The organism is Hydrogenovibrio sp. 3SP14C1 (assembly GCF_029625905.1).
Lineage (GTDB): Bacteria > Pseudomonadota > Gammaproteobacteria > Thiomicrospirales > Thiomicrospiraceae > Hydrogenovibrio.
Window position 1 is genome coordinate 1 of record NZ_JARTLM010000012.1, and the last position, 89,764, is coordinate 89,764.

The following is an 89,764-nucleotide window of genomic DNA, read 5'->3' on the forward strand; positions in this document are numbered from 1 at the left end:
TGGGGAACTGAAAAGGTAGCTCATTAGCTAACCTTTTTCTATTCCTAGGTGTTGCACTTGCTTGTTGAATCTATGGAGTAAAAAAGCCGCTTTAAAGCGGCTTTTTTTATGAAACGACAAAACTATAAAACAACCAGGCCTGGCTGTTTTTAAAGAACTTTGCGAATAATATTGGCTAAATTATCAGGGTTAAAGGGTTTTACAATCCAACCAGTTGCTCCTAATGCCTTACCTTGCGCCTTCATTTCTGGGCTGGCTTCTGTAGTCATCATTAAAATTGGCACAAATCGGTAATCGTTCAGGTTGCGCGCTTTTTCTAAAAAGGTTAATCCATCCATGACCGGCATATTAACATCAGAGAGAATCACGTCAAAAGCTGTTTTTTTCATGGCTTCCAGAGCTTCTTGGCCATTTTCAGCCATCGTTAATTCAAACTCTTTGCCAATGACCAAATTGACCAACTTCCGCATTGAAGAAGCATCGTCAATATAAAGAACTTTATTCATTCAGGCTTTCTCGTTTCTAAATTCACTTAACTTTAGCATACAAAGATAAGCGATATTTCAAAATTTATCTGAAACCAAGAGCAGACCTTGTTACAATAATTTTTTTTACTTTTAAGGTATTGAAACAAGATGTTACAAAGCATTAGAAATCACGCTCAAGGTTGGATAGCCTGGGTTATAGTTGGATTGATTATTCTAACTTTTGCACTTTTTGGAATTGATCAGTATGCCAAAGGGGACAAAATTGTTGTCGTTGCAGAAGTGAATGGTGAGGATGTCACTGCCAGCGATTTTTTAACGCTTTACAGCCGCCAAAAAGCTCGCCTAAAAAACCAGTTTGGTGAAATGTATGATCAAGTGGTGAAGGACGAACAACTGCGTGATGATGTGATGGATGCTTTGATTGAATCAGAAGTGGTTCGTCAATGGGCTGATTCGCATAACATGATGATTTCAAACCAGCAACTTTCAGCCACCATTGAATCAGCTGAAGTCTTTCAGAAAGATGGTAAGTTTGATCAGCAACGTTACCAAGAAATCCTGTTGCAAAACGGATTGAATGTGGCACGTTTTGAGCATGAACAAAGACAGTTTCTGATCGAAAACCAAAACCGTCAATTAACGATGGCCTCCGCCATTTCAAGTGATGCTCAGTTAGCGCAATTAGCCGCACTTCAGTTTCAGCAGCGTGATGTGAACTATTTAAGAGTTGATCAGCGCCCTTTCATGCAGAAAGCGCAGATTACGGAAGAAGAGATTCAAACGTATTACAACAATCATAAAGAGGACTTTATTACGCCGGAGCAAGTAGTGTTAAGTTACGTGCTGTTGTCAAAGCAAGACTTGGCAGACAAAGTCAAGGTAGATGAAGAGGCATTAAAACAATTCTATCAAGCTAACAAAGATCAATTTACTCAGCCTGAAAAACGCCAAGCTAGCCATATTTTGATCAAAGTGGATGCTGAGTCTCAGGATGCTGATGCCCAGAAGACCATTAAAGAAATCCAAGCTAAATTAGCTGCTGGAGAAGATTTTGCAAAACTGGCAAAAACCTATTCAGATGATCCGGGCTCTGCCAATATGGGTGGTGATCTGGGACTTTTCCAGCAAGGCATGATGGTGCCTGCATTTGATAAAGCAGTCTTTTCAATGAAGCTTAATGAAATCAGTGAACCGGTTAAAACGGAATTTGGTTATCACCTAATTAAGTTAACAAAGATTCAGCCTAAGAAAACGCAGGATTTTGCAGACGTGAAAGCGGAAGCAGAAAAAATTTATCGTCGTCAGCAAGCAGATAAACAATATTTTGATGAGCTTGAACAGTTGAATACGATTGCTTATGAGCAGGCTGACTCTTTAATTCCAGCAGCGGACGCGGTTGGGTTGGAAATCAAAACCACAGAACCTTTTTCAAGAGTCGGTGGTGATGATGATGTTACCTCTAATGGCAAAGTCATTACGGCGGCGTATTCTGAAGAAGTCAAAAAATCTGGTTTGAACAGTAGTGCAATTGAAATTTCACCTGATGCTTCAGTTGTCATTCGTGTGAAAAAAGTGATTGACGAAAAACAACAGACTTTGGCTGAAGTGAAAGTCGATATTGAAAAAATTCTTAAACGAGAAGCAGGCGTGAAAGCCTCTGCAGAACTTGCGAAAAAACTTCACGAGCAACTTTTAAAAGGCGATCAAAAAATGGCCGACTTGAAAAAAGACGGTGTAGAATTTTCGAATGTTGGTTGGTTAGAACGTGAAAATCGTCGTCTTTTACCTCAACTGACACAAGCGATCTTTAAAGCACCTAAGCCAAAAGATGGTCAGCCTACTTATACGATTTATGCGTTACCGACAGGGGATTCTGTTGTGATTGAAATCTTGCGTGTAAAAGAAGGTTCTTTGCCGGATGACAAAGCACAGTTAGCGCAAATGAAGTCTGCACTGGTTCAGTTGGCAGGTGTTTCTGAAGCAGATGCACGTGTCCAAGCGATGGTTGCTAAAGCGGATATTGAGCGTAAAGAAAACTATAAAACGATTAAGTCCGCAAGATAATCGTCTAAAACGACCAGGCCTGGTCGTTTTTAAACAATAAAAAAGCCCTGTGTTCGAATGAGCACAGGGCTTTTTTTATAATTTAGGGGTAAGCGGTCGTTTGTTTAACCAAATTTATAATGTTTTTTGATTGGGAATTCGACTGACCAATAACAATTAAGTCCTTGGCGAAAAGTCACTAAATCGCCGGGTTTGATATGGTACTGAGTTCCGTTTTCTGTCGTGACAGTCACTTCACCCTCGAGCACATAACATACTTCTTGCTCATCATAATGCCAAGGAAAATTCGATACTTCCTTTTCCCAAATAGGCCAATCTCTTGTTCCAAGAGAGGCTAGTTGGTCTTCACTTGGGTTTGACTCGATTGTTACATCCTGATCCATCGTCGTGCTCCTTAATTCGGATTGCGTTGTTATGAATGAGATGACGGCGGCTCGTTGTCGTCAAATGATTTAAATTCGTTTTTTAACGGGACTCGATAAAGTGATTGTGCCGATTTTAAATATTTCTTACGGTACCATAGTAGTCCCCAGCGGGTACCACCGACTTGTCTCCATAAAAGAGAGGCTCGAATACCTGCCAGCAATAATGCTCTGATTTTATTCGCAGTTTTAGGGTTTTGTAAATGCCCGTGTTGGCCATTCACAATAATTCTTGGACTGATTTGACTGATATTCTCCGAATAAGCTCTTGCCAGTGTGGCGATAACATTTTCATGGAAGTCGTTAAAATGCTCACGCTGTGCGCGAGCAGACTCAATCACTCGAGAAACTTTTTGCAAAGCCCCGTCCGTTTTAGAAACGTTTTTTTCTAAAATCATTAGACTCAAAACATATTTAGTAATTTCAATATTACGAGATGAAACTGCTTGATTAGAACTCATTTGGGAGAGAAGGGTGTTCACGCCTAATTGAATATTGGCGACATCTCCGCCGAACACATCCAAAGTATCTTGTGGGTTTTCACAAAAAAGTGAATTGATTGTCGCTTCATAGGCTTTTTCATCGGTTTTACCTGTCGTTGCCAGCTGGAATACCTGCTGTGAGACTTGGTAAATGCCTATCAGTGCAATGGCTTTATCTTGGTCGGTATATGTCATAAATAGAGTCAGTCGTTTCCGTTAATGTCAGATAAAGAATGGTAGCGCCCTGTAATAATGGCACCCCCTAAACAGGTTTCGCCATCATAAAACACCACAGATTGCCCTGGGGTAATGGCGGTTTGCTCTTCATCAAATTGTACAATAATTTCCCCCTCTTTCTCAGAGAGGATTTGGCAAGGCTGTTCCGGTTGGCGATAACGCACCTTCGCTTTCAAAGGGTGCTTTAATGGTGGGCATTGACCTGAAACCCAGTCACAAGTGTTTGCCGTTAAAAAAGCATGGTTCAATAATGGGTGGCCTGATCCTTGTACAGCAATCAGTTGGTTCGTTTCCAGATTTTTGTCGGCAGAAAACCAAGGCAACCCGGAATCGCCAAAACCACCCCCAATACCCAAGCCTTTTCGTTGGCCAAGCGTGTGATACATTAACCCTTCATGATGACCAATCACGTCACCTTCGGTATTTACTATATCCCCCGGCTGTGCTGGTAAGAACTGTTGTAAAAAATCTTTGAACTTACGTTCACCGATAAAACAAATTCCTGTGCTGTCTTTCTTGTCATGCGTGATTAAGTCAGCTTCTTCTGCTAATTGACGAACATAAGGTTTTTCCAGCTCTCCAATCGGGAACATGGATTTTGACAACTGATGCTGCTGTAACGTGTAAAGAAAATAACTTTGGTCTTTATTATTGTCCAACCCTTTTAACAAATAACACTGTCCGTTCTCATCCCGGCTGATGCGAGCATAATGTCCGGTGGCGATATAATCGGCACCTAACGTCATAGCATGATCTAAAAACGCCTTGAACTTCACTTCTTTGTTACACAGGATGTCTGGGTTAGGAGTGCGTCCGGATTTATATTCCGCCAGGAAATGTTCAAAAACGTGGTCCCAATATTCACCCGAAAAGTTTTCCACGTGCAAAGGGATTTCGAGCTTTTCGCAAATGGCTAATACGTCTTTTAAATCCTCTGCGGCAGGGCAATAGTCTTCGGTATCATCACCTTCCCAGTTTTTCATAAATAACCCTTCCACGTCATATCCCTGTTGCTTTAGCAACAAAGCGGTGACAGAAGAGTCCACACCACCGGATAGTCCGACGATGACTTTAATCTTTGAATTATCTTGTTTTGATGTTTGCATGTTGTTATTCTATCACGAATTTTTGACGAACATGGATTCGCCCGGTTGTAAGTTTTTAAGCTGGTAATCACCGATTTGAGTACGAATCAAACGCAGTGTGGGAAAGCCGACGGCCGCTGTCATTCGGCGAACTTGACGGTTCTTTCCTTCTGTGATGCTAAGCTCCACCCAAGTGGTGGGAATATTTTTACGCTCACGAATCGGCGGATTTCTTGGCCATAACCACTTAGGTTCTGCTATTTTGCGTGCTTTGGCAGGGCGTGTCAGACCATCTTTTAGGGTGACGCCTTGTTGTAACTGTTTTATGGCTTCTTTACTGATGTCGCCTTCTACCTGAACCAAATAGGTTTTCGGTTGTTTATGCTTTGGGTTGGCGATTTGTTGTTGGAGCTTGCCATCATTGGTCAGTAACAATAATCCTTCCGAATCTCGATCCAATCGACCGGCCGCATAGAAACCTGGTTGATCGATAAAATCTGCCAGCGTTTGGCGCTGATCTTTAAACTCGGGCTCATCCGTAAATTGACACAGCACATTAAAAGGTTTGTTAAAAAGCAGCAGTTCACTCATGTTGACTTATATTTTTCCGGCTGGTGGGGTAAAATAACGCCTATTCTAACATCTTTAATCCAATTCAACGTGAACGTTGAAGCACTCTAATTAGGAAACTCTAATGACCGCAAAGATTATTTATACACTCACTGACGAAGCACCTGCACTAGCGACTTATTCTCTTTTACCGATTGTTGAAGCTTTTACCAAAGCGGCTGGCGTGTCGGTTGAAACGCGCGATATTTCGTTAGCAGGGCGTGTTCTAGCGAACTTCCCAGACAAGTTGAGCGAGGCTCAGAAAGTAGGGGATGCATTGGCCGAGTTAGGTAGTTTAGCGAAAACGCCGGAAGCGAATATTATCAAGTTGCCTAATATTAGTGCTTCGGTGCCGCAATTGTATGCCGTCATTAAAGAGTTACGAGCTCAAGGGTATGACATTCCGGATTATCCTGCGACACCGAAAAATGCTGAAGAAGAGAAAATCAAAGCCACCTACGCCAAAGTACTGGGTAGTGCGGTTAACCCGGTTCTGCGTGAAGGGAATTCTGATCGTCGTGCCCCGACCTCAGTGAAAAATTTTGCCAAAAAACATCCGCATTCAATGGGGGCTTGGTCTGAAAATTCAAAGTCAAAAGTGGCACATATGACTGAAGGGGATTTTTACGGTTCAGAAAAGTCGCTGACTTTGCCAGAAGCCACGGAATTCAAAATCGAATTCGTTTCTAAGTCAGGAGACACTAAAGAATTGAAAGGCACAGCACCTTTGCAAGCGGGCGAAGTAATCGATGCGGCTGTCATGAGTCAGAAAGCGCTAAGAGGCTTTTTGGCCAAAGCTGTGGCGGAAGCTAAAGAACAAGGTATTTTATTCTCGATTCATTTAAAAGCGACCATGATGAAAGTGTCTGACCCGATTATTTTTGGTCAAGCTGTGTCAGTCTTCTTTGAAGACGTCTTTAAAAAATATGCCGATGAGTTTGAAAAGCTAGGCATCAACTTGAATAACGGGTTGGGCGATGTTTATGCCAAAATCGAATCATTGCCAGCCGATAAACAAGCTGAAATTGAAGCGGCTATTGCCAAAACCATTGAAGACAAAGCGGATATCGCGATGGTAGATTCGGACAAAGGCATCACTAATTTACACGTGCCGTCAGATGTCATTGTCGATGCGTCAATGCCAGCGATGATTCGTACCTCAGGAAAAATGTGGAACAAAGACGGACAGCAACAAGATACGCTAGCGGTGATTCCAGATCGTTGTTATGCCGGCGTTTACCAAGAAACCATTAACTTCTGTAAGCATCACGGTGCATTTGATCCAACCACAATGGGAACTGTGCCGAATGTGGGGTTAATGGCGCAGAAAGCCGAAGAATATGGATCGCATGATAAAACTTTCCAAATGGACAATGCCGGTACGGTCCGAGTGGTTGAACCAAATGGTAACGTGCTGCTGGAACAAACCGTGGAAGCAGGCGATATTTTCCGTATGTGTCAGGTAAAAGATGCGCCGATCCAAGACTGGGTCAAGCTGGCTGTTAATCGTGCGCGTGCCACCAATACACCGGCTGTTTTCTGGCTGGACACTAATCGCGCACATGATCATCAGTTGATTGAAAAAGTGAACCATTACCTATTGGATCACGACACAACAGGCTTGGAAATTCACATTATGTCGCCAGAAGAAGCGACGCGCTTTACGCTGCGTCATGTAAAAGAAGGCAAGGATGTGATTTCGGTCACGGGGAACGTATTGCGTGACTATTTAACCGACTTATTCCCGATTCTAGAATTAGGAACTTCAGCGAAAATGCTGTCTATTGTGCCTTTGATGAACGGCGGTGGCTTGTTTGAAACGGGTGCGGGTGGTTCTGCTCCGAAACACGTTCAACAGTTTATGGAAGAAAACCACCTACGTTGGGATTCTTTAGGTGAATTCTTGGCATTGGCAGTATCATTAGAACACTTGGCAACGCATTTCAATAACCCGAAAGCACAAGTGTTGGCGGATACATTGGACAAAGCCACGGGGCGTTTCCTTGAAAACAATAAATCCCCTTCGCGTAAAGTGGGCGAAATTGATAACCGTGGCAGCCATTTTTACTTAGCGATGTACTGGGCGCAGGAGCTGGCAGCACAGGCAACCGATGCGGAGTTAAAAGCTCGTTTTGAAAACGTGGCGGACGCTTTAGTGAAAAATGAAGACACGATTATGTCAGAATTGAATGGTGCACAAGGCAAGCCGGTTGATATTGGTGGCTACTACAAGTTTAATGGTGAGTTGGCGAGCCAAGCCATGCGCCCAAGTGCCACGTTAAACACTTTGATTGATGCTGTCTAAATAATCTTTCAAATCGTTTAAAACGAGAGCCCGTAAAACAACCAGGCCTGGCTGTTTTTGATATTAAAAGCCCGCTTTATGCGGGTTTTTTAATGTAGATTTATCCGTTTTTTAAAGGACTGGCGTCACTTGTTGTTAAAACGACAGGTACAAAGTGTGATTTTTTGCTCGTGTCACATTTTTAATCGAATGCGGGCTCCATTTTTTATACATAAACAGCAAAGCCAGTCTATTTTCGTATAGAATAATACTTAGTTCGGATGTATACACTCACAAAGGCAAAAAACATGGTTTAGGCACTATAATTTAGGCCTTATAAAATAGCTTTTTATTTTAATTAAATTAATAATATCAATTATTTAAATGTGGTTGTTTACTAAATATATAACAAAAAACATCAATTTTATAAGTTATTGATCTACGTAAAAAATATAAGTTAGGATGTCTAATAATAGTTAGTTCCGACGCTTGCGCGTCGGAACTAACGGGCTGCGGATTTCCATCCACTTGTGTCCCGCGCAAGCGCTGGACTAACAAGCGTATGAAGCGGACAGTCCTTATGAAAATAAATTTTCAACGGACATGCCGCTTATCCGCAGCCCGTTAGGCAAAAGGAAATCAGATGGATTGGCTATCTTTTACATCCAAATTAATTGAACACACAGCATGGCCTTTCTCTTTTATAGTGGTCATAATTTTGTTGCGCGATCCAATCGTAAAAGTTTTGTCAGGTATACAAAAGTTAAAAATAAAAGATGTAGAGTTAGATTTTAGTGAAACAATTAAATCAATTCAAAAAGATATGCCACTGACCAGCGGAAAAGCCACATGGGAAGTTACAAGTACAAAAGACTTAAAACCTAATATGAAGTGGCTAGCGGAAAAGACTCCTCTTGGAGTGGTTTTGCAAGCCTGGGATAGTTTAGAGTCAACCGTAATTGAGTGTGCGAAACAAAAATCTGGAAATTCTTACTATAACGCAGGTCAAGCTATCGAATGGCTGGAATTGAATAATCATATAAAAGAAGGGCATATAAATCTTTACTATAGATTACAAGCTATTAAAGTAACATTTTCAAATCATGAAAATGTAGTTCTCCCTAAAGAACGGGCACTGGAATATTCAGATACGGTATTATCAATAGTAAGAGAGATTCAAGAGGCTTCTAATGCCTAACAATCCACTCAACCCGACCGCGCTAACGCGCGGCCGGTTAGCTTAAACGTTAAACAGTAAGAAGTACGAACAATGAATCAGGCATTTGCAGATAGAATTGCAGAGGAATTCAAAGGAATCACTGGGATAGAGGTGTTCCAAGAATTCATGGACAGCGGTCCTACCCATAACCCAACTTCTCTGCAAACCGGCATGTGTGGTGTCTATGCTTTCGTGGCTGGCGAGCATTGTTTCAAGGTGGGAAAGGCTGGGCCGAAAAGCAAAGCACGCTGGAATTCACATCACTACAACTTGGATGAAACGACGCCCAGCACAATGCCCAAGTCGATCTTTAAGTACAGGGGTCCGTTTAAACAGTGCTTCCCCGAGGGCAAGCACCGCGAGATAGATGAGTTAAACAAAGAAAATATCCAACAATGGATAAAAGAGAACATGTCTAGGATGGAATTTTTGATAGAAGACCAGGGCGACGGATTCGCCTTGAACTTGTTAGAAGCGCTCGTGCAGTTCCATCTAAAACCCCTTTTCGAAGGCCGTCATGTTTAACCAGTGGGTGAAGCCGACCGGTACTACGCTGCGCTCCGTCCCGGCGGCTTACCCGGGGCGTTAGTTCCGACGCTTGCGCGTCGGAACTAACGGGCTGCGGCTTTCCATCCACTTGTGTCCCGCGCAAGCGCTGGACTAACAAGTGTATGAAGCGGACAGTCCTTATGAAAATTAAGAAAAGGGGACGTTACCCTTTGATTCAGCAAGAAGAATAAGTAATCATTAAAAACCCGTAAAAATAACCAGGCCTGGTTATTTTTACGGGCTTTTTGGTTTAGAAAGGCTCAAAAAGGGTAGATGAATGGCTGAACAATCTTGGGTAGTGTATTTATTAAAGTGTGGTGACAACACGTTGTATTGTGGAGTGACGACCGATTTAGATCGACGACTTCGTCAGCACAATGGTGAGGTTAAAGGTGGGGCGAAATACACTCAAGCACGAAGACCTTGTGAATTGGTTTATCAGCAAGTTTGTGAGGATAAAAGCACGGCCATGAAGCGAGAATATGACATTAAGCAGTTTTCTCGGATTCAAAAAGAGCAATTATGTTCTAAGGCAGGAGCGTAAAAAACGACCAGGCCTGGCCGTTTTTTACGAAGTTGCGTGTATCTTGAGTTTATAATTCAACGTCATAGTAAACGTTCTGAACATCATCCAACTCTTCCAGCATTTCAAGGAATTTCTCGAACATTTCACGGTCTTCTTCGTTTTCGATGGGTTTGGTCATGTGCGGTAAGAATTGAATTTCGTCCACTTCAAAGTCAATCGCACCAAAGGCATCGATTAAGGCCGTTTTGGCTTTAGCATATTCGGTATTTGGAACAAAAACACTGATTTTACCGTCTTCATTTTCAATGTCAGAAACATCGACATCTGCCATCAATAACGCTTCCAGAACCGCTTCTTCGTCTTCACCCGCAAACACTAAAATGGCGGCGTGGTCGAACATGTGGCTGACACTGCCTTGCGTGCCGATTTTGGTTTTGGTTTTGGTGAAGCAGCTACGCACATCCCCAAAAGTACGATTTGGGTTATCCGTTAGGCATTCAATAATGACCATGCTGTTGCCCGGGCCGTAACCCTCATAGCGTGCAATGGCAAAGTCTTCTCCACCGCCCCCTTTGGCTTTGTCGAGTGCTTTGTCGATAACGTGTGCCGGTACTTGGGCTTTTTTGGCGCGTTCAATCAACCCTTGTAAAGCAAGATTGCTTTCAGGTTCGACACCGCCGCTTTTTGCGGTGACGTAAATTTCTCGGCTGAATTTGCTGTAAACTTTGGCTTTGGCGTCTGATGTTTTCGCCATGGATTCTTTGCGGTTTTGGTAGGCTCTACCCATCTGTTTTTTCCGTTCGAATTTTTTAAAAACGTAAATTTTACACAATCAGGCGATATGTTGCCGAACTTTAACTTTTAAGGTGAGAGTTTTAATTTTAAATAGCTGAGAAAAACGGGGCTAAATTGACTTGTTACGTGTTTTTGATTACATTTAGGCTGTATTAAAGAAATAGAAATGTCAATGGGAGCAAACCGATAATCAGGTTGTTTCAATAGTTGTTGTTGAGCAGCATGCTATGATTCTTAAATTGTGTGTCTTATAAATGAAAAGGGTTTTTTTGTGAAAGTTAATCACGCACTTGGGGTTGTTTTTTTACCAGTTTTTATGGGGTTAAGTGGTTGCTTTCCTTCTGATATGAGTGTGAAAGCTTCTCAGTTGAATTCGATTGATCAACGTTTGGTCAAACTGGACCAGACGTTGGCTCAACGTGACCAAAAGCAACTGAAGTTGGTTAGTGAATACAAAACGTCGGTTGATAAGCAGCAAGCGGTTTTGAAAAAAATTGAAGCCGATGTTTCCGACTTGAAAAAACAAGTTCAAGCGGATGCAAAAAGTCGTTCGGCACAAGCAAAACGAAGCCGACCAATGGATACCCAACAGGTTAAAAATCAATCTGGTTATCTGTATGTAGGGGATAAGTTATTGATTGGTGAGATTGAAGATGTTCATTTAAGCCCTGTTGATTTGGAACTTGAGGCAAGAATTGATACTGGAGCAAAAACCTCTTCTTTAGATGCTCAGAACTTGAAAGTATTTGAGCGTGATGGTGAAGAATGGGTGGCTTTTAATTTTGTGGACAGAAAGACAAAGGAAGTACATGAAATTGAACGACCTGTCAGTCGGTTTGTGTTGATTCTTCAGTCAAACTCAGAAGAAAAAGAACGCCGTCCTGTTGTGAAGTTCAAATTAACCATTGGTAATGTGCCACAAATGGTCGAATTTACGTTGTCGGATCGTTCACATTTAGATTTTTCAGTATTGATCGGTAGAAATGTTTTGAAGGATTTAATGTTGGTTGATATCAGTAAGAAAAAAATTGCCCCTCCTGAAATGTCTTCTCTAGAGAAAGAGGTGCTCAAGTAATGTCTCGTTCCTCTTTTTACTTTTTCATTGTGTTATTGGTGTTTATCGGTTTGGTCACGGCTTGGATGCGGCATGTGGATACAGGCATTCCTCTAAAGCCAGGTGATAAAGCTTCTGCCTGGATGATCGAAGCCCGCGTTGATTTCAAGGCGATGGAAGGTAAGCCCGTTTTGGCGAGTTTGAACTTACCAAAACATATTCCGGGATTCCGTTTATTTTTTGAACAGACAGCTTCCCCGGGATACGGGTTTACAATTGTAGACAAAGAGGGGGTACGACGTGGTGAGTGGAGTATTCGAGAAGCGTCAGGCGCTCAAACCTTATATTATAAGGTTCAAGTGGTGGTGGATAAAAATGAAAAAGGCGTGAAACAACCCAAGCCTGAAGAAAATGCACAAGTTATTAATCTTATTTGGGATCAGGCTGAGCAAATAGCGGCACGACAGTTATTAGCGAAAGCGTATAACCAGTCCAGTACGGATGTCAGTTTGACGAGAGAACTGATTAAGTTGCTGTCGAGTCGCTCAGAGAAACAAAATGCGGCATTGTTGATGGAAGGGCACAGTAAAGCGGAAGTTCTGCAGAAGTTATTGACGGATGCCGGGATGAAAGTGCGCGTCCCAATGGGACTATATCTTGAAGATCGACGTCGTAATCAGTCTTTAGTGCCAATGATAGAGATTTATTCTGCGGGTGAGTGGCATTTGTTTGACCCGGAAACGGGAAAACAAGGGTTGCCTGAAAATTTCTTATTGTGGAATCGTGGTGGAAATTCATTGATTGACTTGATCGGTGGGGAAGATGCTCAGGTCGGTTTTTCGATGATTGAGCAAAAAATGCCAGCAGTGGAGTTGGCACAAGAATATTCGAGTGACGAGGGATTTGGCATACTGAGTATTCATCATCTTCCGATTGAAGAACAGAGTGTGTTTAAGCTCTTGTTGTTGTTACCGATTGGGGCTTTGATAACGGTGATGATGCGAGTGTTGATTGGGATCAAAACTTCTGGGACTTTTATGCCGGTTTTGATTGCGATGGCCTTTATACAAACCTCTTTAGGATTAGGGTTAATCAATTTTATTGCGATTGTTGCCATCGGGTTGATGTTGCGCAGTTATCTTTCTGCTTTGAATTTGTTACTGGTAGCTCGAATAGCCACCATTATTGTCATCGTGATTTTTATTATCGGGTTGATGAGTCTGGTTGGGTACAAGCTTGGGTTCAATACGGGCATGACAGTGGCATTCTTCCCGATTATTATCTTGGCCTGGACCATTGAGCGAATGTCGATTCTGTGGGAAGAAGAAGGCGCGAGACAAGTTCTGATTCGAGGGGGAGGGAGTTTACTCGTTGCTGTGGTGGCGTATCTTGGGATGCAAACGTCTTGGGTCGGGTATTTGAGCTTCAATTTCCCTGAATTAAACCTGGTGGTCGTGGCAATGATTATGTTGCTAGGTCGATACACCGGGTATCGCTTATTAGAGTTGCGCCGTTTCCAAGCAATGGATCAAGCTTGATGTTCAAATCAATGTTTAAGTGGATTAGCTGGCGCCGATTGAATGACATTGGCATTTTGGGTATGAATGGACGTAATATCGATTATATTGGTAAATATAATGATCGCTCTCTTTATCCCTTGGTGGATAACAAGTTTAAAACCAAGCGGATGGCGCAAAAATATCAAGTGCTTGCACCCAAACTCCAAGGTGTGATTGAACATCAATATGAAGTGAAAACCTTGGTTAATTTGTTGGCTGATAAGGATGAGTTTGTCATAAAGCCTGCACGAGGCTCCGGTGGAAAAGGTATTTTGGTGATTACCGGTCGTAAAGGAGATCAATTTGTACGAGCCTCAGGGAAAGAGATAAGCTTGGAGAGTATTGAACGCCATGTAACTAATATTTTAGCGGGTCTATATTCTTTAGCTGGAGCGCCGGATGTGGCTTTGATTGAAGATTTGATACATGCGGATCCCTTGTTTGATAAATACTCATACCAAGGTGTACCTGATATCCGTATCATAGTGTTTAAAGGCTATCCGGTCATGGCGATGTTGCGTCTTTCAACTGAGGTATCTGATGGGAAGGCAAACTTCCACCAAGGCGCCGTCGGGGTTGGATTGGATATGGCAACCGGTAAGGCGGCTTATGCCGTACAGTTTGAAAAACGATTAGAGCATCACCCTGATACGGGACAAGTTTTAAATGATATTCAAATTCCAAACTGGCCAGATTTATTGTTATTGGTATCCAAATGCTACGATATGATTGGGTTGGGCTATTTAGGCGCGGACATTGTGTTAGATAAAGATAAAGGACCAATGTTGTTGGAGTTAAATGCACGCCCTGGGTTGTCTATCCAATTGGCGAATGGAAAAGGGTTGTTACCTAGACTACGTCAAATCGAAGCACTTGAAGAAACGCATTTAACCGCTGAAAAACGAGTGGCTTATGTTTTAACATCTCTGCAATAACAAGTGGTTAGAAAAACCCTTCCTTTCATATTTCTTCATATGATCTTGATATACATCATAAATAAAGATGAATTGTTCTGATAATCTGTTTAATATGTCAGCATAATTTTGATTACCGATATAAAAACAAATAGTGCACTCTAAATGAATATTTTAATTGTAGACCCTTCAAAGAGCTATCGAGAGCTCGTTAAAGAAATCTTATCGAATGAAAATGTTAATGTCGTTGAAGCAAAAAGTGGTCAAGAAGCCTTTACCTATTTAAAACATAAAACGCCTAGTGCGATTAGTATTGCCCATGAACTGGGCGATATGGATAGCTTTAAGTTTTTAAAAACGGTCAATTTAAATACGATTCTATGTAATGTTCCAAAATTTTTGTTAACGTCGAACGCCTCGAAAGAATTTAAAAGAGAAGCCTATGATGCTGGTTTTACAGAGATTTTTGTAAAATCAGATTTTCCGACACTAAAGCGCGCTTTAAAAAGTTTGATGTTGTATGCAACGATGAATATTTCGGCAAAAGTGCTTTATGTTGAAGATACTCAAAGCACCGCTGACTATACCAGTCATATTATGTATTCTGCGGGTTGGGAAGTAGACCATGTTAAAAGCGGTGAAGCGGCTGCCGAGTTATTGGATAAGCGAAAAGGGCACTATGATTTAGTAGTCACGGATTTGGTATTGGAGGGTAACGTGAGTGGTATTGGTTTAATCAACTTGATTCGGCAGGGGCATGGAACCATTCGAGATATTCCAATACTTGCTGTGTCTGGTTGGAATGATTTATTAAGACAGGTTTATGTGCTTAAACATGGCGCAGGGGATTTTATTGCCAAGCCATTCCATGAAACGGACTTTTTGGCGCGTGCTATCAATTTGATTCTCAATAAAAAACATTTAGATGAAGTCAATAATGCGAAAAAGTCTCTGTATTTGAAAGCGAATATTGATGCGGCGACTGGCCTGAATAATCGCCACTATATGGATGAGTTCGGTGACAAAATGGTCGCTGACTCTTGTGGGCGCAATGAAGGCATTACTCTAGCGTTGGTTGATATTGATTACTTTAAAAGGGTTAATGACTCTTTAGGTCATGCAACAGGGGATGCGGTATTGAAGCAGGTTTCAAGCTTAGTGAAAAGCCATTGTCACTCCAGTGATTTGGTGGTTCGTTATGGCGGAGATGAACTGTTGATTTTAATGACTGATGTAGATCAGGTGTCAGCTACAGAGCGTCTTGAAATGATTCGGGTTGAAATAGCACGTTTGAATCCAGCCAATGTTCCAATCACCGTTACGATTGGTGCTGCAAGTTGTGATAAGAAAAACAAACCGAAGCTGATGCAGTTATTGAAAAGTCAAAATGGAGATGCGGATGACGTAAATGTGGACTTGAAAACCTTATTCAAAACGGCGGATAACTCTCTTTATATGGCAAAGCAATCGGGGCGAGACCAGGTGTGTGTCAACTCTCTATGGAACTAGAAAACTCGGTAACGGATTGATGAGAAGCTTAAAAAATGGCCAGGCCTGGCCATTTTTGAGAGGAAATGTTTAAGCTTTCTTTAAAAAAGCAGCCACCAGAACGATTTGTGTGCCGTTGACTTTTCCTTCGATATGAAGCGGGTTGTCGGTCAAGTGAATGTTTTTCACTAAAGTCCCTCGTTTAGCGGTAAACCCAGCGCCTTTAACATCCAAATCTTTAATTAAGGTGACATCATCCCCTTCTTGCAAAGTGGTGCCGTTGCTGTCTTTATGGATAATCGTTTCTTCATCTTCATCAGGCATGCCTGCTTCAGCCCATGCTTTAGTGTCATCTTCCAGATACATTATATCTAATAGATCTTGTGGCCAGCCTTCAGCACGAAGAGCATTCAATAAACGGTAAGCCATAACTTGAACAGCCGGAACTGGAGACCACATGCTGTCGTTTAAACAACGCCAGTGGTTGGCATCCATAGTATCGGGTGCTTCAATCTGGCTTTTACAAGTGTGGCAAACCACGATAGTTTGGTCTGCCGAGCCATCTGAAGGGGATACTTCATAAGTGCTTAACTGTTCCTCAGAACCGCATAGTTCGCATTTAGAACCACTTCTTTCCAATAGACTTTGTTCAATTGTCATGTCTTTTCCTTTTGCAATTAGAGAGCATATTATGCACATAATGTATGGTCTTTAAAAGAGGATAGGGTATCCAACCTATTGTTGTGATTGAATAAACTAAATAGGTTAGATGTCGGTTTAATTCTTAATAGTGTTTGAAAAAGAGTATACCAAATTCGTTGAAACTGTTAGTTTTCAACTGGTTATGAGGTGTTAAATCTTATCACGCTGAAAGCTTTTTTTTACCCTGAAAAACCGTTAGAATAAATGCTATTAAAGACCTTAATTGGATGAATTAAGTTGTTAATTTTATGTGGCCGGAAGTGACGAAAAATTCATGTTGAACGCTCGTTACGATATCTCAAAAGATTATTTTGCATTATTGGGGGTTCACCACCAAGCTTGCGATAAAACGATTAAGCAAGCCTATCGTAAGATGGCGCGACGCTATCATCCCGATGTTTCTAAAATTCATAATGCAACTGAGAAGTTCCAGGAAATTTCAGAAGCCTATGAAGTTCTAACGAAATTTAAAGAAGCCTACTGGCGTGAGTTTTGTCGTGTCAACCGTAAGCAGTCACGATCTCATTATCAATCGAACCCTTTTAATCAACACTCTACTTCACAATCCCGAGCACAAAAAAATACTGGTTCGTATCAATGGCGCAAGCAAAAACCGATTCGCGGTAAAGATCGTGTGATTACTTATCCTTTAACACTGCGTTATGCCATTCGATTATTAAAGATAGGGTCGTTTTATATTCCAGGCCTGAAAGTAAAGATGAAGTTTACGCGTGATGCTTTTCTCAATAAAACTTTTCGTTTAAGAGGAAAGGGATATCATGGTCTGTTTGGTGGCGAGCCAGGTGATTATTTAGTAAAATTTCAATTGAAGTTGGACTCGTTGAAGTGGGAACTGAAAGGGTGTGATATTTACGGTACGATTCAGGTGCCCAGTACTTTGTTGGTTCCTGGAATGGAACTGGAGTTAGAATCACCTGCCGGGAGCACGAGTGTAACGGTTCCCAAAAACTACTCACCGAACGATTATATTTTCGTCCGAAATATGGGCTTACCGGGGGATGAAATCAACTCACCCGGTCACCTTTATGCAAAATTGATTGCTGCTTAATCGCAGCTCTGTTAAATTAAATCTAAGGAATCAGAATGCCAAGCCAGCCCTTTCAAGATGACGGCGTTGTTTTAGAGACGGCCAGACCAAAAGTTAAGCCGCCAAAGCGTTATCAAGTTGTTTTGTTAAATGATGACTTTACCCCAATGGATTTTGTTGTGGATGTGCTGACTCGTTTTTTTGGAATGGATGAGGCAAAAGCCAATACCGTAATGTTGGCGGTTCATACGAAAGGAAAAGGAACTTGTGGTGTTTATAGTCGAGAAGTGGCTGAAATGAAAGTCATGCAAGTGAATCAGTATGCCAGGGAACACCAACACCCTCTGCAGTGTGAAATGGAGGTGGTTTAATGTTAAGTAAAGAATTACAGCTCACTTTGAGCAATGCCTTTAGTTTGGCGAACGAGTATGAGCATGAATATGTTACCTTGGAGCACTTGTTATTAGAATTGCTCGGGTTGCCATCAGTGCGTGAAGCGATTGAGGCTTGTGGTGTCAAACTCACAACGGTTGAATCGGAGTTAGAAAAATATCTGGATAGCGAAGCGCCTGGGGTAAAAGCTGAAGAGCTGTTGCCGACAATGGCTTTCCAGCGAGTCATTGAGCGCGCGATTTATTTAGTACAGTCGAATGGTTACACGGAAGTGTCAGGGTTACATGTATTGGCCTCTATTTTCTCAGAACAAGATTCCCACGCCGTTTATGTTTTGGAAAGTTGTGGTGTGCACCGCGTCGATATTTTAAGTTATATCTCCCATGGTGTGACGGCTCAGCAACAAGAAGATTTTTTGACGTCTTCACCTTCGGAAGAAGCGATTGAAGATGCAGAGACAGGAGAGTCTGAAAACAATCCGATTACCAATTTCAGTGTGAATTTAAACGAAGAAGTTGAAATGGGGCGCATTGATCCCATTATCGGACGCGAATGGGAGTTGACACGAACGCTGGAAGTTTTAAGTCGACGCCGCAAAAACAACCCTTTATTAGTGGGGGAGCCCGGTGTAGGGAAAACGGCAGTGGCTGAAGGCTTGGCGCATCGTATTGTGGAAAAGAAAGTGCCAGAACAGTTAATGGATGCTGAAATCTTTAGTCTGGATATGGGCGCTTTACTGGCAGGGACGCGCTACCGTGGTGATTTTGAAAAACGCTTTAAAGCCTTGTTAAAAGCTTTGGAAGAACGACCTCATGCGATTTTATTTATTGACGAAATCCATACCATCGTTGGAGCAGGTGCTGTTCAAGGCGGCGCAATGGATGCTTCGAACTTGATGAAGCCTGCTTTATCATCCGGTAAATTACGATGCGTTGGGGCAACCACTTATGAAGAGTATCGTGGTATTTTTGAGAAAGACCGCGCCTTGGCGCGCCGTTTCCAAAAGATTGATGTACAAGAGCCGACCAACCAGGAAACCTTTGAAATCTTAAAGGGGTTAAAAGCTCAGTTTGAAAGTCATCACCATGTGAAATATACGTTACCTGCTCTAAAAATGGCAGTGGATTTGTCTGCACGTTATATCAATGACCGTCATTTGCCGGATAAGGCCATTGATGTGATTGACGAAGCTGGTGCTAAACAAGCATTGATGCCGAAAAGCAAACGTAAAAAACAGATTTCAGTTGCCGAAATTCAGCAAATTGTGGCAAATATCGCTCGCATTCCTGTTTCTCAAATTACCCAGAAAGAAAAAGACAAGTTGATGAATTTGGAAGAAAGTTTGCAACGTGTGGTGTTTGGGCAGGATGAAGCGGTTCGTAGTGTAGTGTCTTCGATTAAATTAGCGCGCTCAGGGTTGAATGATGGAAATCGCCCAACAGCTGCCTTCTTGTTTGCCGGGCCGACAGGGGTAGGGAAAACAGAATTGACACAGCAGTTGGCTAAGCATCTTGATATTGAGTTATTACGGTACGACATGTCTGAATACATGGAGCGCCATTCTGTTTCTCGTTTGATCGGTGCGCCGCCAGGTTATGTTGGATTCGACCAAGGTGGGTTGTTGACCGAAGCGGTCAATAAACATCCGCATTCGGTTGTCTTATTGGATGAGATTGAAAAAGCGCACCCAGATGTCTTTAACTTGCTGTTGCAAGTAATGGATAACGGTACTTTGACGGATAACAATGGCCGCAAAGCTGATTTCCGGAATGTGATTTTGATTATGACCTCGAATGTCGGGGCCGAAGCCGCTTCAAGAGCAAGCATCGGGTTTGCGGTGCAGGATCATAGCTTGGACTTCCAGGGCGAGTTAAAGAAAGTCTTTACGCCAGAATTCCGTAATCGCTTGGATGGTGTGGTGCAGTTTAACCGTCTGTCGCCAGAGGTGATGAACTCAGTTGTTAATAAGTTTATTTACGCGCTTGAAAGTAGCTTGCAAGACAAAAAAGTATCAATCAAGTTAACCGCATCTGCTCGAGAATGGTTAGCGAAAGAAGGGTATGATCCATTTATGGGCGCAAGACCTATGTCTCGTTTGGTTCAAGAGAAGATTAAACAGCCGTTGGCAGAGATGCTACTGTTTGGCGAATTACAGTCTGGCGGTGACGTGGTTATTGATGCTGACGAGTCTGGTATTGTGCTTAAAGCTGAAGAGTTAGTGTAAAAATCGAGAGAGTCTGGATAAACACTGTTGTGACATAAAAAAACCGCTTAAAAGCGGTTTTTTTTATTTTTATAGAAGTTGTTTCAGCGAATTTTATTTTCCGCGATAGGTGATGCGACCTTTAGTGAGGTCGTAAGGTGTTAGTTCAACCTTAACTTTATCACCCGCAAGAATGCGAATATAGTTTTTACGCATGCGCCCAGAAATGTGCGCTAAAATTTCGTGACCGTTCTCTAAACGGACTTTGAACATTGTGTTCGGTAAAGTTTCAATCACTTCGCCGTCGAATTCAATAACATCTTGTTTTGACATAGACTTTTTAGCTTTATTGCCCCTATAAAAAATAAGCCGCGATTATAGCAATGCTTCACGATTTATTCAAACTTTTGTCTGTTTATTTAATAAAGCGTATGTTTAAAGGTCAGGCGGGTTTGTTTTTCTCTTTAATCACTTGTGTCAAGAAGGGCGCTTGCCAGTCTATCTCAAGCTGCCAATGCTTTGGCGCAAACTCCTTATGAGTTTCCTGCTGTAAGATAGATTCAAAATACTCTCTGGAAATGAGTGTGGCGCCGAGAGATCTTAGGTGGGGCGTTTCTACTTGGGTGTCGATGATCCGAAATCCCCAAGCTTTAAGTTGTTGGCACAAAGCTACTAAAGCAATTTTAGATGCATCCGGGACCTTTGAGAACATCGATTCTCCGAAGAAAACTTTTCCGACCGCAACACCATAAAGTCCGCCCACTAATTGATTGTCTTGCCAGACCTCAACAGAGTGCGCATGTCCGCTTTTATGGAGTTGAACATAGGCTGATAACATTTCCTCTGAAATCCAAGTGCCGTCTTGATCCCGTCGTTCAATGGTGGCGCAGTGACGCATGACATTTTCAAATTTCTGATCGAGTGTGACGGTGAATTGTTGCTTACGAATGGTTTTGACTAAGCTACGTTTAACTTTCAGTGACTCAATGAATAGCACTGATCGGGGATTAGGGGTCCACCATAGAATAGGGTCTTCTTCATTAAACCAGGGAAAAATACCTTTATGATAAGCATTGAGTAGCCATTCAGGGGTCAAATCCCCTCCGACGGCAAGCAGGCCATCAGGTTCTGTCATGGCTAGATGAGTCGGGGGGAAGACAACGGGCTTGCTATCAAGCCAAAAAGGTTGATGAATCGGTTCGGACATTGAAATTATCTTAAATTTTTAACTCAAATTATCATAGAATATGCAGCTATTATAAAGCAATGTATTGTGGAAGCTTAGATGAACTCCAAAAATTGATTTTTTGGGGCATTTAAGCTTCTAAACTTTCGCTCTAAAAACGGCTTTTTTACTTTTTATGTCCAAATTTGTACATCTTCATGTCCATTCCGAATACTCGGTAGTTGATTCAACTATTCGGGTGAAGTCCGCGATTTCTCACGCCCAAAAAAGCCAGCAACCCGCGATTGCATTAACCGACCAAATGAATATGTTCGCCCTGGTTAAGTTTTACACTGCTGCAATGGATGCAGGTATCAAGCCGATCATCGGATCCGATTTATTAGTTGAAGCAGAAAATGGTAATGTCTTTAAGGTTGTTTGTCTTTGTCAAAACGATCAAGGGTATCTGAATCTGTCGCATTTGATCTCTATGGCGTATCTCAAGAACCAAAAAGTGGTTCAGAACGATATGAAGGCATTAATCAAGCAGGAGTGGTTGGCAGAGTTCAATGAGGGACTGATTATCCTCTCGGGGGGTAAAGAAGGGGATGTAGGGCAGGCAATTTTAGCGGAAAAACCAAATTTAGCAGCCAAACGAGTCAGTTGGTGGGCATCTTATTTTCCAGATCGTTTTTATCTAGAGTTGATCCGAACGGGGAGAGATAAAGAAGAGCTTTATATTGCAGGTGCGGTGGATGTTGCTCAGCGATATGAACTGCCTGTGGTCGCGACCAATGATATTCGTTTTGAGAAGGCAGATGATTTTGATGCACATGAAGTACGCGTTTGTATTCATGGCGGATACATTCTGGACGATCCGAATCGCCCGAAACGCTATTCAGAAGAGCAGTATTACCGTAGCTCGGATGAAATGGTGGCGTTGTTTGAAGACATTCCCGAAGCGATTGAAAATACCGTTGAGATTGCCAAACGCTGCAATGTCTCTTTAACGTTGGGAACCTACTTTCTCCCAGATTTCCCTGTTCCAGAAGGGTTGACGCTGGATGAATACTTTATTTTAGAGTCACAGAAGGGCTTGGATGAGCGTTTGAACTTTTTGTTTGGTGATTTATCACCTGATGCATTCGCCGAAAAACGCAAGTCTTATGATGATCGGCTTAAGTTTGAGTTGGATATCATTACCCAAATGGGGTTCCCTGGTTATTTCTTTATTGTTGCCGACTTTATCCAGTGGGGGAAAAATCACCAGGTACCGGTTGGCCCTGGTCGAGGCTCTGGTGCAGGGTCGTTGGTAGCTTATGCCTTGAAAATTACCGATTTAGATCCACTAGAATACGATCTGCTTTTCGAACGCTTCTTGAACCCGGAAAGGGTTTCGATGCCCGATTTCGATGTCGATTTCTGTATGGAGCGCCGTGATGAGGTCATTGAATACGTTGCTCGCGAATATGGTCAGGACCATGTGTCTCAGATTGTGACATTTGGAACCATGGCAGCAAAAGCGGTCGTCAGAGATGTTGGTCGTGTTCTGGGGAATGGGTATGGCATGGTGGATAGTATTGCCAAACTGATTCCAAACGATTTGGGGATTAAGCTGCAAGGCGCTTTGGACCAAGAAGAGCAGTTACAAGAGAGGTATGACAATGAAGAAGATGTTCGTCTTCTGATTGATTTGGCCTTGAAATTAGAAGGCACCGTTCGTAATACGGGTAAACATGCGGGTGGGGTGGTGATTGGACCCAAACCCTTGGATCATTTCTGCCCGGTATTGTGTGAACCTGATGGGACCAGTGTCGTCACCCAGCTTGATAAAAATGATGTAGAGACGGCAGGCCTGGTTAAATTTGACTTTCTGGGGTTGAGAACCCTGACTATTATCGATTGGGCGCTGCACTTTATCAATGAAGGCAAACAACAGGGGGATGACGGATTTGTCGAAATTGAACGAATTCCGTTAGCAGATTCTGAAACGTTTGATTTAATTAAAACCGGGAAAACAACGGGGGTCTTCCAGTTAGAGTCCGCCGGAATGCAGAACTTGATTGTTCGTTTACGCCCGGATTGTTTTGAAGATATTATCGCCTTGGTGGCGTTATTTCGTCCTGGTCCTTTGGAATCTGGCATGGTTGATAATTTTATCGCGCGTAAGCATGGTAAAGAGAAAGTCTCTTATCCGGATGCTCAATATCAACATGATTCTTTAAAAACCATTCTAGAACCGACTTATGGGGTCATCTTGTACCAAGAGCAAGTTATGCAGATTGCTCAGGTGCTAGCGGGCTATACGCTTGGTGGCGCTGATATGCTGCGTCGAGCAATGGGTAAAAAGAAACCTGAAGAAATGGCCAAGCAGCGCTCTATCTTTAAAGAGGGCGCAATTAAAAATAATGTTGATGGCGATTTGGCCATGAAAATTTTTGACTTGGTTGAAAAGTTCGCCGGGTATGGGTTTAACAAATCCCACTCGGCAGCCTATGCATTGGTTTCCTACCAATCCGCTTGGTTGAAAACACATTACCCCGCTGAGTTTATGGCAGCACAAATTTCCTCCGATATGGATAACACAGATAAAGTGGTTCATATGGTGAACGAGTGTTACGCCATGGGGATTGATGTCGCTCAACCGAGTATCAATGAGGGTGAAATTCATTTTAAAGCCATTCGTGGACAAAAAGCTGTTCGTTATGGATTAGGGGCAATAAAAGGTGTCGGCGAATCCGCTTTGGAAGGCATTGTTGCCGAGCGGAAGCAAAATGGTCCTTATCAGGATTTATTTGACTTCTGTCTACGCGTAACCCGAAAAGTGAATAAACGCGTGATTGAAGCGTTGATTTCTGCCGGAGCCATGGATTGTATCCATGACAACCGTCAGGCAATGCTAGACAGTGTTGGTATGGCATTGCAAAAAGCTGAACAAAAGCAAAAAGACGAAGAAGCCGGACAAGAAGACTTATTTGGCGATGTATCTTCTTTTGAAGCAGAAAATGAATCAAAGCTGGTCGATGTTCCAGAAATGCCTGAAAAACTTCGCTTGAAAGGAGAGAAGAACGTACTAGGGCTTTATATGACCGGCCATCCGATTGAAATCTACCGAGAAGAGCTGGATAAGATGGTTGAACAAAAGCTGTCTGCTCTACGTCCTGAAAAATGGAATAAAAAATGGGCGGCCGGTTTAATTGTTGAAGCGCGCAGCAAAGTGACCAAAAGTGGCAGCCGAATGGGTTTTCTCGCTATTGATGACCAAACAGCCCGTATGGATGTGGTGTTAAGACCCGCTGTGTTTGAAGCTTGTCGTGACATCTTAATCCCGGATACGGTGATTTTAGTTTATGGCGAAGTAGCGGAAGATACGTTCAATGGCGGTATCAAATTCGACGCAGAACAAGTTGTCACCTTAGCAGAATCCAGAGCGGAAAAAGCAAGAGCAATTAAACTGTTTGCGGATAGTTCTGTAGCAGTCAATCGTATTCAAGAATTATCAACCGTGCTAGCGCATTACACTTCTGAAGAAGGATTGCCACTGGTGATTGATTATCAAAATGGCGCTGCACGTGCGCAAATGATTACGGAAGACGGGGTGTCTTTTTTTCCAGATGATGAACTATTAGAGGTTTTGAGAGGGAATGGCTGGCGCCCCGAAGTGGTTATTTAATCACTATAAACTTTAAAATCAGGGATGATTTTATTTAAAAAATACAGGCTATTTTGTCTTAACGGTTTGTTATAAAGTTTTTTTATTCCTAATGCGGGTCTATAACCTATAGAATATAGAAAACTCGACGAACGGTTCTGGTAAGAGCGTTTAATTTTACTGAGAAAACAATTGTCAAATAGGAGACATGAATGTCTAACAACATTGAATCGGTTTTGCAAGAAAACCGAGTGTTCAAACCTACCGAAGCCTTTAAGAAACAGGCTAATATTACTGAAGAAAAATATCAGCAATTGAAGAAAAAGGCCTCTGAAGACTATGAAGGTTTTTGGTGTGACTTAGCCAAAGAAAAACTCAGTTGGTCTAAGGAGTTTACGGTTGGGTTGGATGACTCAAACCCTCCTTTTTATAAATGGTTTTCAGACGGTGAATTAAACGCCTCCTATAACTGTATTGATCGTCACTTGGCAGAAAAAGAAGACAAGTTAGCAATTATTTTCGAAGCGGATGATGGTTCGGTAGAACAATACACGTATAAAGATTTGCATGACGAAGTGTGTCGTTTAGCGAATGCGCTGACTGCGCAAGGTATTGAAAAAGGCGATCGTGTTGTTATTTACATGCCGATGATTCCTCAAGCCGTATTTGCAATGCAAGCTTGTGCTCGTATCGGGGCGATTCACTCAATTGTGTTTGGTGGTTTTTCTGCTGAAGCATTGCGCGATCGCATTGAAGATGCTGGCGCTAAAATGGTTATTACTGCAAATGCAGGTCGTCGTGGCGGTAAGTCTGTTCCTTTGAAAGGGGCCGTTGATGAGGCTCTTGAAAAAGGAGGCAATTCAGTCCGTAAAGTCGTTGTCTATAATCGTACAGACGATGACGTTAAGATGAAAGAAGACCGTGATATCTCTTGGCATGATGCCGTTGCGGGCATGAGCAACTATCATGATGCGGTCATGGTCAGTGCAGAACATCCTTTATTTTTGCTTTATACCTCAGGATCGACAGGGAAGCCGAAAGGGATTCAGCACAGTACCGGCGGGTATCTTTTAAATGCTCATATTACCAATGAGTGGGTATTTGACTTAAAAGACAGTGATGTCTTCTGGTGTACAGCGGATGTGGGCTGGATTACTGGCCATACTTATGTTGCTTATGGTCCGCTTTCCATGGGGATGACCATGCTGATGTTTGAAGGGGTTCCAACGTACCCAGATGCAGGTCGTTTCTGGCAAGTTTGTCAGGATCATGGCGTTACGGTGTTTTATACCGCACCAACAGCCATCCGTGCATTGATGAAGTTTGGAGACGACTTACCGAAACAATATGACTTATCTAAACTAAGACTGCTAGGAACAGTAGGTGAACCAATTAATCCAGAAGCCTGGATGTGGTATCACGAAGTGATTGGTCGTGGCGAATGCCCGATTATGGATACTTGGTGGCAGACAGAAACGGGTGCTCATATGATTGCGCCTATTCCTGGTGTGACGGATTTGAAACCTGGGTCTTGTACCAAGCCCTTACCGGGGATTGATGCTCATATTGTTGATGAAGAAGGAAAAGAGTTAACCCATGGTGAAGGTGGTTATCTGGTGATTCGTAAGCCTTGGCCTTCCATGGTTAGAACCATTTGGGGCGATGACGAACGCTTTGTAGACACCTACTTCGCGATGTTTAAAAACAAGTATTATGTTGTTGGAGACAGTGCGCATTTAGATACAGATGGTAATTTCTGGATCATGGGTCGTATCGACGACGTATTGAATGTGTCGGGTCATCGTTTAGGAACAATGGAAATTGAATCCGCATTGGTGTCTCATGAAAAAGTTGCTGAGGCCGCCGTGGTTGGTAAACCACATGATGTTAAAGGGGAATCCGTTTTTGCTTTCGTGGTGTTGAATCAGGAAATTCCAGAAGGGGATGCTCGTCTGGACATGGTGCAAGAGTTGCGTAATCATGTGGCGAAAGAAATCGGACCCATTGCGAAACCTGATGACATCCGTTTTGGCTCAAACTTGCCGAAAACCCGTTCAGGAAAAATCATGCGTCGTTTGTTAAGAAGCATTGCAAAAGGCGAAGAAATTACATCGGATACATCTACATTAGAAGATCCGAGCATTTTAGATCAGTTTATGCAGCCTAATAAATAATAAAAGCTGTTAAAAACTGCAACAGAATTATTAAAGCCACAAGGAAAGTTAGTAAAATAACTTAGGCCTGGTGGCTTTAGTAATGTTTATGACTCTAAAAGAGTTATATTTTAAAAATCTTAGCCGTAAGACAAATATAAGTGAAGACACGGTTAGGGATTAACTATCATAGGAGGAAGGCTTTGGAACAGTCTAAAATTGAGAAGATCAAGAATCTTCCGGAATATCAACAGCTTGTTAAAGAGCGTACCGCATTAGCATGGGGGCTTTCTTTAGCAATGTTGGTGGTTTATTACGGTTACATTTTGCTTTTAGCATTTGATCCGGCATTTTTTACAACCATTGTTAGCGGTAGTTATGTCTCAATTGGTTTCCCAGTTGGGGTTGCAATCATTATTTTTGCATTCTTATTAACGGGGTATTACGTTAAGAAAGCGAATGCGGACTTTGATGAGTTAACAGCTAAAATTAAAAAAGAGGTTGAATAATGAAATTCGGATTTAAACAGTTATTAGCCTTAATCGTCATGATTGCTGCGCCTATCACGGCTTATGCCGCGGGGATTGATGTTGCAGCACCAGTTGAAAAAGTCACCAATTGGGCAGCTATTTCAATGTTTGTTGTCTTTGTAGGGGCCACTTTGTATATTACATACTGGGCTGCTCAAAGAACCAAATCTGCTAAAGATTTTTATGCTGCCGGTGGCGGTATTACAGGTCTTCAGAACGGTCTAGCGATTGCGGGTGACTATATGTCTGCCGCTTCTTTCCTTGGGATTACGGGGATGGTTTACCTTAAAGGGTATGATGGTTTGATTTTTGCCATCGGGTTCTTGGTAGGTTGGCCGATTATCCTTTTCTTGATGTCTGAACGTCTAAGAAACCTAGGTAAGTTTACTTTTGCGGATGTAGCGGCTTATCGTTTTCAGCAAACACCTATTCGTGTTTTAGCGGCCTTTGGTGGGATTGCGGTTGTTATCCTGTATCTGATCGCGCAAATGGTGGGTGCTGGTAAGTTGATCGAGCTTCTATTCGGTTTAGACTTTAACTATGCGGTGGTCATGGTCGGTATCTTGATTATTGCTTATGTTTCATTCGGTGGGATGTTGGCAACGACTTGGGTACAAATCATCAAAGCGGTTCTGTTACTGGCGGGTGCAACTTTTATTGCCGTTGCCGTAATGTATAACATGGGCTTCAGTTTTGAAACCTTGTTTAAAACAGCCGTAGAAAACCGTGGTAACAACATGGACATCTTGTATTCTGGTGGGTTTGTTTCGGATCCAGTTAATGCGATTTCATTAGGGATTGCCTTGATGTTTGGTACAGCAGGTTTACCGCATATCCTAATGCGATTCTTTACGGTTCCAGATGCAAAAGAAGCACGTAAGTCAGTGTTCTATGCAACCGGTTTCATTGGGTACTTCTACATTTTAGCCTTCATCATCGGGTTCGGTGCGATTGCAATGGTGGTTGCATCTGAATATATGGATGGGTCTAAGTTGATCGGCGGTAACAATATGGCGGCAATTCATTTGTCTCATGTTATTGGCGGTGACTTCTTCCTAGGCTTTATTTCTGCTGTGGCATTTGCCACGATCTTAGCTGTTGTTTCTGGTTTAACTTTGGCAGGTGCTTCTGCGATTTCACATGACATTTATGCCAATGTGATTAACAAAAACGCGACAGAAGCGCAGGAAACTAAAGTGGCAAAGGGTGCGACAATTGTTATTGGTGCATTGGCGATTATCTTCGGGATTGGATTTAAAGATCAAAACATTGCTTTCGTGGTGGCATTGGCCTTTACAATCGCAGCTTCGGCTAACTTCCCGGTTCTGATTATGTCGATGTTCTGGAGCAAGATGACTACCCGTGGTGCCGTTATTGGTGGGTGGCTAGGGTTAATCTCTGCCGTTGTAATGGTTGTTTTAGGGCCGGTTGTTTGGACGCAAATCCTTGCAATGGGTGAGGCAATCGTACCTTACAAGTTCCCAGCATTATTCACGGTAATCATTGCCTTTGTTGGTATCTGGTTCTTCTCTATCACGGATAAATCCGCTAGAGCGAAGCAGGATCTTGAAGGATTTGAAGCTCAGTTTGTGAGATCACAGACAGGGATTGGCGCTGAAGGCGCTTCAGACCACTAAGTTGGTCAAAGTTCAAATTTTCAAGTAAGATAAAGGAGGCTTTTTAGCCTCCTTTTTTGTTTGGGTTTTTAGCGAGAGCGGCATCATGTCTATTCAACAACAGTTAAATTTTTTAAAGCAGGTTGAACCCTTTTCAGCTTTAAGTTTGAAAGAGTTGACGCATTTAGCCTCTGCTCTAGACGTAGTGTATTTTCCTTTAAAGACAACACTTGAGCTCTCAAGTCACCCGTCTTCAAAGCAAAGTGCATTTTTATATTTTGTCATTAAAGGGCATATTGCCGAGTTTGATGAGAGTAATCGTCAGAGAGCGGTTTATGGTGCGAATACCTTTTTTGGTGATGCTTTATTATTACAAAGAGAATCCTACCTGCGTTATGAGGTGATTGAAGAGGCGATTGCCTACCGCTTGCCACAAGCCATATTTCTGGAATTGGTTTCACAGCCTGAGATTCAAGGTTTTTTTATTGATGATATCACCGCCAAGCTGAATAAGCTTCATGCACAAATTCAGGCGGAATCATCTAGTGAAGCTCTGATGGGAATTGTAGAAGAAGCGCCTTTGCAAACCTTGATTGAAGTCAATGAATCGACCGGGATAGAAGAGTGCGTACAAAAAATGCAGCAGTGTAAAACAGATGCTTGCGTGGTGCATTTTCAATCCTCCAGTGAAATGGGGATTGTCACCTCTATCGATTTATTGAATGCGCTTGCGTTAGAGCATTTACCTGTGAACTCGGAAGTAGGGCCTTTAGCAACAGTGCCGGTTGTTTCTGTTCATCAATTCGATTATTTATTTAATGCTCTGCTTAAAATGACTAAGTTTCGAATTAATCGTTTGGTGGTTCGTTCAGATGATGCGCTGGTTGGGGTGTTACACCAAAAAGACTTGATGGGGATGTTTGCAAATCAATCAAGTCTAGTGGTGTTGACTATTCAGCAAGCTGAAAAAATGGAAGATTTGAAGCGAGTTATTCACCAAATTGATGCGCTGGTTATCAATTTAAACAATCGTGGTGTCAAAACGCATTATATCGCCAAGCTGGTTAATGAACTGCATCGTAAAATCATGGAAAAAGTGTTTGAGTTTTTAAAACCTTTCTCTGAATTGGAGTCGGGGTGTTTATTAGTGATGGGCAGCGAAGGTCGTGCGGAACAAGTCATTAGAACCGATCAGGATAATGCGTTTATTTTACCGGATTCTGCCAAAAACCTACCAGGCCTGGTCGATTTTATGCAGGAGTTTACGCATAGTTTGATTGAGCTTGGCTTTCCCCCTTGTCCCGGCAATATTATGGTGTCGAATCCCATTTGGTGTCAGACTCTGTCAGATTTTAAGGAGCAGCTGAGAAATTGGATGATCCAGCCGTCGGCAGATGCTTTCATGAATCTATCGATCTTCTATGATGCAGATATTGTTTTGGGGGATGAGTCAATGCTGTTAGAAGCCAAGCAGGTTATGTTGAACTGGATTGCCTCGAATCAACATTTTCTGCCGCACTTTGCTAAACCAGTATTGCAATTCGATACCCCAATTAGCTTTTTTGGCAAGCTGGTGATGGATAAAAAATCGCATAAATCACAGATTGATATTAAAAAAGGCGGGGTTTTTCCAATCGTTCATGGTGTTCGGTGTTTGGCGATAGAGAAGGGTATTTTGAAAACGAACACGCATTGGCGAATTAAAGAGTTGATGAAAGAAGGCGTGTTAACAGAAGCATTTGGTATTGAGCTCGGGGAAACGTTGAATTTTTTAAATACGCTCAGGTTAGAGTCGATGGTTGAGCAGGTGAGTCGAAGCAAAATGCCGAATAACTTTTTACAAGTATCAGAATTAACACCGATTCAACAAGATTTATTAAAAGAAGCGTTTAGTGTCGTGAATCGTTTCAAAAAACTGATCGATCATCATTTTAAAGTTTCTGCGGTGCTATAAAGGGTTAGTGCAATATGTTTGAACAATTAAAACAGCGTTGGAATCAAAAGCGATTAAAAGATCCGCGTTTTGAATTTTTGTTCGACTCGTCCTCTGAAGAAGAGGTTGTTTGTTTTGATTGCGAAACAACAGGGCTTAACCCGCGTAGAGATAGATTGGTTTCCTTAAGCGCAATAAAAATTAGAGGGAATGAAATATTGACCAGCGAAGCGTTGAATTTGACTTTCTTACAGAAGCGGGATATTTCAGAAGAAAGCATTAAAATTCACATGATTCGTAATGAAGATACAAAACAAGGGTTGAGTGAGCAGGAGGGTATTGAAGCATTTTTACATTTTATCGGTTCACGGGAGCTGGTCGGCTATTATTTGGAATTTGACGTTGCCATGGTGAATCAGATTATTAAACCTTGGCTTGGTATCACTTTACCGAACCCCCAGATTGAAGTGTCAGCACGTTATTATGATTATAAAGAGGAAGTTATTCCTAAAAAAATCATAGACTTGTCATTTGATTCGATTTTAAAAGACTTAGACTTACCAAATTTAGGTCAACATGATGCATTTAGTGATGCATTTATGACTAGCTTGATTTTTATAAAACTGAAGTCACTTGAAAACTACCAAGGCCTTTATTGACATACGCAGGGATTGTGAATATAATATTTTCAGTTTTTTAAATCTTCATTAAGAGAAAGAAATTGGTATCAGACTTCTTTCTGCTTAAATTTTAAAAACCCCGTTTTTACGGGGTTTTTTATTTTTTGAATTAAGGAAAGTACAATCTGTGACCTTGGAAGACAAGATTGAAAATTTATTACGCCCAACGATTGAAACCATGGGGTTTCAATTTTGGGGTTGTGAGTATTTACCTGCTGGAAAGCATTCCACTTTAAGAATTTATATAGATAATGCCGAACTCGGCGTCAATGTGGATGATTGTGGAAAAGTGAGCCGCCAGGTGAGTGCGATCATGGATGTCGAAGATCCGATATCAAATGCTTATATGTTAGAAGTGTCATCCCCTGGAATGGATAGACCTTTATTTCATCCTGAGCAATATAAAGCTTATGAAGGACAAGAGGTTCAAGTCAGAACCTCTAGCCCTGTTATGGGTCGAAAGCGCTTTAAAGGTGTAATGTCACAAGTATCTGAAAGCGACATTGCAGTTGAAGTTGATGGTGAGCTTTACGAGATCCCTTTTAGTTTAATTGACAAAGCCAATATAGTTCCCCAGTTTTGATGAGTTAAACAAAGGGGTTTTACCCTTTAAGAGTAACGATAACGTACCCCCTATTTTGAGGAAATAGAAATGAGTAAGGAAGTTTTAGCAGTTGTTGAAATCATGTCTAACGAAAAAGGCGTGGAAAAAGAAATTATCTTTGACGCCATTGAAGCGGCGCTAGCGACAGCAACTAGAAAAAGTCATAACGATGAAATTGACGCACGTGTTTCTATTGACCGATATACGGGTGATTACGAAACTTTCCGTCGTTGGGAAGTGATTGAAGACGACGTTGAAATCGAAGATCACGTTGGTTGGTATATTCGTCATATGGATGCAGTTGATGTTGAGCCGCATATTGAACCAGGTGAATTTATTGAAGAGTCAATCGAATCAATTGAATTTGGTCGTATCGGTGCGCAAACAGCGAAGCAAGTGATTATTCAAAAAGTTCGTGAAGCTGAGCGTAAAAAAGTGGTTGAAGAATATTCGAAGCGCGTTGGAGAAATTATAACCGGTCAGGTTAAACGTGTTGACCGCGGTGATGTCATCCTCGATTTAGGGGATAATGTCGATGCAGTGATCCCACGTTCAGAATTGATTAATCGTGAAAATTTTAAAATGGGCGACCGTGTCCGTGCTTACGTTCAAGAAGTTTCTTTCCGTCCTCGTGGACCACAGATTGTTATGTCTCGTGCGTGTAAAGAAATGTTGATGGAGCTGTTTAAAATCGAAGTGCCTGAAATTGGCGACGATTTGATTGATATTATGAGCGCTGCGCGCGATGTTGGCTTAAGAGCGAAAGTTGCAGTGCGTGCTAATGATCCTCGACTAGACCCTATTGGGGCTTGTGTCGGGATGCGTGGTGGACGTGTTCAAGCAGTCACGAATGAATTAAACGGCGAGCGTATCGATATTATCCTTTGGGATTCAAACGATGCGCAGTTTGTTATTAATGCAATGGCACCGGCTGAAGTCACGTCTATTATGGTTGATGAAGACAAGCATACAATGGACTTGGCAGTTGATGATGAGCAATTGTCTCAAGCAATTGGTAAAAACGGTCAAAATATCCGCTTGGCAACTGAGTTGACAGGTTGGGAATTGAATGTCATGTCTGAATCAGACATGGCAGCTAAGCATGAAACAGAATCGAAAGGTCAGATGGATTTATTCGTCAATGGCCTAGAAGTCGATGAAGAGCTTGCAGAAGTTCTTGTTGCAGAAGGCTTTACCACGCTTGAAGAAGTGGCGTATGTACCAGCTGCAGAAATGTTAGAGATCGAAGGCTTTGATGAAGAGATTGTTGCAGCTTTAAAAGAAAGAGCTAAAGATGCACTGTTGACTCAAGCAATTGCAAACGAAGAAAAAACAGCCATGGCTGAACCAGCACAAGATTTATTGGACTTAGAAGGCATGACTGAAGAAATGGCAAAAACGCTCGCTTCTAAAGGAATCATCACTCAGGAAGATTTAGCTGAATTAGGCACGGATGAAGTATTAGAAATAGTAGAGATGGATGCGGACGCAGCTAGCGAATTGATTTTGAAAGCACGCGCACCATGGTTTGAATAATCTAGGAGGGCACTAGTGTATGTCTCAAGTATCAATTAAACAGTTTGCAGAAACATTGAAACTTTCGGTCGATAAATTATTATCACAGCTGAAAGACGCAGGCATATCGGGTAAGAAAGAAGCGGATTTTTTGTCAGACGATGAGAAAATGACGTTATTAAATTACCTGAAAGGGCTCCACGGAGAAACCGCGGATGCGCCTAAGAAAGTTACATTAAAAAGAAAGCAGGTTCAAAAGCTGAATTTGTCTTCTGGTGCAGGCAAAAGAACTGTTAATGTTGAGGTACGTAAGAAAAGAACTTACGTTAAAAAGCCTGAAACGGTTGAAGAGCCAGTTGTTGAAGAACCAGTCGTGGAAGAAGTGGTTGCAGATGTGCCAGAAAAGGATACAGCTGCAGTGGCAGAAACTAAAACGACCAAAGAAACTGAAGCATCAGCAGAAAAAGTCGAACAAGCCCCTGTTTCACCAGAAGCAATCTTAGATGTTGTGCCTGAACCGGTTCCTGTTGAATCCGATAAGAAGCATAAACACGATAAGAAAAAACAAAGCAAACCACCGGTTAAAGAAGAGCCTAAGCATAAAGGTAAGCCTAAGCCAAAAGAAAAACAGTCTAAAAAGACTTTGGCTATGTCAGGAGATCAATCGTTTGGTCGTCGTCGACATAAAGGGCATAAAAAAGCTCATAACGCTGACAACGAGCATGGTTTCCAAAAGCCTGTTGAAAAGCAAGTTAGAGAAGTTCCTCTAGGTGAAACGATTAAAGTTTCTGAACTGGCAGATAAAATGGCGGTTAAAGCAACAGAGGTTATTAAAACCATGATGGGCTTCGGTTCAATGGTGACGATAAACCAAGTGCTTGACCAAGAAACTGCGCAGTTAGTCGTTGAAGAGATGGGCCATAAGTTCGTTTTAGTCAATGAAAACCAGCTTGAAGATGATGTTGTGAATCAAGATTATGACGGTGAAACGGTTCAACGTTCACCTGTTGTCACTATTATGGGGCATGTTGACCATGGTAAAACATCGCTTTTGGATTACATTCGTAAAGCGAAAGTCGCTCATGGCGAATCTGGTGGGATTACCCAACATATTGGGGCTTACCATGTAGAAACAGGTCATGGTGGTGTCACTTTTATTGATACTCCAGGGCATGAGGCGTTTACAGCAATGCGTGCACGTGGTGCGAAAGTAACTGATGTTGTCGTCATTGTGGTTGCAGCTGATGATGGTGTTATGCCTCAAACCAAAGAAGCGATTCAACATGCTAAAGCGGCCAAATTGGGAATGGTGATTGCCATTAACAAAATGGATAAAGAAGGGGCTAACCCTGATCGCGTGATGCAAGAACTGGTTGCTGAAGAAGTGGTGCCGGAAGAATGGGGTGGTGATACTCAGTTTATCCGTGTATCTGCTAAGTCTGGTGAAGGGGTTGATGATTTACTGGATGCGATTCTATTGCAATCAGAAATTTTAGAGCTTGAAGCACCGCTTGAAGGTCCTGCGAAAGGTGTGGTCGTTGAATCTAGACTAGATAAAGGTCGAGGCCCTGTTGCAACAGTTCTTGTTCAAGCTGGAACCTTGAAGAAAGGCGATATTGCTTTATGTGGTATGGAATATGGACGTGTTCGTGCGCTTGTCAATGAAAGCGGCGAACAAGTTGAGAGTGCTGGCCCCTCTATTCCGGTTGAAATACTTGGGATGTCAGGTGTGCCGGTTGCCGGTGATGACATGATTACCGTCGAATCAGAGCGTAAGGCACGTGAAGTGGCTATGTTCCGTCAAAGTAAACATAAAGAGAAGAAGATCGCTCGTCAGCAGAAGTCTAAGTTGGATAACATGTTCAACAAGATGGAAGAAGGTGAAGTTCAGAATGTTAATATCATTCTGAAAGCCGACGTGCAAGGGTCGATTGAAGCCATCGTGGATGCTTTGGTTAAGCTTTCAAATGATGAAGTAAAAGTTTCCGTTATTTCATCAGGTGTTGGTGGGATTACAGAAACCGATGCTAACTTGGCCGTAGCTTCTGATGCATTGATCTTCGGGTTTAATGTACGTGCTGATGCAAAAGCCAAGCGCTTGATTGATAGTGAAGGAATTTTCTTAAAATATTACAGCGTTATCTATGAGATCGTTGATGAAGTGAAGCGTGCAGTTGAAGGTAAGCTTGCTCCTGACTTTAAAGAAGAAATTATTGGTGTTGCAGATGTGCGTGATGTCTTTAAGGCACCTAAGATCGGCTTAATTGCAGGTTGTATGGTGACAGAAGGTAACGTGAAACGTAATAACCCGATTCGTGTCCTTCGTGATAATATTGTTATTTATCAAGGCGCATTAGAATCTCTTCGCCGCTTTAAAGATGACGTGCCAGAAGTTCGTCAAGGCATGGAATGCGGTATTGGGGTTAAAGACTATAACGATGTCAAAGTCGGTGACCAGATTGAGGTTTATGAGCGCGTTGAAGTTAAACGTACTTTAGACTAATTGACGTCCATTCCTTGTTTAGAAGTGCGTTACTTTTAAGTTAACAAGGGTTGTATATTTTTTCAGTGCCCCGTCTTCGGGGCATTGTTGTTTCTAGCTAATAAAAGAGAACCTTATTATGAATGAAGAAGTCAGTAGACCCGCACGAGTGGCTTTAGAAATTCGCAAAACCTTAATGGAAGTTTTACATCGTGATACAAAAGACCCTCGTTTAGAGAAGGTTAATATTACCGAATGTAAAGTCTCAAAAGATTTAAGTATTGCGACAGTTTATTTCACCATTATTGGTGTCAATGAAAAAGACCAACCTGCACAAGATGCGATTAAAGCGCTTGAAAAGGCGAAAGGGTTTTTTCGTTCGGAAATTGGCAAACGTATGAATTTACGTATTACACCGGAAGTGCGCTTTTTTTACGATACCGTCGCAGAAAATGCGAGTCATATTGAAGAATTGATTTTTAAAGCATTACACCAGAACAAGAAATAATTCTATTTAACGTTAATAATCGTGGTAAGTATGGCAAAAAAGCAGTGGCAAAAGGTGGATGGAATTGTCCTTCTGAATAAACCTGAAGGGGTAACTTCAAATGGATTGCTTCAACAGGTAAGGCGTGTTTATAACGCCAAAAAAGCGGGGCACACTGGTGCTTTAGATCCTTTTGCAACCGGGTTGCTGCCTATTTGTTTAGGGGAAGCCACGAAAGTTTCCGGGTTATTGTTGGATTCTGATAAACGCTATATTGCCACATTGCAATTAGGGGTTGAAACGGATTCGGGCGATAAGGATGGTAACCCCTTAAGAACGGTTCAAGTACCGGCATTGAGTAAAGATGTATTGGAAAAAGTCTTTACTCAGTTTCAAGGCGACATTATGCAAGTGCCTCCTATGTATTCAGCGTTGAAACATCAGGGGAAACCTTTATACGAGTATGCACGAAAGGGCATTGAAATTGAACGAGTGGCGCGTCCAATCCATATTTATGATCTTGAGTTAATCGATTTCGAAAAGACGGTCGTACGCTTCGAAGTGCTTTGTTCTAAAGGGACTTATGTCAGAACCTTAGGAGAAGATATCGCCAAGGCTTTAGGAACAGTCGGTCACTTGATTGCGTTGCACCGAACACAGACGGGTGCTTTAAAAGCTGATGCGATGGTGACTCTGGAAGAAATCGAGTTGAATAAAGAAGCCTATCTACAACCGCTAGATCTTCCGTTAGAGCATCTTCAAGCGATTGACCTCAGTGCTGAAGATACAGATAAGATTCTGCATGGTGGAAAGCTTGATGTTGATGAACCTGAAACATCGCTGGTGAGATTCTATGATCCGCAAGCTCGTTTTATTGGCGTGGGAGAGTGGCAGCAGGAAAAGCAGCTCCTCAAACCTAAACGGTTATTTAATTTAGACCCTATTGACGAGCCGCAGCCTTAAAGAGGGGTGTTATGACGTGTTATAACCCCGAGTTGCCGTTGGTGGATGCACGTGGCTTTGAAGCCTTTCAAGAAAGTCACTTCAAGACCGCGACCCATTTACCTTGGCCGGAATTGAAGCAACGCATGAATGAGCTGCCAGCCAGACCAGCCAAATTACAATTGCTGGCAGACAGTCTTTATTTAGAAGAAGCGCATTCATTTTTGGTTGAAAAAGGCTATCATCTCGAATGGGGTTTGTCTGATACAGATTTCCAATCCCTTATAAAGAAATCACCAGGCCTGGCTGTTTCTGGAACCGAGTCCCGTATTTTATGGTCTCCCAGTTCATTAATTGAAACGTTTGTCACAGAGTATGCAAATCAACCCTCTTCTGACGCCAAGCCGTTGGCATTGGATATTGGCTGCGGCGGCGGACGAGATGCAGTGTATTTATCGATGAATGGCTGGGATGTCACTGGAATAGATCATAAAGAGTCGGCAATGCAGCGCGCCAAACAGTTAGCGGACTTTCACCAGCAGTCTGTTCATTGGTACACTTGCTCTGTTAAAGAGTCAGGTTGCTTACCCTCACAGCCGGTTGATTTAATTGTCGTTATTCGATATCTCAATCGGGCGCTATTTGACAGCATTAAAACGTTGCTAAAACCGAACGGGTATCTAGTATTTCAAACCTTTGTAGAAGGGGTTGAAGCATTTGGATCCCCTAAAAACCCAAATTATATTTTGAAAAAAGGGGAGTTGGCAAAAACCTTTAAAGATTTTCGTATAATTGTTGATAGAATAGACACACTCAATGATGGTCGCCCTGTTGCGTCCTTTATTGCTCAAAAAATAAAAGATTAGAAAGAGATTGATACTATGTTAAATATGACTGCTTCCGAATTGTTTGATTATTTTCAAGAGAACGCGATTTGTGAATCATTAACGCGTCCAGATGTGGAAGTTATGAGCGAGTTCTTACAAGAAAAAAATTTGAAAAAAGGCGATGTTATTTTTGATATGGGTGATGTCGGTGATTCAATGTTCTTTATTGTGAAAGGAAAGGTTGCTTTTTCCACCACAGATGGACAGGATGAGGCAGAAGTAGGGGTGCAAGGGCCAGGTAACTTGATTGGAGAAATGTCTTTCTTTGATAGAAAGCCCCGTATGTTAAAAATGTCAGCAAGATCAAAAGAAGTGACTTTGTTAGAAATCAAACGACCGATGTATGATCGTTTAAAAGTCGAGCATCCTTATATTGCGGTAAACCTGGTTGAGAATGCAGTGGTGAGCTTGGATCACTTAGTACGAGCACTCAGTAACGATGTTTCTCATTTTGAGCATTATATGGTTGGGTTTGGACGCCATTAATTCAGATTTTATTGGTTAGAATCGTAGACAAACTAGAAAGGGCGTGTATAATACGTTCTTTCATTTCTGCCATCGGTTGCGGAAAGAGATATTTTTTTAACCGATTTATCAAGGATAAAAGTTATGTTAACACCAGAAGATAAAGCAGCAATCGTTGCTGACTATGCAACTTCAGAAGGCGATACAGGTTCTCCAGAAGTACAGGTTGCGTTATTAACGCACCGTATCACTTACCTAACTGAACATTTCAAAAGCCATATTCATGACAACCATTCACGTACAGGTCTTTTACGTTTAGTAAGCCGTCGTCGTAAGTTGCTTGATTATTTGCATAAGAAAAATGCACAAAGATATTTTGACTTGATTAAAAAGCTTGGTCTACGTAAGTAAGACCCATCAAGCAGAAAAAAAGCCCCGCATTGCGGGGTTTTTTTTTAGCTGAATAAAACTGAGTTTTTGCGATAAATCTTGTTCTGTCTGTTGTTTGCTGAGGGATTTGTTGTAAAATGTTTCAGCGTTTAATTTATTATTTTTACGACCCAGGCCGGAAACCGTTTTAAGCCTGAATCCTCAGCTGTTTTAGTGTATAAAATCGCTGAGGATTCAGGTTTCATTGGCTAGGTAGGTCGTTGATACGACAACTCGTATCTAACCTGACAAGGAATGAAGTTATGTCTAAGTTTACTAAGTCTTTTCAGTATGGAAAGCATGAAGTTCGTTTTGAAACTGGAGAAATTGCACGTCAAGCTGATGGCGCAGTAATGGTTTCAATGGGCGATACGCAGCTATTGGTAACGGTTGTGGGCGCTAAAAGTGCCAAAGAAGGTCAAGATTTCTTCCCCTTAACCGTTCAATATCAAGAAAAAGCCTATTCTGCAGGCCGTATTCCTGGTGGATTCTTAAAACGTGAAGGGCGTCCTTCTGAAAAAGAAACGTTGACATCTCGTTTAATCGACCGTCCAATCCGTCCTTTATTCCCTAAAGGCTTTATGAATGAAGTACAAGTTATTGCAATGGTTGTATCTTTAGATCCTGAGATTGGAACGGAAGTGCCTGCGATGCTGGGAACCTCTGCAGCTTTGGCGATTTCTGGAATACCATTTGAAGGCCCGATTGGTGCTGCGGTTGTCGGCTATAAAGACAACGGCTATATTTTGAACCCATCAAGTGAAGAGCTTAAAGAGTCGGACTTAGAGCTGAGTGTTGCTGGAACTGCTGATGCTGTATTAATGGTTGAATCTGAAGCAGCTGAATTATCTGAAGACATCATGTTAGGTGCAGTGGTATTCGGGCATGAGCAAATGCAAGTGGCGATTGAAGCGATTAACGAATTAAAAGCTGAAGCGGGTAAACCTGCTTGGGATTGGGAACCAGCGACAGAAAATACCGAATTAAAAACAAAAGTCTTTGATGCGATTCGTTCAGATGTAGAAGCCGCGTATAGCATTGCTGATAAAATGGATCGGTATGCTGCAATCGATGCCGCAAAAGCAAAAGTGATGGATGCGTTAGCCGCGACTGAAGAAAACACGGATGGGTATGATGCTGGAGAAATCGACAAGATGGTCGGTAAACTGCAGAAAGAAATCGTTCGTGGCCGTATTATCGCCGGTGAACCCCGTATTGATGGTCGTGATACTCAAACAATTCGAAATATTGACTGTAAAGTCGGCATTCTTCCTAAAGTTCATGGTTCTGCTTTGTTTACTCGTGGAGAAACACAAGCGATTGTTGTCACCACATTAGGAACAGAAAAAGACGCTAAGATGGTCGATGACCTAACAGGCTCATATAATGACCGCTTTATGCTGCATTATAACTTTCCTCCTTACTCAGTCGGTGAATGTGGTCGTGTTGGTACACCAGGTCGTCGTGAAATTGGTCATGGTATGTTGGCGCGCCGTGGGGTTGCTGCTTTACTACCGACAGCAGATGAATTCCCTTACACCATTCGTGTCGTTTCAGAGATTACCGAATCAAATGGTTCTTCTTCAATGGCAACGGTTTGTGGGACGTCAATGTCCTTGATGCATGCTGGTGTTCCTGTCGCAGCACCGATTGCTGGGATTGCAATGGGGCTGGTTAAAGAAGAATCTGGTTTTGCGGTCTTATCAGATATTCTGGGGGATGAAGATCACCTAGGGGATATGGATTTTAAAGTTGCTGGAACCGAGCAAGGTGTTACTGCACTGCAAATGGATATCAAGATCACTGGTATTACGCAAGAAATCATGCAGATTGCTTTAAAACAAGCCAAAGATGGTCGTTTACATATTTTAAAAGAAATGGAAAAGGCAATCGGTTCTTCAAACCAGGATGTAGCAACGACTGCACCTCGTTTCTTTACGGTAAAAGTGAAGCCTGAAAAAGTTCGTGAAATCATCGGTAAAGGTGGTGCAACCATTCGTTCGATTACGGAAGAAACGGGTGTCACAATCGAAATTGATGATGATGGCAACGTTAAAATTGCTGCAGTGGATGACGAGTCTGCTAATGCCGCTAAAGCTCGTATTGCGGAAATTACAGCTGAACCTGAAATTGGTAAAGTTTACGATGCCAAAGTGGTTAAGATTGTTGATTTTGGTGCTTTCGTTTCCTATATGCCAGGTCGTGAAGGGTTGGTTCACGTCTCACAGATTGCTGATGAACGTGTCGAAGACGTGAATGAATACTTAAAAGAAGGACAAGAAATCAAGGTTCGTCTGACCGATGTTGATAAACAAGGTCGTGTTAAATTGTCTATAAAGGCAGTTTAATCGTTTCTATCGAATCTTTTTTGTCTTACAAAAAAGTCTCGTACTATTTAAAAGGCCGTTTCAACGGCCTTTTTCGCATGTCTAATAAAGAAGAAGAGTTTATATGTCAACACAGCACCCAGCGTTTGAATTTATTAATGAACACGTTATTGAATCGTTGAACATCACGGTTCAGCATTTTAAACATAAAGTGACAGGAGCTGAGCACTACCACCTTTCTGCAGATGATCCTCAGAATGTGTTTATGGTTGCTTTAAGAACGGTTCCGATGGATTCAAGCGGGGTTGCGCATATCTTGGAACATACGGTTTTATGCGGCAGCGAAAAGTATCCCGTGCGGGACCCTTTCTTTATGATGATTCGTCGTTCTTTGAATACCTTTATGAATGCTTTTACTTCTAGTGATTGGACAGCTTATCCGTTTGCAACAGAGAATAGAAAAGACTTTGATAATCTATTGCAAGTCTATATGGATGCTGTGTTTTTTCCAAATATTGACCCGTTAGATTTTGCACAGGAAGGACATCGTTTAGAGTTTGAGGAAATGGATAATCCTGATTCAAACTTAACCTATAAGGGTGTTGTATTTAATGAAATGAAAGGAGCGATGAGTTCTCCTGTCGCAACTTTATGGCAACAGTTTTCGAGTGAATTGTATCCAACTTCTACCTATCACTATAACAGTGGTGGGAACCCTAAAGACATTCCTGCTTTAACGTATGAGCAGTTAGTTGAATTCCACCGTTTTCATTATCACCCGTCTAATTCGGTATTCTTAACGTACGGTGATATTCCTGCTCAAACGCATCAAGCTGATTTCGAATCTTTAGCGTTGCATCGTTTTAAAGAGAATGTACCTAAGGTTATGGTAACGAATGAAGAGCGTTACACTGAACCTAAAACCGTCACCGGAAAATATGCGTTAAATGAAGACTCTTTAAGTGAGAAAACGCATATTGTTTTAGGCTGGTTGCTGGGTGAAAACAAAAATCCAATGGATGTTTTAAAAGGACATTTGTTGTCAGCAGTTTTATTGGATAATAGCGCCTCGCCATTAAGACAGGCAATAGAGGAATCTGATTTGGCCGCAGCGCCCTCTCCGTTATGTGGACTGGAAGATTCCAATAAGGAAATGGCTTTTATTGCCGGGGTTCAAGGATCTGAAGCAGAACATGCTGAAGCCATTGAAGCGTTGATTATTGAGACTTTGCAAAACATTGTTGAAGAGGGGATCGATACCGAACAAGTAGAAGCCATGTTGCACCAGCTTGAGTTTTCGCAACGTGAAATTGGTGGGGACAGCTACCCTTATGGACTTCAGCTGATTATACAAGCGTTGTCAGGCACGATGCATGAAGGGGATCCGATTGCTTTATTAGACACCAATGCCGCATTACAGCAGCTTAGAAAAGACGTCGAAAACCCAAGATTTATTCCCGACTTGATCCAAAACTGGATTCTGGATAATCCACATCGTGTGCGTTATACACTAGAACCGGATGATGGCTTATCCGCACAGGATGAGTCGGCAGAAAAAGCAAAATTGGCTGACATTCAGGCGCATTTATCTGATAAAGAAAAACAAGCAATCATTTCTCAATCGTTGGCTTTAAAAGCACGACAAGAACAAGATGATGATGCTTCCATTCTGCCAGAAGTAACCAAAAAAGATGTGCCTGCGGACATTAAAAACATCCGCCCGACACAACAAACAGACTTACCTTCAATGACGGCGTACCAAACTGGCACGAACGGGTTGACTTACCAACAGTTGGTTATTGATCTTCCCGATTTTTCTGAGTCAGAGAAAAAGGTTTTGCCTTTATTTAATGCTTGCTTGGCTGAATTAGGGTCAGCAGATCGAGATTATTTACAAACCCAATCACTGCAAGCGGCTTTGACGGGCGGGCTTTCTGCTCGCTCTACAGTCCGTGCTGATTTAAATAATATCGATCAGTTTCATAGTCATTTTATTTTGTCTGGAAAAGCATTGAATACCAACCAAGCCGATTTGGCCAATTTAATGTTGGAAACATTAGGAGAAGCGCGTTTTGATGAACATGCTCGAATCCGTGACTTGGTAGGACAGATCCGTACTTCGATTGATCAAGGCGTGACGGGGAATGGACATGGTTTGGCAATGTCAGCAGCCACTCAAAATGCATCCCCTGTGGCAAACTGGAACTTTAATCGTTCGGGCTTTGCAGGCATTCAAACCATCAAGTCGCTTTACGATGGGTTATCAGAGGATAGTCAGTTAGAAACTCTGTCTAATCAGTTCCAATCAATTCAACAAAAATTGATGAACTCCGTTAAGCAATCATTGGTTATTTCAGATGAAGAAGGGCTTGATGGCGCGATTGAAAGTCTTTCTAGCTGGCAATCAATGATGACCAATACCTCGAATACAAATGGGCTAGAGCTGTCTGCATCACATGAAAAAATTCACCAGGCCTGGATTACCAGCACTCAAGTGAACTTCTGCGCCAAGTCTTATCCTGCAGTGGCCTCAGGCCATGAAGATGCACCGAAGTTGTCGGTGTTGGGCGCGTGTCTTCGGAATGGTTTTTTACATTCTCAGATTCGTGAAAAAGGCGGTGCTTATGGCGGAGGAGCGACTTTTAATGCCGAAGCGGGGGCTTTCGTATTCTTTTCGTATCGCGATCCGAGATTACAGGAAACGTTATCTGACTTTGACCGTTCTTTGCAATGGATCATGAGTAATGAAGCCACACAAGCAAAAGTGGATGAAGCGATCCTTAATGTCATCAGCGCAATCGATAAGCCTGGATCTCCAGCTGGAGAGGCCAGAAAAGCCTTCTATCAAGATCTTTATGGTCGTAGTCATGATGTCCGAATGAAACATAGACAAGGCGTTTTAGACACCACTTTAGAGGATTTACGTCGGGTTGCGAACCAGTATTTGATGCCTGAGAAAGCTTCTTCTGCTGTGCTGACCCATTCCGGTATGGTCGACAGTCTGAAAAAAGATGAATTTGAAATTATTACATTGTAAGAAGGATATTTGTGTTTAAGAAAATAACGTTCTTTTTGCTGCTGTCCACGCTATTGGTGGGATGTAGCAATGATTTGATTCGGCCCGATGATAAGCATATAGAAGCGATGATTCAAGTTAATACGGAAGTGACGAATCAGCACCAGTTACTGCTTAAAATCAAAAGCTGGATGCAGTCGCGTATTACTGCTCCAGGTGCAGAGGTCGAGTACTTCAATATGACGAATCACCAAGTGAATGGAAAAGGGATGCTTACAATAGACATCCGTGGTAAAAAATTGCAAACACAATATTTAGTTACAGTAGAAGTTATCTCACCGAGCTTGATTCAATTTGATTCGCGGGACTTTGTCGATTTGCCCGGTGCAAGGTATGGTGAATCAGATCGTGCTGAAATCTTTCATAATTTCATTAAGCCAAAAGTGATGCAAGTGGTGGAATCGTTAGATATTTATCTAAATGAAGATGAGTCTTTTTAGAGTGCTTACTGGTTAAAACATTTTAAAGTGTTTTAACCATGTCTTTTTTAACTTATTGAATTACTTCAATAAACTGTAGATTCCATAAGTCGTATAATAATGCCTGATTACCTGAGTGATTCAAGTAAGATTTAAGCTTTGTTTGATCTATAAAACGTTGGTTACATAAACAACGAATAAAGTCCGGCTCAGCATGAAAATCTTGCCACTCGGCACTGTTAATATAGAGTTTAACCTGGTTTTGACTAAATTCTGTATAGGCAAATCGGCAGACAGCATCCCTTAAAATACCTTCTGCATCTTGTAAGGCCTCAACGAAAGTTTCTTTCGGGCAGCTTTCAGTTTCACTAAGGGGGTTAGGTAATAGCTGAGATGCTCCTTGGTCCAGTTGTGTCGCGAAACGACCAAACCAATTTTTAAGAGCCTCTTCATTTTCAAGCGCAGCCTTAAGTAACGCTTGCGCTTGTTGCCAACTGCCTTCTGAAATTTGACCAGGCGCGGTGCCTTGCCAGTTAGGATCTTGGTAAAGAGATTGAAACTGCTGTGTTTCCGCTAAGTAATCGCCAAAGCTGTCCCATAACTCTAAGCCGCGATACGTTCGGTAGCCAATGGAGAACGTCATACAATCTTCTGTCAAACCGACGCCATGATGCCCCCATTTAGGCGGAACATAGAGAATATCGCCTGGCTGGCAGACATACTCATCTTCTACCTTAAACCGTTTCATTAATCGTAAGTCGACCCCTTCAATATAATTGCTTTCATCACAGTCTTGCGAAGTCAGTTGCCAACGACGTTCGCCTTGGGCTTGTAATAAAAACACATCATAGTGATCGAAATGAGGTCCGACGTTTCCACCTTCAGTCGCGTAGCTGACCATAATGTCATCAATGCGCCAGCTTGGAATAAAATCAAATTCATTCAGCAGTTCGGTGACTTCAGGTAATAAACGATCCATTCCCTGAACTAATAACGTCCAGTTCTTTTCCGGCAAGTTTTGATAAAAAGCTTCGTCAAAAGGGCCTTTTTTGAGTTCATACTTTTCTGCATCATGTTGAATAACAATTCGGCTTTCAACTTCTTCTTCTAAGGAAAGTCCGGCCAGTTCTTCCGCACTGACGGGTGGAGAAAAGTTAGGCAAAGCATTGCGAATTAAAAGGGGCTTTTTTTGCCAGTATTCAGAAAGGAAACTTTCTTTATCTAAAAGGTCGAAATGAATCATAATAGCTGTAAAACTCGTATTAAATATGGGTGCATTATAGCGTTTTAAAATGCATTCATATAGACTATTTAAAGGCGTTTCATGATTCCTGAATAGGTATTCAAATGAAACAAAAACCGTCGAAAAATAATTTTGGGATTGGTATGAATACACAACATAAAACCTGGTTAAGTGGCATTCTCTTTCTGGCTGTCATTGTTGCAGCCATTTCGATCTACGTAAAAGAAATGCCTACGGTCTTGCCTGATGATGTCGTTAAGGTCAATGGTCGAACAGAAGCAGACCACTATTTGGCCTCAACCAAAGTATCTGGCAAGATTTTAAAGGTTTTGGTACGTGAAGGGGATGAGGTCAAAAAAGATCAGGTTTTGGCGGTTTTAGATGATGCTCAAGTCAGAGCGAAGGTCACTCAGGCAGCCGCTGCTTATGGGGCAGCCCAAGCACGTTTAAAGGCAGCTAAAACGAATTTAAAAGTGTTAAAAAACCAAGTGCCTTTGCAGATTGCAACGGCTGAATCAGCAGTTAAGCACAGTAAGGCTGTTTTGAACAGTGCCGTTGAAAATGCACAGCAGGCCAAAATTGATGAACGCCGTTATGCTAAATTGTATGAAAAAGGCACAATCCAAAAGCATCAACATGAATCAGCTGCATTGGCGAAGAAAATTGCAGATGATAATGTCTTAATTGCAAAAGCAGCAATCAATAAAGCTCAAAAGGCACTCAATGAAACCAAGTTGGGATGGCAACAGATTGAAGCAAGGCAAGATGATGTCAATGCGGTTAAAGCGCAAAATTTACAAGCTCAAGCCGCTTTAATGGAAGCAATGAGTGTCTTTGATGATATGAGAATTAAATCGCCCACTGATGGTGTTATCACAACCAAACTGATTAACGAAGGTGAGGTCATTGCCTCGGGTGCAGGGTTGTTTGATATTGTTAACTTAAACCAAGTTTACCTAAAAGGCTATATTGCCGAGAATAAAGTAGGGTTGGTGCATTTGGGGCAAAAAGCAAATATTAAAATCGATTCCTTGCCAGAACAGAACTTTCCAGCCACCATTCGATATATAGCCTCGGAAACGGAGTTCACTCCGAAAGAAGTTCAAACGCAGGACGAGCGCGTTAAATTGGTGTATGCCATCAAATTATATCTCGACGATAACCCAAAGAAACGAATTACTCCTGGGCTCCCAGCAGATGCTTATGTTCAGGTGAAATAAGATGGATTTTGCGGTTCAAGCAAATCAAGTCTGTAAACGCTATCGAAAAAAGACAGCCATAGAGGATATTTCTGTCGACGTTCGCACCGGCGAAATCTATGGATTAATTGGTCCGGATGGTGCAGGAAAAAGTTCGTTGATGCAATGTATTTCCGGGGTATTAACTTACGATTCTGGTGAGATTCATGTGTTTGGTCAATGCATCGATTCTGAAAAAACGGCAGAAAAGATAAAGCACCGTATTGGGTTTATGCCACAAGGCTTAGGCTTGAACCTTTATCCTGATTTAAGCATTGAAGAGAATATCGATTTCTTTGCAAATTTAAGAGGGGTGTCTGCAGAGTTGCTAACACAGCGTAAAGAAATGCTGTTATCGGTTGCGAAACTCACGTCTTTTAAAACCCGAGCAATGAAAAATTTATCGGGCGGAATGAAGCAGAAACTTGGTCTAATTTGTACCTTAATTCATCAGCCAGAGTTGATTATTCTGGATGAACCGACGACCGGCGTTGATCCAATTTCTCGGCGAGATTTCTGGGAAATGCTTAATCGTTTGGTGATGGAAGAAGGGATGACGGCTTTGGTTTCGACCGCTTATATGGATGAAGCCAGCCGTTTTCATCGTTTAAGTGTGATGCACCAAGGAAAAGTACTAGAGCAAGGCAGTGCGGATGAGATCGTTTCTAAGTCACCTGGTTGGGTTGTTGAAATTGAAACGACTCAACCGGATCAAGTATTGGCGACACTGAGAACACAATTTGAAATCGTAGAACAATTGGGGCAAATGGTTCGCCTGGTTGCCTTTGGGCAAGATAAAAATACGATTGAATCAATTCTTAAAAACTTATTAAATTCAGAAGAACTGCAATGGCATTTTTTACCTATTGGTCTAGAAGAGTTTTTTATTCAGCGTTTAAAAAATCATTCAGCCACTGCCGAAAAACAGCTTCAAAAACAGCCTGACCTTATTTCTAAATCTCATGCTAAAAATAATACAGCGGACACGAGTGCGCTTATCAAAGCGGATAAGCTCGTTCGTCGGTTCGGCAACTTTACCGCCGCAGACCAAGTCAGTTTTGAGGTCAGGCCTGGTGAAATTTTTGGGTTATTAGGCGCAAATGGTGCGGGCAAAAGTACCGTAATCAAAATGTTGACCGGCATTCTTCCGCCCTCTGAAGGGGCAGGCTTTGTTGCCAATCAGAATATGGCGCATTCAGGAATGGCAATCAAAGAAAGCATCGGTTATATGTCACAAGCTTTTTCGTTGTATCTAGACTTAACGGTATTGGAAAACATTAAATTGTTCGGCCGTATTTATGGTTTGACTGGCCAGAAGTTAAAAGAGCGGATTGATTGGGTGATAAAAATTGGGCACTTACAGTCGGTTCAGAACGAGACTGCGGGTAGTTTACCGATGGGGAAAAGACAACGACTGGCTTTGGGGTGTGCTTTAATTCATCAGCCGAAAGTACTTTTTTTGGATGAACCGACATCGGGTGTAGACCCTATTGGCCGAGCTGAATTCTGGCGTATTTTAGTGAGATTGGCTTCTGACTTAGGCGTTGCGATTTTAATCACAACGCACTATATGCTAGAAGCAGAACATTGCCATCGCCTGGCTTTAATGCAGGCTGGAAAAATCGTTGCCTATGATACGCCTTATGCCTTGAAGCAATCTCTTAAACAACGTAAAGGACAGGTTTTAAGTTTTAAAGTGACGCATCCTTATCGGGCTTTGTCTTGTTTAGAAAAAGCCGGTTATCAAGATATTTCTTTATTTGGTAATCGTCTTCAGTTGTTTTCAAAAGAAGTTAAAGACGTTTCTAATAATGTAATTAATATATTAAAAAACAACCAGATAGAGGTAAAAGATACCATGGTGCTTCAACCTTCTTTAGAGGATGTTTTTGTTGATAAAATTGAAACGGCTCTCGCCAAACATGAGCTCAGCTAGGAACGTTTTACATGAATATTCGTAAAATATTAACCTTATCAAAAAAAGAATGGCTCGAGATTTGGCGTGATCGAGTGTACTTCACCATGGCGTTTATTTTTCCATTTGTGATGATGATGGTTCTGGGATTCGGCATGAGTTTTGATGTGGAAAAAATGCCTTTTGTGATTGTTGATTATGATCAATCTGATCTCAGCCGAGAGTACTCACATAAATTTATCAGCTCTCGTTATTTTGATTATAAAGGTCATCTAAAAAAAGCCTCGGATGCGGATGAGTTGATTGCTAAAGCAGACATTCGATTTTTGTTGGTGATTCCGCCGGAGTTTTCGAAAAACCTCAAGCAGGGCAAGCCGGCACAGGTACAAACTCAAATTGACGGGCAGTTTACTTATCGAGCGTCAATGGTAAAAGGGTATGTCAGTGCTATCACTGCGCATTTCAATTCAGAATTGACGCAAGATTGGTTTGCTAAAAAACGTGGAATTTCTAAACAAGAGCTGCAAGCGATGTTGGCGCCGGTTACTCTACAAACCCATTATTTATATAACAACGAACTGAAAAGTATCTGGTCAACTGGCACAGGCATGATTATGTTGGTCATGTTGGTTGCCCCAGCCATGCTAGCGGCACTTGGTGTCGTCCGCGAAAAAGAAAGTGGATCGATTTTTAATATCTATGCCTCTACGGTCACGCCGGCTGAATTCATTACCGGTAAAATTCTGCCTTATATCTTGATTTCTTATATCAATATTTCCATTCTCAGTTTGGCGGCGGTGCTGTTGTTTGAAGCGCCCTTTAAAGGAGAGTTGTCGCTGTTAATGGTCAGTAATCTGTTGTATGTCGCCAGTGCGGCTGCAATTGGCTTGGTTATTTCGACCTTTGTAAAATCTCAGGCAGCGGCGGCTTTGATCGCCATGATAGGGACTATGATTCCCGCAATGATGTATTCGGGCTTGATGATGCCTGTCGCGTCAATGGCCGCCGAGGCAAAAATAGAAGCGCATGCTTTTCCTGCGATGTATCAATTGGAAATACTTTGGGGGACTTATTTAAAAGGACAAGGGTGGCAGGAACTTTGGCCTAATTTGTTTGTCATCACCGGCTTTCTCTTGCTTTATTGGGGGGTTGCAGTACTACGATTCCATAAGAGGGTAAAAGCATGAACTGGCTTTGGTGGCGTCGCATTTTTGCGTTAACACAAAAAGAATTGTTGCAGTTTAGTCGTGATTTGATTTTGGTTGTTGCGACGATTTATTTCTTTACTGGGGAAGTTTATATTGCAGGGAAAGGGGTTAGCCTAGAGTTGGTCAAGGCGCCTATTGGGTATATGGATCACGATCAGTCCTTAGCAAGCCGAGAATGGTTAAATAAATTACGCCCGCCTTATTTTGATGTGAAAGGTCAGATTACCGAACAATCGACCGCTTTAAAGCTATTAGATAGCAGTCAGTTGCTTGGTGTGATTGATATTCCCCCCAACTTTCAAAGAGATTTACTGAACGGACGACCAACCGAAATTGGATTTCAGCTGGATGGCAGTAATGTCGTTTTAGGTAATTTGGCAAACAGTTACACTGGGTTGGCAAATGCATACTTCAATCAAGAGTGGATGCTGAAGCAAATGAAGGTGACGCCGGCGCAAGCTTTGGAAGTGCCTAGAGTGGATGTTCGTCAGATGATTTTGTTTAACCCAGAAGGTAATAATGCCTGGTTTATGTCCATTTCTGAAATGATGACAGTGATGACCATGCTGTCGTTGTTCTTAACTGCCGCAATCGTGGTGAAGGAAAAAGAACGCGGTACGATTGAACAGCTTTCGATTGCACCGCTTACCCCGTTGCAAATCTTGTTGCCGAAGATTCTCGCGGTTGAGTTAATCTTGTTGTGTGGTATTGCCTTATCGATTTTTGTGGTGTTATTGCCTGTCTTTAAGGTGCCTTTTCAAGGCAGCTTTTTCTTATTCTTCTTGGTGTCTGCTGTTTATGTGTATGCCGTTTCAGGCTTAGGGTTGTTTATCGCGACGATTAGTAAAAACTTGGCTCAGGTTATGATTATTTCAATTTTGTTGTTAATGCCCATTATTTTATTGTCAGGTGCTTTTACGCCGCCTGAAGCGATGCCTGAGTGGGAACAAGCTTTGATTTGGTTATCACCGTTGTATTATTACATCAATATGGGGTATGGCATTATTTTGAAAGGGTCAGGCCTGGAGATTATTTGGCAGAATTTATTGGCGTTGTTCGCATTAGGAACGGTCTTGTTTTTATTCGGTATTCGTCAGTTCAAAAAACAATTTGGCGCCTAGTTTAATCTTTCGACAAGCCATAAAAAAACCCGGTCAAGCCGGGTTCTTTAAAAAGCCTTGTTAAACGAATGTTTTAACGACCTTTTAACATGGTTAATGCCAACTCGATGTTTTGAGCTTGTTGCGCGGCATTCCCAATATAAGAAGCCGGTGTCATTTCTTTTAGGCTTTGTTTCGCTTCTTCCGGTAGATCTAGAGTGTCCACGAATTCTTGCATGATTTGTTTGTTGACACGACGCCCACGTGTTAACTCTTTCAATTTTTCATAGGGTTTTTCAATCCCATAACGACGCATGACCGTTTGAATCGCTTCTGCTAAGACTTCCCAGTTATTATCTAAGTCATCCGCCATTGCTTGCGCATTCACATCCAGTTTATTAAGGCCTTTTAACGTCGCTTGCAATGAGATCATTGTGTGCGCCACTCCAACCCCTAGGTTACGTAATACGGTTGAATCCGTTAAGTCACGCTGCCAGCGAGAGATCGGTAACTTCTGACCCAGGTGGTCAAAGATCGCGTTGGCAATCCCCAGATTCCCTTCAGAGTTTTCAAAGTCAATCGGGTTGACCTTGTGTGGCATGGTTGAAGAACCAATTTCACCTGCAACTGTTTTTTGTTTGAAGAATCCGATAGAGATATAACTCCAGATATCACGATCAAAATCAATCAAAATGGTGTTGAAACGCTGCATGGTATGGAAATACTCAGCAATGTAATCATGTGGTTCAATTTGAATGGTGTAAGGATTCCAAGCCAACCCTAAGCTTTGCACAAACTGTTCGGTCAGTTCATACCAATTGATTGCCGGGTAAGCGGCTAAGTGCGCGTTGTAGTTTCCAGTCGCACCATTGATTTTACCCATGATTTGAACATTCATTAATTGTTTGATTTGGCGCTGTAAGCGGTAAGCAACGTTAGCAAATTCTTTACCTGCTGTTGTTGGCGATGCTGGTTGACCATGTGTGCGAGACATCATTGGGATATCCGCCATTTCCATCGCCATTTCAGAGATTTTATCAACCACCGTTTGCATCTCAGGCACGATCACCGTTGCTCGCGCATCTTTCAGCATTAACGCATAGGCCAGGTTATTGATGTCTTCAGAAGTACAAGCAAAGTGAACAAATTCACCGATGGCATTCAGCTCTTCATTGTTACCAAAATGTTCTTTAATTAAGTATTCAACCGCTTTCACATCATGGTTTGTGGTGCGTTCAATTTCTTTAACACGCTGTGCCATTTCTAAAGAAAACTCATCGACCAGTTTCAATAAATGATTCTCAGCCTCAGAACTCATTGGTGGAACTTCTGGAATCCCAGGATGATTTGCCAGCATACGTAACCAAGAGACCTCAACCTTAACACGGTTTTTAATCAAACCATATTCACTGAAAATCTCTTTTAAGTTTGATAAACGTGCTCCATAACGCCCATCAACGGGCGAAATAGCGGTCAATTCTGAAAGTTGCATGCGTTCGTTCCTTTTCAATCTAATTAATGGCGCACATTATAACCGAAAACAGCGACTTTTTTTGCTTTTGAAATAAGCCGTTTAAATGCATATAAACCAAAACGAATTTCAAGTTAAAGTTCTCCTTTAACTTCTTGATTAAACACTAAATAAATAATGATAAACCTGCACTACAAGAAGAAAAAATAGGTTGGGTATTGCTGTTTTTGTGCAACTAACGATTGATGTCGGTTGATTGAGACTTAAATGGGGTTCTAGAAATTGTTTCAGGTTAGAAAACGCAATAGACTTTCTTTAAAAACACCCAGGCCTGGGTGTTTTTAAGAACTAAATAACTTGGTTTGAGAAGATTTCAGCGAACCATCTTCTGAAATCGGGTTAAGTTCGTTATCATACTTATTTATTACAAAGAGACATGAGATAGGAGTTCTTTGATGAATCTAGTAGAAATTGCCCAAACCCGTTATGCCACCAAAAAATTTGATGGCAGTAAGCGCATTCCAAGTGAGGTGTTTGACCAAATCAAAGCTTTATTGCGCTTGAGTCCGTCCAGTGTCAACTCTCAGCCGTGGCATTTTGTGATCGCAGAGACGCCTGAAAGTCGGAAGCGCATGAGTCAAGGCACGCAAGGTGTTTACAGTGCCAATGAATCCAAAGTGCTTGATGCCTCTCATGTCATTTTGTTTTGCGCTAAAACGGAAATGGATGACAATTATCTCTTGCACTTGCTGGAAAGTGAAGACAAAGATGGACGTTTTCCAAGCCCTGAAAGTAAAGAGATGGTGAAGAAAGTACGTGCTTTTTATGCTGACTTACATAGACAAGACCTTAACGATACGCAAAGCTGGATGGAAAAACAAGTGTATCTGAATATGGGGACGATTTTGTTAGGTGCGGGAGTGTTAGGGGTTGATTCTGTGCCTATCGAAGGGGTCGATGTGGCGGTGCTTAATGAAGAATTCGACTTGATTAACCAAGGCTATACTGCTATGACAATGATGGCATTAGGATATCGTGATGAAGAGGATTTAAATGCGGCTTTGCCAAAATCCAGATTACCGGAAGAAGAAATTTTTACCATTCTAAAGTGATTTAAAAAAAAACTGTAAGAAGATAATGGTGGTGAGTTTTTAATCTGAATGAAGGTTGATATATAACTTTCGGATGTATTCTTAATTAATTGATTTATAATGAATTAATTGGTTTTCTCTTTGTAGGGGATGTGCGCTAAACAGTCTTCTGCATAATCATCAATCATTTGTTTTTCTTGCTGAATGAAGTTTGCTAACCCCTCCGGAAAAGGATTATGTTTGACCCAATGCGTCGAGCGCATTTTGACAGGAACAAACCCGCGTGCGATTTTGTGTTCGCCACCTGCACCGGGTTCAAATAACTGCAATCCTTTTTGAATTGCATAATCAATACCTTGATAAAAACAGGTTTCGAAGTGTAAGTTTTTGATGTTTTCAGCACAGCCCCAGTGGCGTCCATAAAGCGTGGTGTCGGATTCGAACATTAGCGCACCAGCAACACATTCGTCATTTTGATCTGCGAGTACCAATACAATTTGTTCTGGCAATGCTTTAGCGATGGCTTTGAAAAATCCTAGGTTGAAAGTAGGGGTACTCCATTTTTCAATAAATGTTTTTTGATAGAAAAAATCAAAAGATTCCCAGTCTTCCTCTGTGGCCGTGTATCCATTCAAAACTCGAAAAGAGAGTCCGTTATTGAGTATGGATTGACGTTCTTGCTTGATGTTTTTACGTTTTTTACCTTTTAAGATGGCGAGAAAATCTTCAAAAGTTTCAAAGCCTTGGTTAAACCAATGAAACTGACAATCATGACGAAAATAAAAGTTGGGGAGGGTCAGTTTTTCAATTTGACTTTGTTGTTCAGCTTCCGCAAACAAAACATGCAGACTGCTCATGTTCCATTCTATGGCTAAGTTTTGTGTTGCTTGAAGGAGAGTTTCAATCAGTTTTTCCTGGCTAACAAGAGCCATTTCTGAATCGATGAGGAAGCGCTGACCTTGCGCTGGGGTATAAGGCACAGCTGAAACCAGTTTGGGATAGTACTCTAACCCGGCCTGATTCCACGCTTGTTCCCAGGCCTGGTCAAAAACAAATTCACCATAATTATTGTGCTTTTCATACAAAGGTAAGGCGGCCACAATTTTATCTTGATGAGACAAAGTAATGTGGTGTGGAATCCAGCCAAATTTCTCACTGACACATTGGTACGTTTCCATGGCGGATAAAAATGCATGTTTAAGAAAAGGGGTGTTATCTTTAATTAGCCTATCCCACTGATCCACATCAATAGATTGCATGGAAGAATGAACTTGAAAACTGAGTTGAATATCGGATTCAGGCATAGTCACTTTGATAAATAAATGTCATGTATTGAAATATTCTAGCATTGAATTACTAAGCATATGAATAGATGGTTTTTTATCGTATAATCGGCCTTAATAATTTAGTCTCGACTAAATATTTTTTTAATTTTAAATAAAGAAATTTTATTTTATATGAATTATCAAACTGCCGAAAAAATGCAAAATCAGCGTTCATTTTGGTATTTTTTGGGGCCTGCTTTTTTAGTCTCGGTTGGGTATATGGATCCCGGGAACTGGGCAACGTCTTTAGAAGCGGGCTCTCGTTATGGCTATGATTTGCTGTGGGTTATCACCTTAGCTTCTCTGGTGGCCATTTTAATGCAGCTGTTAAGTGCCAAGCTAGGCATCGCGACCGGAAAAAACTTGGCTCAGATGATTCGGATTCAACACCCTGGAAAAAGAGGGACCCTTTTACTGTCATCGGCTGCATTGGCGATGATTGCGACAGATTTAGCTGAGTTTTTGGGGGTTGCGGTTGCTTTAAACCTGCTGTTTGATATTCCTTTGGTTGTCGCTATTTTCTTAACAATCTTTGATGTATTGCTGATTCTCTGGTTGGAGCGTTTTGGTTTTCGATGGGTGGAATTGACCATTTTTGCTTTTGTGGCAACGATTGGTCTTGGCTATGTGGTCGAGCTATGGTTAGTGCAACCCGATTGGGTAGAAGTGGCTCAAGCCTTAGCGGTACCAAATGAGACGATTATGGAGACCACGGCTTTATTTATTGCGATGGGGATTTTAGGCGCGACGGTGATGCCCCATAATTTATATTTGCACTCTCATCAAGTAACAACGCGTTCTAATCTTGCTGGTGAAGCGCTGCAACGGTTTTATAAAATGATGAAGTGGGATACGATTCTGGCATTGACCGCGGCATGGGTTGTTAATTCCGCTATATTGATTATGGCTTCTGCCGCATTCCATGAAAAAGGGTTGCTGATCACAGATATCGATGAAGCTTATCATACTTTAGGCCCTTTATTAGGGAACTCTGCAGCCTTAACGTTTGCCATAGCATTATTGGCTTCAGGGATTGCCAGTTCGGCAACGGGCACTTTGGCTGGCCAAGTAGTCTTTGAATCGTTTTTTAAAAAACGTCCAATCAATATCCTGAAAATTCGAGTGTATATTCGTTTAGCAACCATGATTCCAGCGGCAGTAGCGATCTTGCTGAGTGCCAAACCTTTAAGTTTGCTGGTGTTGTCACAGGTTGTCTTATCTATGCAGTTACCGTTTGCGGTCATTCCTTTAGTGATGATGACGTCTAACCGAGAGTTAATGGGTGATTTGGTCAATAAACCAAGTACCAAACTCATGGCTTGGACGGCGACGACTATTATCGTTGTGCTGAATCTGTGGTTATTAGGAATGTTGTTTTGGGAAGGGGGTCATAAAATGAACCTTCATTGAAACCTGACTAAGTCATTGTAATCTCACTTGTAATCATCATTAATAGGTTTGCTTATGTGTCTGTCTAACTTTTAGAACGACACTCGTTAATCAATTTAATTTGCGCTAAAAAGAATAAATTTTTAAGTTGTTGGCATGAGTGGCTTAAGTGTTTAGGCTTGTCTATGATAAAATACTTCAAAATCGAAACAGAAAGGACTTAAAAGGTATGTTAGAAGCTTATCGTCAACATGTAGCCGAACGTGAAGCAGAGGGAATTCCACCTTTACCAATGGATGCGGAGCAAACGGCAAAACTGGTTGAACTGATTAAAAACCCGCCGGCTGGAGAAACAGATTTCGTTTTAGACTTATTTGTGAATCGAGTGCCACCTGGGGTCGATGAAGCATCCTATGTTAAGGCTAGCTTTTTAGCAGATGTGGCTGCTGAGAAAACAGCGGTGGATATGATTCCACCCGTTAAAGCGACTTTCTTGCTAGGTACTATGTTGGGCGGCTATAACGTCTTACCTTTAATTGAATTGCTGGATAGCGCTAATACGGCAGTTGCTGAAGAAGCCGTGAAAGCCTTATCAAAAACACTTTTGGTTTACGATGCTTATCATGATGTGGTCGAGAAATCGAAAACTAATGATTATGCCATGCAGGTTTTGAAAGCTTGGGCAGAAGCGGAATGGTTCTTATCTAAACCAAAAATGCCAGAACAAATTACGGTATCGGTTTTCAAAGTAGAAGGAGAAACCAATACGGATGATCTTTCGCCTGCCACGGCTGCCTGGTCTCGTCCAGATATTCCACTTCATGCAAAAGAGATGTTGAAATCTCGTATGGATGATGTTGATGGCACGATTGCAAGTTTAGAGGCAAAAGGGCACCCAGTGGCTTATGTGGGGGATGTTGTCGGAACAGGATCTTCACGTAAATCAGCCATGAACTCAGTCATGTGGTTTTTCGGGAATGATATTCCTTATGTGCCAAACAAACGCCAAGGTGGTGTGGTACTGGGCGGTAAAATTGCGCCGATTTTCTTTAACACTGCGGAAGACTCCGGTTCTTTACCGATTGAATGTGATGTGGAACAGCTCAATACAGGGGATGTGATTACGATTCATCCTTATGATGGCAAGATTACCAATGAAGCGGGAGAAACCATTTCAACGTTTGAATTGGCGCCAGATACGATGCCTGATGAAGTCAGAGCAGGCGGGCGTGTTCCATTGATTATCGGTCGTGGTTTAACGGACAAATCTCGCGAAGCATTGGGGTTAGAGCCTTCTGATGTCTTTATTCGCCCGACGGATAAGTCACAAGCGGATCATGGGTACACGCTGGCGCAGAAAATGGTTGGAAAAGCCTGTGGAATTGAAGGGGTTCGTCCCGGCATGTATTGTGAACCACGCATGACAACGGTCGGATCTCAGGATACAACAGGCGCAATGACGCGTGACGAAATGAAAGAGTTGGCCTGTTTAGGCTTTTCTGCAGATTTAGTGATGCAGTCTTTCTGTCATACAGCGGCATACCCAAAGCCGGTTGATATTAAATTACAACATTCTCTTCCTGACTTTATTACCAGTCGAGGTGGGGTTGCTTTACGTCCTGGGGATGGGGTTATCCATTCTTGGTTAAACCGTTTATTATTACCAGATACCGTCGGAACAGGTGGCGATTCTCATACCCGTTTCCCAATCGGGATATCTTTCCCAGCGGGGTCAGGCCTGGTCGCTTTTGGTGCCACCTTAGGGGTGATGCCATTGAATATGCCTGAGTCTGTTTTGGTTCGCTTTAAAGGGGAAATGCAGCCTGGTATTACTTTGCGTGATTTGGTGAATGCTATTCCTTATCAAGCCATTCAGGATGGACATTTAACGGTTGAGAAAAAAGGTAAGAAAAATATCTTTAATGGTCGTGTTCTTGAAATTGAAGGGCTTGATCATTTGAAAGCGGAACAGGCGTTTGAGTTATCAGATGCTTCCGCAGAACGTTCAGCCAATGGCTGTGTGGTGAAATTGGGTGAAGAACCTATTATCGAGTATTTGAAATCCAACATGGCGTTGATCGATTGGATGGTCGAAAACGGTTATCAGGATGCCAGAACATTATTACGTCGTCGTGATGAGATGCAAGCTTGGATTGATAACCCACAATTACTAGAATCGGATGCGGATGCGGACTATGCTGCTGTAATCGAGATCGACTTGAATACCATCAAAGAGCCTATTGTGGCATGTCCGAATGATCCCGATGATGTGAAACTGATGTCTGAAGTTCAAAACACCAAAATTGATGAAGTCTTCATTGGTTCTTGTATGACAAATATCGGTCATTATCGTGCGGCTGGGAAAGTACTGGAGCAAATGGGCAATGTGCCGACACGTCTTTGGATTGCGCCGCCAACCAAAATGGATGAGCGCCAATTGATCGAAGAAGGGTATTACAGTATTTACGGTAAAGTGGGTGCGCGTACTGAAATGCCTGGGTGCTCTTTGTGTATGGGGAACCAAGCGCGTGTAGCAGATGGCGCAACCGTTTTCTCTACTTCAACCCGTAACTTCCCGAACCGTTTAGGGAATGGAGCCAATGTTTATCTTGGGTCTGCTGAGCTGGCCGCGGTGTGTTCGGTGTTGGGGCGTATTCCAACGGTTCAGGAATATATGGATGCCGTAGCGATGCTGGATACCATGACGGGTGAAGTGTACCGTTATCTACAGTTTGATGAGATGGCTGACTATAAAGTCGAATCGCCTAAAAACTTATCAGATATTGGTGTTGCAGTCGCTTCCTAAATATTTAGTTAAGAAGTCTACAATGAACCGTTTGGTGACTCAGTTGCCAAGCGGTTTTTTTATGTCTGGTGTTATTTTAGAGTCAGCTAGCATGAGTATAAAAAATAGCCAGGCCTGGCTGATTTTAAGTAATGCAATTGAAGAGAGTTACAGTTTGTTTATGCTTGGTAGGGTGGATTGGCAGTGACGCGATTACGACCCTGTTCTTTTGAAATATACAACATTTCATCTCCGCGTTGCATCAAACTTTCTGCAGTATCATCTGGTCGTAAGTCTGAAACACCAAAACTTGATGTAATCTGAATATCAAAATCGGTCATTGTTTCAAGTTTGTGCCGGAGTCTTTCAGCAACTTTTTCGGCATTGTGTAGATCCGTATTAGGTAATAAAACAACAAATTCTTCACCGCCCCAGCGCGCAAAAATATCTTTATGAGTTAAGCCATCTTCAATATTTCGAGCAACTTTTTTAAGCACTTTATCCCCCACGAGATGACCGTAAGTATCGTTAATGTTTTTGAAATGGTCGATATCGAAGAAAATTAAACTGAGCGGCCATTGTTTTTTATTACTCCGCTTGATGTTTTCACTTAAGGCGCGCTTAAAAATACTTCTGTTTGTCAAACCGGTTAAGTTGTCGGTTCTGGCCATTTTATGCAACAAACGCCGCTGACGGATTTGATTGCGTATAAAAAAGAAGACCAATAAACTGATAATAAATAATAAAAGTTCATTAATCAGCATGTGCTGTAAAAAGTTTTCGGTAATCAGTTTGATTCCTGGCTCTTCTTGGTAGTTAACAATATACCCTACAGGTATTTTCTGGATGTTTTCCAACTGAAAGAAGTTTACTAGGTAGTAAGTTTGATCTACATTAATAATGAAGTAACAGCTGTTACACTCGCGATCAAGTTGTTTTAAGAATGTTTCTCGCAACGCTTGATTAATCTTCTGAATTTTCGGCTTAGGGATGGCATTAATGTGTGATTTCATACCTTCCACAGCTTTATCGACTAAAAAGTTATCTGAAATGGTTGATGGCACATAATTCTGCCGTTCGCTAGAAAAAACTTTTTGGTTGATTACGTCTTTTTTTAGTAATAATTTATAGAATTCTCTGTTGCTATGTGTCATCAGTTCGTAAATGGCATCGACAGAGAAGGATATTTCAACCGTTCCAACCAGTTCATCCTTATAAATAATAGGAAAGACATGACGGAAGCCATTGAAAATACGACCTTCCTCAAACCCTGAAATGGGCGCTTTTGTTTTATTCACTTGGGTGATGCTGTAACGGACGCTTGAAATATTGTCACCGTATTTTGCTGGACGATGAAACCTTAAAAAACTGATGCCGCCCGGAAGATGGAAGTGAAGTTGTCGGATATGTTCGAGTTGTAACAGTTGATAAATAGGGTGGAGCTTACGGTAAAGCTCAGCTCTGACTTCATCTTTGACTTGTGAATTGCCATGATAGGCTTTAGCCATTAATTGAAAAATGTCATCTTTGTAAATAGACGTTTGAAAAATGGTTTTTGCATGAATGTTAAGTGCTTTTTTACTGGCGCTGAAACTATTGATTTCATAGTGGCTGCTATAGTTAATAAGATGCTGTTTTTGGGTGTCGTAATTAGAAAAGCTTACCCAAAAACTCAAGCTACTTAAAAAGATAAACACACTGATTGCGACAAGGAAAGCGAGGCGCTTTGATGAAAAAGAACGCCACTTTATGAATCGGTTGTGTTTAAAAGAGGTTGGCATGCTGCAGTATTTCTTCCAAAAAGTCTGTTTACAGAGCATTATAGCATGCTCTGTAAAAGTTGAACTTTAGCTAAAATGAACCCTGTTGCTGTTTTATTTTAATGTGGTGAAATACATTGCAAGACGGGCAGAAGTTTCGGTGCTGATATCGCCCAACAATTGCTCCATGAATGTTTTATCTGCTTCATAGTTTCGGGTATTGGTTTGTTTGACGATTTCTCGCTTCACATAACCGATATCTCCTAAGCCATCAATCATGCCGTTTTGAACTGCCTCATCCCCCAGCCAAACAAGCCCAGTGTAAGTGTTTTTGTTTTCTTTGATTCGGTCACCACGTCCTTTACGAACCGCTTCAATAAACTGTTGATGTGTTCTTTCTAAAATACGTTCCTGGAAAAATTGACGCCCACTTTCATCTTTCTGACTGAATGGGTCGATAAACGCTTTGTGCTCACCTGCATGCATAGAGCGATTTTCAATGCCCATTTTTTCCATTAATCCCGTAACCCCAAAGGTGTCCATACGAACACCAATCGAACCAATAATCGAGCCTTTGTTGGCATAAATGTTATCGGCGGCAACTGCAATATAATAACAGCCCGACGCGCAGAGGTCTTCAACCACAACATAAACCGGTTTGTTATAAAGCGTTTTTAAACGAGTGATTTCATCATTAATCAAAGCCGATTGCACTGGGCTACCACCAGGTGAATTGGCTTTGATAATGACCGCTTGTGAGTTCGGGTTTTTAAAGGCACTGTTTAGTAATGGGTTCAGGGTTTCTGCACTGGTTCGACTGCCTGGCACAATAGGGCCTTCGAGTTTGACGACAGCAACATGTTTACTGCCTGTTAAAACATCTTCTTCAGAGGTAAACTGACTGGCAAGCATAATAAGGGTCACAATAATATAGAGAACCACTGAAAGCTTTAATAAGTTTGTCCAGCGACGACTCCATTTTTCTTGTTTCACAAATTTTTCCGCTGCGCCCGCTAAACGGTTTAAACCTTCATTTTGATCCTGATTATCCATTGACAATACCTTATAATACCCACATGATGAATAAAGCCTGTAAGACTCATACTAATTTAATAACGTCATTCTAACTCAAATGCCAAACCAATTCGAAACCCAATTTGATATTGATGCTTTTCTAAAGCATTTAACAGAACGACCTGGCGTCTATTTGATGTACGATGCAAACGGTCAGATTATTTATGTGGGTAAAGCTAAGAATTTAAAGCGCCGAGTGTCTAGTTATTTTAAAAAACGGCATGATGAGATTAAGACTGAGACGCTGGTTTCTCAAGTGGCTTCTATAGAAGTGACGGTGACAGATACGGAATCCGAGGCTTTAATTCTAGAAAATACATTAATTAAGCGTCATAAGCCTCGCTATAACATTCTGTTTCGGGATGATAAGTCTTATCCTTATATTTTTGTATCGACGGGAAAAAAATTCCCTTCTTTAAGTTATCATCGCGGCGCAAAACGCAAAGTGGGGCGTTATTTCGGACCTTTTCCAAATGCATCTGCCGTTCATCAAACCTTACACGCGTTACAAAAAATCTTCCCGGTTAGACAATGTGCGGAGAGTGTCTTTAATCATCGCTCACGCCCATGTTTGCAGTATCAGATAAAACGCTGTTCCGGCCCCTGTGTTGAAGGATTGGTGACTGAAGATGAATACAAAGAAGACGTGCAGCATACCATCGCGTTTTTGGAAGGCAAAAGTTTTGATGTGATTGAATCTCTTGGTCGAAAGATGCAACAATCGTCCGATGACTTTGAATTCGAAAAAGCAGCGCTTTACCGAGATAAAATCTCTGCTTTAAGAGCGATACAAAGCCAGCATTTAATTAATCAACCCGGGTCGAAAGATACCGATGTGGTTGCTTTGGCTGAAGAGGCGAACCAGGTTTGTGTGTCGATTATGATGTATCGTGGAGGCAACTTATGGGGAAGCCAAAACTATTTCCCAAAAATCGGTGGGCAGTCTATCAACCCGGGTGAAATATTAAGTGCGTTTATTACGCAACATTATATTGATCTTCCTATTCCACAAATGATTTTAGTGTCTGATGTTCTTGATGATCAGGTTTCGCTCGAAACTTGGCTATCAGAACAGAAAAAAGCCAAGGTTTCGATTCGAAAAGCAGTCAGTCAAACTCATAAAGGATTAATGAAGTTAGCGCTGACAAATGCGACGTCAGGATTGAAGCAACAGTTGACACAAAAAGCATCGCAAGCTGAGCGAGTTAAAGCGTTGCAAGAAGTGTTGGCATTGGCATCTGCGCCAAACCACATGGAATGTTTTGATATCAGCCATACACAAGGAAATCAAACGGTCGCTAGTTGTGTGGTGTTTACTGACGGAGTCCCTAACAGTAGTGCGTATCGAAAATTTAATATAGAGGGTATTCAACCCGGTGATGATTATGCCGCTATGCATCAAGCCATTACACGGCGTTATAGCCGAGTGAAAAAAGAAGAGTTGCCACTACCTGACCTTATTGTGATTGATGGTGGAAAAGGGCAGTTGAATAAAGCCATTGACGTGTTTAAAACACTTGAACTGGATAATCTTCCATTGGTTTCCGTCGCGAAAGGAGAAGGGCGAAAAGCCGGTCTGGAGATTTTATACACGCCTTTTAATGACGAGGGGATTGATTTAGAAGCGGATGATATTGCATTGCATTTATTGAATTATATTCGAGATGAAGCACACCGCTTTGCCATCACCAGTCACCGTAGCCGTCGCCAAAAAGCACAAACGCATTCAAGGTTGGAAGATATCCCTGGTGTAGGGGCAAAAACGCGCCACAAGTTATTAACCCATTTTGGTGGCTTAGCGGAAGTCAAAAATGCGGCTGTTTCTGAATTACAAAAAGTTCCGGGCATTAGCGATAGAATCGCACAAACGATTTATGATTTTTTTCATGGTGAAATCTGATTTTGGATTATTTTTCATTTATTCTCATTCTGCCAGAGCGGTATGGTAATATTTTTTAGTTTTTTAATGAGTTAACCAAAGACACAATCTATGACGTTACAATCCTTACCCATGATCATGACCTGGTCACGAGTCGCCTTAATTCCTGTTTTTTTAGTCTGTTATTACGCACCGATAGAAGATGCCCGGTTTTGGGCGGGGCTGGCGTTTATGGTTGCCGCTATTACAGATTGGTTTGATGGATATTTGGCCAGAAAACTGAATGTGAGTAGTAAGCTGGGTGCTTTTCTGGATCCTGTGGCAGATAAGCTCATTGTGGCGGCCGCTTTGATTGTGGTTTCTGTTGAGTATCAGAATATATGGGTGACCTTGTCTGCGATTGCCATTATGATGCGTGAAATCAGTATTTCAGCTTTAAGAGAATGGATGGCCGAAAACAACGCTCGAGATGTCGTCGCAGTTTCCAGTTTAGGAAAAATCAAAACAGCTTCACAATTGGCCGCTTTAACGTGGTTGCTGTATGGTGGGGAATTATGGGGCATTAATTGGGAAGCTTTAGGTTTCCCGATGCTTTATTTTTCTGCAGTGTTAACGGTTATTACATGGTATCAGTATGGGCGTGCTGCCTTACCGGTGATGCTTGATACCGTTGCGGATGAAACAAAAAAGTCTCAATAATCAGCTGGTTAGAAAAGAACCCATTCAGGCTGTTATTTTTTTGTCATTTTTTGATTAAAAAAGCTTGTAATTTTTCGGCAACCCCCTATAATACGGCCTCATTACGAAATGCGGGAATAGCTCAGCGGTAGAGCACAACCTTGCCAAGGTTGGGGTCGCGAGTTCGATCCTCGTTTCCCGCTCCAGATTAGGCGGAATGGCAGAGTGGCTATGCAGCGGATTGCAAATCCGTGGACCTCGGTTCGACTCCGGGTTCCGCCTCCATTATGGTTTTGGGTTTTCGTATTGCATTTTCTCTGTTGGCGAACAGATTCTATGCCCAGGTGGCGAAATTGGTAGACGCAAGGGACTTAAAATCCCTCGGTGGCAACACCGTGCCGGTTCGATTCCGGCCCTGGGCACCATTATTTTTCAGATATAATTCCTTATATCGTTCTTTCTTATTTTTAATTCTTTTGGTTTCACACTACTTATTTTAAATAAAGCTATTCATTTCTATCATGACGTAGATTGCGTTCAATACTTTTCTAGAGAAACGCGTTTAATTATTGAGTTAATTTCCTTTGGTTAGTTTTCGAAAAATAATTTTATTTAAATAAAATGTAAAATAGTTACACCTATATTAACTCTGGTAACGGGTGTTCTCTGGATTTGTCAATTAGTATTCAGGCAAACACCTTAATGCTGTCTAACGGCATGAATTTGAATATTGTGCATGAGTGTAATGGTTTAACGCCTTTTTTACTCTATTTTGCAGCGGTTCTTTCTTACCCGACAGTATGGAAAGAAAAATTCATTTGGTCACTACTGGTGTACATTGTATTATTGATTGTCAATGTCATACGAATGTTGTTGATTACATTGGTGGTCTTAGATCAGCCAGATTTGTTTCATTTTGCTCATCATTGGGTAGGGCGATACGCCGTTGGTTTGTTAACGTTAGGGCTGTTTTTCTTGTTTACCTATTTTGTGCCTGTTCAGCAAACATTAAAGGATAATTAATACTGCTTATTCAGTATAATCAATGAAGATATATAATTATTATTAACGTTAAAAGGCAATAGTCAATATGACTCAAAAGAGTAGTAAGTTAAAACATTCTTTCAAATCCTATCGTATTTGGTTAGTGTTTTTAACACTCTTTTTAATGGTGCCGTTGTTTGCAATTACGGTGATTGCCAATCATAGCCCTAAAATGCAACAACAAGCTTTAAATAATTTATTGGGCGTTGCTGAATTGAAGTCCTATCAGATTAGTAATTGGCTTAAGGAGCAAGAAAATGTTGCTAAAGTCGTTTCTAATAATAAAGTGCTGTTGCAGTATACGCAAAACATACTACTTAATCGCCAAGTAGCAGAACAAAAGAACAATATCGCTGAACTATTTAATGCAGTGCAAGAGTTCTATGGTTACCACTCGATTTCATTAATTAAACCTGATGCGTCACTTCTTTTAAATGTCGGCGAATCACATGATTTGTCTAGTTCTAAAATCTTGAAACTTATTCGCCAAAGTACTCAGAGTCAGTCTATTGTCAAAGGCAATGTAACGTTTGAGTCAGAGAGTACTTCCCATTTAGACATTGTCGTGCCCTTATTTAATCCAACTTCTAAAAAGAAAGAAGTGATGGCGCTGGTTTTATTTCACCTTGATCCAAACCGTTTTATTTTTCCTTACCTAAAGCGTTGGCCAACATCCAGTAAAACAAGTGAAACTTTAATGGTTTTACAAAAAGGAAGCCGCGTTCAGTTTTTGTCTCCACTTCGCCATTACGTCAGTGACAGTCATTCTACTAATGTAGAACGATCAATGGATGAAAAGGAATTACCTGCTGTTGTTGCGCTTGAAAGACTTCAACCAGGGACAGTGGTGGGATATGATTATCGTGGTGTAAAAGTTTTAGCAGCATATTCTCCAGTAGAAAATACGAACTGGATGGTTGTCTCAAAAGTGGATTTTTCTGAGGCAACTCAATCTTTGAAAGATTTGGTTTTTTGGATCGTTTTAGTTTCCTTTTTTTCCTTGTTTTTAATTGGCATTGCATTTTTAATTGTTCTAAAAAAACAGCGACACTTGCAAACACTGGAAAGATACACTCAAAAAACAGAAGCTGAAAAAGTGCTACAAAAGTTTTATGAACTCCCTTTTATTGGAATGGCGATTTTGGATGCACAGCATAAAAAATGGATTCGTTTTAATCGCCGTCTTCCAAAAATTTTAGGATATTCCCAACAAGATTTAGCTGAAAGAACTTTTAATGAGGTTATCCATCCCAAAGATTTAAATGACATTACTTCACAATTAGCAGAGGTTGAAGCAGGACAAAACCAGGGCTTTACAACAGAGGTTAACTTAGTAAATGCCGATGGCAATATTGTCTTTGCTACGATTAATGTTAAGTGTGTACGCCATGCCGACAAAACGGTGCAATTCTACCTGATGACAGTGCAAGATGTAACCGAGTTGAAGCACTTGGCAGAGGTAACCCTCGAACATCAGAACCAGTTGAATACGTTGGTGCATACTATTCCAGACTTGGTTTGGCTAAAAGATATTGAAGGTGTTTATTTAAGTTGTAACCACAGTTTTGAAAAGTTTTTTGGTGCAAGCGAGGCCGAAATCATAGGCAAAACGGACTATGACTTTGTCGATAAAGAATTGGCTGATTTTTTTAGAGAAAATGATAATAGGGCAATGTCAGCTAATAAGCCTACAGAAAATGAAGAATGGTTAACGTTTTCTGACAATGGTTATCGGGGGTTATTTTCAACGATTAAGACACCGACAAAAGATAATCAAGGACAAGTTATCGGGGTTTTAGGGGTTGCAAGAGATATTACTAAACGTAAAGAATCTGAATCCCGATTAGAGCGATTAACACAACTCTACTCGGCCATGAACCAAGCCAATGAGGCCATTATTCGTAGCACGGATCAATTCACTTTATTTTCAAAAGTATGTGAGATTGCCGTTCGTCAAGGCGGAATGAAGATGGCTTGGATTGGCATAATTGATAAAAATACAGATCTTGTTCAACCCGTTGCCCGTTTCGGTAAAAACTCAGAATACCTTGAGGGGATCGAAATCTCAATAAAAGAAACCACTGATGCAGGTCAAGGCCCAACAGGTTGGGCTATTCGTCACAATGAGCCTTATTGGTGTCAAGATTTTCAAGCGGATCCTCATACAAAACCATGGCGCCAGAAAGCCGAACAGTTTGGTTGGCGGTCTTCAGCCTCTGTTCCGTTGCATCAGGATTCACAAGTGATTGGAACGCTTAATTTATACAGTGATACGAAAAACGCATTTGATGAACCTGTACAAAATTTACTGTTAGAGATGGCGGTTGATATCAGTTTTGCGCTGAATGATTTTGCCCATAAAAAAGAGCGTAATGATATTGAAGCTTCTCGCCAAGAAGCTCTGAGCCGATTACAAAAACTAGCAGATCGATTACCTGGTGTGATTTATCAGTTCCGTTTAACCGCTGATGGTAAATTTTCTTTTCCTTTTGCCAGTGATGCGCTATATGATATTTTTCATGTTAGGCCAGAAGATGTTGCTGAAGATGCTACTAAGGCTTTTGAGGTGGTTCATCCTGACGATTTAAAAGATTTGTGGAAATCCATTCTGGACTCTGCTGAACAGTTGGTGCCTTGGTATCATGAATATAGAGTGCGTTTTGATGACGGTGAAATTCGCTGGTTATCCGGTAACGCGATGCCTGAAAAAGAATTGGATGGTTCTGTTTTATGGCATGGTTTCATCGCTGATATTAGTCAACATAAAGAAACCGAAGCACAAGTCGAGTTGGCCTCAAAGGTGTTTGAACAAAGCCGAGAGGGGATTATGATAACGGATCCTAACCAGAAGATTTTGATGGTTAATGAAACCTTTTCTGAAATTAGTGGTTACAGTGTAGAAGAAACAATCGGTAAAAAACCTAAAATGCTATCTTCTGGCCGACACTCAAAAGAGTTTTACCAAAAAATGTGGCAATCCATTAGAAAAAAAGGACATTGGCAAGGGGAGATTTGGAATCGTCGAAAAAATGGTGAAATTTTTCCTGAATGGCTCTCTATTAGTTGTGGGCAAGATGCTTCGGGTAATGTAACTGAATATGTTGGAATCTTTAATGACATCTCTAAAATCAAAGAATCCGAAGCAAAAATTAAACATCTTGCTCATTACGATCCACTTACGGGCTTAGTGAACAGAGAGCTGCTTATGGATCGGTTAAAGCACAGTATCAGTGCTGCTGAGAGAAGTGATGCACCGTTAGCATTGTTGTTTATTGATTTGGATCACTTCAAAAATGTGAATGATACGCTGGGACATCAGGTTGGAGACCAGCTATTAGTTGAGGTTGGACAGCGTATATTAAAAATATTACGAGAGGAAGACACGATTGCCCGCCAAGGAGGGGATGAGTTTATTGTTGTTTTACCCGATACGGGAGAGTCTGGAGCAGTTCATGTTGCTAAAAAAATATTAGAATCGATATCTGATGAACTTAACTTAAGCCCTTATAAGCTCTTTATCACCCCCTCTATAGGGATTGCTATTTATCCTCAAGACGGAGCAGATGCGGACACGCTATTGAAAAATGCTGACACGGCTATGTATCAGGCTAAAAATGACGGGCGAAATGTCTATCGTTTCTTTACCCTTGAAATGCAAGCCCATTCTTCTCGGATCATGCAGATTGAAACGGCTTTGCGTACAGCATTATTTAAGCAAGAGTTCGAGTTGCACTATCAACCTCAAATCTGTGCGACATCAAGCAAAATTATTGGTGTTGAGGCGCTGATTCGTTGGCATCACCCTGAAATGGGGTGGGTTTCACCGCAGGAGTTTATTCCAGTAGCAGAACAAAGTGGACAAGTTTTGGCGATAGGAGAATGGGTGTTACGCACCGCAATCAGACAAATAAAAATCTGGTCTGAACAGAATAAGCCATTTTTTAGGGTTGCCGTTAACCTATCTGCCGTCCAGTTTAGTTTTGAAGATCTCCCAAAGCAAATAATGGACATTTTAAGTAAAGAAGGTGTTTCATCAGAGCACTTGGAGCTGGAACTGACTGAAAGTGTCGCAATGGCAAATCCTGAAGCTGCAATTGAAATGATCGACAAGCTGGTCGAGAAAGGTATCAAAATGTCCATTGATGACTTTGGAACGGGGTATTCTTCATTAAGTTACCTAAAACGTTTTAAAGCATCAAAACTAAAGATAGATCAATCATTTATTCGTGATCTTTCGAAAGACTCAGACGATCGATCCATTGTGGAAGCCATTATTAGTTTATCAAAAACATTAGGTATGAAAACGATTGCTGAAGGGGTTGAAACCAAGGAACAGCTGCATTTCTTACAAGAAAAACAGTGTGATGAAATTCAAGGTTTTTATTATAGTAAAGCATTAACTGCTGAAGAGTTTGATGTGTTTTATAAAAAATACCATCCAAAAGAGCAATGAAGCTCTTATGACTTTTCAGTTTTGTTGGATTTAATGAAAGGGACATTAGATGGCCGTTGCCAATAACCCTATAAAAGTTATGCTGGTTGATGATGATTCAGCCCGTGCGGCTTTATTATCTCAAGCATTGCAAGACCATGGATATGAGGTCGTTGCTCGGGTAGAGCCTGGACCAAGTCTTTTATCCAAAGTGGCTAAAATCTTGCCAGATATGATTGTGATTGATACCGACTCACCTGATCGAGATATTTTGGAGAGTATGTCGTTATTAAATGAGCATAATCCGATGCCTGTCGTGATGTTTTCCGATGTAGAAGATGAATCGGTTATTCAAGAAGCCATTCGTTCAGGGGTCAGCGGATATATTGCAAAAGGGGTTGACCAGCAGCGGGTGAAATCGATTATGAATGTTGCAATTGCTCGTTTTAGAGAGTATCAGGCGCTAAAGAATGAATTAAAGCAAACTAAAGATGAACTGGAAAGCAAAAAGTTAATTGATCAGGCGAAACATTTATTGATGTCTCAAAAGGGGGTGCCTGAACAAGAGGCATATAAAGCGATGCGGAAAATGTCGATGGACCGTAACATTCGAATGGCAGACGTTGCTGAAAATATCATTAGTGTGCTGGAATGGTGAGAAATAAATGAAAAATGTAAATATTGGATTTATCCCTTTAACGGACAGTGCGCCGCTAATTATTGCGAAAGAAGAAGGTTTTTTTGAGAAACAAGGGTTAAATGTTTCTTTACAAAAAGAAGTCTCTTGGTCAAATGTTCGAGATAAATTAATTTTTGGTGAAGTTGATGCCGCGCATATGCTTGCACCGATGTTAATGGCGACGACATTAGGTATTGGTGGATTGAAAAAACATTTGGTTACTGGGTATTCATTTGGTTTGAATGGGAACGCGATTGGCGTCTCGAATGCGCTTTTTGATGAAATGAAACAATATGACACTAATGTATTATTAAACCCAAAGGGGAGTGCGCAGGTTTTGAAGAAAATCATTCAAGCGCGTTCAACCAATCAGGAAGAGCCGCTTAGGTTTGCAGTGGTGTTTCCATTTTCCATGCATCATTATCTTTTAAGGCATTGGTTAAAAAGTGCAGGCGTAGAGGCTGATCGTGAAGTACAAATAGTGGTTGTTCCGCCATCAAGTGTCGTTAAGGCATTGGAAGAAAAGTTAATTGATGGCTACTGTGTCGGAGAACCATGGAGTACGCACGCTGTCAAATGTGAAAAGGGAGTCACTTTAATTACAGGGTATGAAATTTGGAATAATGCGCCCGAAAAAGTACTCGGCGTTACCAAACAATGGGCAGATGAAAATAAAACAACTCATCAAAAATTAATCTTAGCCTTGTATCAAGCGAGCGAATGGATTGACCAAGTTGGTCATAAAGAACAACTTATAAAGTATCTGGCACAACCGGAGTATGTCGGAGCACCTGAAGCCTCTTTGCGCAATTCAATTGATGGAGAAATTTATCATCCTGATGCTCAATTCTGTCGCAAAGTTCCCAACTTTTCAGTACCGTTTAAATATTTGGCTAATTTTCCATGGCAATCACATGCCCAGTGGATTTTGCGGCAAATGAAGTCAGCTCAGCAGATTAAAGGTGATATTGATATACAAAAGACTGCTGCAACAATCTATTTAACCGATTTATACCGAGAAGCCTTAGTCACTGAAGGCGTAACCTTGCCAACGGCCAACAGCAAAGAGGAAGGTGTCCATGCTCAACCATGGTTTATGGAAGGCGTGGAACTAGGTGAGGATTGCTTTATTTAGGTGCAGTGTTGAACTAGTAAGGTTCATTTATTTGTGATTTTGAGTTCTCTATTTTAATTTTTTTTATTTAACTGGTTGTTAGTTAAGGGTTTATTTATTTTGGCATAAATATCGTTATATCTCTTTTAAATTTTGGAAAGAGTATAGACGCTCATAGACAATTTTCTCGTGCGAGAAGGTTGTCTGTGGGCGTTTTTTTTTGCTTTTAAAAAACTTCAACGATGAAAATGATTTAAAAGTTTTAGTTGAATGACAAAGTATTAAACCGAAAAGGATGAAATTATGACATACGAACAAACGGGTCGACGCTCATTCATTAAAAAGACAACACAGGCGATTGCTTCTGTAATAGCTTTCTCATCAGCAAGTGTTTATGCATTGGGTTATCCAGAAAAAGAGGATTTAAAATTCGGGTTTATCAAGTTAACGGATATGGCGCCTTTAGCGATCGCTTATGAAAAGCGTTTTTTTGAAGATGAAGGGCTTTATGTTCAATTAGAGGCACAGGCTAATTGGAAAGTATTATTGGACAGAGTCATTGATGGCCAACTAGATGGGGCACATATGTTAGCCGGGCAACCTATTGCGGCAACCATAGGCTATGGCACCAAAGCAAATGTGATTACGCCTATTTCGATGGATTTAAATGGTAATGCAATCACTGTTTCCAATAAAACCTGGGAGGCGATGAAATCCAATGTTGAAATGGCAAATGGTAAGCCTAAGCATCCAATCAGTGCATCGGCATTAAAGCCTGTTGTGGAATCTTATAAAAATGCCGGTAAAGCTTTCAAGATGGGAATGGTTTTTCCTGTCTCAACCCATAATTATGAATTGCGTTATTGGTTAGCCGCAGGCGGGCTGAAACCTGGCTATTACGCACCGCATAAAGGCGATACTGCTGGAACGTTCAATGCTGATGTATTGTTGTCTGTGACCCCTCCTCCTCAAATGCCTTCCACGATGGAAGCCGGAACGATTGAAGGGTATTGTGTCGGAGAGCCTTGGAATCAGCAAGCGGTTTTCAAAGGAATCGGTGTGCCGGTTATTTCAGACAACTCCATTCAAACAAACAATCCGGAGAAAGTATTCGGCCTTCGAGAAGATTTTTATGAGCAATATCCCAACACGACGATTCGCATTGTAAAGGCCATGATTCGAGCTGCAAAATGGTTAGACGAGAAGAATAACAAAAATCGTCCGGAAGCCGTCAAAATCCTATCCAAATCAAGTTATGTAGGGGCGGATTATAAAGTCATTGCCAACTCAATGACAGGTACGTTTGAGTATGAAAAAGGGGATAAGCGTTCCGAGCCAGATTTCAATGTCTTCTTCCGTTATAACGCCACCTACCCTTATTATTCCGATGCCATTTGGTATATGACGCAAATGCGTCGTTGGGGGCAAATTTCAGAATATAAGCCGGATACTTGGTACCAAGATATGGCTAAAAAAGTCTATCGTCCAGATATCTATAAAAAAGCGGTTGAGGCCTTAATTGAAGACGGTGTGATGAAAAAATCTGATTTTGATGACGCTGTGTTCACAACAGACGGCTATAGAGGCGTTCAAGATGACTTTATGGATGGCATTCCTTATGACGGGTCTAAACCCAATGCTTACATCGACAGCCTTAAGATTGGATTGAAAGGCAAAGAAAAACTGTAAATTAACGTATAGGCAGGTTCTCTGGAGCCTGCTTTTAAGAAACAAAGGTAAGTTCTATGAATCCTTTAAAGTGGTCACTTGTTGAACCTTTTTACAAACTGATGATTGGTGAAGATCGTAAAGGCCAGCTTAATAACATCATAAAAATGATTGGATTACCAATCGCAGGCCTGGTGATTTTTTTATTCATTTGGCAAGGCGCCGCCTCCCATATTCATACTTCTTTGGGACAATTCCCAGGCCCCGTGCAAACCTATGAGCAATTTATTTCATTGCAGGAAGAAGCGGAAGCGACGGCTATCAAAGAAGAAAAATTCTATGAGCGTCAAGCGGAACGTAATGCGGAGCGAATGGAAAAAGATCCGGGCTATGTGCCAACCGTTCGTGATTACACAGGACCACCAACGTTCTTTGAACAGATTGGACGGAGTTTAGTGACGGTGATGAGTGGGTTTATTTTGGCTTCCATTATTGCGATTCCAATTGGAATTGTCATCGGGTTAAGCGCCAATGCGTATGCAGCGGTAAATCCCCTTATTCAAATATTTAAACCTGTTTCGCCGTTGGCCTGGTTGCCCTTGGTGACGATGGTGGTTTCTGCCGTTTATGTGACGGACGACCCGACGTTTGATAAAGCTTTTCTAAACTCGATGTTTACCGTCTTATTATGCTGTTTATGGCCCACAATTATCAATACAGCCGCTGGCGTGGCGACGGTTACACAAGATTTAAAAAATGTGAGTCAGGTTTTACGCCTGAGCTGGTGGACCCATGTTCGAAAAATTGTTCTACCGTGTTCTATTCCAATGATGTTTACCGGTTTAAGAATTTCGTTAGGAATTGCATGGATGGTGTTGATTGCTGCTGAAATGCTGGCTCAAAACCCAGGCCTGGGTAAATTTGTGTGGGATGAATTTCAAAATGGGAGTTCCAATTCGTTAGGCCGAATTATGGTTGCCGTCATTATGATCGGGATTGTTGGGTTTATTTTAGATCGAGGCATGCTGGTTTTACAAAAAGCCGTGTCTTGGGATAAATCGATCACATTACGATAAACAGGGGTAGGAGAAAAAGATGTCAGAGACTCATTTGGAATTAACGAATGTCGGAATTGAATTTCCAACCCCTAAAGGGCCATTTAGAGCTTTAGAAAAAGTAAATTTAAAAATACAGCAAGGAGAATTCATTTCCCTTATCGGACATTCAGGGTGTGGTAAATCAACCGTATTAAATATCGTTGCGGGATTATATCAAGCGACCGAAGGCGGGGTGTTGCTGGATGGAAGAGAGGTTAACGAACCCGGCCCTGAAAGAGCGGTTGTTTTTCAAAACCATTCCTTATTGCCTTGGTTAACGGCTTATGAAAATGTGGCGTTAGCGGTTGATCAAGTGTTTAAAAAAAGCAAAACCGCGTCCGAGAAAAAAGAATGGATTGAACATAACTTAAAGCTGGTTCACATGGACCATGCGATGCACAAACGACCAGACGAGATTTCAGGTGGAATGAAGCAGCGTGTGGGCATTGCCCGAGCATTGGCGATGCAACCTAAGATCATGTTAATGGATGAACCTTTTGGGGCTCTGGATGCATTAACCAGAGCACATTTGCAAGATTCATTGATGGAGATTCAGAAAGACTTAAACAATACCGTGATTATGATTACACACGATGTGGATGAGGCGGTTTTACTGTCGGATCGCATTGTGATGATGACCAACGGACCAGCAGCGAGTATTGGTGAAATATTAAAGGTTGATTTACCGCAGCCAAGAGATCGATTGGCGTTAGCGGATGATCCAACTTACAACCACTATCGTTCAGAAGTATTGCGCTTTTTATATGAAAAGCAACGCAAGGTGAACCATTAAGGAACGGGTGATTTTATGAAACCGAAACTCATTTTAGTCGGCACAGGAATGGCAGGAACACGTTTTCTTGAACATTTGCTAGAAGAAGCTCCGAACAGCTATGAAATTGAGGTGTTCAATAAAGAGCCAGTTGGTGGTTATAACCGCATTATGTTATCTCCGGTATTGGCGGGTGAAAAAACAATTCCAGACATTATGACTCATGATGAAGCCTGGTTTGAGGAACGGAGAATACGTTTACATACCGGCAAGATGGTTTCCGCAATTGATTCAGTGGGACAAGTTCTCACCACCTTTTGTGGCGAGACGTATTTTTACGACAAATTGGTTATCGCAACAGGTTCTAACCCTTTTAAATTAGAGATACCAGGTGCTGATTTACCGGGCGTTGTCACGTTTAGAGATATTCGTGATGTCGAAAACATGCTGTCGGTTTCTCAGAATCACAATAAAGCCGTTGTCATTGGTGGGGGGCTATTAGGGTTGGAAGCCGCCCATGGCTTAATAAAAAGAGGGATGGACGTCACCGTTATCCATCGAAGTGAGGTTCTGATGAATATGCAGATGGATAAAGAATCCAGTCAATTGCTAAAGAGTCATCTTGAGCAAGAATCGAACGGTGTCTCTGGGATGAAGTTCCATCTGGGTGTCAATACAACCGAGATTTTAGGGCAACATCAGGTTGAAAGTATTCGGTTAGACGATGGGTCAGAAATTGCAACCGACCTGGTCGTGATGTCGATTGGCATTCGTCCCAACACACAATTAGCCAAACAAGCCAATTTGGATGTCAATCGAGGTATTTTGGTAAATGACTTCCTTGAGACCTCGGCTGGCAATATTTATGCCTTAGGTGAATGCAATGAACACCGTGGCCAAACGTATGGCTTAGTCGCCCCTTTGTATGAGCAAGCCAAAATATTGGCGAAAAGATTAGCTGGGCAATCCGTGTCTTATACAGGTTCTATTACCTCTACGATGCTAAAAGTTACAGGAGTGAACCTGTTTTCTGCCGGTGAGTTTAAAGGGGAAAACGGAGCGGATGTGATTGTTTTTAGAGATCTGGCAAAAAATATTTATCGAAAAATTGTATTAAAAAACAATCAGGTCATTGGGGCGCTTTTATTTGGTGATACCACCGGTGCCAATTGGTTATTTGAATTGTTACGACAAAAACAAAATATTTCGCCGATGCGAGATACGTTGGTTTTTGGTCCGGGTTATTGAAGCTGACAGTCAGGAATTAGAGATTAGGAGCAGGAAATGAAACAGCGTATTGTTGTCATTGGTAATGGCATGGTGGGGCACAGTTTTCTCGAAAAACTTATCGCCAGCGAGGGGTTTGAAAACTTTGAGGTAACGGTTTTTGGAGAGGAACCTCGCAAAGCATACGATCGTGTGTATTTATCTTCTTATTTTTCAGGCAAAACGGCTGAAGATTTGAGTTTGGTGAAACCGGGACTCTATGAGGAAAATGGCATTCAACTGTATTTGAAAGATAAAGTCATCGAGATTGATCGTACTCAAAAAACGATTACGTCAGAATCCGGCCAGAAAATTTCCTATGACAAGTTGATTCTAGCAACAGGCTCCTATCCTTTTGTACCCCCTATTACAGGGAATGATCGTGAGGGTTGTTTGGTTTATCGAACGATAGAAGATTTGGAAGCCATCAAGGCTGCAGCCACTAATGGCAAAACCGGTGTGGTTGTCGGTGGTGGGTTATTGGGCTTAGAAGCCGCTAAAGCGCTGAAAGATCTTGGTTTGGATACACATGTAGTCGAATTTGCGCCAAGGTTAATGCCCGCCCAATTGGATGAAGGAGGCGCGGGATTACTGAAAAGAAAAATTGAAAATCTGGGCGTACATGTCCATGTTTCAAAAGCGACGCAAGAGATTACAGAAGGTGAAAACTGTCTTAATAAAATGGTCTTTTCTGATGGTGAGTCCTTGGAAACCGATATTGTTTTATTTTCAGCCGGTATACGTCCACGTGATGATTTAGCAAAACAAGTCAAATTAGCGGTGGGTCCTCGTGGTGGTGTTGAAATCAATGATCAATGCCTGACATCGGATCCTAACATTTATGCCATCGGTGAATGCGCGTTACACAACGGTATGATCTATGGACTGGTTGCGCCCGGTTATGCCATGGCGCAATCGGTGGTCGATCAACTGAACTTAACGCCTGCCCATTTTGAAGGTGCGGATATGAGCACCAAATTAAAGTTAATGGGGGTTGATGTTGGTTCCATTGGAGACCCACACGGTAACGACGAGAGTGCCTTGTCCTATGTCTATGAAAATGGTCCGGAAGAGGTCTACAAAAAAATCGTCGTTTCGTCAGATGGCCAAACATTATTAGGTGCTGTCTTGGTCGGTGATGCAGAGGATTTCAGTAACCTTTTGCAAATCATGTTGAATGACATAACGCTACCTGAACACCCGGATTCGTTAATTCTTCCTAATCGAGATGGTAGTGGCAGTGACTTATTCGGCCCTGATGCACTGCCGGAAACCGCTCAACTTTGTTCGTGTTATGACGTGTCAAAAGGTGACATTATTCAAGCTGTTGAAGCAGGGTGTTGCACGGTTTCAGACGTAAAAGCATCCACACAAGCGGGTACCGGCTGTGGTGGGTGTGTTCAACTAGTGACCAATGTTTTAAACAATGAGCTTGAAAAGCGCGGTGTGGAAGTTAATACCGACCTTTGCGAACACTTCAGTCATACCCGTCAAGAACTGTTTCATATCTGTCAGGTGGAAGGCATTAACACCTTCGAAGATCTTATCCAAAAGCATGGTCGTGGACACGGTTGCGATATTTGCAAACAAACCACAGGCAATATTTTTGCCTCTTTATGGAATAGTTATGCCTTGGAACCCGACAAAATTCCACTGCAGGATACCAACGATAATTATTTGGGAAACATGCAGAAAGATGGAACTTATTCGGTGATTCCTCGAGTCCCTGGAGGCGAGATAACGCCTCAAAAATTAATCGTTCTAGGCCTGATAGCGACTAAATATAAACTGTATACAAAGGTTAATGGTGGACAAAGAATTGTGCTGTTTGGGGCACAGATGAATGACCTTCCTGCGATTTGGAAAGAGTTGATTGATGCTGGGTTTGAGTCAGGTCAAGCTTACGCTAAAGCACTCAGAACGGTTAAATCATGTGTAGGATCAACCTGGTGTCGCTACGGTTTAGATGATTCTGTGACCATGGCGATTGACATGGAAAATCGTTATAAGGGGCTTCGTTCACCCCATAAAATCAAAATGGGGGTATCGGGGTGTACGCGTGAGTGTGCCGAAGCACAGGCAAAAGACATTGGGTTGATTTCAACGGAAGAAGGTTGGAATTTATATGTATGCGGTAACGGGGGAATGAAGCCTCGTCATGCCGATTTGTTTGCAACAAAACTGACTCAGGAAGAAGTCTTCCGTTATGTTGATCGGTTATTGATGTTTTATATCAAAACGGCGGATCGTCTGCAAAGAACGGCCAGTTGGATGGATAACCTAGAAGGTGGATTACCTTATTTGCAAGAGGTCGTGATTCAAGATTCATTAGGCATTGGCGAGTCTCTGGAAGCACAAATGAAGGGTTTGCGTGAAACCTATGAGTGTGACTGGAAACGAGCTATTGTAAGCCCATCCTTTACGAAAAGATTCCGCTCTTTTGTCAATGTGGATGACAAGGCCGAGCAGTTGTTTGTTCAGGAACGAGGGCAAATTCGGCCGGCCACCGAGCAGGATAAGTTGGATGGAATTGCGGTTCAAGTTAAAGAAATCGCTTAATGCCGTTGTTATGCATAAAAGCAGCCAGGCCTGGCTGTTTTTGAAGCCTTATGGAGAAGGATAAAGACATGAGTGAGTTTAAAAAAGTTTGTCAACTGTCTGATTTAGTAAGTAATTCCGGTGTCGCGGCATTGATAGAAGCTCAGCAGGTTGCGTTGTTTTATGTTGAAAATGAAGTCTTTGCTTTAAGTAATTATGATCCGATTGGTCAGGCCAATGTGATGTCCCGTGGGATGGTGGGTGATATAAAAGGAGAATTGATGGTGGCTTCCCCTTTGCAAAAACAACATTACAGCTTAAAGACAGGGGTTTGTTTGGACGATGAGGCCATTTCTATCCCTACATTTGAAACAAAGATTGAAAATCAATCTGTCTGGGTAAAGCTATAAATGAATCGTCCTGTGTTTTTAAGTCCTGAAGATATCGAAACAACCTGCCCTTATTGTGGCGTGGGGTGTGGGATGACGATTTCTTCTAAAACGACACCCGTCGAGAGTGACTCGTTCGAAGTAAAGGTAAAAGGTTCGCCATCACACCGGGCAAATTATGGCAAATTATGTGTTAAGGGATCGTCAGCAGGTGAAACAGTAGACTTTACTGGACGAATGTTACACCCACAGATAGATGGCAACATCGTCGATTGGGAAACCGCACTGAATGATGTTGCTAAGACATTTCAAAATACCATCTCAGAATACGGTGCCGATTCCGTCGCCTTTTATGTCTCAGGTCAGTTCTTAACGGAAGATTACTACGTTGCCAATAAATTGATTAAGGGCTTCATGGGAACCGCGAACATCGATACCAACTCCCGTTTATGTATGGCCTCGGCGGTTGTCGGTTACAAACGAGCGTTTGGCTCCGATACAGTGCCTTGTTGTTATGAAGATTTAGAGCACGCCGATTTGATTACGTTGGTGGGATCCAATACGGCCTGGGCGCACCCCATTATTTATCAAAGAATTGTGGCGGCTAAAAAGCAAAACCCGAAACTGAAAATTGTGGTGGTTGACCCGCGAAGAACCGCAACGTGTGATATTGCAGACCTTCACCTAGCCATTAAGCCGGGCATGGATGCCGCCTTATTCAATGGTTTATTGGCGTACCTTAATCAGCAGAAAGCACTTGACTTGGATTATATTCAAAAACATACCGAAGGGTTTGAAAGCGCATTGCAAAAAGCAAATGAGCTACAAGGCAATGTATCGGATTTGGCGACACAATGTGATCTTAATGAAACGGATTTACAACAGTGGTTATATTGGGCGGTTCACACTCCAAAGATGGTGACAATGTACTCGCAAGGTATTAATCAATCATCTTCTGGAGTAGACAAGTCAAACGCGATTATTAACTGTCATTTAGCCACTGGCCGAATCGGGAAAGAAGGTATGGGGCCGTTTTCGATTACCGGACAACCGAATGCGATGGGAGGGCGCGAAGTTGGCGGTTTGGCGAACCAACTTGCGGCGCATATGGATTTTAGTGATCCTGAGAGTATCGATCGAGTAGCACGTTTCTGGCAAGCCGAAAACATGGCACAACAAAACGGTTTAAAAGCGGTCGATTTATTCCACGCTGTGGGTGAGGGCAAAATTAAAGCTATTTGGATTATGAACACCAATCCGGTTGTGTCGATGCCGGATGCGGATAAAGTAAAACGCGCTTTAGAAAAATGTGACTATGTTGTGGTGCAAGATTGTATGCAAGATACCGATACGACCCGAATGGCTAATGTGCTGCTTCCTGCTACGACATGGGGAGAAACCGATGGCGCCGTTACCAATTCCGATCGAACCATTTCGATTCAAAGGCAATTTATGCAAGGACCGGAAAATGCCCGACCGGATTGGTGGATCTTGTCTGAAGTGGCCAAAAAAATGGGATGGATAGACGCCTTTAATTATGACTCCGCAGTGGATATTTTTAGAGAACATGCACAGTTATCCGGATTTGAAAATAATGGTTCGCGTGATTTTGATATTTCAGCATTTGCAAACATTACTAAACAAGAGTATGCCGACTTCAAACCGATTCAATGGCCTGTGAATGCCTCTGCGCGGAATGGAACACATCGTATGTTTTCAGAGGGTCGTTTTTTTACGCCGTCCAAAAAGGCGCAATTTATTGCCATCACCCCTTATTCTCCCTTGAGTCAGCAAACAGAAGACAAGCCTTATGTATTGAATACCGGTCGTGTTCGAGATCAATGGCATACGATGACACGCACGGCTAAAACAGCTAAGTTAATGGCGCATAAAAATGAACCGTATATTACGCTTCATCCCGATGATGCCAGCCTGCATCAGTTATCAGAAGGCGATTTGGTTAGGGTCTCAAATGAACTTGGACAATTGATCGGGCGCGTTGACATCAGTAGTTCACAGCGTCGGGGTGAAATTTTTGTACCCATTCATTGGACCAGTCAGTATGCCAGCCATGGCCGGGTTGACAGTCTGATTCAGGCTAATGTTGATCCGCTTTCCGGGCAACCAGAATCAAAACATGCTACCGCTAAAATTGAGCGTTACTCAGCTCAGTGGCAAGGGTTTATTTTAAGCCGAACGGCGATTAACCCTGAATTGTTTGACGATGATTATTGGGTAAAGATTACAGGTAAACAGTTTTATCGGTATGAAATTGCCAGCGAGAGAGCACTGAAAAATTCCCAGGCCTGGGCAAAAATCATACTGTCTTCCTCAGAAGATACTGAGTGGATTGAATATGATGACACCTCTTGTAAGCAATACCGTGCAGCCTTAATCAAGAACGATCAACTTCATAAAGTATTTTTTATGGCTGCGGATCATAAAATGCCCAGCCGAGATTGGTTGGGACAGTTATTTTCAGCCACGGAACTTTCTCCTATAGAACGTCGCAGTTTATTGGCCGGCAAGGCGAGTGGCGTGAAGGATCCGGGGCGAATGATTTGTTCTTGTTTTGGTGTCGGGATTAATACCATTATTGAAGCGATTGAAGCAAAGGATTTAGTCAGTGTGGACGCCATCGGCCAAGCACTTAAAGCGGGAACAAACTGTGGTAGTTGTGTTCCGGAGTTAACAGAAATTTTAGCAGTTGAACTGAACTCAGATATTTCTGAGAAAACAGGGTGAGAGGTGTATATGGACTATTTACCGATCTTTATGAAAATTGAACAACAACATTGTTTGATTGTGGGGGGCGGGGCCGTAGCGGCCAGAAAGGCAGATTTGTTTATCAAGTCAGGTGCCATCGTCACGGTTGTTGCACCTGAGTTGGGGAATGAAATGAAATTTCATTTGGCTCAAGGAAAAATCATCTGGCATATGAATACCTTTTCAACAGCTTTGGTATCAGAACTGCCGCGACCTAGCCTGGTTATTTCCGCAACAGATGATCAGGACGTTAATTTAGCAGTTTATGAAACGTATCATGCACAGTCCATTCCCGTTAATGTGGCAGATCAAACGGAATACTGCGACTTTATTCTACCTGCGATTGTAGACCGTGCCCCAATGACCATTGCGATTTCAACCGGAGGACGTTCCCCGGTATTAGCCCGAGTAATGAAAGCACGGTTGGAAACGATGATTCCGCATGGTTTCAGTGTATTAACGGATTTGGTGGGTCGTTATCGCCAGGCTGTCAAAAACGTGATTTCGGATATTGATGGGCGAAAAACATTCTGGGAAACCCTTTTATCGGGGTTGTTTATTGATAAGGCGGTTCATGGTAATACAGGAGAGGCCGAAGCCTTATTGGAAGCCGAGCTTGAAACAATCAGAACCAATGGACAGAGTTTGCCGCAAGGGGAGGTTTATATTATCGGAGCAGGGCCAGGCGATCCTGATTTAATGACTTTCAAAGGACTTAGATTGCTACAACAGGCGGATGTCATTTTATACGATCGGTTGGTTGCACCTGAAATTCTGGAAATGGGACGACGTGAAGCCGAGCGTATTTATGTGGGTAAAAAAGAGAAATGGCATAAAATTGACCAAAAAGACATCAATCAAATGTTGGTGGATCTTGCTCGACAGGGGAAACGGGTGGCACGACTGAAAGGAGGGGATCCTTACATTTTTGGTCGAGGGGCAGAAGAAGTTGAACTTTTGGTGCAACATGATGTGCCTTATCAGGTTGTGCCAGGGATTACGGCGGCTGCAGGTTGCTCTGTTTATGCAGATTTCCCTTTAACCCATCGTGACTATGCACAATCCGTAGCGTTGATAACCGGGCATCAGCAAGCCGGAGCCCAGGGTATTGATTATGCCAGACTGGCGCAGTCTGGGGATACGATGGTGTTTTACATGGGGATTAAAAATGCCCCTAAAATTCAAGCGGGGTTGATTGCTCATGGTCTTTGCCCTGACACCCCGGCTGCGATTATCGAAAATGGAACACGGCTTAATCAAAAGGTGACAGTAACTTCATTGTCCAAGCTTTCTGAAACGATTCAAAAACAGTCTATTAAGCCCCCTGCATTACTTGTTATAGGGGATGTGATCAAAGTCAGAGAACGATTGCAAAAAAAGTCATTATTGGATGATAGGGTGCCGGCATGACAGACCATCCTTTCAGTCAATACCTAAGGATTCTGGGTAAAGGGCCGGTCAGCCGTCGTTCTTTAACAGAAACAGAAGCAAGTGACGCTCTAGGGATGATCTTATCCGGTCATGTGACAGAAAAACAGCTAGGGGCGTTCTTACTGTTAATGCGAGCTAATGGCGAAATGCCTGATGAACTCATTGGGTTTGTCAAAGGAATTAGACACGCATTAGACCTGAACGAACACCAAGGTATTGTGGAATTGGATTGGGCTGCTTATGCTGGTAAATGGCGTTATCCGCCTTATTTTTTATTGGCGATCAAGCTGTTAACACAAAATGGTGTTCGAGTTTTATTGCATGGTGATGCGGGACAATTTGAAAACCGACAGTATGTCGAATCTTTTTTAGAGCCACTCCATTTTTATCAGGCCTCTTCAATATTAGACGCACAAAATTCCGTTTCACAAGGAAAGCCGACTTATCTTTCTCTCGACACCTTTGCCCCCATGTTGCGTGAGATATTGCATTTAAAATCAGAGCTAGGAGTTAGAACGGTTTTCAATACCGCTGTTAAGTTATTGAATCCATTGAATGCACCCGCGTCCATTCAAGGTATTTTTCATAAAGGGGTTGAGTCGCTTCATCACTCGACAGCCATGGCTGTTGGGACTGAACAAAACTTGGTTTTTAAGGGAGAAGGAGGCGAAGCTGAAATACGCCCCGATGCGTTAACTCAGCTCTATTTTTCGAATAGAAATGCCATTGAAATGAAACAACACCCATTCAAAGGCATTATTGAACGCCAAATACGACCAAAAGAATGGCAACAACAAGACATTATTGATTTATGGCGCGGTGAAAAAAAGGATTTATACGGCGAATCCTCCGTTGTGGCGACCACCGCCGCGGCTTTGATGCTGTTAGATTCGCTTTCTGAGGTGGAGGCTCTGGCTAAAGCTAAAGAGTATTGGGTGCGGAGGAAGATAGAGTGCTGAAACAGAATAACGAATTAAGGCATGATTTTGATGATGTGTTTACTTTTGTAATGTCAAAAACAACAACATCGAACAAACAAGAACAAATTACTTTATCAGATGGAGTAGGTCGAGTTTTAGCGGAGGACCTCTTTTCACCGATCTCTGTGCCTGCTTGGCGACAAAGTGCGATGGATGGGTATGGTTTCTCAACGCTTTCCTCTTTGGATTGTCTTCCTGTCAAACAAACAGCTTACGCTGGTAATGCCACTCTACCGATGTCTAAAAATGAAGCCACCCACATTATGACAGGGGCTGTTGTCCCTGATCAGGTTGATACTATTGTACCGATTGAAAAGGCATGTATTCAGCAAACAGAACAAGGACAATATGTTTTCAAACCGAAGCCTATAGAACCGGGTCGACATATTAAACCCATTGGATCGGATGTTAGAGAAGGCCAAAAACTGTTGTCTAAAGGACACGTCATCAGACCTCAAGATCAAGCGTTATTAGCCTCAGTTGGAATCAATCAATGGTCGGTTTTTAGAAGGATTACTGTGGCGATACTAACCTCCGGTAATGAGTTAGTATCGCCCGGAGCCCCTTTAGAAAAGGGACAAATTTATGATGCTAATGCCTTTTTAATAGAATCCCTTTGCCAACGACTTCCGGTTGATGTCATAGCCAATGAAAGACTGGTGGATGATGAGGAAAAAATCAAACACCGTTTGGCTGCTTGGCAAGGCCAGGTTGATGTGATTTTAACGGTGGGAGGAGCTTCAGTAGGAGAAAAGGACTTTATGAAGGCGTCCTTAGCATCCTGCCCCAATTTTTGGACCTGGAAACTTAATATGAAACCCGGCAAACCTTTCTCCATGGCGATATCTCAACAAACTAGCATTCTTGCTTTGCCGGGTAACCCTTTAGCGGCTTTCATGACTTTTCAAGCATTGGCAACCCCCTTTATTCAAAAAAAAGCCGGTATAAAAGAATGGCAAAACAAGCCAGCAAAAAGGGTACTTGCCAGTGATCTTAAAATAAGCAAAGACCGTCTGGTATGGTGTCAGGTATTGGAAACTGAACAGGGGGTAACCCCCATTTTAAATGCCTCATCAAGTCAGCTAATGAATTTGGTTGAATCCGATGGTTATATCCGAATCAATCCAGGTCAAAACTATCAGGCAGGCGACGTTGTTGATTTTTGGGGCACCCCGTGATGACTGTTGGCGTGCTTATTCTAGCCGGAGGTGAAGGACGACGCATGGGAGGGCAGGACAAAGGTTGGTGTGTGCAAAACAACAAAACGTTTATAGAAATAGCGTTGCAACAAATCCAGCGACAAACGACGATGTTAGATCAAGCGGTTACGATTGTTATCAGTGCGAACCGAAATTTACCTGACTATCTAAGCTTAGGACACCCCGTTTTTTCGGATATCCGATCTGGGTACTGCGGACCTTTAGCGGGTATTGAAGCCGTCATGTTCGAACCTTCTTTATCTCATATTAATCGTTGGATCACTTGGCCAGTGGATTCTTTAAACGTTCCTGACGATTATTTATTAAACATGCTGGCCTCGGAATCAAAAGTGTCTTTTATCAAACAACATCGGCGTGCACACTATGCGCATTTATCCCTCTCAAAGGAATTAAAAAACTCGCTGTCATCCTATTTAGATTCGAAACACAATTCAATAAAAGGATGGTTACAGCGTTTTTCTCGCTATGGTGGCAGAGTGCATGAGATAGACATGTCATTTCATGCGCCTATCACTAATTGCAACCAATTTGAGTCAGTAAAAAATAATTGTAGAATTGAGAAAAACCCTATGCTGCGTTGATTTTAAATCAATTTTTATCCGCTCTTGAGGACACCGTTTTAAAATCCTTAACTGAGTTCCTTTTTAAATCATTTTTAACTGTAATTTGCCTTTGACTCACCTCTATTCGTCAAGTAAGATTATGGTTTTTAACTGTCTAGGCCTAACTCAAACACATGAGCAAAATAGTAGATTTAAAAGGCTCTATCCTTTCTTTAACGGTTTTAAACCTTTTCTCAGATCAAATTGACGAAACGAAAAAAGCCATTGCGGCAAAAATAGAACAAGCACCGGACTTTTTTGTTGGGATTCCCATTGTTCTCGAACCACAAATTACGTTGAAAGATCCGACCTTTTTGGCGCTGCTGGTGGAATATTTAACGCAGCTTCAAATGATTCCCATCGGTATTCGAACCGAAGATGAGGCCATTAAAGAGCAGGCCGAGTATGCAGGCCTGGCTATTTTTCCGAGAGAAAAGCTAAAAAACCGTCCTAAAAGAACCAAAAATGAGCCGGAAGAAGGCTTAAAAACCGCTTTAATGGTCAAGAATTCGGTACGTTCTGGTCAACAAATTTATGCCAAGGATCGAGACTTGATTGTAATGGGGTCGATTAACCCAGGCGCTGAAGTGGTGGCCGATGGTCATGTGCACGTCTTTGGAAAAGTGATGGGGAAAGTGTTTGCAGGCTCATCTGGCGATACTCAGGCCAAGATTTTTGCAAAACAGTTGAACCCCGAGTTGGTGTGCATTGCCGGGATGTATCAATTGTCAGAAGACATTGATGAGTCATTTAAAAATGGCTTTATCGAAATCAGCTTAAACGATGGCAAGCTGGTCTTTAACCCAGGTTTGCTGGATTAATTTTTTTAAGGAAGAGTAATTTTACGCAGCGTAAAATACTCAGTTATAATTCTATCATTAAGAGCTCTCATTGTTTTAATGAGACCCTGTTTTAAAATTCGAGGAGAAGCTTAGGTGTCACGTGTAATCGTTGTAACCTCAGGAAAAGGTGGTGTGGGCAAGACCACTACGAGTGCAAGTATTTCAGCTGGTTTGGCTTTAAAGGGCTATAAAGTCGCTGTGATTGATTTTGATGTTGGTTTGCGTAACTTAGACTTAATTATGGGGTGTGAACGCCGCGTTGTTTATGATTTTGTGAACGTGGTTCAAGGTGAAGCGACTTTAAACCAAGCCTTAATTCGAGATAAACGAACAAAGAACCTTTATATTCTGGCCGCCTCGCAAACGCGTGATAAAGATGCTTTGACCCAAGAAGGCGTTGGAAAAGTTATTGATGACTTAAAAGAAGACGGCTTTGATTTTATTATTTGCGATTCGCCTGCGGGCATCGAGAAAGGGGCGCAGTTAGCACTGTATTTCGCGGATGAAGCGATTGTTGTTACCAACCCGGAAGTGTCTTCTGTGCGCGATTCCGACCGTATTTTAGGGATTTTACAGGCGAAATCAAAACGAGCGGAAGGCGGCGATGAGCCGATTATTGAGCACCTTGTGCTAACCCGCTACAACCCAAGCCGTGTTGAGACAGGGGAAATGTTGTCGGTTGAAGATGTTACGGACTTACTTAACATTAAACTACTAGGCGTCATTCCGGAATCTGAACAAGTTTTGAACGCCTCTAACTCGGGTCAGCCTGTTATTTTAGATGAAGATTCGGATGCAGCGCATGCGTATATGGATGTCGTTGATCGTTTCTTGGGCGAAGAAAAAGAACATCGTTTCTTAATTGCCGAAAAGAAAGGCCTTTTCAAAAAAATATTTGGGAAGTAAGTTATGGCATTATTAGACTATTTACTCGGACAAAAGAAAAAGAAGTCGGCGAATCTTGCAAAAGATCGTTTGCAGATTTTATTAGCGCATGAGCGCTCTGAACGTAGTGCACCGGAGTACTTGCCTAAGATGCGTGAGGAAATTCTGGCGGTCATTTCGAAATATGTCACCATTGATCAAGAGCAGTTGCAAATTTCAATTGATGAAGCCAATGGATTTGAAGTGTTGGAATTAAACTTAGTGTTACCCGACAAATAATCTCAAGCAACCACAAGGCAATAAAAAACCGCCAGGCCTGGCGGTTTTTTTATATCCATAGATTCAACAAGCAAGTGCAACACCTAGGAATAGAAAAAGGTTAGCTAATGAGCTACCTTTT

71 protein-coding genes and 3 tRNA genes are annotated in these 89,764 nt (G+C 41.9%); 60 read left to right on the forward strand and 14 right to left on the reverse strand.

All coding sequences use genetic code 11. From position 1 onward, the window contains the following. Nucleotides 1–149: 149 nt before the first annotated feature. Nucleotides 150–506, reverse strand: coding sequence for a response regulator (locus P8629_RS10270; protein ID WP_278166047.1), 357 nt, complete (start codon nt 504–506; stop codon nt 150–152). Between the two features lie 129 nt (nt 507–635). Between P8629_RS10270 and P8629_RS10275 the strand changes: the two genes are divergently transcribed. Continuing rightward, complete coding sequence (locus P8629_RS10275; protein WP_278166048.1) at nt 636–2,552, forward strand: SurA N-terminal domain-containing protein; 1,917 nt, start codon at nt 636–638, stop codon at nt 2,550–2,552. Between the two features lie 104 nt (nt 2,553–2,656). Here P8629_RS10275 and P8629_RS10280 read toward each other — a convergent pair whose 3' ends face one another. From P8629_RS10280 to P8629_RS10295, 4 genes are read right to left on the reverse strand one after another with little or no spacing between them, the layout of a single operon-like run. Continuing rightward, nucleotides 2,657–2,935 carry a cupin domain-containing protein gene (locus P8629_RS10280; protein ID WP_278166049.1) on the reverse strand — a complete coding sequence of 93 codons (279 nt, stop codon included), beginning with the start codon at nt 2,933–2,935 and terminating at the stop codon, nt 2,657–2,659. A gap of 29 nt (nt 2,936–2,964) precedes the next feature. Further along, on the reverse strand, nt 2,965–3,651 hold the full coding sequence (gene hflD / locus P8629_RS10285; RefSeq protein ID WP_278166050.1) for a high frequency lysogenization protein HflD: 687 nt from the start codon (nt 3,649–3,651) through the stop codon (nt 2,965–2,967). 8 nt (nt 3,652–3,659) lie between these two features. Then, entirely contained in the window at nt 3,660–4,799 is a 1,140-nt protein-coding gene (gene mnmA / locus P8629_RS10290) for a tRNA 2-thiouridine(34) synthase MnmA (protein WP_278166051.1), read from the reverse strand. Between the two features lie 12 nt (nt 4,800–4,811). Continuing rightward, entirely contained in the window at nt 4,812–5,369 is a 558-nt protein-coding gene (locus tag P8629_RS10295) for an rRNA large subunit pseudouridine synthase E (protein ID WP_278166052.1), read from the reverse strand. A 103-nt stretch (nt 5,370–5,472) separates the two neighbouring features. Between P8629_RS10295 and P8629_RS10300 the strand changes: the two genes are divergently transcribed. The 4 genes from P8629_RS10300 to P8629_RS10315 all read left to right on the forward strand — a co-directional run bounded on the left by P8629_RS10300 (nt 5,473) and on the right by P8629_RS10315 (nt 9,983). After that, on the forward strand, nt 5,473–7,692 hold the full coding sequence (locus P8629_RS10300; RefSeq protein ID WP_278166053.1) for an NADP-dependent isocitrate dehydrogenase: 2,220 nt from the start codon (nt 5,473–5,475) through the stop codon (nt 7,690–7,692). 622 nt (nt 7,693–8,314) lie between these two features. Further along, on the forward strand, nt 8,315–8,869 hold the full coding sequence (locus P8629_RS10305) for a hypothetical protein (RefSeq protein ID WP_278166054.1): 555 nt from the start codon (nt 8,315–8,317) through the stop codon (nt 8,867–8,869). Nucleotides 8,870–8,941: 72 nt separating this feature from the next. Then, nucleotides 8,942–9,415, forward strand: coding sequence for a hypothetical protein (locus tag P8629_RS10310; RefSeq protein ID WP_278166055.1), 474 nt, complete (start codon nt 8,942–8,944; stop codon nt 9,413–9,415). Nucleotides 9,416–9,716: 301 nt separating this feature from the next. After that, entirely contained in the window at nt 9,717–9,983 is a 267-nt protein-coding gene (locus P8629_RS10315) for a GIY-YIG nuclease family protein (RefSeq protein ID WP_278166056.1), read from the forward strand. A 49-nt stretch (nt 9,984–10,032) separates the two neighbouring features. Here P8629_RS10315 and P8629_RS10320 read toward each other — a convergent pair whose 3' ends face one another. After that, nucleotides 10,033–10,752 carry a YebC/PmpR family DNA-binding transcriptional regulator gene (locus P8629_RS10320; RefSeq protein ID WP_278166057.1) on the reverse strand — a complete coding sequence of 240 codons (720 nt, stop codon included), beginning with the start codon at nt 10,750–10,752 and terminating at the stop codon, nt 10,033–10,035. A gap of 279 nt (nt 10,753–11,031) precedes the next feature. Between P8629_RS10320 and P8629_RS10325 the strand changes: the two genes are divergently transcribed. From P8629_RS10325 to P8629_RS10340, 4 genes are all read left to right on the forward strand, one after another. Next, nucleotides 11,032–11,835 carry an ATP-dependent zinc protease family protein gene (locus P8629_RS10325; protein ID WP_278166058.1) on the forward strand — a complete coding sequence of 268 codons (804 nt, stop codon included), beginning with the start codon at nt 11,032–11,034 and terminating at the stop codon, nt 11,833–11,835. After that, nucleotides 11,835–13,352, forward strand: a complete 1,518-nt coding sequence (locus P8629_RS10330; protein ID WP_278166059.1) for an inactive transglutaminase family protein — start codon at nt 11,835–11,837, stop codon at nt 13,350–13,352. Before P8629_RS10325 ends, P8629_RS10330 begins: the two co-directional genes overlap by 1 nt. After that, complete coding sequence (locus P8629_RS10335; RefSeq protein ID WP_278166060.1) at nt 13,352–14,308, forward strand: alpha-L-glutamate ligase-like protein; 957 nt, start codon at nt 13,352–13,354, stop codon at nt 14,306–14,308. Before P8629_RS10330 ends, P8629_RS10335 begins: the two co-directional genes overlap by 1 nt. Nucleotides 14,309–14,452: 144 nt before the next feature. Further along, nucleotides 14,453–15,796, forward strand: coding sequence for a GGDEF domain-containing response regulator (locus P8629_RS10340; protein WP_278166061.1), 1,344 nt, complete (start codon nt 14,453–14,455; stop codon nt 15,794–15,796). A 69-nt stretch (nt 15,797–15,865) separates the two neighbouring features. Here P8629_RS10340 and P8629_RS10345 read toward each other — a convergent pair whose 3' ends face one another. Beyond that, nucleotides 15,866–16,435 (reverse strand): PhnA domain-containing protein, encoded by a 570-nt coding sequence (locus P8629_RS10345; RefSeq protein ID WP_278166062.1) that lies wholly within the window; start codon nt 16,433–16,435, stop codon nt 15,866–15,868. Nucleotides 16,436–16,751: 316 nt separating this feature from the next. Here P8629_RS10345 and P8629_RS10350 point away from each other — a divergent pair, with 316 nt between their 5' ends. The 3 genes from P8629_RS10350 to clpA are packed head-to-tail and all read left to right on the forward strand — an operon-like array spanning nt 16,752 to nt 20,142. Further along, nucleotides 16,752–17,546 (forward strand): DnaJ domain-containing protein, encoded by a 795-nt coding sequence (locus tag P8629_RS10350; RefSeq protein ID WP_278166063.1) that lies wholly within the window; start codon nt 16,752–16,754, stop codon nt 17,544–17,546. Between the two features lie 35 nt (nt 17,547–17,581). Further along, complete coding sequence (gene clpS, locus P8629_RS10355) at nt 17,582–17,896, forward strand: ATP-dependent Clp protease adapter ClpS (RefSeq protein ID WP_135795782.1); 315 nt, start codon at nt 17,582–17,584, stop codon at nt 17,894–17,896. Then, nucleotides 17,896–20,142, forward strand: coding sequence for an ATP-dependent Clp protease ATP-binding subunit ClpA (clpA, locus tag P8629_RS10360; RefSeq protein ID WP_278166064.1), 2,247 nt, complete (start codon nt 17,896–17,898; stop codon nt 20,140–20,142). The genes clpS and clpA overlap by 1 nt, the downstream gene beginning before the upstream one ends. 93 nt (nt 20,143–20,235) lie before the next feature. Here the strand turns inward: clpA and infA are convergent, their stop codons facing one another. Together infA and aat are read right to left on the reverse strand one after the other, a co-directional pair. Next, complete coding sequence (gene infA, locus P8629_RS10365) at nt 20,236–20,454, reverse strand: translation initiation factor IF-1 (protein ID WP_011370535.1); 219 nt, start codon at nt 20,452–20,454, stop codon at nt 20,236–20,238. Nucleotides 20,455–20,563: 109 nt separating this feature from the next. Continuing rightward, complete coding sequence (aat, locus tag P8629_RS10370; RefSeq protein WP_278166065.1) at nt 20,564–21,328, reverse strand: leucyl/phenylalanyl-tRNA--protein transferase; 765 nt, start codon at nt 21,326–21,328, stop codon at nt 20,564–20,566. Nucleotides 21,329–21,482: 154 nt separating this feature from the next. Here aat and dnaE point away from each other — a divergent pair, with 154 nt between their 5' ends. From dnaE to P8629_RS10455, 17 genes are all read left to right on the forward strand, one after another. Further along, nucleotides 21,483–24,959, forward strand: coding sequence for a DNA polymerase III subunit alpha (dnaE, locus tag P8629_RS10375; RefSeq protein WP_278166066.1), 3,477 nt, complete (start codon nt 21,483–21,485; stop codon nt 24,957–24,959). Nucleotides 24,960–25,150: 191 nt separating this feature from the next. Beyond that, on the forward strand, nt 25,151–27,112 hold the full coding sequence (gene acs, locus P8629_RS10380; RefSeq protein ID WP_278166067.1) for an acetate--CoA ligase: 1,962 nt from the start codon (nt 25,151–25,153) through the stop codon (nt 27,110–27,112). 182 nt (nt 27,113–27,294) lie between these two features. Continuing rightward, nucleotides 27,295–27,600, forward strand: a complete 306-nt coding sequence (locus P8629_RS10385; RefSeq protein WP_135795787.1) for a DUF485 domain-containing protein — start codon at nt 27,295–27,297, stop codon at nt 27,598–27,600. Continuing rightward, a complete protein-coding gene (locus P8629_RS10390; protein WP_278166068.1) occupies nt 27,600–29,258 on the forward strand; it encodes a cation acetate symporter in 1,659 nt (552 codons plus the stop codon). Before P8629_RS10385 ends, P8629_RS10390 begins: the two co-directional genes overlap by 1 nt. Before the next feature lie 85 nt (nt 29,259–29,343). Then, nucleotides 29,344–31,191, forward strand: coding sequence for a putative nucleotidyltransferase substrate binding domain-containing protein (locus P8629_RS10395; RefSeq protein ID WP_278166069.1), 1,848 nt, complete (start codon nt 29,344–29,346; stop codon nt 31,189–31,191). A gap of 14 nt (nt 31,192–31,205) precedes the next feature. Then, complete coding sequence (locus P8629_RS10400; RefSeq protein ID WP_278166070.1) at nt 31,206–31,829, forward strand: 3'-5' exonuclease; 624 nt, start codon at nt 31,206–31,208, stop codon at nt 31,827–31,829. Nucleotides 31,830–31,977: 148 nt separating this feature from the next. Then, on the forward strand, nt 31,978–32,433 hold the full coding sequence (rimP, locus tag P8629_RS10405; RefSeq protein WP_278166071.1) for a ribosome maturation factor RimP: 456 nt from the start codon (nt 31,978–31,980) through the stop codon (nt 32,431–32,433). 69 nt (nt 32,434–32,502) lie between these two features. Further along, on the forward strand, nt 32,503–33,990 hold the full coding sequence (gene nusA / locus P8629_RS10410; protein WP_278166072.1) for a transcription termination factor NusA: 1,488 nt from the start codon (nt 32,503–32,505) through the stop codon (nt 33,988–33,990). A gap of 19 nt (nt 33,991–34,009) precedes the next feature. Then, a complete protein-coding gene (gene infB / locus P8629_RS10415) occupies nt 34,010–36,472 on the forward strand; it encodes a translation initiation factor IF-2 (protein WP_278166073.1) in 2,463 nt (820 codons plus the stop codon). 118 nt (nt 36,473–36,590) lie between these two features. Further along, entirely contained in the window at nt 36,591–36,959 is a 369-nt protein-coding gene (gene rbfA / locus P8629_RS10420; RefSeq protein WP_278166074.1) for a 30S ribosome-binding factor RbfA, read from the forward strand. 30 nt (nt 36,960–36,989) lie between these two features. Beyond that, nucleotides 36,990–37,901, forward strand: a complete 912-nt coding sequence (gene truB, locus P8629_RS10425; protein ID WP_278166075.1) for a tRNA pseudouridine(55) synthase TruB — start codon at nt 36,990–36,992, stop codon at nt 37,899–37,901. Between the two features lie 11 nt (nt 37,902–37,912). Further along, nucleotides 37,913–38,746, forward strand: a complete 834-nt coding sequence (locus P8629_RS10430; RefSeq protein WP_278166076.1) for a methyltransferase — start codon at nt 37,913–37,915, stop codon at nt 38,744–38,746. 15 nt (nt 38,747–38,761) lie between these two features. After that, a complete protein-coding gene (locus P8629_RS10435; protein ID WP_278166077.1) occupies nt 38,762–39,253 on the forward strand; it encodes a Crp/Fnr family transcriptional regulator in 492 nt (163 codons plus the stop codon). A 123-nt stretch (nt 39,254–39,376) separates the two neighbouring features. Then, on the forward strand, nt 39,377–39,643 hold the full coding sequence (rpsO, locus tag P8629_RS10440) for a 30S ribosomal protein S15 (RefSeq protein WP_278166078.1): 267 nt from the start codon (nt 39,377–39,379) through the stop codon (nt 39,641–39,643). A gap of 281 nt (nt 39,644–39,924) precedes the next feature. Continuing rightward, the gene (gene pnp / locus P8629_RS10445) at nt 39,925–42,009 is read left to right on the forward strand and encodes a polyribonucleotide nucleotidyltransferase (protein WP_278166079.1); all 2,085 of its coding nucleotides are present in this window, start codon (nt 39,925–39,927) and stop codon (nt 42,007–42,009) included. Between the two features lie 103 nt (nt 42,010–42,112). Further along, complete coding sequence (locus P8629_RS10450; RefSeq protein ID WP_278166080.1) at nt 42,113–45,025, forward strand: insulinase family protein; 2,913 nt, start codon at nt 42,113–42,115, stop codon at nt 45,023–45,025. A gap of 11 nt (nt 45,026–45,036) precedes the next feature. Beyond that, complete coding sequence (locus P8629_RS10455; protein ID WP_278166081.1) at nt 45,037–45,504, forward strand: hypothetical protein; 468 nt, start codon at nt 45,037–45,039, stop codon at nt 45,502–45,504. A 52-nt stretch (nt 45,505–45,556) separates the two neighbouring features. Here P8629_RS10455 and P8629_RS10460 read toward each other — a convergent pair whose 3' ends face one another. Continuing rightward, nucleotides 45,557–46,726 carry a cupin domain-containing protein gene (locus P8629_RS10460; RefSeq protein WP_278166082.1) on the reverse strand — a complete coding sequence of 390 codons (1,170 nt, stop codon included), beginning with the start codon at nt 46,724–46,726 and terminating at the stop codon, nt 45,557–45,559. A gap of 104 nt (nt 46,727–46,830) precedes the next feature. Between P8629_RS10460 and P8629_RS10465 the strand changes: the two genes are divergently transcribed. Genes P8629_RS10465 through P8629_RS10480 form a run of 4 tightly spaced genes read left to right on the forward strand, consistent with a single transcriptional unit; the run spans nt 46,831 to nt 52,208 of the window. Continuing rightward, nucleotides 46,831–47,946: an HlyD family secretion protein gene (locus P8629_RS10465; protein ID WP_278166083.1), complete on the forward strand. Its 1,116-nt coding sequence runs from the start codon at nt 46,831–46,833 to the stop codon at nt 47,944–47,946. Between the two features lies 1 nt (nt 47,947). After that, nucleotides 47,948–49,900 (forward strand): ATP-binding cassette domain-containing protein, encoded by a 1,953-nt coding sequence (locus tag P8629_RS10470; RefSeq protein ID WP_278166084.1) that lies wholly within the window; start codon nt 47,948–47,950, stop codon nt 49,898–49,900. 11 nt (nt 49,901–49,911) lie between these two features. Continuing rightward, complete coding sequence (locus P8629_RS10475; RefSeq protein ID WP_278166085.1) at nt 49,912–51,066, forward strand: ABC transporter permease; 1,155 nt, start codon at nt 49,912–49,914, stop codon at nt 51,064–51,066. After that, nucleotides 51,063–52,208, forward strand: coding sequence for an ABC transporter permease (locus P8629_RS10480; RefSeq protein WP_278166086.1), 1,146 nt, complete (start codon nt 51,063–51,065; stop codon nt 52,206–52,208). Before P8629_RS10475 ends, P8629_RS10480 begins: the two co-directional genes overlap by 4 nt. Nucleotides 52,209–52,281: 73 nt before the next feature. On the opposite strand, the gene purB is transcribed toward P8629_RS10480, so the two are convergent. Next, nucleotides 52,282–53,679 carry an adenylosuccinate lyase gene (gene purB, locus P8629_RS10485; RefSeq protein WP_278166087.1) on the reverse strand — a complete coding sequence of 466 codons (1,398 nt, stop codon included), beginning with the start codon at nt 53,677–53,679 and terminating at the stop codon, nt 52,282–52,284. A 434-nt stretch (nt 53,680–54,113) separates the two neighbouring features. On the opposite strand from purB, the gene nfsB reads away from it, so the two are divergent. Next, nucleotides 54,114–54,770: an oxygen-insensitive NAD(P)H nitroreductase gene (gene nfsB / locus P8629_RS10490; RefSeq protein ID WP_278166088.1), complete on the forward strand. Its 657-nt coding sequence runs from the start codon at nt 54,114–54,116 to the stop codon at nt 54,768–54,770. A 104-nt stretch (nt 54,771–54,874) separates the two neighbouring features. Here nfsB and P8629_RS10495 read toward each other — a convergent pair whose 3' ends face one another. Beyond that, nucleotides 54,875–56,053 (reverse strand): GNAT family N-acetyltransferase, encoded by a 1,179-nt coding sequence (locus P8629_RS10495; RefSeq protein WP_278166089.1) that lies wholly within the window; start codon nt 56,051–56,053, stop codon nt 54,875–54,877. A 153-nt stretch (nt 56,054–56,206) separates the two neighbouring features. On the opposite strand from P8629_RS10495, the gene P8629_RS10500 reads away from it, so the two are divergent. The 3 genes from P8629_RS10500 (at nt 56,207) to P8629_RS10510 (ending at nt 60,456) form a co-directional block, all read left to right on the forward strand. Then, complete coding sequence (locus tag P8629_RS10500; RefSeq protein WP_278166090.1) at nt 56,207–57,484, forward strand: Nramp family divalent metal transporter; 1,278 nt, start codon at nt 56,207–56,209, stop codon at nt 57,482–57,484. A 208-nt stretch (nt 57,485–57,692) separates the two neighbouring features. Continuing rightward, the gene (gene acnB / locus P8629_RS10505; protein WP_278166091.1) at nt 57,693–60,269 is read left to right on the forward strand and encodes a bifunctional aconitate hydratase 2/2-methylisocitrate dehydratase; all 2,577 of its coding nucleotides are present in this window, start codon (nt 57,693–57,695) and stop codon (nt 60,267–60,269) included. A 22-nt stretch (nt 60,270–60,291) separates the two neighbouring features. After that, nucleotides 60,292–60,456, forward strand: a complete 165-nt coding sequence (locus P8629_RS10510) for a hypothetical protein (RefSeq protein WP_278166092.1) — start codon at nt 60,292–60,294, stop codon at nt 60,454–60,456. On the opposite strand, the gene P8629_RS10515 is transcribed toward P8629_RS10510, so the two are convergent. Together P8629_RS10515 and P8629_RS10520 are read right to left on the reverse strand one after the other, a co-directional pair. Next, a complete protein-coding gene (locus P8629_RS10515; RefSeq protein ID WP_278166093.1) occupies nt 60,428–62,029 on the reverse strand; it encodes a sensor domain-containing diguanylate cyclase in 1,602 nt (533 codons plus the stop codon). The two genes, P8629_RS10510 and P8629_RS10515, sit on opposite strands and share 29 nt — an antisense overlap. Before the next feature lie 93 nt (nt 62,030–62,122). Further along, nucleotides 62,123–63,061: a S49 family peptidase gene (locus P8629_RS10520; RefSeq protein WP_278166094.1), complete on the reverse strand. Its 939-nt coding sequence runs from the start codon at nt 63,059–63,061 to the stop codon at nt 62,123–62,125. 79 nt (nt 63,062–63,140) lie between these two features. Here P8629_RS10520 and uvrC point away from each other — a divergent pair, with 79 nt between their 5' ends. The 23 genes from uvrC (at nt 63,141) to minE (ending at nt 89,643) form a co-directional block, all read left to right on the forward strand. After that, the gene (gene uvrC, locus P8629_RS10525) at nt 63,141–64,982 is read left to right on the forward strand and encodes an excinuclease ABC subunit UvrC (RefSeq protein ID WP_278166095.1); all 1,842 of its coding nucleotides are present in this window, start codon (nt 63,141–63,143) and stop codon (nt 64,980–64,982) included. A gap of 90 nt (nt 64,983–65,072) precedes the next feature. Further along, nucleotides 65,073–65,660 (forward strand): CDP-diacylglycerol--glycerol-3-phosphate 3-phosphatidyltransferase, encoded by a 588-nt coding sequence (gene pgsA, locus P8629_RS10530; protein ID WP_278166096.1) that lies wholly within the window; start codon nt 65,073–65,075, stop codon nt 65,658–65,660. 110 nt (nt 65,661–65,770) lie between these two features. Continuing rightward, a tRNA-Gly gene (locus P8629_RS10535) sits at nt 65,771–65,845 on the forward strand. A 5-nt stretch (nt 65,846–65,850) separates the two neighbouring features. Further along, nucleotides 65,851–65,924: transfer RNA gene (locus tag P8629_RS10540), tRNA-Cys, on the forward strand. A 53-nt stretch (nt 65,925–65,977) separates the two neighbouring features. Beyond that, a tRNA-Leu gene (locus P8629_RS10545) sits at nt 65,978–66,064 on the forward strand. Between the two features lie 247 nt (nt 66,065–66,311). Continuing rightward, the gene (locus tag P8629_RS10550; protein WP_278166097.1) at nt 66,312–66,662 is read left to right on the forward strand and encodes an exosortase/archaeosortase family protein; all 351 of its coding nucleotides are present in this window, start codon (nt 66,312–66,314) and stop codon (nt 66,660–66,662) included. 67 nt (nt 66,663–66,729) lie between these two features. Then, nucleotides 66,730–71,136, forward strand: a complete 4,407-nt coding sequence (locus P8629_RS10555; protein WP_278166098.1) for a bifunctional diguanylate cyclase/phosphodiesterase — start codon at nt 66,730–66,732, stop codon at nt 71,134–71,136. 49 nt (nt 71,137–71,185) lie between these two features. Continuing rightward, nucleotides 71,186–71,773 (forward strand): ANTAR domain-containing response regulator, encoded by a 588-nt coding sequence (locus P8629_RS10560; RefSeq protein ID WP_278166099.1) that lies wholly within the window; start codon nt 71,186–71,188, stop codon nt 71,771–71,773. 7 nt (nt 71,774–71,780) lie between these two features. Next, nucleotides 71,781–72,929 carry a CmpA/NrtA family ABC transporter substrate-binding protein gene (locus P8629_RS10565; protein ID WP_278166100.1) on the forward strand — a complete coding sequence of 383 codons (1,149 nt, stop codon included), beginning with the start codon at nt 71,781–71,783 and terminating at the stop codon, nt 72,927–72,929. A gap of 282 nt (nt 72,930–73,211) precedes the next feature. Further along, nucleotides 73,212–74,597 (forward strand): CmpA/NrtA family ABC transporter substrate-binding protein, encoded by a 1,386-nt coding sequence (locus tag P8629_RS10570; RefSeq protein ID WP_278166101.1) that lies wholly within the window; start codon nt 73,212–73,214, stop codon nt 74,595–74,597. 56 nt (nt 74,598–74,653) lie between these two features. Next, on the forward strand, nt 74,654–75,652 hold the full coding sequence (locus tag P8629_RS10575; protein ID WP_278166102.1) for an ABC transporter permease: 999 nt from the start codon (nt 74,654–74,656) through the stop codon (nt 75,650–75,652). A gap of 19 nt (nt 75,653–75,671) precedes the next feature. Then, nucleotides 75,672–76,466: an ABC transporter ATP-binding protein gene (locus P8629_RS10580; protein ID WP_278166103.1), complete on the forward strand. Its 795-nt coding sequence runs from the start codon at nt 75,672–75,674 to the stop codon at nt 76,464–76,466. A gap of 15 nt (nt 76,467–76,481) precedes the next feature. Then, nucleotides 76,482–77,693, forward strand: coding sequence for an NAD(P)/FAD-dependent oxidoreductase (locus P8629_RS10585; protein WP_278166104.1), 1,212 nt, complete (start codon nt 76,482–76,484; stop codon nt 77,691–77,693). Nucleotides 77,694–77,729: 36 nt separating this feature from the next. Continuing rightward, entirely contained in the window at nt 77,730–80,270 is a 2,541-nt protein-coding gene (gene nirB, locus P8629_RS10590) for a nitrite reductase large subunit NirB (RefSeq protein WP_278166105.1), read from the forward strand. Between the two features lie 68 nt (nt 80,271–80,338). Further along, on the forward strand, nt 80,339–80,659 hold the full coding sequence (gene nirD, locus P8629_RS10595; RefSeq protein ID WP_278166106.1) for a nitrite reductase small subunit NirD: 321 nt from the start codon (nt 80,339–80,341) through the stop codon (nt 80,657–80,659). Further along, a complete protein-coding gene (locus tag P8629_RS10600; RefSeq protein WP_278166107.1) occupies nt 80,660–83,383 on the forward strand; it encodes a nitrate reductase in 2,724 nt (907 codons plus the stop codon). 9 nt (nt 83,384–83,392) lie between these two features. Next, nucleotides 83,393–84,814, forward strand: coding sequence for a siroheme synthase CysG (gene cysG / locus P8629_RS10605; RefSeq protein WP_278166108.1), 1,422 nt, complete (start codon nt 83,393–83,395; stop codon nt 84,812–84,814). Continuing rightward, nucleotides 84,811–85,794: a glycosyl transferase family protein gene (locus tag P8629_RS10610; RefSeq protein ID WP_278166109.1), complete on the forward strand. Its 984-nt coding sequence runs from the start codon at nt 84,811–84,813 to the stop codon at nt 85,792–85,794. The genes cysG and P8629_RS10610 overlap by 4 nt, the downstream gene beginning before the upstream one ends. Then, nucleotides 85,788–86,993, forward strand: coding sequence for a molybdopterin molybdotransferase MoeA (locus tag P8629_RS10615; RefSeq protein WP_278166110.1), 1,206 nt, complete (start codon nt 85,788–85,790; stop codon nt 86,991–86,993). The genes P8629_RS10610 and P8629_RS10615 overlap by 7 nt, the downstream gene beginning before the upstream one ends. Beyond that, nucleotides 86,993–87,616, forward strand: coding sequence for a molybdenum cofactor guanylyltransferase (gene mobA, locus P8629_RS10620; protein ID WP_278166113.1), 624 nt, complete (start codon nt 86,993–86,995; stop codon nt 87,614–87,616). Before P8629_RS10615 ends, mobA begins: the two co-directional genes overlap by 1 nt. A 155-nt stretch (nt 87,617–87,771) precedes the next feature. Then, the gene (gene minC / locus P8629_RS10625; protein ID WP_278166111.1) at nt 87,772–88,458 is read left to right on the forward strand and encodes a septum site-determining protein MinC; all 687 of its coding nucleotides are present in this window, start codon (nt 87,772–87,774) and stop codon (nt 88,456–88,458) included. 114 nt (nt 88,459–88,572) lie between these two features. Continuing rightward, nucleotides 88,573–89,385, forward strand: coding sequence for a septum site-determining protein MinD (minD, locus tag P8629_RS10630; protein ID WP_278166112.1), 813 nt, complete (start codon nt 88,573–88,575; stop codon nt 89,383–89,385). 3 nt (nt 89,386–89,388) lie between these two features. Then, complete coding sequence (minE, locus tag P8629_RS10635) at nt 89,389–89,643, forward strand: cell division topological specificity factor MinE (RefSeq protein ID WP_011370589.1); 255 nt, start codon at nt 89,389–89,391, stop codon at nt 89,641–89,643. Nucleotides 89,644–89,764: the final 121 nt, after the last annotated feature.

Bases quoted from the DNA above. Each gene is read 5' to 3' on its own strand.
- P8629_RS10270 (WP_278166047.1), bottom strand. From the start codon at position 506: ATGAATAAAGTTCTTTATATTGACGATGCTTCTTCAATGCGGAAGTTG.
- P8629_RS10275 (WP_278166048.1), top strand. From the start codon at position 636: ATGTTACAAAGCATTAGAAATCACGCTCAAGGTTGGATAGCCTGGGTT.
- P8629_RS10280 (WP_278166049.1), bottom strand. From the start codon at position 2,935: ATGGATCAGGATGTAACAATCGAGTCAAACCCAAGTGAAGACCAACTA.
- hflD (WP_278166050.1), bottom strand. From the start codon at position 3,651: ATGACATATACCGACCAAGATAAAGCCATTGCACTGATAGGCATTTAC.
- mnmA (WP_278166051.1), bottom strand. From the start codon at position 4,799: ATGCAAACATCAAAACAAGATAATTCAAAGATTAAAGTCATCGTCGGA.
- P8629_RS10295 (WP_278166052.1), bottom strand. From the start codon at position 5,369: ATGAGTGAACTGCTGCTTTTTAACAAACCTTTTAATGTGCTGTGTCAA.
- P8629_RS10300 (WP_278166053.1), top strand. From the start codon at position 5,473: ATGACCGCAAAGATTATTTATACACTCACTGACGAAGCACCTGCACTA.
- P8629_RS10305 (WP_278166054.1), top strand. From the start codon at position 8,315: ATGGATTGGCTATCTTTTACATCCAAATTAATTGAACACACAGCATGG.
- P8629_RS10310 (WP_278166055.1), top strand. From the start codon at position 8,942: ATGAATCAGGCATTTGCAGATAGAATTGCAGAGGAATTCAAAGGAATC.
- P8629_RS10315 (WP_278166056.1), top strand. From the start codon at position 9,717: ATGGCTGAACAATCTTGGGTAGTGTATTTATTAAAGTGTGGTGACAAC.
- P8629_RS10320 (WP_278166057.1), bottom strand. From the start codon at position 10,752: ATGGGTAGAGCCTACCAAAACCGCAAAGAATCCATGGCGAAAACATCA.
- P8629_RS10330 (WP_278166059.1), top strand. From the start codon at position 11,835: ATGTCTCGTTCCTCTTTTTACTTTTTCATTGTGTTATTGGTGTTTATC.
- P8629_RS10335 (WP_278166060.1), top strand. From the start codon at position 13,352: ATGTTCAAATCAATGTTTAAGTGGATTAGCTGGCGCCGATTGAATGAC.
- P8629_RS10340 (WP_278166061.1), top strand. From the start codon at position 14,453: ATGAATATTTTAATTGTAGACCCTTCAAAGAGCTATCGAGAGCTCGTT.
- P8629_RS10345 (WP_278166062.1), bottom strand. From the start codon at position 16,435: ATGACAATTGAACAAAGTCTATTGGAAAGAAGTGGTTCTAAATGCGAA.
- P8629_RS10350 (WP_278166063.1), top strand. From the start codon at position 16,752: ATGTTGAACGCTCGTTACGATATCTCAAAAGATTATTTTGCATTATTG.
- clpS (WP_135795782.1), top strand. From the start codon at position 17,582: ATGCCAAGCCAGCCCTTTCAAGATGACGGCGTTGTTTTAGAGACGGCC.
- clpA (WP_278166064.1), top strand. From the start codon at position 17,896: ATGTTAAGTAAAGAATTACAGCTCACTTTGAGCAATGCCTTTAGTTTG.
- infA (WP_011370535.1), bottom strand. From the start codon at position 20,454: ATGTCAAAACAAGATGTTATTGAATTCGACGGCGAAGTGATTGAAACT.
- aat (WP_278166065.1), bottom strand. From the start codon at position 21,328: ATGTCCGAACCGATTCATCAACCTTTTTGGCTTGATAGCAAGCCCGTT.
- dnaE (WP_278166066.1), top strand. From the start codon at position 21,483: ATGTCCAAATTTGTACATCTTCATGTCCATTCCGAATACTCGGTAGTT.
- acs (WP_278166067.1), top strand. From the start codon at position 25,151: ATGTCTAACAACATTGAATCGGTTTTGCAAGAAAACCGAGTGTTCAAA.
- P8629_RS10390 (WP_278166068.1), top strand. From the start codon at position 27,600: ATGAAATTCGGATTTAAACAGTTATTAGCCTTAATCGTCATGATTGCT.
- P8629_RS10395 (WP_278166069.1), top strand. From the start codon at position 29,344: ATGTCTATTCAACAACAGTTAAATTTTTTAAAGCAGGTTGAACCCTTT.
- P8629_RS10400 (WP_278166070.1), top strand. From the start codon at position 31,206: ATGTTTGAACAATTAAAACAGCGTTGGAATCAAAAGCGATTAAAAGAT.
- nusA (WP_278166072.1), top strand. From the start codon at position 32,503: ATGAGTAAGGAAGTTTTAGCAGTTGTTGAAATCATGTCTAACGAAAAA.
- infB (WP_278166073.1), top strand. From the start codon at position 34,010: ATGTCTCAAGTATCAATTAAACAGTTTGCAGAAACATTGAAACTTTCG.
- rbfA (WP_278166074.1), top strand. From the start codon at position 36,591: ATGAATGAAGAAGTCAGTAGACCCGCACGAGTGGCTTTAGAAATTCGC.
- truB (WP_278166075.1), top strand. From the start codon at position 36,990: ATGGCAAAAAAGCAGTGGCAAAAGGTGGATGGAATTGTCCTTCTGAAT.
- P8629_RS10430 (WP_278166076.1), top strand. From the start codon at position 37,913: ATGACGTGTTATAACCCCGAGTTGCCGTTGGTGGATGCACGTGGCTTT.
- P8629_RS10435 (WP_278166077.1), top strand. From the start codon at position 38,762: ATGTTAAATATGACTGCTTCCGAATTGTTTGATTATTTTCAAGAGAAC.
- rpsO (WP_278166078.1), top strand. From the start codon at position 39,377: ATGTTAACACCAGAAGATAAAGCAGCAATCGTTGCTGACTATGCAACT.
- pnp (WP_278166079.1), top strand. From the start codon at position 39,925: ATGTCTAAGTTTACTAAGTCTTTTCAGTATGGAAAGCATGAAGTTCGT.
- P8629_RS10450 (WP_278166080.1), top strand. From the start codon at position 42,113: ATGTCAACACAGCACCCAGCGTTTGAATTTATTAATGAACACGTTATT.
- P8629_RS10460 (WP_278166082.1), bottom strand. From the start codon at position 46,726: ATGATTCATTTCGACCTTTTAGATAAAGAAAGTTTCCTTTCTGAATAC.
- P8629_RS10465 (WP_278166083.1), top strand. From the start codon at position 46,831: ATGAAACAAAAACCGTCGAAAAATAATTTTGGGATTGGTATGAATACA.
- P8629_RS10470 (WP_278166084.1), top strand. From the start codon at position 47,948: ATGGATTTTGCGGTTCAAGCAAATCAAGTCTGTAAACGCTATCGAAAA.
- P8629_RS10475 (WP_278166085.1), top strand. From the start codon at position 49,912: ATGAATATTCGTAAAATATTAACCTTATCAAAAAAAGAATGGCTCGAG.
- P8629_RS10480 (WP_278166086.1), top strand. From the start codon at position 51,063: ATGAACTGGCTTTGGTGGCGTCGCATTTTTGCGTTAACACAAAAAGAA.
- purB (WP_278166087.1), bottom strand. From the start codon at position 53,679: ATGCAACTTTCAGAATTGACCGCTATTTCGCCCGTTGATGGGCGTTAT.
- nfsB (WP_278166088.1), top strand. From the start codon at position 54,114: ATGAATCTAGTAGAAATTGCCCAAACCCGTTATGCCACCAAAAAATTT.
- P8629_RS10495 (WP_278166089.1), bottom strand. From the start codon at position 56,053: ATGCCTGAATCCGATATTCAACTCAGTTTTCAAGTTCATTCTTCCATG.
- P8629_RS10500 (WP_278166090.1), top strand. From the start codon at position 56,207: ATGAATTATCAAACTGCCGAAAAAATGCAAAATCAGCGTTCATTTTGG.
- acnB (WP_278166091.1), top strand. From the start codon at position 57,693: ATGTTAGAAGCTTATCGTCAACATGTAGCCGAACGTGAAGCAGAGGGA.
- P8629_RS10510 (WP_278166092.1), top strand. From the start codon at position 60,292: ATGAACCGTTTGGTGACTCAGTTGCCAAGCGGTTTTTTTATGTCTGGT.
- P8629_RS10515 (WP_278166093.1), bottom strand. From the start codon at position 62,029: ATGCCAACCTCTTTTAAACACAACCGATTCATAAAGTGGCGTTCTTTT.
- P8629_RS10520 (WP_278166094.1), bottom strand. From the start codon at position 63,061: ATGGATAATCAGGATCAAAATGAAGGTTTAAACCGTTTAGCGGGCGCA.
- uvrC (WP_278166095.1), top strand. From the start codon at position 63,141: ATGCCAAACCAATTCGAAACCCAATTTGATATTGATGCTTTTCTAAAG.
- pgsA (WP_278166096.1), top strand. From the start codon at position 65,073: ATGACGTTACAATCCTTACCCATGATCATGACCTGGTCACGAGTCGCC.
- P8629_RS10555 (WP_278166098.1), top strand. From the start codon at position 66,730: ATGACTCAAAAGAGTAGTAAGTTAAAACATTCTTTCAAATCCTATCGT.
- P8629_RS10560 (WP_278166099.1), top strand. From the start codon at position 71,186: ATGGCCGTTGCCAATAACCCTATAAAAGTTATGCTGGTTGATGATGAT.
- P8629_RS10565 (WP_278166100.1), top strand. From the start codon at position 71,781: ATGAAAAATGTAAATATTGGATTTATCCCTTTAACGGACAGTGCGCCG.
- P8629_RS10570 (WP_278166101.1), top strand. From the start codon at position 73,212: ATGACATACGAACAAACGGGTCGACGCTCATTCATTAAAAAGACAACA.
- P8629_RS10575 (WP_278166102.1), top strand. From the start codon at position 74,654: ATGAATCCTTTAAAGTGGTCACTTGTTGAACCTTTTTACAAACTGATG.
- P8629_RS10580 (WP_278166103.1), top strand. From the start codon at position 75,672: ATGTCAGAGACTCATTTGGAATTAACGAATGTCGGAATTGAATTTCCA.
- P8629_RS10585 (WP_278166104.1), top strand. From the start codon at position 76,482: ATGAAACCGAAACTCATTTTAGTCGGCACAGGAATGGCAGGAACACGT.
- nirB (WP_278166105.1), top strand. From the start codon at position 77,730: ATGAAACAGCGTATTGTTGTCATTGGTAATGGCATGGTGGGGCACAGT.
- nirD (WP_278166106.1), top strand. From the start codon at position 80,339: ATGAGTGAGTTTAAAAAAGTTTGTCAACTGTCTGATTTAGTAAGTAAT.
- P8629_RS10600 (WP_278166107.1), top strand. From the start codon at position 80,660: ATGAATCGTCCTGTGTTTTTAAGTCCTGAAGATATCGAAACAACCTGC.
- cysG (WP_278166108.1), top strand. From the start codon at position 83,393: ATGGACTATTTACCGATCTTTATGAAAATTGAACAACAACATTGTTTG.
- P8629_RS10610 (WP_278166109.1), top strand. From the start codon at position 84,811: ATGACAGACCATCCTTTCAGTCAATACCTAAGGATTCTGGGTAAAGGG.
- mobA (WP_278166113.1), top strand. From the start codon at position 86,993: ATGACTGTTGGCGTGCTTATTCTAGCCGGAGGTGAAGGACGACGCATG.
- minC (WP_278166111.1), top strand. From the start codon at position 87,772: ATGAGCAAAATAGTAGATTTAAAAGGCTCTATCCTTTCTTTAACGGTT.
- minE (WP_011370589.1), top strand. From the start codon at position 89,389: ATGGCATTATTAGACTATTTACTCGGACAAAAGAAAAAGAAGTCGGCG.